This is a genomic window from Gordonibacter massiliensis (ex Traore et al. 2017) (assembly GCF_019731765.1).
Taxonomy (GTDB): Bacteria; Actinomycetota; Coriobacteriia; order Coriobacteriales; family Eggerthellaceae; genus Gordonibacter; species Gordonibacter massiliensis.
Genome location: NZ_JAASIO010000007.1, coordinates 1 through 115,343 on the forward strand (window position 1 = coordinate 1; position 115,343 = coordinate 115,343).

General features: G+C 63.2%; 101 protein-coding genes and 1 pseudogene (1 of these 102 running past the window's edge). 67 read left to right on the plus strand and 35 right to left on the minus strand.

What is annotated here, in order from left to right; translation table 11 throughout:
- Positions 1-372 precede the first annotated feature (372 nt).
- The 6 genes and pseudogenes from aroC (at position 373) to efp (ending at position 5,555) form a co-directional block, all read left to right on the plus strand.
- A complete protein-coding gene (aroC, locus tag HCH03_RS08945) occupies positions 373-1,545 on the plus strand; it encodes a chorismate synthase (RefSeq protein WP_221689226.1) in 1,173 nt (390 codons plus the stop codon).
- Complete coding sequence (locus HCH03_RS08950) at positions 1,542-2,129, plus strand: shikimate kinase (RefSeq protein WP_221689227.1); 588 nt, start codon at positions 1,542-1,544, stop codon at positions 2,127-2,129. The genes aroC and HCH03_RS08950 overlap by 4 nt, the downstream gene beginning before the upstream one ends.
- Positions 2,114-3,223 carry a 3-dehydroquinate synthase gene (gene aroB, locus HCH03_RS08955; RefSeq protein WP_221689228.1) on the plus strand — a complete coding sequence of 370 codons (1,110 nt, stop codon included), beginning with the start codon at positions 2,114-2,116 and terminating at the stop codon, positions 3,221-3,223. Before HCH03_RS08950 ends, aroB begins: the two co-directional genes overlap by 16 nt.
- A gap of 1 nt (position 3,224) precedes the next feature.
- Positions 3,225-3,641, plus strand: a pseudogene (gene aroQ, locus HCH03_RS08960) (type II 3-dehydroquinate dehydratase); the annotation flags it as partial.
- Positions 3,642-3,824: 183 nt separating this feature from the next.
- Complete coding sequence (locus HCH03_RS08965; protein WP_246599919.1) at positions 3,825-4,916, plus strand: aminopeptidase P family protein; 1,092 nt, start codon at positions 3,825-3,827, stop codon at positions 4,914-4,916.
- Positions 4,917-4,994: 78 nt separating this feature from the next.
- Entirely contained in the window at positions 4,995-5,555 is a 561-nt protein-coding gene (efp, locus tag HCH03_RS08970; protein ID WP_080144600.1) for an elongation factor P, read from the plus strand.
- A gap of 59 nt (positions 5,556-5,614) precedes the next feature.
- On the opposite strand, the gene HCH03_RS08975 is transcribed toward efp, so the two are convergent.
- The 6 genes from HCH03_RS08975 to HCH03_RS09000 form a co-directional block, all read right to left on the minus strand.
- A complete protein-coding gene (locus HCH03_RS08975; RefSeq protein ID WP_080144601.1) occupies positions 5,615-6,247 on the minus strand; it encodes a tyrosine-protein phosphatase in 633 nt (210 codons plus the stop codon).
- A 48-nt stretch (positions 6,248-6,295) separates the two neighbouring features.
- Positions 6,296-7,219, minus strand: a complete 924-nt coding sequence (locus HCH03_RS08980) for a CpsD/CapB family tyrosine-protein kinase (RefSeq protein WP_221689229.1) — start codon at positions 7,217-7,219, stop codon at positions 6,296-6,298.
- Between the two features lie 2 nt (positions 7,220-7,221).
- A complete protein-coding gene (locus HCH03_RS08985; RefSeq protein WP_080144603.1) occupies positions 7,222-7,884 on the minus strand; it encodes a YveK family protein in 663 nt (220 codons plus the stop codon).
- Positions 7,885-7,934: 50 nt separating this feature from the next.
- Positions 7,935-8,978, minus strand: coding sequence for an LCP family protein (locus tag HCH03_RS08990; RefSeq protein WP_221689230.1), 1,044 nt, complete (start codon positions 8,976-8,978; stop codon positions 7,935-7,937).
- 133 nt (positions 8,979-9,111) lie between these two features.
- Positions 9,112-9,954: a class B sortase gene (locus HCH03_RS08995; RefSeq protein WP_246599904.1), complete on the minus strand. Its 843-nt coding sequence runs from the start codon at positions 9,952-9,954 to the stop codon at positions 9,112-9,114.
- A 159-nt stretch (positions 9,955-10,113) separates the two neighbouring features.
- A complete protein-coding gene (locus HCH03_RS09000; RefSeq protein ID WP_221689232.1) occupies positions 10,114-10,680 on the minus strand; it encodes a hypothetical protein in 567 nt (188 codons plus the stop codon).
- 790 nt (positions 10,681-11,470) lie between these two features.
- On the opposite strand from HCH03_RS09000, the gene loaP reads away from it, so the two are divergent.
- The 13 genes from loaP (at position 11,471) to wecB (ending at position 25,791) form a co-directional block, all read left to right on the plus strand.
- Positions 11,471-11,995: an antiterminator LoaP gene (gene loaP, locus HCH03_RS09005; protein WP_080145308.1), complete on the plus strand. Its 525-nt coding sequence runs from the start codon at positions 11,471-11,473 to the stop codon at positions 11,993-11,995.
- 205 nt (positions 11,996-12,200) lie between these two features.
- A complete protein-coding gene (locus HCH03_RS09010) occupies positions 12,201-12,851 on the plus strand; it encodes a sugar transferase (RefSeq protein WP_221689233.1) in 651 nt (216 codons plus the stop codon).
- 60 nt (positions 12,852-12,911) lie between these two features.
- Positions 12,912-14,045, plus strand: a complete 1,134-nt coding sequence (locus HCH03_RS09015) for a glycosyltransferase family 4 protein (protein WP_246599921.1) — start codon at positions 12,912-12,914, stop codon at positions 14,043-14,045.
- Between the two features lie 46 nt (positions 14,046-14,091).
- Complete coding sequence (locus HCH03_RS09020; protein WP_221689235.1) at positions 14,092-15,648, plus strand: heparinase II/III family protein; 1,557 nt, start codon at positions 14,092-14,094, stop codon at positions 15,646-15,648.
- Between the two features lie 47 nt (positions 15,649-15,695).
- Positions 15,696-16,727 (plus strand): hypothetical protein, encoded by a 1,032-nt coding sequence (locus HCH03_RS09025; protein ID WP_221689236.1) that lies wholly within the window; start codon positions 15,696-15,698, stop codon positions 16,725-16,727.
- Complete coding sequence (locus tag HCH03_RS09030; RefSeq protein WP_221689237.1) at positions 16,724-17,842, plus strand: hypothetical protein; 1,119 nt, start codon at positions 16,724-16,726, stop codon at positions 17,840-17,842. Before HCH03_RS09025 ends, HCH03_RS09030 begins: the two co-directional genes overlap by 4 nt.
- A complete protein-coding gene (locus tag HCH03_RS09035) occupies positions 17,839-18,498 on the plus strand; it encodes a GNAT family N-acetyltransferase (protein ID WP_221689238.1) in 660 nt (219 codons plus the stop codon). The genes HCH03_RS09030 and HCH03_RS09035 overlap by 4 nt, the downstream gene beginning before the upstream one ends.
- Positions 18,495-19,580 carry a glycosyltransferase family 4 protein gene (locus tag HCH03_RS16810; RefSeq protein ID WP_221689239.1) on the plus strand — a complete coding sequence of 362 codons (1,086 nt, stop codon included), beginning with the start codon at positions 18,495-18,497 and terminating at the stop codon, positions 19,578-19,580. Before HCH03_RS09035 ends, HCH03_RS16810 begins: the two co-directional genes overlap by 4 nt.
- A gap of 18 nt (positions 19,581-19,598) precedes the next feature.
- Positions 19,599-20,825, plus strand: a complete 1,227-nt coding sequence (locus tag HCH03_RS09045) for a nucleotide sugar dehydrogenase (protein ID WP_221689240.1) — start codon at positions 19,599-19,601, stop codon at positions 20,823-20,825.
- A gap of 10 nt (positions 20,826-20,835) precedes the next feature.
- Positions 20,836-21,888, plus strand: coding sequence for a hypothetical protein (locus tag HCH03_RS09050; protein WP_221689241.1), 1,053 nt, complete (start codon positions 20,836-20,838; stop codon positions 21,886-21,888).
- A complete protein-coding gene (locus HCH03_RS09055; protein WP_221689242.1) occupies positions 21,885-23,180 on the plus strand; it encodes an O-antigen ligase family protein in 1,296 nt (431 codons plus the stop codon). Before HCH03_RS09050 ends, HCH03_RS09055 begins: the two co-directional genes overlap by 4 nt.
- Positions 23,122-24,594: an oligosaccharide flippase family protein gene (locus HCH03_RS09060; RefSeq protein WP_221689243.1), complete on the plus strand. Its 1,473-nt coding sequence runs from the start codon at positions 23,122-23,124 to the stop codon at positions 24,592-24,594. The genes HCH03_RS09055 and HCH03_RS09060 overlap by 59 nt, the downstream gene beginning before the upstream one ends.
- Before the next feature lie 108 nt (positions 24,595-24,702).
- Positions 24,703-25,791: a non-hydrolyzing UDP-N-acetylglucosamine 2-epimerase gene (gene wecB, locus HCH03_RS09065; protein ID WP_221689313.1), complete on the plus strand. Its 1,089-nt coding sequence runs from the start codon at positions 24,703-24,705 to the stop codon at positions 25,789-25,791.
- 191 nt (positions 25,792-25,982) lie between these two features.
- Here the strand turns inward: wecB and HCH03_RS09070 are convergent, their stop codons facing one another.
- From HCH03_RS09070 to HCH03_RS09090, 5 genes are all read right to left on the minus strand, one after another.
- Positions 25,983-27,203, minus strand: a complete 1,221-nt coding sequence (locus HCH03_RS09070; RefSeq protein WP_221689244.1) for a Wadjet anti-phage system protein JetD domain-containing protein — start codon at positions 27,201-27,203, stop codon at positions 25,983-25,985.
- Positions 27,178-30,603 (minus strand): ATP-binding protein, encoded by a 3,426-nt coding sequence (locus HCH03_RS09075; RefSeq protein ID WP_221689245.1) that lies wholly within the window; start codon positions 30,601-30,603, stop codon positions 27,178-27,180. The genes HCH03_RS09070 and HCH03_RS09075 overlap by 26 nt, the downstream gene beginning before the upstream one ends.
- Complete coding sequence (locus HCH03_RS09080; protein ID WP_221689246.1) at positions 30,596-31,294, minus strand: DUF4194 domain-containing protein; 699 nt, start codon at positions 31,292-31,294, stop codon at positions 30,596-30,598. The genes HCH03_RS09075 and HCH03_RS09080 overlap by 8 nt, the downstream gene beginning before the upstream one ends.
- Positions 31,287-32,804, minus strand: a complete 1,518-nt coding sequence (locus HCH03_RS09085; protein ID WP_221689247.1) for a DUF3375 family protein — start codon at positions 32,802-32,804, stop codon at positions 31,287-31,289. Before HCH03_RS09085 ends, HCH03_RS09080 begins: the two co-directional genes overlap by 8 nt.
- 432 nt (positions 32,805-33,236) lie before the next feature.
- Complete coding sequence (locus HCH03_RS09090) at positions 33,237-33,488, minus strand: helix-turn-helix domain-containing protein (RefSeq protein WP_185904647.1); 252 nt, start codon at positions 33,486-33,488, stop codon at positions 33,237-33,239.
- Between the two features lie 299 nt (positions 33,489-33,787).
- On the opposite strand from HCH03_RS09090, the gene accB reads away from it, so the two are divergent.
- The 7 genes from accB to HCH03_RS09125 all read left to right on the plus strand — a co-directional run bounded on the left by accB (position 33,788) and on the right by HCH03_RS09125 (position 41,709).
- Positions 33,788-35,680, plus strand: a complete 1,893-nt coding sequence (accB, locus tag HCH03_RS09095) for an acetyl-CoA carboxylase biotin carboxyl carrier protein (protein WP_221689248.1) — start codon at positions 33,788-33,790, stop codon at positions 35,678-35,680.
- Positions 35,680-37,032, plus strand: coding sequence for an acetyl-CoA carboxylase biotin carboxylase subunit (gene accC / locus HCH03_RS09100; RefSeq protein ID WP_185904649.1), 1,353 nt, complete (start codon positions 35,680-35,682; stop codon positions 37,030-37,032). Before accB ends, accC begins: the two co-directional genes overlap by 1 nt.
- Complete coding sequence (locus HCH03_RS09105; RefSeq protein ID WP_185904650.1) at positions 37,029-37,376, plus strand: Asp23/Gls24 family envelope stress response protein; 348 nt, start codon at positions 37,029-37,031, stop codon at positions 37,374-37,376. Before accC ends, HCH03_RS09105 begins: the two co-directional genes overlap by 4 nt.
- A gap of 21 nt (positions 37,377-37,397) precedes the next feature.
- Entirely contained in the window at positions 37,398-38,102 is a 705-nt protein-coding gene (gene nusB / locus HCH03_RS16390) for a transcription antitermination factor NusB (RefSeq protein WP_246599906.1), read from the plus strand.
- 1 nt (position 38,103) lies between these two features.
- Complete coding sequence (locus HCH03_RS16645) at positions 38,104-38,382, plus strand: exodeoxyribonuclease VII small subunit (RefSeq protein ID WP_080144620.1); 279 nt, start codon at positions 38,104-38,106, stop codon at positions 38,380-38,382.
- 18 nt (positions 38,383-38,400) lie between these two features.
- Complete coding sequence (gene dxs, locus HCH03_RS09120; protein WP_221689249.1) at positions 38,401-40,278, plus strand: 1-deoxy-D-xylulose-5-phosphate synthase; 1,878 nt, start codon at positions 38,401-38,403, stop codon at positions 40,276-40,278.
- Between the two features lie 378 nt (positions 40,279-40,656).
- The gene (locus HCH03_RS09125; protein WP_221689250.1) at positions 40,657-41,709 is read left to right on the plus strand and encodes an inorganic phosphate transporter; all 1,053 of its coding nucleotides are present in this window, start codon (positions 40,657-40,659) and stop codon (positions 41,707-41,709) included.
- A 107-nt stretch (positions 41,710-41,816) separates the two neighbouring features.
- Here HCH03_RS09125 and HCH03_RS09130 read toward each other — a convergent pair whose 3' ends face one another.
- The gene (locus tag HCH03_RS09130) at positions 41,817-41,993 is read right to left on the minus strand and encodes a YegP family protein (RefSeq protein WP_221689251.1); all 177 of its coding nucleotides are present in this window, start codon (positions 41,991-41,993) and stop codon (positions 41,817-41,819) included.
- Positions 41,994-42,121: 128 nt separating this feature from the next.
- Positions 42,122-42,631, minus strand: a complete 510-nt coding sequence (locus tag HCH03_RS09135) for a GNAT family N-acetyltransferase (RefSeq protein WP_185904654.1) — start codon at positions 42,629-42,631, stop codon at positions 42,122-42,124.
- Positions 42,632-42,884: 253 nt separating this feature from the next.
- Here HCH03_RS09135 and HCH03_RS09140 point away from each other — a divergent pair, with 253 nt between their 5' ends.
- The 6 genes from HCH03_RS09140 to rpsA all read left to right on the plus strand — a co-directional run bounded on the left by HCH03_RS09140 (position 42,885) and on the right by rpsA (position 51,862).
- Positions 42,885-44,159 (plus strand): ammonium transporter, encoded by a 1,275-nt coding sequence (locus tag HCH03_RS09140; protein ID WP_221689252.1) that lies wholly within the window; start codon positions 42,885-42,887, stop codon positions 44,157-44,159.
- A 15-nt stretch (positions 44,160-44,174) separates the two neighbouring features.
- Positions 44,175-44,513 carry a P-II family nitrogen regulator gene (locus HCH03_RS09145; protein WP_080144626.1) on the plus strand — a complete coding sequence of 113 codons (339 nt, stop codon included), beginning with the start codon at positions 44,175-44,177 and terminating at the stop codon, positions 44,511-44,513.
- 301 nt (positions 44,514-44,814) lie between these two features.
- Complete coding sequence (locus HCH03_RS09150; RefSeq protein WP_080144627.1) at positions 44,815-45,237, plus strand: Fur family transcriptional regulator; 423 nt, start codon at positions 44,815-44,817, stop codon at positions 45,235-45,237.
- Positions 45,238-45,425: 188 nt separating this feature from the next.
- A complete protein-coding gene (locus HCH03_RS09155; RefSeq protein ID WP_221689253.1) occupies positions 45,426-46,760 on the plus strand; it encodes a diguanylate cyclase domain-containing protein in 1,335 nt (444 codons plus the stop codon).
- A 140-nt stretch (positions 46,761-46,900) separates the two neighbouring features.
- Complete coding sequence (locus HCH03_RS09160; RefSeq protein WP_221689254.1) at positions 46,901-50,422, plus strand: bifunctional diguanylate cyclase/phosphodiesterase; 3,522 nt, start codon at positions 46,901-46,903, stop codon at positions 50,420-50,422.
- A gap of 213 nt (positions 50,423-50,635) precedes the next feature.
- Positions 50,636-51,862: a 30S ribosomal protein S1 gene (gene rpsA, locus HCH03_RS09165; RefSeq protein WP_080144630.1), complete on the plus strand. Its 1,227-nt coding sequence runs from the start codon at positions 50,636-50,638 to the stop codon at positions 51,860-51,862.
- Between the two features lie 238 nt (positions 51,863-52,100).
- Here the strand turns inward: rpsA and HCH03_RS09170 are convergent, their stop codons facing one another.
- Positions 52,101-54,038: an acyltransferase family protein gene (locus HCH03_RS09170; protein ID WP_221689255.1), complete on the minus strand. Its 1,938-nt coding sequence runs from the start codon at positions 54,036-54,038 to the stop codon at positions 52,101-52,103.
- A 197-nt stretch (positions 54,039-54,235) separates the two neighbouring features.
- Here HCH03_RS09170 and mnmA point away from each other — a divergent pair, with 197 nt between their 5' ends.
- From mnmA to HCH03_RS09190, 4 genes are all read left to right on the plus strand, one after another.
- Complete coding sequence (mnmA, locus tag HCH03_RS09175) at positions 54,236-55,306, plus strand: tRNA 2-thiouridine(34) synthase MnmA (protein WP_221689256.1); 1,071 nt, start codon at positions 54,236-54,238, stop codon at positions 55,304-55,306.
- Entirely contained in the window at positions 55,303-55,899 is a 597-nt protein-coding gene (gene coaE, locus HCH03_RS09180; protein WP_080144633.1) for a dephospho-CoA kinase, read from the plus strand. Before mnmA ends, coaE begins: the two co-directional genes overlap by 4 nt.
- Positions 55,900-55,977: 78 nt before the next feature.
- Entirely contained in the window at positions 55,978-58,128 is a 2,151-nt protein-coding gene (gene uvrB, locus HCH03_RS09185; RefSeq protein ID WP_281421110.1) for an excinuclease ABC subunit UvrB, read from the plus strand.
- 215 nt (positions 58,129-58,343) lie between these two features.
- On the plus strand, positions 58,344-59,108 hold the full coding sequence (locus HCH03_RS09190; RefSeq protein ID WP_221689257.1) for an SDR family NAD(P)-dependent oxidoreductase: 765 nt from the start codon (positions 58,344-58,346) through the stop codon (positions 59,106-59,108).
- A 273-nt stretch (positions 59,109-59,381) separates the two neighbouring features.
- On the opposite strand, the gene HCH03_RS09195 is transcribed toward HCH03_RS09190, so the two are convergent.
- The 3 genes from HCH03_RS09195 to HCH03_RS09205 all read right to left on the minus strand — a co-directional run bounded on the left by HCH03_RS09195 (position 59,382) and on the right by HCH03_RS09205 (position 63,099).
- Positions 59,382-60,683 carry an MFS transporter gene (locus tag HCH03_RS09195; protein WP_221689258.1) on the minus strand — a complete coding sequence of 434 codons (1,302 nt, stop codon included), beginning with the start codon at positions 60,681-60,683 and terminating at the stop codon, positions 59,382-59,384.
- Positions 60,684-61,088: 405 nt separating this feature from the next.
- Complete coding sequence (locus HCH03_RS09200; RefSeq protein ID WP_221689259.1) at positions 61,089-61,970, minus strand: glycoside hydrolase family 25 protein; 882 nt, start codon at positions 61,968-61,970, stop codon at positions 61,089-61,091.
- Between the two features lie 382 nt (positions 61,971-62,352).
- Entirely contained in the window at positions 62,353-63,099 is a 747-nt protein-coding gene (locus HCH03_RS09205) for a biosynthetic peptidoglycan transglycosylase (protein WP_221689260.1), read from the minus strand.
- Between the two features lie 228 nt (positions 63,100-63,327).
- Here HCH03_RS09205 and HCH03_RS09210 point away from each other — a divergent pair, with 228 nt between their 5' ends.
- A complete protein-coding gene (locus HCH03_RS09210; RefSeq protein WP_221689261.1) occupies positions 63,328-63,738 on the plus strand; it encodes an RrF2 family transcriptional regulator in 411 nt (136 codons plus the stop codon).
- A 9-nt stretch (positions 63,739-63,747) separates the two neighbouring features.
- On the opposite strand, the gene HCH03_RS09215 is transcribed toward HCH03_RS09210, so the two are convergent.
- The 4 genes from HCH03_RS09215 to HCH03_RS09230 form a co-directional block, all read right to left on the minus strand.
- A complete protein-coding gene (locus HCH03_RS09215) occupies positions 63,748-64,461 on the minus strand; it encodes an ABC-2 transporter permease (protein WP_221689262.1) in 714 nt (237 codons plus the stop codon).
- 74 nt (positions 64,462-64,535) lie between these two features.
- Positions 64,536-65,237 (minus strand): ABC-2 transporter permease, encoded by a 702-nt coding sequence (locus HCH03_RS09220; protein ID WP_185904665.1) that lies wholly within the window; start codon positions 65,235-65,237, stop codon positions 64,536-64,538.
- Positions 65,234-66,121 carry an ABC transporter ATP-binding protein gene (locus tag HCH03_RS09225; RefSeq protein WP_221689263.1) on the minus strand — a complete coding sequence of 296 codons (888 nt, stop codon included), beginning with the start codon at positions 66,119-66,121 and terminating at the stop codon, positions 65,234-65,236. The genes HCH03_RS09220 and HCH03_RS09225 overlap by 4 nt, the downstream gene beginning before the upstream one ends.
- Positions 66,122-66,189: 68 nt before the next feature.
- Entirely contained in the window at positions 66,190-66,561 is a 372-nt protein-coding gene (locus tag HCH03_RS09230; RefSeq protein WP_080144642.1) for a GntR family transcriptional regulator, read from the minus strand.
- Between the two features lie 295 nt (positions 66,562-66,856).
- Here HCH03_RS09230 and HCH03_RS16395 point away from each other — a divergent pair, with 295 nt between their 5' ends.
- The 3 genes from HCH03_RS16395 (at position 66,857) to HCH03_RS09245 (ending at position 68,159) form a co-directional block, all read left to right on the plus strand.
- Positions 66,857-67,276 carry a hypothetical protein gene (locus HCH03_RS16395; RefSeq protein ID WP_246599907.1) on the plus strand — a complete coding sequence of 140 codons (420 nt, stop codon included), beginning with the start codon at positions 66,857-66,859 and terminating at the stop codon, positions 67,274-67,276.
- A 2-nt stretch (positions 67,277-67,278) separates the two neighbouring features.
- On the plus strand, positions 67,279-67,731 hold the full coding sequence (locus HCH03_RS09240; protein ID WP_221689264.1) for a PIN domain-containing protein: 453 nt from the start codon (positions 67,279-67,281) through the stop codon (positions 67,729-67,731).
- A gap of 62 nt (positions 67,732-67,793) precedes the next feature.
- Positions 67,794-68,159 carry an arsenate reductase family protein gene (locus HCH03_RS09245; protein ID WP_080144644.1) on the plus strand — a complete coding sequence of 122 codons (366 nt, stop codon included), beginning with the start codon at positions 67,794-67,796 and terminating at the stop codon, positions 68,157-68,159.
- 160 nt (positions 68,160-68,319) lie between these two features.
- Here the strand turns inward: HCH03_RS09245 and dtd are convergent, their stop codons facing one another.
- Positions 68,320-68,766: a D-aminoacyl-tRNA deacylase gene (gene dtd, locus HCH03_RS09250; RefSeq protein ID WP_221689265.1), complete on the minus strand. Its 447-nt coding sequence runs from the start codon at positions 68,764-68,766 to the stop codon at positions 68,320-68,322.
- 185 nt (positions 68,767-68,951) lie between these two features.
- Here dtd and bilS point away from each other — a divergent pair, with 185 nt between their 5' ends.
- From bilS to HCH03_RS09300, 10 genes are all read left to right on the plus strand, one after another.
- Complete coding sequence (gene bilS, locus HCH03_RS09255) at positions 68,952-69,473, plus strand: flavodoxin family protein BilS (protein ID WP_221689266.1); 522 nt, start codon at positions 68,952-68,954, stop codon at positions 69,471-69,473.
- Positions 69,474-69,534: 61 nt separating this feature from the next.
- Entirely contained in the window at positions 69,535-69,795 is a 261-nt protein-coding gene (locus tag HCH03_RS09260; RefSeq protein WP_221689267.1) for a TfoX/Sxy family protein, read from the plus strand.
- Between the two features lie 284 nt (positions 69,796-70,079).
- On the plus strand, positions 70,080-71,006 hold the full coding sequence (gene nrfD, locus HCH03_RS09265; RefSeq protein WP_221689268.1) for an NrfD/PsrC family molybdoenzyme membrane anchor subunit: 927 nt from the start codon (positions 70,080-70,082) through the stop codon (positions 71,004-71,006).
- A gap of 17 nt (positions 71,007-71,023) precedes the next feature.
- A complete protein-coding gene (locus HCH03_RS09270; protein WP_080144649.1) occupies positions 71,024-71,428 on the plus strand; it encodes a GntR family transcriptional regulator in 405 nt (134 codons plus the stop codon).
- Positions 71,415-72,383, plus strand: a complete 969-nt coding sequence (locus tag HCH03_RS09275; protein WP_246599909.1) for an SPFH domain-containing protein — start codon at positions 71,415-71,417, stop codon at positions 72,381-72,383. The genes HCH03_RS09270 and HCH03_RS09275 overlap by 14 nt, the downstream gene beginning before the upstream one ends.
- A gap of 380 nt (positions 72,384-72,763) precedes the next feature.
- Complete coding sequence (locus HCH03_RS09280; RefSeq protein WP_221689269.1) at positions 72,764-73,537, plus strand: DmsC/YnfH family molybdoenzyme membrane anchor subunit; 774 nt, start codon at positions 72,764-72,766, stop codon at positions 73,535-73,537.
- Positions 73,538-73,559: 22 nt separating this feature from the next.
- Positions 73,560-76,187: a molybdopterin-dependent oxidoreductase gene (locus HCH03_RS09285; RefSeq protein WP_368042439.1), complete on the plus strand. Its 2,628-nt coding sequence runs from the start codon at positions 73,560-73,562 to the stop codon at positions 76,185-76,187.
- 13 nt (positions 76,188-76,200) lie between these two features.
- The gene (locus tag HCH03_RS09290; protein ID WP_185904674.1) at positions 76,201-76,779 is read left to right on the plus strand and encodes a 4Fe-4S dicluster domain-containing protein; all 579 of its coding nucleotides are present in this window, start codon (positions 76,201-76,203) and stop codon (positions 76,777-76,779) included.
- A gap of 276 nt (positions 76,780-77,055) precedes the next feature.
- Positions 77,056-77,826, plus strand: coding sequence for a TorD/DmsD family molecular chaperone (locus HCH03_RS09295; protein WP_221689270.1), 771 nt, complete (start codon positions 77,056-77,058; stop codon positions 77,824-77,826).
- Between the two features lie 26 nt (positions 77,827-77,852).
- Positions 77,853-79,154, plus strand: a complete 1,302-nt coding sequence (locus tag HCH03_RS09300; RefSeq protein WP_221689271.1) for a radical SAM protein — start codon at positions 77,853-77,855, stop codon at positions 79,152-79,154.
- 201 nt (positions 79,155-79,355) lie between these two features.
- Here HCH03_RS09300 and HCH03_RS09305 read toward each other — a convergent pair whose 3' ends face one another.
- From HCH03_RS09305 to HCH03_RS09320, 4 genes are all read right to left on the minus strand, one after another.
- Complete coding sequence (locus tag HCH03_RS09305) at positions 79,356-80,861, minus strand: basic amino acid/polyamine antiporter (protein WP_080144654.1); 1,506 nt, start codon at positions 80,859-80,861, stop codon at positions 79,356-79,358.
- A gap of 119 nt (positions 80,862-80,980) precedes the next feature.
- Complete coding sequence (gene hdcA, locus HCH03_RS09310; RefSeq protein WP_221689272.1) at positions 80,981-81,937, minus strand: histidine decarboxylase, pyruvoyl type; 957 nt, start codon at positions 81,935-81,937, stop codon at positions 80,981-80,983.
- A 325-nt stretch (positions 81,938-82,262) separates the two neighbouring features.
- Positions 82,263-82,583, minus strand: a complete 321-nt coding sequence (locus HCH03_RS09315; RefSeq protein WP_221689273.1) for a type II toxin-antitoxin system RelE/ParE family toxin — start codon at positions 82,581-82,583, stop codon at positions 82,263-82,265.
- Between the two features lie 2 nt (positions 82,584-82,585).
- Positions 82,586-82,903 carry a type II toxin-antitoxin system Phd/YefM family antitoxin gene (locus HCH03_RS09320; RefSeq protein ID WP_185904678.1) on the minus strand — a complete coding sequence of 106 codons (318 nt, stop codon included), beginning with the start codon at positions 82,901-82,903 and terminating at the stop codon, positions 82,586-82,588.
- Positions 82,904-83,096: 193 nt separating this feature from the next.
- Here HCH03_RS09320 and HCH03_RS09325 point away from each other — a divergent pair, with 193 nt between their 5' ends.
- Complete coding sequence (locus HCH03_RS09325; RefSeq protein WP_221689274.1) at positions 83,097-83,867, plus strand: MerR family transcriptional regulator; 771 nt, start codon at positions 83,097-83,099, stop codon at positions 83,865-83,867.
- Positions 83,868-84,121: 254 nt separating this feature from the next.
- On the opposite strand, the gene HCH03_RS09330 is transcribed toward HCH03_RS09325, so the two are convergent.
- The 3 genes from HCH03_RS09330 to HCH03_RS09340 form a co-directional block, all read right to left on the minus strand.
- Positions 84,122-85,168: a PDDEXK nuclease domain-containing protein gene (locus HCH03_RS09330; protein WP_221689275.1), complete on the minus strand. Its 1,047-nt coding sequence runs from the start codon at positions 85,166-85,168 to the stop codon at positions 84,122-84,124.
- Between the two features lie 111 nt (positions 85,169-85,279).
- Entirely contained in the window at positions 85,280-86,836 is a 1,557-nt protein-coding gene (locus HCH03_RS09335; protein ID WP_221689276.1) for an ATP-binding protein, read from the minus strand.
- A 142-nt stretch (positions 86,837-86,978) separates the two neighbouring features.
- The gene (locus HCH03_RS09340; protein WP_221689277.1) at positions 86,979-88,508 is read right to left on the minus strand and encodes a vWA domain-containing protein; all 1,530 of its coding nucleotides are present in this window, start codon (positions 88,506-88,508) and stop codon (positions 86,979-86,981) included.
- 115 nt (positions 88,509-88,623) lie between these two features.
- On the opposite strand from HCH03_RS09340, the gene HCH03_RS16400 reads away from it, so the two are divergent.
- On the plus strand, positions 88,624-90,738 hold the full coding sequence (locus HCH03_RS16400; RefSeq protein WP_246599911.1) for a leucine-rich repeat domain-containing protein: 2,115 nt from the start codon (positions 88,624-88,626) through the stop codon (positions 90,736-90,738).
- 25 nt (positions 90,739-90,763) lie between these two features.
- On the opposite strand, the gene HCH03_RS09350 is transcribed toward HCH03_RS16400, so the two are convergent.
- Positions 90,764-92,077, minus strand: a complete 1,314-nt coding sequence (locus tag HCH03_RS09350) for an MFS transporter (RefSeq protein WP_246599912.1) — start codon at positions 92,075-92,077, stop codon at positions 90,764-90,766.
- 317 nt (positions 92,078-92,394) lie between these two features.
- Here HCH03_RS09350 and recN point away from each other — a divergent pair, with 317 nt between their 5' ends.
- On the plus strand, positions 92,395-94,095 hold the full coding sequence (gene recN, locus HCH03_RS09355) for a DNA repair protein RecN (RefSeq protein ID WP_221689278.1): 1,701 nt from the start codon (positions 92,395-92,397) through the stop codon (positions 94,093-94,095).
- On the opposite strand, the gene HCH03_RS09360 is transcribed toward recN, so the two are convergent.
- From HCH03_RS09360 to HCH03_RS09370, 3 genes are all read right to left on the minus strand, one after another.
- Positions 94,092-95,534 (minus strand): MFS transporter, encoded by a 1,443-nt coding sequence (locus HCH03_RS09360; RefSeq protein ID WP_221689279.1) that lies wholly within the window; start codon positions 95,532-95,534, stop codon positions 94,092-94,094. The genes recN and HCH03_RS09360 overlap by 4 nt on opposite strands.
- A 120-nt stretch (positions 95,535-95,654) precedes the next feature.
- Complete coding sequence (locus HCH03_RS09365) at positions 95,655-96,182, minus strand: PadR family transcriptional regulator (protein WP_221689280.1); 528 nt, start codon at positions 96,180-96,182, stop codon at positions 95,655-95,657.
- Between the two features lie 81 nt (positions 96,183-96,263).
- Positions 96,264-97,280 (minus strand): helix-turn-helix domain-containing protein, encoded by a 1,017-nt coding sequence (locus HCH03_RS09370; protein ID WP_221689281.1) that lies wholly within the window; start codon positions 97,278-97,280, stop codon positions 96,264-96,266.
- A 155-nt stretch (positions 97,281-97,435) separates the two neighbouring features.
- On the opposite strand from HCH03_RS09370, the gene HCH03_RS09375 reads away from it, so the two are divergent.
- From HCH03_RS09375 to HCH03_RS09395, 5 genes are all read left to right on the plus strand, one after another.
- Positions 97,436-98,221, plus strand: a complete 786-nt coding sequence (locus HCH03_RS09375; RefSeq protein WP_368042440.1) for an energy-coupling factor transporter transmembrane protein EcfT — start codon at positions 97,436-97,438, stop codon at positions 98,219-98,221.
- A 32-nt stretch (positions 98,222-98,253) separates the two neighbouring features.
- Complete coding sequence (locus HCH03_RS09380; RefSeq protein WP_368042441.1) at positions 98,254-99,783, plus strand: ABC transporter ATP-binding protein; 1,530 nt, start codon at positions 98,254-98,256, stop codon at positions 99,781-99,783.
- Positions 99,784-99,829: 46 nt separating this feature from the next.
- Positions 99,830-100,453 carry an MptD family putative ECF transporter S component gene (locus HCH03_RS09385; protein WP_221689284.1) on the plus strand — a complete coding sequence of 208 codons (624 nt, stop codon included), beginning with the start codon at positions 99,830-99,832 and terminating at the stop codon, positions 100,451-100,453.
- 191 nt (positions 100,454-100,644) lie between these two features.
- Entirely contained in the window at positions 100,645-102,465 is a 1,821-nt protein-coding gene (locus HCH03_RS09390; RefSeq protein WP_221689316.1) for an ABC transporter ATP-binding protein, read from the plus strand.
- Entirely contained in the window at positions 102,455-104,197 is a 1,743-nt protein-coding gene (locus tag HCH03_RS09395) for an ABC transporter ATP-binding protein (RefSeq protein WP_221689285.1), read from the plus strand. Before HCH03_RS09390 ends, HCH03_RS09395 begins: the two co-directional genes overlap by 11 nt.
- A gap of 286 nt (positions 104,198-104,483) precedes the next feature.
- Here the strand turns inward: HCH03_RS09395 and HCH03_RS09400 are convergent, their stop codons facing one another.
- Positions 104,484-106,457, minus strand: coding sequence for an MDR family MFS transporter (locus tag HCH03_RS09400; protein ID WP_221689286.1), 1,974 nt, complete (start codon positions 106,455-106,457; stop codon positions 104,484-104,486).
- Between the two features lie 216 nt (positions 106,458-106,673).
- Between HCH03_RS09400 and HCH03_RS09405 the strand changes: the two genes are divergently transcribed.
- The 9 genes from HCH03_RS09405 (at position 106,674) to HCH03_RS09445 (ending at position 113,723) form a co-directional block, all read left to right on the plus strand.
- Positions 106,674-107,336, plus strand: a complete 663-nt coding sequence (locus HCH03_RS09405; RefSeq protein ID WP_368042442.1) for a TetR family transcriptional regulator — start codon at positions 106,674-106,676, stop codon at positions 107,334-107,336.
- A gap of 612 nt (positions 107,337-107,948) precedes the next feature.
- Positions 107,949-108,593, plus strand: a complete 645-nt coding sequence (locus tag HCH03_RS09410) for a tryptophan transporter (protein ID WP_221689287.1) — start codon at positions 107,949-107,951, stop codon at positions 108,591-108,593.
- Between the two features lie 25 nt (positions 108,594-108,618).
- On the plus strand, positions 108,619-109,476 hold the full coding sequence (locus HCH03_RS09415; RefSeq protein ID WP_221689288.1) for an energy-coupling factor ABC transporter ATP-binding protein: 858 nt from the start codon (positions 108,619-108,621) through the stop codon (positions 109,474-109,476).
- Positions 109,473-110,498, plus strand: a complete 1,026-nt coding sequence (locus tag HCH03_RS09420) for an energy-coupling factor ABC transporter ATP-binding protein (RefSeq protein ID WP_246599913.1) — start codon at positions 109,473-109,475, stop codon at positions 110,496-110,498. Before HCH03_RS09415 ends, HCH03_RS09420 begins: the two co-directional genes overlap by 4 nt.
- A 1-nt stretch (position 110,499) precedes the next feature.
- Positions 110,500-111,246, plus strand: coding sequence for an energy-coupling factor transporter transmembrane component T family protein (locus tag HCH03_RS09425; RefSeq protein WP_221689289.1), 747 nt, complete (start codon positions 110,500-110,502; stop codon positions 111,244-111,246).
- 238 nt (positions 111,247-111,484) lie between these two features.
- Complete coding sequence (locus HCH03_RS09430) at positions 111,485-111,793, plus strand: carboxymuconolactone decarboxylase family protein (RefSeq protein WP_221689290.1); 309 nt, start codon at positions 111,485-111,487, stop codon at positions 111,791-111,793.
- 187 nt (positions 111,794-111,980) lie between these two features.
- On the plus strand, positions 111,981-112,817 hold the full coding sequence (locus tag HCH03_RS09435) for a deoxyribonuclease IV (protein WP_221689291.1): 837 nt from the start codon (positions 111,981-111,983) through the stop codon (positions 112,815-112,817).
- A 265-nt stretch (positions 112,818-113,082) separates the two neighbouring features.
- Positions 113,083-113,430, plus strand: a complete 348-nt coding sequence (locus tag HCH03_RS09440; RefSeq protein WP_246599914.1) for a type II toxin-antitoxin system RelE/ParE family toxin — start codon at positions 113,083-113,085, stop codon at positions 113,428-113,430.
- A gap of 5 nt (positions 113,431-113,435) precedes the next feature.
- Complete coding sequence (locus tag HCH03_RS09445; protein ID WP_221689293.1) at positions 113,436-113,723, plus strand: helix-turn-helix transcriptional regulator; 288 nt, start codon at positions 113,436-113,438, stop codon at positions 113,721-113,723.
- A gap of 113 nt (positions 113,724-113,836) precedes the next feature.
- Here the strand turns inward: HCH03_RS09445 and HCH03_RS09450 are convergent, their stop codons facing one another.
- Positions 113,837-115,343, minus strand: partial view of an EAL domain-containing protein gene (locus tag HCH03_RS09450; RefSeq protein WP_246599915.1) — the 3' portion only. It continues 1,439 nt past the right edge of the window; the window shows 1,507 of its 2,946 coding nt (coding positions 1,440-2,946); its start codon lies off the right edge, out of view; it ends in the stop codon at positions 113,837-113,839.

Genomic DNA, 115,343 nt, shown 5'->3' on the forward strand with positions numbered 1-115,343 from the left:
GATCTCGCGGCGATCCCGCGGACTCGCGTACCGAAGTACGCGTCGCCCGCGCGATCCCCACGATCTCGGGCACGAGGACGGCCCTCGCTGACTTACTACGCCAACCTGGGCGGCAGTTTTCGCGCTTCGCGCGAACGGGCGCTCTGGAGAGCGCCCCTACGGTCAACCCGCACGACCGTTTTCGCGCTGCGCGCGAACGGGCGCTCTGGAGAGCGCCCCTACGAGGCAACCTGCACGGTTTGGTCTGCGAGCTTTGCCTCCGACCAGCGCCCCTTCATGGCGATCTGGTACGACGCGCGAACCGTCGTTCGCCTCGCCCGGCGGCTGCGGTACAATAGGCGCAAAACGGCGACAGCGGGAAAGCGAAACACTATGCGCTACATGACAGCGGGCGAGAGCCACGGGCCGGCCCTCACGGCCATCGTGGACGGCGTGCCGGCGGGCCTCAAGATTTCGGAAGACCAGATCAACAGCGACTTGGCACGCCGCCAGTCCGGCTACGGGCGCGGCGGGCGCCAAGCCATCGAGCGCGACCGCGTGTCCGTCACCGCCGGCATGCGCTTCGGGCGCACCATCGGGTCGCCCGTGGCGCTCACCGTGGCCAACCGCGATTGGGAGAACTGGACGGATCGCATGGCGGCGTTCGGCGATGTGCCGTCCGACCTGGTGCGCGAGGTGTGCCCGCGTCCCGGTCACGCCGATCTCGTGGGTGCCCTCAAAACGAACACCGACGACTGCCGCAACATCCTCGAACGCGCGAGCGCCCGCGAGACGGCTGCGCGCGTCGCGGCCGCCGGCATCGCGCGCGAGTTTTTGGCCGAGCTGGGCGTGGAGGTGTTCTCCTATGTGGCTTCCATCGGCGGCGCGTCCCTCGACGAGGACGACCCGATGCTCGCCGCGCCCGACTACAAGCCGCTCGACATCGAGCTTTCCGACGTGCGCTGCCCGAGCGAGGAGGCCACCGAGGCCATGAAGGCCGAGATCGACGCCGCCCGCGAGGCGGGGGAGAGCCTGGGCGGCACGTTCCGCATTGTGGCCACGGGCCTCTTGCCCGGTGTGGGCGGCTACGCCACGACGGGCGAGCGTTTGACGTCGCGCATCGGCGCCGTGCTGTTCTCCATCCCGGCCATCAAGGGCGTGGAGTTCGGCTTGGGGTTCGAGGCCGCGCGCCGGCCCGGTTCGCAGGTGCACGATCCCATCACGGTGGATCGCAAAGCCGGCTTCACGCGCACCCGCAACAACGCGGGCGGCCTGGAGGGCGGCATGACCACGGGCCTGCCGCTCATCGTCACGGCGGCCATGAAACCCATCCCCACGCTCATGACGCCGCTTTCCACGGTGAACCTGGACACTTTGGAGCCCGAAGAGGCCTCGCGCGAGCGCAGCGACGTGTGCGCGGTGCCCGCCTGCGCCGTGGTGGCCGAGGCCGAGGTGGCGTTCGCGCTGGCCGACGCGTATCTGGAGAAATTCGGGCACGACAACATGACCGACATCAAAGCCGCCGTGAAGTCCTATCGGCAGCGTTTGCGGACGATCTCGCGATGACGCGCGTAGACGGGTCTAGCCTGCAGTCGCACAACCGCCCTGCGCGCGTCGTGTCCGAGCTGGCCAAGCCGGTGTTCTTCGTGGGCTTCATGGGCGCGGGCAAAACGTCCGTGGCTCGGAAACTCGCCCGCACCTGCGGCATCGCGTCGATCGACGTCGACACTTACCTGGAGCGGCGCGAGGGAAAGCGCGTGAAGGAGCTCTTCGCCGAAGTGGGCGAGGAGGGTTTCCGCGCCATCGAGACCGACGTGCTGCGCGAGCTGGCGGAGAAAGATCCGCTGCTCGTATCGTGCGGCGGCGGCGTGGTGCTACGGCCCGAGAACCGCGCCCTCTTGGCCGAGAAGGGTTACGTGGTGTACCTGCAGGTCACGGCCGACGAGGCCGCGTCGCGCATCAGCGATCTGTCCACGCGCCCGCTGTTCCAGGACCTCGGTACCGCCCGGGCCACCATCGAAGGGCGCCTGCCGCTGTACGAGGGCGTGGCCGACGCCGTGGTGGACACGTCCGGCAAGAGCGTTTCGGCTATCGCGCGCGAGGTGCGCGGCGTGTTGGAGAGGGAAGGTATCCTGTGGCAACGAAAGTGATCGTGAACATCCCCGGCGAGGAATCCTACGACGTGCGCATCGGCGCCGGCGTGCTCGATTCGCTCGGGCGCCGCATGCGCGGCGTGCCCGCACTCGAGCAAGCGGAGCGCGCGCTCGTCGTGACCGATTCGAACGTGGCACCGCTCTATCGCGACCGGGCGAAAGAGTCGCTCGCTGCGGCCGGTTTCCGCACGTCGGACATCGTGGTGCCGGCAGGCGAGGACACCAAGTCCGTCGAAGTGGCGGGCGAGCTCTGGGAAGCCATGGCGCAGCTCAAGCTCGGCCGCGACTGCGTGGTGGTGGCCCTGGGAGGCGGCGTGGTGGGCGACTTGGCAGGCTTCGCGGCGTCCACCTACATGCGCGGCGTGACGCTCGTGCAGGCGCCCACCACCCTGTTGTCGATGGTGGATTCGTCGGTGGGCGGCAAGACGGGCGTGAACCTGGCGGCCGGCAAGAACCTCGTGGGCACGTTCAAGCAGCCGGCATACGTATGCGCCGACACCGGCACGCTCGCCACGCTGCCCGAGCGCGAATGGACGTGCGGTTGCGCCGAGATCGCCAAATCGGCGGTCATCGACTCGGACGAGTTCTTCTTCTGGCTGGTCGACGCGGCCGACGCGCTCGCGGCGCGCGAGGACGGGGCCGTGTCCGAGGCCATCGCCCGGTCGGTGGTGTTCAAGGCCGACGTGGTGGCGCAGGACAAGACGGAGAGCCGCGGCGTGCGCGAGTGCCTGAACTACGGGCACACGCTCGGCCATGCCGTGGAAACGCTCGCGGGCTACGGCACGTTCTCCCACGGCGCGGCCGTGGCGGAGGGCATGCGCTTCGCGGCCCGGCTGGGCGCGGAGCTCGTCGGCGCCTCCGCCGACTTCGTGACCGCGCAGGACGACCTGCTCGACGCCCTGGGCCTTTTCGCGCTCGCTTGGTCCGCCGAGCCCGCCGCCCTGCTCGACGCCATGAAGCGCGACAAGAAGGCCCGTCGCGGCCAGGTGCGCTTCGTCCTGCCGCGCGACGTGGGCGCGTGGGAGCTGCTCGATGTGGACGATGCCGTCATCCTGGAGCATCTGGACGCCTGGGCGCGATCGAAGGAGTGACATGAAGAAGATCCTACTGCTCAACGGCCCCAACCTGGACATGCTGGGGGCGCGGGAACCTGCCGTGTACGGACGGGAGACTCTCGCCGACCTCGAGCGCTTGGTGAAGGAGCACGGCGAGCGCTGCGGCGTATCCGTGGCTTGCTTCCAGTCGAACAGCGAGGGCGAGCTCGTCGACGCCATCCACGGCGCACGCGACGCGTACGACGGCATCGTGTACAACCCCGGCGCCCATACGCACTACTCCTACGCGCTGCGCGACGCCGTGGGCGGCATCGACGTGCCTTGCGTGGAGGTGCACATTTCCGATGTGGACGCCCGAGAAGCGTTTCGCCGCGTATCGGTCATAGCGCCCGCCTGCGTGGCCCAGGTGAAGGGACGCGGCTTCCAAGGGTACTGCGACGCCGTGGACCTGCTGCTCGAGGGCGCGTCCGAGCGCCTCGGCGAGGGTTACGAGCAGCGCTACCCGGCCGGTCAGGTGATCGTGGGCGGCCGCGACGAGCGCTGCGATTGCGGTGCGCGCGCAGACGAAGCAGCCCCCTCCGAGCTCGATGCCGCCGCCCTCGCCCAACCCCGTGCCTCCGAGCGTCGCCTTGCCCGCCTGCGCGTCGCCTGCGACGAAGACGGCATCCGCTCGTTCTTCGTGCGCGGCACCTCGAACATCGCCTGGCTCACCGCCTTCGACGGGGTGTTCGACGACGAGGACGCCCACGTGTTGCTGGTGACGCCGCACGACGCCGTCCTGCACACGGATTCGCGCTATGTCGAAGCCGCCCGCGCGGCGGCCGCCGACGGCCCCATCGTTGTCGATGACGCGCGCAAGAGCCACGCCGCGTTCGTGGCCGAAATCTTCGCCGAACGCCATGCCGGGCAGGACGCCCCCATCGTCCTCGGCATCGAGGACGCCATCGCGCTCGGCGAGTACCGCGCGCTCGAAGCCGCGTTCGCCGACGTTGTCGAACCGCCCCGTCTGCGCGAGACCAGCCGCTTCGTCTTGAACCTGCGCGGCGTGAAGGATGCCGGCGAGATCGCGCGCATGCGCGCCGCGCAGGCCGTCACGGATGCCGCGTTCGCCCATATCGTCGGTTTCATGCGCGTCGGCATGACCGAGCGCGAGGTGCAGATAGAGCTCGAGGACTTCATGCGTCGCCACGGTGCCGAAGGCCTCGCGTTCCCCTCCATCGTAGCCGCGGGGGCCAACGCCGCGAGCCCGCATGCCGTGCCCGGCGACGCGCGCCTCGAAGCGGGGCAGTGCGTCGTGCTGGACTTCGGCGCGCGGGCGCACGGCTACTGCTCCGACATGACCCGCACCGTGTTCCTCGGCGAGCCCGACGCGCGCCTGCGCGAGGCCTATGCCGCCATTCGCCAAGCGAACGAACAGGTGGAAGCCGCGCTCAAGCCCGGCGTGACGGGTGCCGCCATGCACGAGCTGGCCGAGAGCGTGCTGGCCGAGGCCGGCTTCGCCGGCAAAATGGGGCACAGCCTGGGGCATGGCGTGGGGTTGGACATCCACGAGGAGCCGAACCTCTCGCCGCGCAACCCGAATCCGCTGGTGGAAGGCAACGTGGTCACGGTGGAGCCCGGCGTGTACCTGCCGGGCGAGTTCGGCATGCGTCTGGAGGACTACGGCGTCGTAACCCATGATGGTTTCGCAGTTTTCACTCAAACGACGCACGACATGGTTATAATATAGCGGCAAAAAACTTACGTGCCGCTGCTTGAACGGAACGGTTTGCGGGTCGGTGCGTGCAATCGAAAGGAATCATCGAACATGGCAATTTCTACCGCCGACTTCAAGAACGGCATGTGCATCGAGTACAACGGCAAGCTGTGCACCATCGTGGAGTTCCAGCACGTCAAGCCCGGCAAGGGCGGCGCCTTCGTCCGCACGAAGCTGCGCGACATCAAAACGGGTCGCGTCATCGACAACACGTTCAACGCCGGCGTGAAGGTGGAGTCCGTGCGCCTCGAATCGAAGAAGCTGCAGTATCTGTACAACGACGGTGCCGACTTCAACTTCATGGACAACGACACCTTCGAGCAGATGGCCATTTCCGCCGACATGGTGGGCGACGTGGCGAAGTGGCTCAAGGAGAACGACGAGGCCACGCTGCTGTACGCGGGCGACGAGCTCATCAGCGTCGAGCCGCAGATGTTCGTTGAGCTGGAGGTCACCGAGACCGATCCCGGCTTCAAGGGCGACACCGTCCAGGGCACCACGAAGCCCGCGACGCTCGAGACGGGTGCCGTGGTGCAGGTTCCCATGTTCATCGAGCCCGGCGACGTCCTGCAGATCGACACCCGCGACGGCCGTTTCATCAAGAGGGTTTAAGGTTCGGCTAGGCTAGGCTGACCGACATCGTTCAAAAAGCGCCGCCCTTCGGGGCGGCGCTAGTATTTCTGGGCGATTTTCAGGGCCTTGCGGTAGTCCGCGTAATCCTCGACGCAGTGGGCGTCCGAGGCGATGTAGTCCACCAGGTCGTTCTCGAGCAGCTGCAGGGCAGCGCGTTTGCTGTTGCTGCGGAACCCGCCGGCGGCGAAGTTGCCCGACAGCTGCAAGAGGCAGCCCAGATCCTTCATCTCCACGGCCACGTCGATGTCGTTCTGCACGGGACGGTAGCGCTCCGGATGGGCGATGATGGGCTGGATGCCGCGCCCCTGCAGGCTGTAGACGATACGCTGCCAGTTGGGCGGCAGGCTGGCCACGCCGAACTCCAGCAACAGCAGGTTCGTGCCCTCGAAGCACAACCGCTCCGCGTTTTCGATGCCGAAGTTCACCAGGTTCTCCCAGTACACCTCGAAACCCAAGGTCATCTCGAAGCCTTGGGAATGAGCGAACCGGCTGAGCACGTCGAAATGATCGACGATGCGCTGGTAGTCGAACCGCGACCCGCGACAGTGCGGGGTGCAAACGATGTTGTCGATACCCGAATTGCGGGCGGCGTTGAGCATGGCCTGCGATTCGGCGAAATCGTTCGATCCGTCGTCGACGTCGAACAGGATATGGCAATGAAGGTCGAACATCTTGGTGCGGCTTCGCGGTGCAAACCCGATCGGTCGGCTAAAGCCGGCTTACGATCGCGTCCTGTTCTTGTGACGCGGGGCCTTCTTGCCGCTCGGCGTTACGGCTTTGAACGCGTTGGGCGCGTAGGGGTTGCCCGCACCTGCGCCACCGACGCCGGGAGCGGCGGTACGAGGCTGCGAGGCCCTCGCCGAGGCCTGGCGGCGAACGGGAGGCTGCGTGTCCTGCTCCCACGCCACCGGGTTGTTCAGCTCGGCCGGCATGGCGGCGGGCTCGAGGTCCTCCTTGTTCACGCGCTTGCCGTCCTGCGTGTAATAGGCGTAGTAGTAGCTGCTCTCGTCGTCGGAGCAGAACGTCATGACCGTGCCCAGGATGCGGGCGTCCGCCACACGCAGCTGCTGCGCGCATTTGGCCACCAGGGCGCGCTTCGTCTGGTTCTGACGGATGACGAGTAGCGTGCCGTCCACCAAGCTGCTGAGGATGGCGGCGTCGACGAACAGCGACACGGGCGGCGTGTCGAAAATCACGTAGTCGAACGAATCGCGCAGCTTGTCCACGAGCGACGCGAAGCGCTTCGTGCTTAGGATGTCGGCCGGACTGGGAATGTTCGGCTCGGCGTCCAGGAAGTACAGGTTCGGTATATGCGTCGGCATGATGGCGTCGTTGAGCGACGCGGAGCCCGACAGGGCGGCGTACAGGCCGTTGGCCGGGTGAATGTCCAGCAATTTACCCAAGGAACGGCGCCGCATGTCGGTTTCCACGATGAGCACCTTCTTGCCGGAGGTGGCGATCGCGTTTGCCAGGTTCGTGGACACGATGGTCTTGCCCTCGTTCTGCTCCGAGGACGTGACCACGATCGTCTTCACCTTCTCGTCCACCGAGGCGAAGCGGATGTTCGCCAGCAGCGTCTTGGAGGCGTTGGAGAGCTGCGGATGCTCGAAACGCGCGAGGATCTTCTTGTCTTTTCTGGCCATGGTTAGTTCCCCTTACCCTTCAGCGAGGGCATGCGGCCCAAAACGGGCAGCCCCAGCAGTTCTTCGGCTTCTTCGGGGTTCTTCACCGTGGTGTCGACCAGGTCGAGCAGCACGATGAGCGCCACGGCGAAGAACAGGCCCGCCAAGAAGGCGACGGCCGTGTACATGATGCGGTTCGGGCCCGACGGCGCACTCGGCACCTGAGCGGCGTCAACGATGTTGACGGCCTTGAGCTCCATGACCTCCACGGCGGTGTCGGCCGTCTGCTTGGCCAGCTCGTTCGCGATCTGGGTCACGGCCTCGGGTTTCTTGCCCGTCACGCTCAGCGTGATGACGCGGTTCGTGGTGGCGGACGTCACCTTGATGTCGTAGCCTTTGAGCGTGCTCATGCCGAGCGACTGGGCCGTGGCGTCGATGACGCGGTTCGATTGAGCCATCACGGCGATGTCGTTCGCGAGCTGCTGGCTGGCGGCGGTGTCGCTGCTCGTGATGTTCGAGCTTTGGTCGTCCGTCTTGTTGAGCACGTAGAGCGACACGTCGGAGGTGTAGTCGTTCGACATGAACCCCCAGCAGTAGGCGGCGGTGGCTCCTGCGAACACCAAGGGGAATATCACGACGAGGTACCACTTCTTTCGAAGCAGATGCAGCAATTCAAGCAAAGTCACGGGTTATCTCTCCTTATAAGCCCTGGCAACAGCTACGTTGATAGTCGACGTCAGTCGACCTGATGGTAGTACACGCTCAAAACCGTCTCGTACGTGGCGTTCTTGTCGAGATAGTACTCGGCGTACTTCTCGCCTTGCTTCATCTCGCCGGTCAGCGTGACCACGTCGAGGCCGGTGATGCCGTTCGAAAGCACCGACGTGGCGAGATAGCTGAACTCGTTGACGCCCAGGTTGGTAATGGAGTACTCGCCTGCCGTGTTGAAGATGTCGATCAGCGTGCCCACACTGCCCTGCGCTGCCTCGAGGGTCTGGCCGGCGAACGCTTTGATGTACTGCACCTGGCGAGCTTGACGATCAAGCGAAGAGGTAAGCACCGACGTGTCTCGCCATTGCACGTACTTCAGCGCGTTGCTGCCGAACAGCACGGTGTCCTCGCCTTCGACGATGCCGGTGTTCGGAATGCTCTGCAACGGCGTGAGCGCCACGCCGCCGATGGAGTCGTTCAAAGGGCCGACGCCGCTCAGGTCGAGCGCGAAATAGTAGGAGATGGGCATGTTGTAGAGCATGCGGGAGGCAACCGTCGTAGTGTACTGGCAGCTGGTATCCCTGCCGTCGCCGTAGCTGTACGCCAAGCACAGCTGCATCTTGTCCAAGCCGATGAACGCGTCGCCCACGAACTCGCCGACTTCGACCATGCTGTCGCGCGGCAAGCCGATAGCGGTGATCTTGCCGGTGTCCGTGTTCAGCGCCATCACCATGACGGCGTCAGCCTGGCCTGCCCTTTCGCCAACCTCGGCGGGTGCCGTGCGGTCGAAGCCGATGATGCAGACGGATACCATGTTCTCGTTGAGGGCATAGGTGTGCCCGTTGTACTTGACGGTTTTGCCTTCGTCGTACGTGACGGCGTTCTCGGCGGTTTGGATGTCCTCGGCCTGCGCGGCTTCGCGAATGGCGCCCTCGCCGGCCTTGATGGTGCTCATGACGCCCCAGGCCGCGCCGCCGCCCACCAGCACCACGACCGCCAACACGATGAGCGCGACGCGAACGCGCTTCTTGCGTTTGGTATGGCTCCGCTTGCGCTTGCGGATGAGCACTTCCTGGTTCTGCGAGGTAGCCTGCTGGGCTGCGAAGAACTCCGACGAGTCGGCTCGCCCCGAACCGGGCTGACTCGGAGCCGGCGTAGAGGGCGGCCTGTTCTGCGCCGAACGAGAAGGCTGCTTCGGTCTATCAGTAGGTCGGTTGGTCATCGATCAAAACTCCAGTAACGATATAGCGGCTACTCGTGTGGTTGGTGTCGCTCATGCACGTGCTCAACTGCACTATCTTATCATCAATTGACAGTTCCGTGTCAGTTCTGGTGTTAACCAGCAGAGAATCCGGATGCATAACGAAGTCGAAGTACTCCTGCAAAACGGCAGGGCTCGAGAAGTCGTACGAGTTGAGAATGTGGCGATCGTCGTACAGATACGCCGAGACGATGCGGTAGGTGAGCACGTGGCCCGGCGTGTAGATGTACATGGTGTCGTTCTCGTTGAAGAAATCCTCGTTCTCGAAGTAGTGCAGTGTGGAGAACATGGTGCCGTTCTGCAGGTTGTGCCCGTACAACACGGTAACCGGGTCGCTGAAGTCGGTGTTGTTGGCCATCTCGGTGTAGATGGCTCCCTCGACGGCGTACTCGCCGTCTTTATTGTGGTCGAGATAGAGGAAGTCGTTCGTTGCGCTTTGAAGCACGGGCAGGTTGACGTCGGTATGGGGAATGTATATCCACGAGTAGATGTCGGGGTTCTCCTGTTTAAGGGAGGTGAAGTCGATGGGGTTCTCCACGCGGTTGTCGGGGGCGTCGTCTACGGGCTGCTCCATAATGGGCTCTGGTGTGTTTTTGATTTCCTCAGCAGCACGGTCGAGCTCGTGTTGCTGCCAAATCAGATAGCCGCATCCGGCGGCCACGCCGCACAGGAGGATGATGAGAACCACCGTGAGCACCACGATGGAACGCTTCTTCTTTTTCGCTTCGGGCGAGCCCGCTGGTTTCGCGTGCTTCGGTTGAAGGTCGTCGTTTCTTAGGTCCATCGGCGCTTTCGGCATAGAGGATACCGCTCGCTTTCACAATTTCTTCGATAGGGTAAATGCTTTGCCTATGGTATCAAACCGTTTGCATATAAAAGAAGAGACCTGTTGTAAAACAGGTCTCTTCGATACAAGCTCTATAAGGTTACGAAAAGCTCGATGCTATTCGGTGACCTTCTTGCGCAGGGCGACGAACACGGCGCCGGCAGCGATAGCCGTGACGACCGTGGCGCCAGCAACGGTGCCGAGATCAACACCGGTCTGCGGGGACGTGGAACCAGCGTTGGTCGTCGAGGAGGAAGCAACATCGCCGATGACCACGGAGAAGATCGACAGCTTGTCGACCGTGAACGTGATCGTGCCGTCGGATCCGACAACACCCGTGATGTTCTCGCCGGCCGTGCCATCGCTATGCTCAACATAGATCGTGAAAGCATGGTTGGCGTACTGGCTGCCAACGTTGAAAGACACGGTGACGCCGCTGGCGTCCGGGGTGCCTACGATTTCGAAAGAAACCAGCGGCGTGACGCCTTGGGGAACCGTGCTAGCGGCATGCGGCGCAATGGTGGGAGCGCTAACGCTGCCGGACTTAGCCTGCACGGTGACCGTCGTTCCGTTCACATCGCCCGACGTATTCGAACCAACCGGGCTCGGGGCCGCCCATGCCAGCGTCGGGAGCGCCAACATCATAGCTGCGGCGCAAGCAATTGCCACAATCTTCTTCTTCATGAATCCTTCTTTCCTTGGGGTGCTCTCTTCACGCGAACACAGGTTTACAGCTTTAACTCCATTGAATGATACCGGCCGCTCGATGCGTTTGTCAATGAGAAATTGATATTTTGCCTCGTAGACGTAGTAATTCCTCGATATTGGGGCATTCGGCGTGTTGCGCAATAAATAGGCGACGGGGAAACGAGGAGTGCTATTTCGGGCGATAAGTGAAGATGATTGACGAGATAATGGAATATGCCTTACAAATCCTTCACATCGCGGCAACGAGTGAATCTTCCTATACATTTGTTCTAAACCGGTTGATTGGAGAAAACGGAAGGGGATGGTCTTGACCGAAAAAAGGGTTCGCGGAGAAAAGAATCTTCACATTTAGCGTTGCTAAACTGTAAACCAGAACCTATGATCTATAATAACAACCGCCAGTTTTATCAGGTAATACATAATCTTTTGCTATGTATTTTGACGAGGGTGTTGCCTGTGGCGGCTGGTAAAAGCCGATTTTGATGGGCGTGCATTGCGGGTGAGCGCGCTTTCGGCGGACCGAAAGATGTTTGTGGAAAATATGAAGGGCTGCATGGTGGCTTTTTGATCGTGCGGGCCTTTCTCCTTCTTTCGGGCTCGTTTCGGCTGCGGCGGTAACGCTGCGAAGCATATCTTATGAGCGAGGGATCGTCGCTGGGTGCGCGTCTCGTTGCGAGTAAGAGGATGAATACCGTTGTTGTTTCGCATCGCCTTGCGGCGAATGGCGAAGCCGTTTTCATGTATGGCGTTCGACAGGAGGCCAACCATGTGGTACGTCGTTCAGGTTATCGGCGGCAGGGAGCGTCGCGTCCTGCGGCTGGTAGAGCAATTCGTCGACGACGATGCGTTGCAGGAGTGCTTCATTCCCCAATACGAGATCATGAAGAAGATCAAGGGGGAGTGGAAGCGTTGCACCGAGATACTGCTTCCCGGATACCTCTTTCTTATAACCGACAAGGTCGACATGGTTGCGGACGAGCTCCGCAAGGTTCCTGCATTCACCAAGCTTTTGGGAAACGACAACGCGTTCATCCCTCTTAACGCGGACGAGATAGCCTTCATCGATTCCTTCACGACGAAAGACCACCGCGTGGTCGAGATGTCGGAAGGGGTGATCGAAGGCGATGAGATATGCATAACGAAAGGGCCTCTCGTGCACCAGACGGCCTTTGTGAAGAAGATCGATCGACATAAGCGCCTGGCTTATTTGGAGGCCACCATGTTCGGTCGGACGCTGAACCTAAAAGTTGGATTAGAGATTGTCAGAAAACGTAAGGGCACATCCATTTGAAGAATCAGCCGGCATGACGGCGGAAGCCGTATTGCCTTTCGAAGAGTTTGTCGCGGACGGTGCTCCGGCCCCGGCGACACCTGCCGTTGGCACCCCTACGTCTCCCAAAAAGTCTGATAACCCGGGTTATGGAAATCTGACCGACGGGGTAACCGACGGTGAGGCCGGGGCGGCCGACGCGGCCGGCGACGGCGGCTGGGGGGCCATGGCCGCGCGCCTGCACCCCGGCGTGGAGGTCCGCCCGCCGCTCTCTCGCATCCCGAACCGGGGCTACGCCCACGCCAAGCGCGCCCTGGACGTCGCCTCCGCCGCGCTCGCCCTCGTCGCCCTCTCGCCCGTGCTGCTCGCCTGCGCCGTCGCCGTGAAGGCCACGAGCCCGGGCCCCGTGCTCTTCCGCCAGGAGAGGTGGGGGCGGGGCCGCACCCGCTTCGAGTGCTGGAAGTTCCGCACCATGGTCGTGGGGACCCCGCCCGACCTGCCGGCGGCGTCCTTCGGGGACAAGGCCGCCTTCATGACGCCCGTGGGGGACTTCCTGCGCCGCTGGTCGCTCGACGAGCTCCCCCAGCTGGCGAACATCCTCAAGGGCGACATGTCGGTGGTGGGCCCGCGCCCCGTCATCGTGCGCGAGGGGCGCCTGATCGACCTGCGCGAGCCCCTGAACGCGACCGCCGTGCGCCCCGGCCTCACCGGCTGGGCCCAGGTCAACGGCCGCAACCTCGTCGACGATGCGGAGAAGGCGTTCCTGGACGGCGAGTACGTGTCCAACATGTCGCTCGCCTTCGACGCGCGGGTGTTCTTCAGGACGATCGCGACCGTGGTCAGCCGGCGCGGGGTTGACCGGGCGGTCGACCGCTAGATGCGCGTGCTCGTCATATGCGAGCATTTCGAGCCGTCGACGGACGCTTGCTCCAAACGGATGACCACCATTGTCGATCGACTCGTCGAGTGCGGGCATCACGTTCGAGTGCTTGCATCCGAAACGAGCCTCGTTGACGAGAACGAGGGTTTCGTCTGCAGGCCATACGTCGACTACTACAGCGCATACCGTATGGACGAGAAGACCCCTATGAAACGCCTGCGGAACAATTTGAGCGAGCTGGCGAATTCGAGGAAGGCGGCTAATGAACTTGACCGCTTCGATTGCGTGGTGGTGACCACGCCGCCGCTCCTATTGGTTTTGAGCGCCCTGTCCATCGCCGAGCGCATGGACGCGCGGCTTGTCCTTGATGTCCGCGACGTCTGGCCAGACGTCGCCTACGAGATGGGAAGTTTTCGGCCGGGAAGCCTCTACGGGCGGACGTTCGAGAGAATCGCCCGAAAGGCATACGCTCGAGCTTCGCTGATCACCGCCGTGACGCCTGGGAAGGTGGCGAAGCTGCGCGAAAAGCTTCCAGAAGGCGAGCAGGAGAAGGTGGCGCTCATTCCGAACGGGTTCGATCTGGCGTTTCTCGAGCAGGAGGAAGGCGGAGACGTCATTGAGCGGCAAATGGCCGGCGATGCGCCGACCTGCGTCTATGTTGGTAACCTCGGGTTTGCCCAAGGACTCACTTCCCTGCTTTGCATCGCGGAGAGATTCCCGGACGTCCGGTTCCTTCTTTTCGGAACCGGTGCCGAAGAGACGCTGCTCGCAAAGCAGATCAATGGACGAGATCTTGCCAATGTGCGGTTGTGCGGGAAGGTCGGCGCGCGGGACGCTTGTGCTATCCTGCGCCGTGCGGACTGCGCCTACGTCCCCTTGGTAAGCTCTGACCTCAGGGACAGCGTCCCGACAAAGCTCTACGAGGCCCTTGGCTGCGGATGTCCTGTTCTGCTCGCGGCGCGCGGCGACTCAGTATCCCTGTTGGACGAGGTCGGACTGGGCTACTCGGCCGCCCCGGAGGACGGCGAGGGGCTCGCGCGAGCATTCGAGAAGCTGCTGGCAACGAAGTGGACCGAGCGGCAAAAGGATACCGCTGCTGCCCGGATAGCCTCGCGCCATTCGCGGCAGGCGGCGGCAAAAGATTTCGAAACCTTGCTGGCGGAGCGGTTCGCCGGGGAGCCCCGTGCTTAGCAGGATCGGGTTTTACTGCCGCACAGTGGGGCGGATGAGGCCGGGCATGGTGATCGCTCGGCTGCGCGGCCAGAGAAAGGTCACGGCGTCCGAGGCGGGGGATCGGCCCGGCTTGCACCGGGACGTCTCGATCCTCGTCCCCGAGACGGACCTCGCCCCGGAGTATCTGGCTCGGTTCGACCTCGAGAGCCTCATGAGCAGCGAGTTCTTGCTCTTGAACGAATACCATGTGGTCGACTTCTCGCGGTGGCATGCCGACGGGGCGTCGCATCTATGGAATTTCAATCTGCACTACTTCGAGTACGCCATCGCGCTCGGCGCGGCGCACAGTCGAGGTGACGCGCGGTGCTATCCGAGATTCAAGGAGTTCGTTGAGAGCTGGATAGACGCCAGTCCGTACGCGGACGGCGACGCTTGGCATCCTTACACGATTTCCCTGAGGCTGGTCAACTGGCTCGTGTGCGTGGATCTGTTCGCGGATTCGCTGGACGAAGACGAAAGGTTCCGCCAGTGTATCGAGCGGAGCATGCGCCTCCAGTACCGGCATCTGCTCGCCAATCAGGAGAAGCACCTGATGGCGAACCACTACTTCGAAAATCTGAAGACGCTTGCGATCTTCTCGAAGCTGTTCGACGAGGACGAGGCGTTCGCCCGAGTCTGGCGCGACCTTGAAGGGCAGCTCGATGAGCAGATCCTTCCCGACGGGGTACATTTCGAGCGCAGCCTCATGTACCACAAGCTTGTCCTCGAGGGGATCGTGCGTACTGCGCTCGTTCTAGAGCAATCGGAAGGCGGCGTTCCCCTGATCCTGCTCGACAAGATGCAGTCTATGCTTAATGCGATGGCATCGCTCGAGAAGGGGATGGGCAAGACTCCCTTTTTTAACGACTCGGCCGATGGTGTGGCCAAGGAGTGCCGTCAGCTCGCTGCGGCGTGCGAAAGGCTGTTCGGCCTTGAATCAGACGACTCCAAGACAGTTTTTCCTGATGCGGGATACTTCAAGCTCTACGACGGTGATATCGCCGTGATGTTCGATGCCGGCGAGCCCGGCCCGGACTACATGCTGGGCCACGCGCACTGCGATTGCCTGTCGTATGAGCTGTCGTATCGGGGAAGCCCCGTGGTGGTGAACTCCGGCACTTATGCTTACCAGAGCGAGCTGCGCTCCTATTTCCGCAGTACCGCCGCGCACAATACCGTGCAGGTGGACGGCGAAGAGCAAATGGAGTGCTGGGGCGAGCATAGGGTTGCTCGAAGGTATGAGCTTGACAAAGCATGTTGCGATGCCGCACGAGGGGTTGCGGAGGCGAGCATCGTGCTTCCGAGTGGAAAAGTGCAGAAACGCCGTATCAAGCTTATAGATAGAGAGTTGGAGGTGCTTGATTCGGCCATTGGTGGTGCGAACGTCCAGTTGACTTCGGTCATTCATATTTTGGATTCCAATCTGGTGGGAATAAGCCTCGAAGACGTCGGGGAGAAGTCGCTCACCACTGGTTTCTATTCTTCCGAGTTCGGCGTTTGCGGGTCGATTCCTAAGCATGTGATCTCGGGAAACAGTTGTACTTGCTACTCGTTGCATTTTGCGGAAGAAGCAGGGGATTGAGTCCGATTCCTGCAACGTGGCCCCGTGACATGAAACCCCTCTGTTGGATGGGGAACGGTGACCTGCTGGGCTATCAGGGCGACTTTATCGTGAGGTGCGGTAAGGCGGGCGGCTTTACCAGAACTGCTCGTTTGCCTTTGCCCGGGATAAAACGGTTTCTCGGGCATGTTCGTCTGGCCTCGCGAATTCTTCGCGTTGAGCCCCGGGTAGCTCTGGAGATTTCGCCTGACTGCATTTTGTTAGCTTGGCAAAGGGCGGTTTTCGCGATCGATCTTTCGGCTAACAGCATTATTAAGGTGCAGGAGGCGCGTGCGGGTTTTTCCGATCCGCTGGCTATATCAAACGGTAACGGCTATGTTTTGGCCGTTTGGGGCGACTACGGCGCTAACAATGATGCGGAATCAGTAAATATATACGGGTTGAACTCGATGCGCGAAGTCGTCATCTTGCACACATTCCCCGCAGGAACCGTACGCCATGTTCACAACGTGGTTCGGCGTCAAAGGGGCGGTTACTACATCTTTACAGGTGACATGGAAACCGCTTCGGGCATCTATCTTGCGCGTGAAGATTTTGCCACGGTTGAACCGATCGCCACAGGCGATCAACGTTTTCGAGCTGTGCGGGGTTTCGATACGTCTGCGGGACTTATCTATGCAACAGACTCGGCGACAACGGAGAATCACGTTTTTCTGCTTGATGAGGATGCCTCGTGCAGTCCTGTTGATATAGGCGCAATCAATGGGCCGTGCATCTACGGTGGCGAGTGCTCAAGCGGGTACCTGTTCACTACTACCGTTGAGCCTGACGAGTCGCTTTCTGGCATTCGATCTCTCCTGTCGCGTAGGCTTGGTCCAGGTGTGAAAACTCGAGAATCGCAGGTGTTGCTTGCAAAGTCAGACGCAGGGCTTGTCGAGATATCTCGTTTCGAAGGCGATGCGCTGCCCATGAAGCTTTTCCAATATGGATCGCTGCAAATTCCTATGGGGACCGCTCCCGAAGGACAGGTTGTGGCATTCGCCCGTTCACTGAGGAAATGCGATGGACGGTTGGTTGAAATCGGAAGCGGTAAGTTGTGATCTTGGATTTCGAAAGAACCCTTCCTGTTGTTATGGGTCTTGGTCCATCCGGCCTCTTTCTTGCACGTCAGCTTTCGAAGCTTGGTTGTCCTGTAGCAGCAATTGCTCGACCTGCCGATGTCGGACTGCATTCTAATAAGATTACGCCGCGTTTGTTGAGAATAGCGACCGATCAAGATGAGGTCGTTTCGTCACTTGAGGCCCTGAGCGGGGAAGCGCGGGAGCGCAAGATCACCATCCTTGTCAGCAGCGACCAATACCTTACCGCGTTGCTTTCTTTGCCGGGAAATCGACTCCTCGCATACGGTCTTTCCGCCGTAGATATAGAGAACTTCGAGCTTATAAACGACAAATCTCGCTTGGGCGGCCGGTTATCTAAGATAGCATCGGTGCCCGAGTCGTATTCCGTAGACAGTATCGATCCGAACGCGTTTCCTTGCATAGTTAAATGGAGGCAAAAGCATTTGGATGTCAAATGCGAAGCGCTTCCCAAAGTTCGGGAGATCCGGTCTTTCTCCGAATTAAAAAAGCTTGCTGGTTGTCTTGCGCGAGAGGGGTTTAGCGTAGATGACTTGATTGTTCAAAGGCTAATTCTTGGCGACAACTCATTTCAGTGCAGCTACGGAGGTTATTACCAAGACGGAAAACTTTTAGCGGGTATTGCCGTTGATCAGGTGAGACAGTATCCGCAGGGCATTTCTGCGTATGTGGTGGAATCATCGAATGAACGAGGTGAGGCGGTCAAGGATGCCGCCGTGAATCTCGCATGCTCTCTTGATTTTTCTGGTTTTCTCGAGGTCGAGTTCAAATTCGATTCGAATACCGGCGAGCTTTTTATCCTCGACGTCAATCCGAGGCCTTGGGGCTGGATTAGCGTGTTGAACGCAAAATACCCCCAATTTCATCGTGTTTTTCTAGGCGAGGAGCCCGAATCGATTCCGGAAAAAGTCGCTTGGCGGACACTGCCGAGAGACCTTTTGGCTAACAAAAATAATATGAATGCCCGGGATGTGCATTCGTCAGAAAAGACATGCCTTGATATCTGGGATGCAAAGGATATGCGCCCCTTCTTTGGCTTAGGGCTAACGGCGATCAAGAAAGCGATAAGCCTATGAAGGTGATCGAGTACCTCAAGCGCGAGGGCGTTAAGGCCACCGTGAAGAAGATAGGTGAGAAAATCACTTTAAAGCCTGGAGCGGACTCCCGTAAAACGCTCTTTCTTGTTTGCAGTGACTTCAAGGAATCACGCCGCGATCAATTCCCGGGTTATGCGTTCGCGCGGCTCGCAGAGGATGATCTCGATGCTTTTGACGAGTTCAACTTCTTTCAGCATATCAAGGGCTGCGACTACGTTGGCCGTGCCGACGACGGAGCGGTTATCTGCATATTCGAAAAAACTATATGTGCCTATGCGTGCTTTGAAATGAATAAAGTGAAAAGGATCCATGGCACGGGCCAATTTGAACTCGCGTCCGATGAGGCATGGATCGGCCCATGCTATGTGGCCAAAGAGCATCGGGGCAGAGGGTTAAATGGTGAGTTGATTCGGACGGCTTCGGCTATGGCGGCTTCGAGGGGCGCAAGACGGCTGTTCACCTCCATCAACGGTGCAAACTTCGCCTCCCAGGCAAGCTTTGAAAAAGCGGGGTTTGAGACGTTTGCGATTTACGACGGCAAATCGAAGTCGATCGTTGCTACCGATAGCGCTCGCTTCGGCATATTCGAGAACAAGGTAATGATCAAGGAAGGCACTGAGAGGATCGCTTTGTGAAAGGGGCGCGCGCAATTACGGTGGTAGGACATTTCGCCTACGCAAGGGGAGACGAAGGCGATAAAAAAGTATTTGGAGGCCAGACGGCGAAATGCCGAACCTTGGCTGGTTACCTAAGCGGCAAATTCGGGTCTGCCTCTCTCGACTACGTTGATACGTACCAATGGAAGCGAAGGCTATTTGACGTCGTATCGCACTGTGTCCGTGCGGCTCGAAGAGGAGATGTCGTTCTTCTCGTGCTTAGCAGGAACGGCCTATCTGCGCTTCTTCCGCTGCTTGTCACCCTGCGTAAGCGCTATTTCTTTGCTATTGGATATGTCGTTGTCGGCGCTTGGTTGGTTGAAGCGTGCAAGGAGGATCGGAAGCTTCTGAGCTCTCTTCAGAAAATCGATGAGATATTTGCAGAAACGACCAAGCAGCGGGATGATTTGAGGAAGCTAGGATTGAGTTGCGTTTCCTATGTTCCCAATGCAAAACATTTGCCGGTATTGGATTGCCCTTGGGACGTTTCTAAGCCGAACGGAGAAGTGCGTTTCTGCACTTTTTCTCGCGTTTGCAAGGACAAAGGGATAACTGACGCAATCGAAGCCGTGTCAATGGCTAATTCAATTCTGGGCTCCGATATCTGCAGACTAGATATCTATGGCACGGTAGATAAGAGCTTCTCCGACGAATTCTACAAACTCGTTGAAGAGAACGCCCATTGCGCTTCGTACAAAGGCAGCGTTCCTGCCGATGAAAGCGTGACCGCTATTTCCTGTTGTGCTGCCCTACTCTTTCCTACCTATCACGACGGCTTTCCCGGAACCGTTATAGATGGGCTTGCGGCAGGTGTGCCTATTATTGCTTATGAGTGGGATTATGCCCATTACGTCATCGACGAAGGGCTGACTGGCGTAATCGTCCCATCTTGCGATATCGATGCCTTGGCGAATGTGATCGTTGATTTCGCATCGAGCCCTTCTAAGTACGAGTATATGCGAAAAAACTGTCTTATAGCGGCAGAGGCGTATCAACCCGAAAACGCCATGAAGCCCATCTTCGATTTTATTCAACAGGGTTCTATTTTGGCGACCGATTAAGGGACGGAGCAGGAACAAATGATCAACGTGATAGGTCTCGGCTATATTGGACTACCTACAGCGCTCATGTTTGCATCGCACGGGGTAGAGGTGGTGGGAACCGATTGCAACGAATATCTCGTAACGACGCTCAAAGCAGGACGCACCACTTTTAAAGAGGCGGGACTCGACGAGCTGTTTGGCCGAGCGGTTGACGCCGGCATCCAGTTCACAACCGACTATCAGTCTTGTGACACTTACGTTATCTCGGTGCCTACTCCCTATGATAAGGCCTCGAAAAAGATTGACCCTTCCTATGTGACGGCTGCGGTTGGGGATGTTGTGAGCGTGTGTCCCAAGGGTGCCACCGTTATCATTGAATCGACCGTATCTCCTGGCACAATCGAGAAATTCGTTCGCCCGGCAATTGAAAGGCGCAACATGGTTGTGGGCGAGGATGTCCATCTGGTCCATGCTCCGGAGCGCATCATCCCGGGAAATATGGTTTATGAGCTGCTTCACAACAATCGGACCGTCGGGGCGGACGATCTGTCGGTGGGAGAACGTGTAAAAGGGCTCTACGCGTCTTTTTGCCAGGGCGAGATTGCGGTTACCGACATCCGTACCGCCGAGATGACGAAAGTCGTTGAGAATACTTTTCGCGATATAAATATCGCTTATGCTAATGAGCTTGCGAAAATCTGCCGTTCGGATGGTATGGACGTACATGAGATCATCCGCATAGCTAACAAGCATCCACGCGTGAATATCCTCTCCCCCGGGCCGGGCGTCGGTGGTCATTGCATTTCGGTTGATCCGTGGTTCCTCGTTGGAGATTATCCCGGACTGGCCAATATCATTCTAGCGGCGCGAAAGATCAACGATTCTATGCCGGACTTTGTATTGGAGCGGGCAAGCTCAATCATGAAAGAGCGCGGCATAGTCGATTCATCCAAAATTGGTATCTACGGTCTTACCTATAAGGAAAACGTGGATGACGTGCGTGAGAGTCCAACGCTGCAGATGCTCGAAAGCATGGAGCGCCATTTAGCTGTAGACGCGTGCAAGGTTTATGACCCGTGGATTGAGGATGACATTGTCCTTAACCAAGTCCATTCGATGGAAGAGTTCCTTGATGGCCTTGAAATGGTGATCGTCATGGTTGGCCATTCTCAAATCAAGGGAAAATCTGAAATGTTCGGTGATCGGGTGTTGTTGGATGCGAGAAATGTTCTTGGAAATGACGATAATGTGTATAAATTATAGGAGCCAGCGAGTGGAGCGGCGTTTGGATATTGGGAATGCGTGGATTTTGCATTGCTTGAATTCCGAAGTAACCGATTTTTATCTTGGTACAGTAGGCGAGGCGTTCAAGCAGATTGGGTTTTCTGTTTCAAACATTTCAGCAGAGCAGGGTATCGAGGAGTTAGCGAAACGAGCTGCACATGGCGATTATATCGTCGTGCCCTCTGTTATCTCGTTCGCTTCTTTGCGACGCAAGGGCTTTAAAAATATTGTTCTATGGCTTCAGGGTGTTGTTCCCGAAGAAAGCTATTTAAGGAACCATTGTCGTGCGAGAAAAGCCGTGCTTGAAGCAATCGAGAAGCGAGCTCTCAAGCAGGCGTGCTTTCTGTTGTTTGTGTCAAATGCAATGCAAAAGCATTATGAAAATAAGTACGGCTTAGATTTTTCTGACAAATCGTACGTGATGCCCTGTTGCAACACCATGATGCGGCCTGATCTATTCGGTTCGCAAAAGCGTTATGTTGACCCAGTGTTCGCTTATGTTGGCTCTCTTGCCGCTTGGCAATGCTTCGATGAGACAATGTTCTTTTTTAAACAAATTGAAGAGCGGATTCCTGGAGCGTCGCTTAAGGTGCTGACATTCCAGCAAAGTGAAGCACGTGAAAAGTTAAGTTGTTCTGGTATCAACAATTGGACGTTGGGATGCGTTCCCTCCGAGAAGGTGCCCGATGCCCTTTCAGAGGTAGGCTATGGTTTTTTGCTGAGAAGAGAAAATGTAGTTAACATGGTGTCGACGCCAACGAAGCTTTCATCTTATCTGTCCTGCGGGGTTATTCCGATTTTTAGCAGCTGCGTCAAAGGTTTTTACGAAGCCTCGAAGGCGATGAGGTACGTATGTCCGGTCAGCTCTTTCGAAGATGTTGACAAAGTTGTCGATTTCGTTTCAACTCCGCCTGATCAAAGCGCCCTAAAAGAGGAATACGGCCGATTATTCGATAGTTACTATTCTCGTTCTTTCCACATCAGAAAGCTGGCCGAGATGTTCATGCGTCGATTCAGTAGCTTTTCGCGTGAGTTAGCATGAGTGCAATTAGTGGAGTTTCCGCTGTTTCTCGTAAACCGGCTGGTGCCCGGACGTATGCAAATATGGTTCTTTTCCTTGTTCCTTTTTTTCGACCTTCCATTATCAACGATTGGGCTGCTGCCGAGCCGATCAAACAGCTTTTTTCGCTATGGCTGGCAGCGGCCTGTATATACGCAATCGTGAGATTCGTTTCGAGGAACGGACGCATCGGGCTATTCCTTGCCGGATTAATGGGCTTTCTGGCGCTTGCGGCAATCTCAACATTAATTAACTCTGGTTCTCAATATTTAATGCTTGTTAATACATTGATTTTAATAAGCCCCTGTCTTTTCATTCCCTCATTGCGGAAAGACGAGGTTCTCGCGTTTGTCAGAAGTGCAGCGCTAATCATCGGTTTCATTGTTCTGTGCAATCAGCTTTTAACCATTTTGCTTCCCGATGGCATCTATTACTACAACGGAAGAAGTCGATGGCTCCTCGAAAACGGAAGTCTCCAAAGCAGATGGTGCTTTTTGCTGCTATTTTTCGCGGCTTTTTGGGACATTCTTGCAAAACGACGATTGAGCATATTGACGCTTTTTGCCGCCATTCTTTCTTTTTGGACGGTATGGATGTTGGGGAGCGCTACTTCGATGGTGGCGCTGATCTTGGACGTTGCGATTCTTGCTCTTGGCGGAAAAAGGATTATCGGTAAAATGCTGAATTGTCGTGCTATTAACGTGATTACGGTTTTTTTATTCGTGGGTATCGTCTTGTTGCGCGTGGCTGACTATCTTCCGTATAACGACATTGCGGTTTTTCTGGGGAAAGATCTGACGTATCATTCCGGATCAACATTTACCGGAAGAACGTATATCTGGGATGCGGTTATCGCGAGCATACGGGAATCGCCGCTTATAGGATACGGGTGGCAGGAATACGTGGCAATGGGTATTGCCCATTTTTACGGACAGCAAGACTTTAACAGCGCCCACAACCTTTTACTTCAGATTGTATTTGTAGGCGGCTTTGTCGGTTTCGCGCTTTTTCTTATGGCGTATCTACAGTCAAGTAAATTCGTAGATGCTTTGCGTAGCAAAAGTTTGCGTTGTCTGTTCGTTTCGGCATTTGCGGCCTTTCTTTTAACCTCCCTGTTCGAGCAGGTTCTTACAAGTGCGTTTTTGATCCTGCTTTCTATGGCTGTTTCGCCCGTTTTGCGAGAACTTGATCTCGAAATCTCCACTATAGAGCAAGATGGAACCGTTGGTGAAAACCCCGCAAGTAGTAGTATGGACGCGAGGCATCTTGTTTGAACCGAAAGAGACAGGAACGTTCAAAGGGAACGTCGGCTACGCAATCGCGGCACAGGTAGTTTCTCTTGGCTCCAGTGTTCTTACGTCGCTTGTTGTCCCGAAGATATTAGGTGTTGAAAGTTTCGGGTATTGGCAGCTTTTCGTCATGTATGTGGGATACATGGGCATTTTACTGTTCGGTATTCATGATGGCGTTTTTTTGCGTTTAGGCGGTGAGCGCATCGATCATCTAGATCGTTCGCGAGTGAAGGCCGAATATCTTTTGGTTCTGGTCTTTCAAGTAATAGTTGCGGTGTTTATTACCCTCTTCGCTTTGTTCTCGGGATTGGATAACGATAGAGTTGAAATTTTTGCTCTCGTTTGTCTATGCGCTATGCTCGTCAACCCAGCACAGTTTCTCTTCTATATCTTTAGAGCCGTCAACATTCCTAATCTTTATTCAAGGGCAACTCTCGCCTCGCAGAGCGCATATACTGTTTTTTTGCTTGTAGCGGTTTCTTTTCAACTCGCTGAGTATCGCGCGTATTTGGTCGCCTATATCTGTGCGCAATCGGTGGCTATCGTGATCTGCTACCTTTATGCCCGTCCGATTCTCAAAGTGTCGACGGGCAAGATGGGGCTTGCTATGCGGGACGTTGCTGAGGATGTAAAAGCTGGCATGAAAGTTACACTTGCTTACTATGCTGGGACGCTTGTCGTAGGTATCGGCCGCATGATGATTGATGCTCATTGGGGAATTGAGGCCTTTGGCAAATTCTCCTTCTCTATTTCGCTGGTCAATTTCCTTCTTGCATTTGCCGCTCAGGTGGCAATGGTCGCATTCCCGGTAGTGAAGCGTATGGACGGCGAGAAGAGCAAAGAGGTTTTTTTGGTAATGCGCAGGATTCTTTTTGTGCTGATGCCGCTCGTTTATGTATTGTACTATCCTGCTTGTATTTTGCTCGAAATATGGCTTCCCCAGTATTCCGACAGCTTGAGATATCTCGCCATCATTCTTCCCATCTGCGTGTTCGATTTCAAGATCCAGCTTTTAGTGAACACTTATCTCAAGGCGCTTCGCAAAGAAAATGCCATGCTCTGGATCAACGCTAGTTGCCTTATTTTTTCTGCCGCTCTGACGGCAATAGGGGTGTTTGTAATCGGAAATATTTATTGGGCCGCTGGACTTATGGTTCTTTCGATAGCGATTCGAAGTTGTGTGGCGGAGGCTTATCTCAGCAAGTTCATCGGAGGCTCTTGCATTCGCTATCTTGCAAGTGAAATAGCACTTGCTGTTTTCTTCGTCGCGTCTGCCCTTGCCTTTTCGTCTCCGCTGCCGACATGCGTCGCCGTTCTTGTTTACTACGCCGTTAACGCTAAGCAATTAAAGATTTTCGTCCACGATGTGCGGCGGTTAGTGGGAGGCTGTTCCTAACTCGATCGCCTTGGTTTTATCGTCGTCTTACGGCTGTTACTCGGGGTTTGATTTTGAGTATGCGAGAACTAAAAGAAAGGCTTGCTTGAAGTGTTGAAGAAAAAAATAATGCTTGTGTTCGGCACGCGCCCAGAGGCTATCAAGATGTGCCCATTGGTGAATGAACTTAAAGCACGTTCAGATGACTTTAAAACGGTTGTGTGCGTGACGGGGCAGCATCGCGAGATGTTGAATCAAGTTCTGCATACGTTCGATGTGATACCCGACTACGATTTAGCTATTATGAAACCAAGGCAAACGCTATTTGATGTGACTTGCGGTGTGTTGCTTCACATAAAGGCTGTGATTGAGAGAGAGATGCCTGATGCGGTTCTCGTGCACGGCGATACCACTACCTCATTTGCGGCCGCGCTCGCCTGTTTTTATCTACATGTACCTATCGGGCATGTTGAAGCGGGCCTGCGCACTCACGATATCTATAGTCCTTGGCCAGAAGAGTTCAACCGTCAGGCTGTTGATGCAATATCAAGATGGTATTTTGCGCCTACATCGGTATCGTGCGAAAACCTTCTCGCCGAGGGAAAAGATCCTGAACGAATTTGGGTGACGGGTAATACCGGCATCGATGCTTTGCGGACTACCGTACGAGGCGATTTTTCTCATTCCCAACTCGATTGGGCAAGGGGGAGTCGCCTTATTCTCATCACGGCACATCGCCGTGAGAATTTTGGCGAGCCCATGCATCGTATGTTTCGTGCTATTAGGCGTGTTATGGAGGAGCATGAGGACACTAAGGCGATTTATCCAATTCATATGAACCCTCAGGTACGAGAGGCTGCCCATTCCGAGCTTGATGGGTTTGAAAGGCTGCATATCATCGATCCGCTTGATGTTCTGGCTTTTCACAATTTCATGGCTGCAAGCTATCTCATTCTCACCGATTCTGGCGGCATTCAGGAGGAGGCGCCGAGTCTTGGAAAACCCGTACTTGTCATGCGCGACACCACGGAACGCCCCGAGGGGGTTGCGGCCGGAACTCTCAAGCTTGTGGGAACTGAGGAGGAAGTGATCTACCGTGAATTCTCTCGATTGATCTCGGACGAAAGGGTTTATGCAAAGATGTCCCATGCTAGCAATCCCTATGGTGATGGACACGCAAGTGAGCGTATCGCTTCGGTGCTCGCTAGCGAAGATTAATACTATGCTGTTTGACCGGTATCTTGTTCGTACAAACGAATGGAAGCATGCGATGACTTAACATTCTCCATGTCAAAGATTTGGAGGTTCTATTTTTCAGGCCCACGTCCCGATATACCGTTTCCTTGTCTACCTGAGGTCCGCGGTCGGGCCGCGAGCCGGCGGTGGGGCGCGCGCCGCCGTAATCGCGCCTAGCGGCTCCCCTCCCCCTCGCTTGGATCGTCGAGCTTCGAAGCCATCCTCCCATTCCAAATCGCCATCACCGCTTCTGCCGCCCGCTCCAAGGGGATGCGCTCTTGCTCGATGCGGCGCGGGCGGGTCCATGCGGGATCGACGAGGCGGAGGTAGAGCTCCCTCTCGGCTTCGGTGAGATACTCGAGCTTGGCTGGTTTTTTCGGCTTGATCTCCTCCCCCCGCTTGTTGACGAAGGTGCCGTATCGCTCGTAGCGATGGTACGCGGTCCCATCCATGAAAATGCTTGAGATCTCGAGGCCTTTTGAGCGGTAGCCGTTGAGGATCTCGAGCCCCGCCGCGTCGATGTCGCCCCAATAGACCAGCAAATCAGCCGCCCGAACCCAGTCTTGCGCACCGATGAATTCGATCCCGTTCCAACCTCCTCCCTCGAAGGAAACACCCTCGGGGAGCGGCGGGAACCAAAGCGCGGTGTCCTTGTTCTCCGATATCACGACGATCCGAGGTTGGTAAGCGGGTTGCGACGCATCGCCTTCGGTTATCGAATCTCGCCAGCGTCCTCCTTTTTCCAGGTAGGCGGGGTCGAGGTACGTGAAAGCGGCCGAGCGGGGCCGGTCCTTCAGCTGCAAATCCGGGTTGCCGCAGAGAAGCCGGATCATCGCCAAGTGCCCTTTGGCGTCGAGCCATTTGGCGTGGAATCCATCGAGAGGTACTTGCCGGGCCGTGAGCTCGCCGGCGTCGTTGCGTGCGAACCAGGAAGTTGCGCGGCAAAGCAGCTCGAAATCCACCTCGTCGCATTCTTTGTCGGCAAGTTGCCTGATCACTGCGCTGCAGGTTTCCCTGTCGATGGGGAAGAGGTCGAGCAAGGCGGCGGCGCGGCGGCGCCCTGCCCAATACTTGCGTTGCCTCTCGCCTCCAACAACACGCGCGAGCGCTTCGAAGTCGTCGATGACGATGTGCGTCGGTAGGGTTTGCACCGTGCCGCTTACGCGCCGTTTGGTCGATTCGATAGCGCATTGCCTGTCGCGCGCCCAATCTGCCAATTCCGAAATGCGAAGGTTCGCTTTTCCGAAATCGGCTTCAAGCTCGCCCTTGGTGGGCGAGCCAAGGGCGATTCGGTGCGGCCAGTCTCTTTTGTGCAGCCCGCAGGCTTCTGCATGCCAGTCGGAATCGAAAATCCTGACGAGCCTTTTTTCAATTTCTCGGGGCGATTTCAACATCTTCTTCTCCGATATGCCGCCCGGGGGCGATGTACGAGCGCTCCTGGGCGTCTTTCGTGATGGTTATATAGCGGTCCATGTGCGGCGCGAAAGAGCCCACTTTGCCATCGGGGGTGGCGACGATCAGCTGGAAACCGAATCCGCGCCAAGCCCGAACGGCCCGTTCGGTGAAATCCTCGTCCGCCTTGACGAATCCTTCGTCCAATATGACGGGCGCGAAGCCCGGTCGTCTCATGGTCTCGTTTCCCAAGCGGAAGAGCAGGGCCGACCCGAGAATGAAGGCGACCAGCTCCTGAACCTCGCCTCCGCTTTTCTCTCCGAGCTTGGTGTACACGCTATCGTCTTTTCCGGTTGCCTCTGGCCACGTCGCGCGCGCCGAGAGCGTTACCTGCCGTCGGCGATCGAGCAGCGCGTCGCGTTCGCCCGTGCCGTCGCCGCCCTTGCGCAACCGCCTCATGAAGGACCTTATCTCCTCATGGTGGCGGTCGATGTCGTCGATGTTGGGCGTTGTTGCCAGCGAGGCGTGCTTTTGCAGCTCTTTTCTGAACCGCATCGCCTTGTCGCTGCCTTTCTGGCGTATGGCTATTTGAAGCCGTCCCTTCGCGGTGCCGAAGGGGTATTTTCTCAAGATCTCGTTGATCGGTTCGAGGCGGTCTTCTATCTCGCGGATGGCGGCTTCGTAAGCATCTGACACGGGGACGAGGTCTTCGGCCACCCATTGGCGCATATTCTCGAGCCAGATGTCCTTTCGATCGAAGAGACCTTGGCTCCGCACCTCCTCGAGGATCTCGAGGTAATCGTCGTAGGAGTCTATTGCCTCGCCCAGGTCGTTGTCCGGCCAGATCGCCCGATAGGCGTGGAACGCCTTTTCGAGGGAGCTTCGTGCCGAGAGCGCGCTTCCCTCGGAGGCCTTGCGTTGCTTTTCGAGGCTCGCCATCATGCGTCTGACGAACTCGTCGAATTTGTCCAAGATGGTGCGGTCGCTATCATATCCGGCGGCGATGTCGCGTCGGGTCTCTTCCAGTAGCGAGGCTTGCGCATCGCTGACCATGGTCCGGGTGGATGTTGGAACGCGCCGCTTCTCTTCGGCGAGGGCATCGCGCCGCGCAATCCTTTTCTCCGCGTCTTTTAGGAGGCGGTCGTGGCGATCTGAGGCGATGGCGCGCTTCCCGACGAGTCCCTTGAGTCCCTCTTTGAGCTCTTCATGCTTATCTTCCAGCGTTTTCAGGAGGTCGTTGGAGGCGAGAATGCGCTCTCGTTCCCGCTTCAGGTCTTCGATCGCTGCTTGGCAGCTGGCTTGGTCGATTTCCTCAAAGGCGTGCTCCATGATGTGATCATAGGCGCCCTTCAACTTTTCGAGCTCTTTAACTTCCCCCTCGATGCGCTTTGCCTCGCTATCGATTTGCGCTTGTTCGGTTGCCAAGGTGATCAGCTCGTCTCGAATTCTGTCGAGCTTGCCCTGATTGCTGAAGCCTATGACGTTCTCGTCGTTTCTATTGCGTCCGTGAGCGCCGCGGTTCCTTCGGCGCGTCTGCCCGTTGATGGTGACGCGCAGGCCGTCTCCTTTGAGGTCCTCGGCTCTTTCCACGCAGATCGCATCTATTTGCGGATCGGTCAAGCGCTTTCTAACCCATGGGGTGAAGCGCGAGGTCTCGTCGAATTGCAGTTTGCTCGCTACGCTGTTGGGTGTTGCGGGCGGCGGAGGGCCTTCGATGATCTTCGCCGCTTGGAAATTGATCCGCGCCCTCAAATGCAGCTTGTCGATGAGCCTGCTCACCCGCTCGAACTCCCCTTTTTCGATCAGCATCGTGCGGGCGAGGCTATGAAGCGTCGTTTCGGCCGCAAGCCGCCAACGCTCTTCTTCCGGTTCGAGGTCTATGAGCTCGCCGACGAAGGGGAGGTCGTCGAGGTTCAGGTCGGTGATGTCGGCGATCTGCTCCCGGGCCTCGTTCAAGCGAGGCGGGATGTTCCCTTTGTGGCTTCTGTAATAGGCGCCCTTCTGCTTGAGGTCCTCGATTTCGTGCGAGAGCTGGCGGCAGCGGTAAACCGAGTCGTCGCGCTGAAGATTGAGGGACGCTTTCTCGCTTTCGAACGACGCGGTGAACCGAGCCGCGGCCTCTTCGAGTTCCCGGTATTCCGCCGCACTCGAGGGAACGTGGCCGACGGAAGCTGTTTTCGCGCGGAAGATCGCACGGTTTTCGCCTCGGCGCACCGCGTCGGCTTGCGCTTTGTCGAGCTTCTCGGCGATGGTGTCGAGCGCGCCCTTGCCGTTTCGGTAGAGCGCTTGGCGGGTCTCCTCGATTTCGTCTTCGAGCCCGCAGATCTCCGCATCGAGGGCCTCCACAGCCTCCTCGAGCTCGCGTTTCTCGATGGCCTCCCTTTCGATCTCGCGTTGAATCAAGCCGAGTTCGCATTTGGTTTTCCAAAGATGGAAGGGGCTGTCGCTCGCGGAGGGATGCCCTATTGACGATACAAGGCCCTGCGCCTCCAGAGCCTCGTCGTAGCGCTTCTTATCCGCGGGGATCGACGCGACGATCGCCATCTTCCTTTGGGCGGCTTCGATCTCGTCGAACGTTTTCTCGATATCGTCAAAATGCTCGACCGCCCGCTGGGCCGCTTCGAAGGTTCGGGGCTCGTCGAGCACCAACTCTTTGAATAGGGCGTCAACGGTGGTTATCTGGTAGCCGGCTTGAATGCGCGCCAGGAGCTCGACGGCCTTGGCACCATCGCCGTGCTCTCCTATGTTGAGCGAGGAGTACAGGCTTTGTCTGAAGGAGCCCACTGTGTCGTGGATTCGGATGCCGTCATATACGCTCTTGATGCTGCGCTTGTCGAAGGGCTCGTGCGCTATCGCCTCGAATTTTCGCGGATCGATCGCAAAGTTCGCGGTGAGCGAATGCGTTTTGTAGTCGCTGTCGCCCATGCAGCCGCTTTTTATGTAATAGAGCTTGGCCGCCGAAAAGCGCTCGCCCTCGTCATTGATAAAGATAGTCACCACCGCGCTCCATCGGGCACAGTGGTTGTCGCGCAGCAGCTGATTGCGCTCTTCGCCGAGCTTGCTGTCGTACACAAGATCGGTCTTGCCTTGTAAGTAGGTGAGAACGGTGCGCTCTTGGTCCCCGCGCGCCTTACCCTGCCCCACGCTGTTCGACGCCGAGTTGAAGCGCGTGCCGTTGGGCATGATGATGTCTTGGTACGAGTCGAGCAAGGTACTCTTGCCCGATCCCGACTTGCCGGTTATCATGGTCGCCCCGGCGCTCGCTTCGCCGATCAACTCAAAGTCGGCGCGGTGGTACCCATCGAAGCCGCCCCAGTTCACGAGCTGTAAAGACTCGAGTTGCCATTGGGTTGGATGGGCGGCGGCCGGAGAAGATGCTCCGTTGGGTGTTCCCTCACTCATCTTGAGCCTCCCCGTCGGTTGCTCGAGGGCTTTCAGGGGCTTCGGCCTCGAACTTCTCTTTCAATTCTTTTACCCGCTCAAGAGGGAAGAGGGAGGCGACGACGGGCGAGATGCGGTATCGTCCGCTTTGGCCGGCAACCTTGATCAGGTATCCCTGCTTCGAGGTCATCTCGTCGATGGCTTTCGCCACTCGGTCTTTGGCGGCAACATGGTCGACGGCGTCTTTGTTGAAGAGGGGGTCGAGGTAATTCTCAAGGTCCTCGCGGTCCACGAAAACGTTGGTTTCCCCGCTGGCGAATTGCTGATGATAGTAGATACGCAGATAGATAATGAGAAGCGTTTCCTCGCGTTTGAGGCTCGCAGATTGCTTCAATGCATTGGGAAAAGGGTTCGCCGACCCTGAGGGAGCTTGCTGCGCGTAGGCTACATCGTAGCGCTTGTCCACCGTCAAGGTGAGGAACAGGTTGTTGAGAGAGCTTCTGATCACGTCCTCGTGTTCGAGGATGTCGTTCCAGATCTCCGCGTCGGTCACCTCGCTCACGTATCTTTTTCGCACCAAGGTGGTCACGGCTCGTCTTTGCTCGTAATCGAGCGTCCCCGTATCGCCCTCGAAAAGCCCTTCGAGAAAAGGTTTGTGCTCCGGTGCTTCGGACGCGGCGGTTTGATCGTTTGCGGTGAGGACATTATCCATGGAGCTCCCTCCAAGCTTGAAAAGCGCTCTTCAAATGGTCGTCGAGGACGATCCTCGGTGCTGTCCAAGTGCTCCCGCGGCCATCGAGTGCGACGGTTCGATACACGGCTTTCTCTCCCGTCTCAACGTTTATGCCAAGGTCGGTGGCTAGCTGCATGAGTCCGCAGATCTCCACTTCGCGACGGAGCTCCGAATCGAGCTCGTTGAAAAGTTCGGTCACGTTCGCCTCTCCTGTTGTCGGTAGGGAATCGGCGATGGCCTTGGCAACGGCCCTTGTCTTGGGTCCTCCCTTTCGTATGAGCTCGTGCAGGTTGGCCGTCTCCCCGGTATCGTTCTCAACAAGGGGAGGGGGAGGACGATGGCCTTCCGGGTCGTAAAGCGCCCTCGTGACGCTTTCCGTTTCAGCTTTGCCGATTTCGAGCGAGAAAGGGCTTCGCTGTCCGCGCTTGTAGGCGCGAGCCCATTCCCATGCGAGCTTTTCGAGCGAGCGCAGTTCGCGTGCCAATTCTCGATCTTTGACGATATCGTGCTGCGTGAGGGAGCTTCTGATGGTGTGGGATGATTTTCGTCGCTGCTTGAGCACGCTCTCCACGCCCGATCTCACGGGATTCCAAGCGCGACGAATTTCGAGCTTCTCCTCCGGCGACAGGTCTTCGAGGGCCGGGGCGTTGGCTATTATTTTCAGATTGTCGGAAAGGGCACCGTTCAACTCAACGCTGCTCAACGCCTCCAAAGCGCCGCTATAAACGCGTCCGCTTTCTGTGGCCTCGAAGATATTCTTGCTCTGTTCGAGGTAGTCGCCGACGATCTCCCCAGGAGGTCGCTCGTCATCGCGAAAGTCTTCAAGCAGCCGGTTCCCTTGATCTATAAGAAGTTCCTCGATGCGTCGCATGTCGCTTGGCACTTGTCGAAGCAGATCCATGACGTTGGCGACGCTTGCCCGCACAGTTGTCGCGGAGGCTTCTCCCGCTCCGCCGTTCTCGATATATTCGTCCAGCTCCTTCTGGGCTCGAGCGAGCTGGGCCTTGCGTTGCGCAAGGCCCTCTTCATAATCGGGGTTGACCATGAGGGCGGTCGACTCGATGGCCTTGATGATCATCTCGACGCGCGGGCTGCTCAGCAAAGCCTCGGTGCTGCCGAGTCTTTCCACGACCTCCATAGCCTCGATGGCGTCCGAGGTGAGGCGATATTCGGTCTCCCCGGTCTCAAGGGGATGCAACGCGAGCCAGCGGTTCTTCCTCATCCATTGTTGAACGCAAAGGTCTCTTCCGTTTAGGGGCCGTTCTGCGTCTCCCTGCCGGGGTAGTTCGACGCCGGCTTGATCGAGCTCTTCGAGATACGATTCGATGCGGGCGTGGAGCAGCTCGGCGCGAATACCTTTTGATCGATCGGGAAAGGCGGTAATGAGCAGGGCGAGGTATGCTTGCGACCACTGACTTCGCAGAAGCTGCAACGTCGACTTCTCGAAGGAGATGCCAAGTTGGTCGTACGTGCTTAACAGCTCGCTCATGGGGGACCCTTTCGCGAGGGGCGCCGGCGGCACCTGGCGCATTTAAGAATGATGATCAAGGTCATTATAGCTGATAATATTTCTTCCGCCCGGCATCGTCGCATCTGAACAAGGTTGTTCTTTGGCTTAAATGGAGGATCCATTTGTTTTCGTATTCTTCATTTTTTGTTCGTTCTTCGCTAACTGTAAAAGCGTCTCATTTTGGCAAGAGCTCGGACCTACGTCCGAGGGAGGATAAGGGGGACGGATTTTCTAATACATAATATTGAAGAATTAAATTATAGTTATATATAAAAATATATTATGAATACCATATCAATGGGGTTTCAAATCAAAAGCTGAAGTGGTCTGCTTCGTGTTCCTCGGTTCTTTCCAGGGCCGGAAAGCGTCGGATCTAAGGGGCGTGGAGTATATCCGTTTTGCAGTAAACTCCTACAGCCTCGCATGCTTATCGCTCAGCACCCTCAGTCCGCCGCCGGGGGTTATCAGCGCCTCCACAGGGCACTCGAATGCTTGGGCGAATTTGGCCAGCTTCGAGAAGTTGGCGTCGATGAGGCCGTCCTCGATGTCGGTCACGTGGCTGCGGCTGTGGCCCACCATGCCGGCGAGCTTCGTCTTCGTGAGGTTCCCGCCTTCGCGCAGAACCCGCACGTTCTCGCCGAACGTGCGCGCAAGCTCTTGCACCAGGGGTTCCTTGGCTCGCATCTTGATCTGTCGCGTCTTTTCGGGCATGCTCAAAGCGTAACCTGACAGATACGCATTGCCGTATTCGACAAAATACGTTTAACCGACTCCGGCACCCACTCGCTGCGCTTCGCAAGCGCCCAACCCCTCCCCGCGGGCGCGGTGCCTCGCAGCCTCCTACCCCGCGATTCTGTTGCTTGCCGGTGAATTTCCCGCCCAAACTCCCCCTTGTGCCACCCTTCATCTATAATCGGATATTCGATCTTTGACTAACTGCAAATCGAAGGGGGTGTGAGTTCATGCCGAGACTTCAAATCATGGATACCACGATCCGCGACGGCCAGCAGAGCCTGTGGGCCACGCGCATGCAGATCGGGGACATGCTGCCGATCCTGCCGAAAATGGACCGGGTCGGGTACTGGGCCATCGAGGCGTGGGGCGGCGCGACGTTCGACACGTGCCTGCGCTTCCTCGACGAGAACCCGTGGGAGCGTCTGCGATCTATCAAGGCGAACACGCCGAACACGCCGCTCGCCATGCTGTCCCGCGGCCAGAACCTGGTGGGGTACAAGCATTACTCGAGCGAGATCTGCAACCGCTTCATAAAGGCGGCCAAGCGCAACGGCGTGCACGTGTTCCGCGTGTTCGACGCCCTCAACGATATCCGCAACGTGGTGGACAACGCCGAGGCCATCAAGGAATGCGGCGGCCACTTCGAAGGCGCCATCTCCTACACCATGTCGCCGGTGCACACGCTCGACAGCTACCTGGACTACGGCCAGAAGATGAAGGACCTGGGCGCCGACTCCATCGCCATCAAGGACATGGCCGGCATGCTCACCCCGTACCGCACGGAGCGCATGGTCAAGGCGTTCAACGCCGAGATCGGCCTGCCGCTGCACATCCACTGCCACTACGTGGGCGGCATGGCCCCCGCCAACATCATCAAGGCCGCCGAGGCCGGCGCCGCCATCGCCGACACGGCCCATGCGCCGCTCGCGTTCGGCAACTCGCACCCGGCCGTCGAGATGATCGTGGCCGCCCTCCAGGAGAGCCGCTACGACACGGGTCTCGACCTGGACCTGCTGTTCGAGATCGCCGAGTATTGGGAAGAGGTGCGCAAGCGCGGCCACTACAAGCGCGGCGTGTCCTCCCTCACGCACATGAAGGTGTACTCGCACCAGGTGCCCGGCGGCATGATGTCGAACCTGGTGTCCCAGCTGGAGATCCAGAACGCGGGCGATCGCCTGGGCGAGGTCATGCAGGAGATCCCCAAGGTGCGCGCCGAGGTGGGCTATCCGCCGCTCGTCACGCCCATGTCCCAGATCGTGGGCACGCAGGCCGTGTTCAACGTGCTCACCGGCAAGCGCTGGAGCGTCGTGTCCAAGGAGATGAAGGACTACATCTGCGGCTACTACGGCAAGGCGCCGGGCCGCATGGACAAGGACATCGTGGCGAAGGTCGTGGGCAACTCCGAGATGCTGCCGCCCGACGTGGCGCCCGGCTCGCTCGTCACCACCACGTACTCGCAGGTGGAAGACGAGATCGGCGACCTCGCGAAAAGCGAGGAGGACGTGCTCATGTACGCCCTCTTCCCGAACGAGGCCCGCACCTACCTGAGCAAGCACCGCACATCCGAGAAGGTCGACTTCCTCATGGAGCAGGAGTCGAGCCATACCAAGGAGGACGATTACGTGGACATCAATCAGATTCGCGAGCTGGTTCGCGTTGCCGAGGAGAGCGGCGTCGGCGAGATCGTAGTCGAGGAAGAGGGCACGCGCATCGCCGTGCGCATGCCGGGCACGCTGTCCTCCGACGCCGTGGCCGCCGCCGCTGCCGCCGCGCCGGTGGCCGCCGTCGCTCCGGCTCCTGTGGCCGAAGCGCCCGCCGATGCCGGCGACGGCGTGGAGCGTCCCTCGAACTGGTACGCCGTCACGGCCCCCATGGTGGGCACGTTCTACGAGGCGCCCGCTCCCGGCGAGCCGCCGTTCGTGAAGGTGGGCGACGAGGTCGCCGCCAACCAGACGCTCTGCATCGTCGAGGCCATGAAGCTTATGAACGAGATCACGGCCGAGGAGATGGGCACGGTGCGCGAGGTGTGCCTCGAGGATGCCTCGCCCGTGGAGTTCGGCACGCCCCTGTTCTACATCGAGCCGCACGGCGCCCCGGCTCCCGCCCCGGAGACGGCGTAATGTTTAGCAAGATACTGGTGGCCAACCGCGGCGAGGTGGCGCTGCGCATCATGCGCGCCTGCCGCGAGCTGGGCGTGAAGACGGTCGCGGTGTACTCGACGGAGGACGCCGACACCTATCCCGTGCAGTACGCCGACGAGGCCGTGTGCATCGGCCCCGCCCAGGCGAACAAGAGCTACCTGGTCATACCCAGCATCATCTCCGCCGCGAAGAACGCCGGTGCCGAGGCCATCCACCCCGGCTACGGCTTCTTGGCCGAGAACGCCGACTTCGCCCGCGCCTGCGTGGACAACGACCTGGTGTTCATCGGCCCCTCCGCCGATTGCATCGAGCGCATGGGCGACAAGAGCATGGCGCGCGAGACCATGAAGGGCTGCGGCGTGCCCACCGTTCCCGGCTCCGACGGCTGCATCGACACGGCGGCCGAGGCCAAGGCGTTCGCCGATTCCGTGGGCTACCCCGTGCTCATCAAGGCCACGGCGGGCGGCGGCGGCAAGGGCATGCGCGAGGTGCACGACCCGGCCGACCTCGAGGCCCAGTACCAAGCGGCCCGCACCGAGGCGGGCGCCGCGTTCGGCAACGACGGCGTGTACCTGGAGAAGCTCGTGCTGCGCCCGCGCCACGTGGAGATACAGGTGCTGGCCGACGACTTCGGCAACAACCTGGCGCTCTGCGAGCGCGACTGCTCCGTGCAGCGCCGTCATCAGAAGCTCATCGAGGAGGCGCCCTCGCCGGCGCTCACCGAGGACCTGCGCCGCGCCATGGGCGTGGCGGCCATCAAGGCCGTACGCGCCGTGAACTACAAGAACGCCGGCACCATCGAGTTCTTGCTCGACACGGACGGCAACTTCTACTTCATGGAGATGAACACGCGCGTGCAGGTGGAGCATCCGGTCACGGAGCAGATCACCGGCACCGACATCATCAAGGAGCAGCTGCGCATCGCCTCCGGCGAGCCCATCAGCTGCGCCTCCCGCGCCCCGTTCGCCCCGTTCGGCCACGCCATCGAGTTCCGTATCAACGCGGAGGACCCGGCGCACGGCTTCCGCCCGTGCCCCGGCACCATCACGAGGTTCGAGCCTCCGGCGGGCCCCGGCGTGCGCGTGGAGAGCTACGTGCGCACCGGCTCGCGCATCTCGCCGTACTACGACTCGCTCGTGGCGAAGCTCGTGGTGTACGGCCAGGATCGCGAAGAGGCGCTCCAGCGCGGGCGCCGCGCCCTCGACGAGTTCGTCATCGAAGGCATCGAAACCACCATCTCGTTCCATCGCCGCGTGCTGGACAATGCGGTGTTCTGCGCGGGCGACGCGACGACCGACTTCATCGAAACCCAGATGGGAGACGTGTTATGAACGAACTGAATCTTGACGGCATGGCGCTTGCGCCGGGCGTCGTCGAGACTATCGTGTCCATTGCCACCAACGAGGTCGAAGGCGTGGCCTCGGTCGGCTCGGCGGCTGCGGGGGGCTTGCGCTCCGTGTTCGGCTCCAAGCCGTCCACGCAGGGCATCGACATCGCCGTGGACGAGGACGACAAGCTGGCCATCTCGGTGCGCGTCGACGTGTACTACGGCTACGTGCTGCCCGACCTGGCCGCGAACGTGCGCCAGGCCGTGGCCGACGCGGTCGCCAGCCAAGTGGGCGCGCAGGTGTCCTCGGTGGACGTGTACATCGACGGCATCCAGTTCGCCGGTTAGCCGGAGGTTTGCTGAACTTCTATGGCTGCTAAACGACATGAACGAACGCGTGCGCGCCGATCGGCGCTCGCGCTGCTCTACACGAGCGAGATAACCGACGAGGGTGCCACCAAAATCGCCGAAGAAGGCCGCTACCTGGCCGAAGACGGCCCGTTGCCCGAATACGCCGAGGCGCTGGTTCGCGGCATCGAGGCGCATCGCGCCGCCATCGACAAGCATCTGGCGGCCACGTCGGAGAACTGGGCGCTCGCCCGCATGCCCATCGTGGACCGCTCCATCCTGCGCCTGGCAGCCTACGAGATGATGTACGTGGCCGACGTGCCCACGTCCGTCACCATCAACGAGGCCGTGGAACTGGCGAAGGACTTCGGCGGCGAGGACGAGTCGCCGCGCTTCGTGAACGGCGTGCTGGGCCGCATCGCGAAGATACTGGAGGCCGAGGCGGCCGGCGGGGAAGGGATGCCCGGCGTCTCCGTTCCGGGCGGCAAGGCCGCTTCCGCCGAAGCGATCGAAGGTTCCGCTGCTCCTGCCGGGGCGCCCGCCGACGCAACCCTCCCCGAAACGCCCGAAGCGGCCGCTGCGCCCGCCGAAGCGCCCGAGGCTCACAGCGCGGCCGTGCCTGCCGCGTCGGAAACAGAAGCCGTCCCGGCACCCGGCGAGCCGGCATCCGCGGCCGCCCCGACGCCTGCCGAGCCCTTGGCGGCCGGAACGCCGAAGGAGGCGTGACGTGGCGCACGAATCGTACGTGACGTTCGATCAGGTGAAAACCCGCCTCGACGAGATCGTCGACGCGGTGGGATCGGAGGAGATGCCCCTCGACGAGGCGCTCTCCCTGTACGAAGAAGCCGTGGGCCTGGGCCTGCGTGCCAGCGAGCTGCTCGAGGAGGACATCGAGGCCCGCAACGAGTTGGACGACGTGCAGGACGGCGGGGCCGAGGCTGAGGCCGCGACCTCGGCCGAGGGTGCCGTTTCGGACGCGGGAGCGCCCGAAACCGCCACGGCGTAGCGAAACGGGGGCGTGACCATGGACCATCGCATTCTCGATATGATTTCGTCGCCGGCCGACCTCAAGCTGCTCAGCAACGACGAGCTTTCCATCCTCGCTCGCGAGATCCGCGAGGAGATCGTGACCGTGACGTCGGAGACGGGCGGGCACGTGGCCTCGTCGCTGGGTGCCGTGGAGATCATCCTTTCCGTGCACAGCATGATCGATTGCCCCACCGACCGGTTCGTGTTCGACGTGGGCCACCAGGCGTACGCGCACAAGCTCGTGACGGGAAGGCTCGACGAGTTCAAAACGCTGCGCACGTACGGTGGCCTGTCCGGCTTCCCGAAGTCCGACGAAAGTCCCTGCGACGTGCATCCTTCGGGCCACGCGTCCGACTCGCTGTCGGTGGCGTTGGGCCTGGCGAAGGCGCGCGACCTCTCCGGCGGCACCAACAAGGTCGTGGCCCTCATCGGCGACGCGGCGCTTTCGGGCGGCATGGCGTTCGAGGCGCTCAACCATATCGGCCAGGCGCAGACGCCCATGGTGATTATCCTCAACGACAACGAGATGTCCATATCGCGCAACGTGGGCGCGCTCATGAAGCACCTCGGCAACATGCGCGCCTCCACCCAGTACCGCCAAACGCGCGACTCCGTGCAGGAGAAGCTGGAGAGCAGCGGCGCCCTCGGCACCGCGCTCGCGAACTTCGGCCGCAACATGAAAGAGTCGATGAAGCAGTTCGTGCTCCCGCGCACCATGATATTCGAGCAGTTGGGCATCCTGTGCACGGCTCCCATCGACGGCCACGACATCGGCGCGCTCAAGGAGACGCTGGGTTTGGTGCTGGCCGCCGACGCTCCCGTGCTCATGCACGTGGTGACGAAGAAGGGCGCCGGCTACGAGCCCGCCGTTCGCAACCCCGAGAAGTTCCACGGCATCGCGCCGTACGATATCGCCACGGGCGAGGTGAGGAAGAAGCCTGCCGCCGCCCCGTCTTACACAAGCGTGTTCGGCAAGGCGCTCGCCGAGGAGGCGCGTGCCGACGACCGCATCGTGGCCATCACGGCCGCCATGAAGGACGGCACGGGGCTTGCCGGTTTCGCCGAGGAGTTCCCGAATCGCTTCGTGGACGCGGGCATTGCCGAAGAGCACGCGGTGGGCTTGGCCTCGGGCCTGGCGGTGGGCGGCAAGAAGCCCGTCGTAGCCATCTACTCCACGTTCCTGCAGCGCGCCATCGACCAGCTCATCATCAACAACGCACTGCCGAACCTCGACGTGGTGTTCGCCATCGATCGCGCCGGCGTCGTGGGCGAGGACGGTCCCACGCACCACGGCATATTCGATCTGGCCTACACGCGCATGGTGCCGAACATGCGCGTGCTCGCGCCCTCGAACGAGGCGGAGCTCGTGCATGCGCTGCACACGGCGCTCGCGCTGGGAGGGCCGTTCGCCATCCGCTACCCGCGCGGGGCGGCCGAGGGCGTGCCCCTGCCCGAGAAGCCGGAGGTGCTGGAGGTGGGGCGTGCGCGGACCGTGCGCGAAGGCGACGACGTTGCCATCCTCGCGTTCGGGCGCATGGTGAGCCGCGCGCTGGGAGCTGCGGAGCTGCTGGCCGAGCGCGGCATAGAGGCGCGCGTCGTGGACATGCGCTGGGCGAAGCCGCTCGACGCCGACGCCGTCGCCCGCGCCGCGCGAACGAGGCTCGTCGTCACCGTGGAGGGCGGCGTGGTGTCCGGAGGTGCGGGGGAGGGCGTGCTCGGCGAGCTCGCTCGCCAGGGCCTCGCGGTGCCCGCGCTCACGCTGGGCGTTCCCGACGTGTTCGTGCCCCAGGGCAAGGCGGACCTGCTGCTGCGCGACCTCGGGCTCGACCCGCAGGGCATCGCTGCCTCGGTCGAAGCGCGCTTGGGGAAATAGCCCGAACGTCGGTTCGGGCGTCTGCTTGCGCTTGCTTGTCCGGGTTGCGCCCGGCAATCCACGTACCCGATTCGTAGGGGCGCTCTCCAGAGCGCCCGTTCGCGCAAAGCGCGAAAACGCGGCCCTCGGCTGCTTTTCCGGCTTCGCCGGAACGGGCGCTCTGGAGAGAGCCCCTTCGGGAACGCCCTTGCATGCAAGGCCCGATTTGCCCGCCTGCGCGCACCATGCTGTCAGCGACTTTACCTAAACTTGATCTTCCCGTTGCGTGGAATTGACAATCCTTTCCTATCATTAAACTCCGTGTGCTTGGTTACCGAAGCCGTGGAGGGGCGTCAGGCGCGTTCGCCGATGCGCGCTCCCGCACGGGGAGGAGTTTGCATGAGCTACGATTTCGGCGCGTTCGCCGCGGCGTTCGTGAGCGATCCCATACTTGCGCTCATCGTCATCCTGACGCTGGGTGCCACGGTGGTGAACGGGGCGACCGATGCCCCCAACGCCATCGCCACCGTCGTGGGAACGAAGGCCATGAAGCCCACGCCCGCTATCGCCATGGCGGCGGTGTGCAACTTCATCGGGCTGGCGGCCATCACCATGATCTCGTCGGCCGTGGCGGCCACTATCTTCAAGATGGTCGACTTCGGAGGCGACAACCACGCCGCGCTCGTCGCGCTGGCGGCGGCCATGGTGGCCATCATCGTGTGGGGCGTGGCGGCGTGGTACTTCGGCATACCCACGTCGCAGAGCCACTCGCTCATCGCCGGCATCACCGGCGCGGCCATCGCGTTGCAGGGCGGCTTGGGCGGCGTCAACGGCGGCGAGTGGATGAAGGTGGTGTACGGCCTGGTTATCTCCACGGTGCTCGGGTTCGGCACCGGGTGGCTGTTCACGCGCATGATCAAACGGCTCTGTCGAGGCGCCGAGCGCGCCAAGGCCAACTCGTTCTTCAAGTGGGCGCAGATCGTCTCCGGCGCCGGCGTGGCCGTGCTGCACGGCGCGCAGGACGGCCAGAAGTTCCTGTCGCTGTGCATGCTGGGCATCATGCTGGCCATGACCGGCCAATCCGGCGGCGACGTGTCGTTCCCCTTCTGGCTCATCATCCTCGTGTCCGCCACCATGGCGCTCGGCACGGCGGTGGGCGGCAAGAAGATCATCAAATCGGTGGGCATGAACATGGTGAAGATGGAGCAGTACCAGGGGTTCGCCGCGTGCCTGTCGGCCTGCTTCTGCATCGGCCTGGCCACGTTCACGGGCCTGCCGGTGTCCACCACGCACACGAAGACCACCGCCATCATGGGCGTGGGCGCGGAGAAGAGCCTGCGCAACGTGAAGTGGGGCCTTGCCGGCCGCATGGTGGGCACCTGGGTGCTCACGTTTCCCGGCTGCGGCCTGCTCGCGTTCGGCTTCACGCATCTGTTCCTGGCGTTCTTCTGACGGCTTGCCGGGCGATTCCGTAGGGGCGGCCTAGCAGTTCTCTTCATGAAAAGCGCCCCGGATCGACGCGATCCGGGGCGCTTTCGCAAACGGTTGGCGGAAAGGCCTTACGCCTCTTCCTCCACCACTTCGGCGTCGGGCGCGTTCTTCTTCACGCTCTCGATGCCCTTCTTGCAAGATTCCTTGGACTTGTAGTGCTGCGACGTGGCGATGACCTCGCCGTTGTCGGCCTTCAGCACGAAATGGCATCCCGAGTCGGACGTCTTGATAACGAACTTGCCCATGGCCCTCTCCTTCTCTTCGCGAACGATAGCGAAGATGATACACCGCACGAAGCCGCAGGTCGGATCAGGTACGAGATTGAACCAAGGTTTGAGGGTCGCTCGCGTCCGGACGTGCCGCAGGCGTTCGGCTAGTCCACGCGCTTTTCCATGACGAAGTCGTCCATGATGAAGCCCTGCCCGATGTCCGTTTCCACCGAATCGATGGTCTCGAACCCTTTGCCGCGGTAGGCGCGCACGCCCAGGTCGTTGTGCTTGTTCACCGTCAAGTACATCGCCTCGAACCCGCGCTCGCGGCACAGGTTCTCGTAGAAGCGGATGGTTTGGCTGGCGAAACCGTGCCCGCGTTCCTCGGCCAGCAGGTATATCTTCGAGATGAAGAAGCGGTTCGTCTCGGGCTCGGGGCGTCCGCCCGTGTAGCCGGCGATGCGCCCGTCGTCGGCGCGCAGGAACCAGTACTCGTAGCCGTGTTCGGCCATGTCGCGCTCGATGGCCTCCAGGCTTTGGAACTGCTCCACCATGTAGTCGGTCTGCGACTCGCCGATGAGGGCGGGCCAGTACTCGTGCCATATCTCGTCGGCAAGCGCCGCCAAGCGCTGCCGGTCCTCGGGCGTCTCGACCGCAACGAACTCGATCGTCATGCAATGCTCCTTTCTTGTGGCGTTCCCTTCCCACTATACCGCAACCGGCACGGTGCGCATCCGCCTCTCGGGACGATTCGCGCGGTTGCTCGCGGGAGCGTGTTTCCGTTCGGTAACACGGGTGCTTCCCGTTTGTTAAAAGGCGTTTCCAAGCTCGTTAACAGTGGGCAGCTTTACGTTTTACCTGATGGAACGATGCGATCATCGAATACGTCACCTGACAGGGAAAAGCAAATGAAGGAGGTAGATGCATATGTTTGACTCCGGTTCGACGGGCTTCATGATCGTGTGCGCGATGCTCGTCTTGTTGATGACGCCGGGCTTGGCGTTCTTCTACGGGGGCCTCAGCCGCCGCAAGAACGTCGTGAACACCATGATCATGTCGTTTGCGGTGCTGGGCATCGTCGGCATCACGTGGACGCTCTGCGGCTGGTCGTTCGCCTACGGCGGCGACGGCTCGATTCCGTTCTTCGGGGGCTTCGATCAGATCGGGCTTCAGGGGCTCGTGGCCAGCGTCACGAGCGAGGCTCCCGAAGCGCTGAGTCACGACGCGTATCCCGCGTTGGCCGACGTCGTGTTCCAGCTGGCGTTCTGCATGATAACCACGGCCATCATCACGGGCGCGGTGGCCGGACGCGTGAAGTTCGGCGCGGTGTGCGCGTTCGTGGCCGTGTGGACCATCGTGGTGTACCCGCCGCTCGCCCACATGGTGTGGGGCGGCGAAGGGAGCCTCGTGGGCGACACCATCGGCGCGCTCGACTTCGCCGGCGGCGACGTGGTGCACATCTCGTCCGGCCTCACGGGCCTCGTTCTCTGCCTGATCGCAGGCAAGCGCCGCGGGTTCGGCATGATAAGCTACCGGCCCCACAACGTGCCGTTCGTCGCGTTGGGCGCCACGCTGCTGTGGTTCGGCTGGTTCGGCTTCAACGCGGGCTCCGAGTTCGCCCCCGACGGCGTGGCGGCGTTGGCCTTGGTGAACACCGTGGTGGCCTCCGGCGCGGCGCTCGTGTCGTGGATGGTCATCGAGCGCGTGCGCGTGGGCAAGCCCACGCTCGTCGGCGCCGCCACGGGCCTGGTGGCCGGCCTCGTGGTCATCACGCCGGCGGCCGGTTTCGTGGAGCCGTGGGCTGCGGTCGTCATGGGCCTGATCGTGTCGCCCGTATGCTACTTCGCCATCTCGTTCCTGAAGAAGAAGATCGGCTACGACGACGCGCTCGACGCGTTCGGCTGCCACGCCGTCGGCGGCGTCACCGGCGGCATCCTCACCGGCCTGTTCTGCGTGCCGGAGCTCTCCTGGACCGACTTCGGCGGCCTGTTCTACACGGGCGATCCCACGCTGCTGGGCGCGCAGGTGCTCGGCATCCTCGTGACCGTCGTGTTCGTGGGCGTGCTCGATTTGGGTCTCGGCTTCGCCGTCAAGCTCGTGTTCAGGGGCAGCCTGCGCGTGAGCGAGCAGGAGGAGGCGCAGGGCCTGGACGTGGCGGCCCACGGCGAGAGCGCGTATCCGGCTTACGTGGGCCTGGACTAGGGAAGGAGCGTACCTATGAAGAAGATAGCCGCGATCGTGCGGCCCGAGAAGCTCGAGCCGCTCAAAGACGCGCTGTTCGCCGCGAAGGTGAACGGCATGACCATCTCGCAGGTGCAGGGCTGCGGGAACCAGCACGGTTGGAAGGAGTACTACCGCGGCACCGAGGTCATGTTGAACATGATACCGAAGGTGAAGTTCGAACTCGTCGTCGATGACGAGCAGGTCGACCCCCTGGTGGAGCTCATCCGCTCCACGGCGCGCACGGGCGAGGTGGGCGACGGCAAGATATTCATCTTCCCCGTGGACGAGGTCGTGCGCATCCGCACGGGCGAGACAGGCGACGCCGCCGTGTAGGGGAGGGCGCGCAGGGCGAACGACCGTGATGGCCCGCTCGGCGAAAGCCGGGCGGGCCGCCTTGCGGGCGCGGCCGCCGCCGATGGGCGCCCCTTCGCCGTTCCCGCCCCCTTCGCACCCTCGTGCTAGGTGCCGTTCCCGCGTCCTTTGCTGCGGGAGCGCGCCCGCCTCCATCCATCCTTCACGGATCGGCGTCGTTTCCCGAGCGCCCCTTCCCATTTGACGCTAATGAGATATAATCCTATTTGAATTACGATACGGATTACTATCTCATCATCTTCGGCGCGAAAGGAGCCTCCCCATGGCCGGTACGGTTTCCGACAAGCAGGGAAGCGCGGCAACGCGCAACACCATTCAAAGGGCGCTGGTGCTGGAAGCGGTGCGATCGCTGCACGACCACCCCACGTCGGCCGACGTGTACGAGGCGGTTCGCCGCACGTACCCGAACATCTCGCGGGCCACGGTCTACCGCAATCTGGGCGTGTTGGCCAACCGCGGCGACGTGCTGCGCGTGGAGGTGCCCAACGGCGCCGATCGCTACGACTTCTTCAACGAGCCCCACTACCACGCGAAGTGCCGCGTGTGCGGGCGCATCGTGGACGTCGACATGCCCTACGAGTCCGACATCGCCTCGAAGGTGTCCGACGCGCACGGGTTCGCCATCGAGGGGCACGAGATCATCTTCGACGGCGTGTGCCCCGCCTGTCAGAAGGCCGGTGCCTGACGGCGTTGCCGGCCTTCGGGTCGGCTTCGTTTTTCGTTCGGCATCGCTTGTTCGGCCCGAAGTCGCTCGCCGTGGAGTAAGATGTAAAGCTGATCGTCAAAGCGTTCGCGCGCGGCGGTCGAACGGACGAGGGCGCTTTTCGCCCCGTTCGGCGGGAGAGGCGAGGAGACGACGCGAAAGAGGGCCGCATGTCTGACCCCTACGAAATATTCGACGAGCTGGCAGAGATCATCTACGTGAGCGATCCGGATACCCACGAAATGCTCTATGTCAACGAATCCGCGAGACGCATCGTCGGCGATTGGCAAGGACGCACCTGCTACGATGTGGTGCTGGGTCGCGATGCTCCCTGCGATTTCTGCAACATCGATCGGCTTTCCACCGATTCGTTCCTGTCGTGGACGCATTACAACGAGAAGTACGGTCGCCACTACCTGCTCAAGGACAAGCTCATCGAGTGGCACGGCCGTTCGGCGCGTTTGGAAATGGCCTTCGACATGACCGCCGAAGAGGAGCGGCGCCAGGCGTTGGAAACGAGGCTGGGCCTGGAGACGCTACTCGTGCGCTGCGCTATGAAGCTGCAGAATATCGACGGCTTCGCGGGGGACATGACGTCGGTTCTGAAAATGATCGGCGAGTTTCTGGAGGCCGACCGCGTGTACCTGTTCCAAGTGTCGTCCGACGGCACCTCGTTCAGCAATTCCCACGAATGGTGCGCCGAAGGCGTCACGCCCCAGATCGACGAGCTGCAGGATATGGACATGTCGTGGGTGACGGAATGGATGCCGCTGTTCCTGAAGCGCGAGACCGTTATCGTCAAGGATCTGGAGGACCTGCGCGAGACATCGCCGAGCGAGTACGAAATGCTCGCCCCGCAGGGCATCACCTCCCTGGTCGACGCCCCTTTGCTCGTGGAGGGCGAGCTCATCGGCTCCATTGGCGTGGACAACCCGGCCGCCGTCCACCTCGACCACTGCGCCGAGTTCTTCACCAGCCTGTCTTACTTCCTTTCCATGGAGCTGGAGCGCCACCGCGCGAAGGAGCGCTTTCGCGAGCTGAGCTACACCGATGCGCTTACCGGTTTGGCGAACCGCAACCGCTTCATCGAGGACGTCGAGCGGCTCGACTCCGACGGCCCTCGGCGCGGCTTCGGGGTGATCTACGTGGACATGAACGGCTTGAAGGATTTCAACGATCTGGAGGGGCATGCGAAAGGCGACCAGGCGCTCGTCGCGGCAGGGCGCGCGCTGGAGGAGGCGCTTGCGGGCACCCGTGTCTACCGCATGGGCGGCGACGAGTTTCTCGCCGTCGTGCTCGATGCGTCCGCGGAGGGCTTCGGCGCGCTGGTCGATACCGTGCGGGAGCGCCTGGCGCAGACGGGCTGCTCCATGGCCATGGGCTTGCACTATGCGGCGGAGCCGTGCTTGGTGGACGAGGCGGTTCGGCGGGCCGACGGTGCCATGTACGAGGACAAACGCACCTACTACCGTTCGCATCCCGCATCCGCACGCTATCGCGAGTGACGGCAGGGGCCTTTCGCCCGCGCCGCTGCCTCAACTTCGTTCGATACGGCGGTTTCCGATGGCGCGCACTCTGAAAAAGGACTAGTATTGCTCGACAACGGTTACGCCGTGACGGGCGTTGACGAAATGGCGGCGGGCACGTGTTCGAATACATGGATGATATTTCCGAGGTGGTGTACGTTGCCGATCTCGAGACGCACGAGCTGCTCTACCTGAACGATTCCGGCAAGCGCCTGGCGGGCGTCGAGGACATAGCCAACCAGACCTGCCACGCCGTGCTGCAGCGGCTCGACGCGCCCTGCGCCTTCTGCACGAACGACCGGCTCTCGTACGACGACATCTACACGTGGGAGCATGTGAACTCCATTACGAACCATCGCTATCTGCTGAAGGATCGGCTCATCGACTGGGAAGGGCGCCCCGCGCGCCTCGAGGTCGCGCTCGACATGACGGCGAGCGGCACGAGCGAAGACGACCTGCGCAAGGCGCTCGACGCCGAGGGCATGGTGCTGCAGTGCGCGCGCGACCTGTACGGAGCGAGCGACTTGGAAGAGGCCACGCGCCGCATGTTGGACAGCCTGGGAAAGTACCTCGCCGCCGACCGCATGCGCTTCTTCCGCCTGAGGGACGGGCGGGTTTCGGCGACGTTCGAATGGCGTGCCGACGGTCGCGCGCAGCAGGTGGCGGTTCGTCGGGACCTCGACGGCGCGCTGGTCGAGCGCTGGCGTCGCCTGTTCGGGCGCGGAAAATGCGTCATCATCGAGGACGTGGCGAGCCTTCCCGCCGAATGCGCGGACGAGCGGGCGTTCCTCGAGCGGCGCCGGGTGTCCTCCCTTGCGGCCGTGCCCCTTGAGCGCCAGGGCAGCGTCGTCGGCTTTCTGTGCATCGAGAACCCGGCCTCGTCGCTCGTGCGCAACATAGGCTCGCCGCTCAAGACGCTTTGCTACTTCTTCATGTCCACGGTCGCGCGTATCGAAAACGAGCGGCGGCTCACGTCGCTGAGCTTTCACGACGATCTGACCGGCCTGTACAACCGCAACCGCTATTTAAGCGACGTCGAGGCGCTCAAGCGGGACGGCGGTTCGCTGGGCATCCTGTTCCTCGACGTGAACGACCTCAAAGTCGTGAACGACCGCTACGGCCACGATCGCGGCGACGAGTTGCTGCGCTTCTGCGCCGCGCAGATGCGCGGCGCGCTTGAGGGGGCGAACCTGTACCGCATCGGCGGCGACGAGTTCGTGGCGCTCGCCCCCGGGGTGGACGAGGGGCGGTTCGAGCGCATGGCCGCAGATTTGGACGATGCGTTCGCCGAGGCGTGCGTCGAGGGGCGTTTCGGCCTCGGGTCCGCCGAGCGGTTCGTGTCGATGGGCGCGCAATGGGCGGAGAACCCCTCCGACGTGCCCGCTCTGCTGCTGGCCGCCGACGCGCAGATGTACGAGCGCAAGCGCACGTTCCACCTGGACAAGGCGCTGGCCGGCATGACACCCGCGGCACCCGACGCCACGACGAGTGCGACGTTCATGCCCTCCATCGGCGAAAGCGCCCTGCTGCGCGATTACAACATGCTCATGAGCGCCCTGCACGTGAGCGTGAGCAAGCACTTGATGACAGAGAAGTTCGAGGTCGTGTGGGCGAACGACTTCTACTACGAGATGACGGGCTACACGCGCGAGGAGTACGTTACGCTGTTCAACAACAACTGCGCCGACTACTTCGCCGACTTCCCCGACGTGTTCGAAGAGCTGAGCGCGACCGTCATGGGCGCGGTGGCCGCCGGCGAGCCCGGCTACGAGTGCCTGCTCCAGATGCCCGTGAAGGGCGGCAGCCGCCTGTGGATACGCGTGGTGGGCCTGTTCACCAGCGAGAAGGTGGACGGCGTGCCCGTCATTTACGCCACGTTCACCGGCGTGAACGACGTCGTGCAGATGGAGCAGGAGCGCTCCGTCACGTACGACAACCTGCCCGGATTCGTGGCCCGCTACCGCGTGGGTGCGGACGGGCTTCACCTGACATGGGGAAACGAGCGCTTCACCGAGTTCTTCGGCATCGTGGGCGCGGACGAGGCGAACCGGCTGTTCGACCTCAACGTGAAGGCCAACGAGCGCGCCATCAACTCGCGTTTCGCCGACTTCCGCGCCGGCAGGCCCACGTCGTTCGAGATCGAGGCCATCGGCCGCGACGATCGGAAGGCGTACTTCACCATCGTGGGCGACTGCATCGACTGGGTGGACGGCGACCCTGTCTACCTGGTGCTGTACCTCGACACCACCGAGGTGACCGAGCAGCGCCGCCTGACCGACGAGGCAAACGAACGGCTGCGGCGGCTCGCATTCGTCGACGAGGTCACGAAGGGGCGCAACCGCACGAGCTTCGAGTTGGACGCGGGTGCCGCCGTGAAGGCCGCCCCGGCGAACGCCTACGCGCTCGTATCCCTCGACATCCAGAAGTTCAAGGTGGTGAACGACCAGTTCGGCATCGAGAACGGCAACCGAGTGCTTGCCTACGTTCACGACCGTCTCGCATCCTGCCTCGACGAGGGCGAGTACGTGGCCCGCGTGTCGGCCGACCTGTTCAGCCTCTTGGTCAAGGCGGGGCCGCACGATGTCCTTGAGGAGCGTCTCGAGGACCTGGCCCACGCCGTCAACGACGACCTCGATTTGGGAGGGCGCACGTACCTGCTGACCATGACGGCCGGCGTGTACGTGATCGATGAGCCCGACCTTCCCATGATGCAGCTGCAGGACCGGGCGAACGTGGCCCGCAAGAAGATAGGGCGCTCCGCCGCGGGCGGCCGCCTGTGCGCGTGCCGGTTCTACAGCGACGAAGATCGCCTGCGCCTTGCCGAGGAGAAGGAGCTAGAGAACCGCATGCGCGTCGCGCTCGATGCCGGCGAGTTCGTGATCTTCCTGCAGCCGAAGCTCGAGCTGCGCACGAACGCCGTCGTGGGGGCCGAGGCGCTCGTGCGATGGGCGGACCCGGTGCGGGGGCTCGTGCCGCCGAACGACTTCATCCCGCTGTTCGAGCGCAACGGCTTCGTGGTCGACCTCGATTTGAACGTGTTCGAGCAGGTGTGCGCTTTGCTGCGCGCTTGGACGGATGCCGGTCTTCAGCCGGTTCCCCTCTCGGTGAACCTGTCGCGCGCCCACTTGGCCGACCCGAGCTTCGTCGAGCGCTACGAGGAGATACGACGCCGCTACGAAGTGCCGGCACCGCTCATCGAGATCGAGTTGACCGAGACGCTTGTGTTCGAGGATCCGGAGCGGCTCGCCCGCGTCATCGACGAGCTCCACGCGGCGGGCTACCGCTGCTCCCTGGACGATTTCGGGAGCGGCTACTCCTCGCTCAACGTGCTCAAGGACATCGACGTCGACACGCTCAAGCTCGACGGCGTGTTCTTCGACGCGCCGGACTTCTCCCAGGGGCGCGGCGCCGACATCATCGACATCGTCATCGAGCTGTCGCGGCGCTTGGGCATGCGCACCGTGGCCGAGGGCGTGGAAACAGAGGATCAGGCGGCGTTTCTCAAGCGTGCGGGGTGCGACATGATCCAGGGCTATCTGTTCTCGCGCCCGATTCCTCCCGCCGCATTCGAGCGGCTCGTATTCGGCCAAGGCCGCCAAGGCGGCGACGGGCGGGCAACGGGCTTTGGAGAGCGGAAATAATCGTGGGGCCTTGCGAATAGTGGTTCTGCGGGCGTTTCCCGTGTGCTATACTAATGCGGCTTATCGGGAAACCTCCCGTAAGCCACGTAACTGCAGGCCCCCGAGACATGTTTTTGTTGCACAGCTGAGCGAGCAAGCTTTTGCAGAGCGAACATGGTGTAAGCAATCAATCATGACGAAGGGTCCCCGACTTAAGTTTGAAAGGGGTCCGTTTTGACCGACATCAAGAACACGTCCGTCATCGACTTCAGCGACATCTCCGACGAGCAGATGAACGAGATGATCGACGGCACGCTGACCGAGTTCGACGAGGGCGATCTCGTCGACGGCACCGTCGTCAAGATCGAGCACGACGAAGTGCTCGTGGACATCGGCTTCAAGAGCGAGGGCGTCATCCCCTCCCGCGAGCTGTCCATCCGCAAGGACGCCGATCCGTCCGACATCGTGGAACTGGGCGAGAAGATCGAAGCCCTCGTTCTGCAGAAGGAAGACAAGGACGGCCGTCTGATCCTTTCCAAGAAGCGCGCCGAGTACGAGCGTGCCTGGATCCGCGTCGAAGAGAAGTTCAAGGCCGGCGAAGTGGTCACGGGCGAGGTCATCGAAGTCGTCAAGGGCGGCCTCATCCTCGACATCGGCCTGCGCGGCTTCCTGCCGGCGTCGCTGGTCGACCTCCGTCGCGTCAAGGACCTCGACATGTACCTCAACACCGAGATCGAGGCCCGCGTCATCGAGATGGACCGCAACCGCAACAACGTCGTGCTGTCCCGTCGCGTGCTGCTGGAGGAGGGCCGCAAGAACGAGCGTGCCGAGATCCTCGCGAAGCTGTCGAAGGGCATGCGCCTGAAGGGCACCGTCTCCTCCATCGTCGACTTCGGCGCGTTCGTCGACCTGGGCGGCATCGACGGCCTGGTGCACATCTCCGAGCTGTCTTGGAACCACGTCAACCATCCGTCCGAGGTCGTCAAGGTGGGCGACGAGGTGGAGGTCGAGGTTCTGGACGTCGATCTGCAGCGCGAGCGCATCTCGCTCGGCCTCAAGCAGACGACGGAAGATCCGTGGATCAAGCTCGTCGAGAGCTACCCCGTGGGCACCATCGTCGACGGCAAGGTGACGAAGATCGTGCCGTTCGGCGCGTTCATCGAGCTGGGCCAGAGCATCGAGGGCCTCGTGCACATCTCCGAGATGTCGCAGCGCCATATCGACACGCCGGCGCAGGTCGTGCATGCCGGCGACGAGGTGAAGGTCAAGGTCATGGAGATCAACCCCGAGCGTCGCCGCATCTCCCTGTCCATGAAGGCCGCCGCCGAGGAGCTGGGCTTCGAGATCGAGGTCGACGAGTCCATCCAGGCCGAGGAGAAGCCGGCCAAGAAGAAGGCCGAGAAGAAGGAAGAGGCTCCGGCCGCCGAGGAAGCTCCTGCCGAGGAGCCCGCTGCGGAATAGCCTGAACCTTCCATTAGCATGAACCTCGCAAGGGCCGGCGCGCAAGCGCCGGCCCTTGTTGCGTAGGGGGGCGCTTGCGGTTCGCTTCGGAGACGGCGGCCCGTAGGGGCGGCCTGCTGGCCGCCCGGCGCGATGCGTTCCGAAAACGGAGGTTCGCGCGGCGGACGCACTGCGCGCTCGCCGCGCGAATGCCGTCGATATAGAGGCCTGCGTGCGGCGAGCAGCCGTCAGGCCGCCCCTACGAGATCGGCCCCACCATGTTTCGGGCGGCGGCTTCCACACCGGTACGGGTGGTTGCTATAACTTCGTCCACGGCCAGCTCGGCGGGCGTCTTCACCACCGCCACGTCTTCGTCCTCGTGATGCTCGGGCAGCTGGTCCGCAACGGCTTGATAGACCAGGTCGATGTAGAACTGCGCGCCCTCCTCGGTGAGGTGGGTGCCGTCGCCGTCGAAGAGGTCGTCGCGGCCGGCGCTCGCGCCGTACCAGTCGATAAGGTGCACGTTGCCGTAGCGCTCGGCGGCGCTCGCCAGCGCGTCGTTCGTGGACTGCACCCAGTCGCGCGGACTGCGGGTGTTCACGAGCCATATCTGCTTGTCGGAGCCCACGTCGCCGATGATCTCGTCCAGCTGCTCGTCGGTGGCGGGGCCGTTCGTGCCCAGCGCCAGCACCACGATGCCGCCCACGAGGTCTTGGTCTTTGTACTGGTCGTACACCTCGCGGCCCACGTAGAGCTGCCGGTTCACGGCGGCGTCGATGGCTCCGTAGGGGAACGTCTCCTCGAAGTAGGGCACGGCGCGCACCGATACCGAGTCGCCAATCATGAGCACGTCGAACTTCGGCTTCTCGGCCGCAGCTTCGCCGTCGGAAGCTCCCTCGGGCGCTGCGGGCAGGTTCGCCGGCCCCTGGCTTTGCTGCTCCTCCGCCTGCTTCAGCAAGTCGCCGCCCTCGAGCGCCGATGTCGACGGCACGAGCACGAGGCCGCCCACGGCCACGACCACGAGCGCCCCGGCTCCCACAGCGGGCGCGGCGTGCCTGCGCAGCCAATCCGGCAGCGACACCTCGCCTGCGCGCACGTTCTTCACCAGGCGGCCGATGGCGCCGTGGCGGATGGGGTTCTCCACGAAGCGGTACGAGAACGCGGCGCAGGCGAACACCGCCGCCAGCTGCAGCAGATAGAGCCACCACGGCGTCTCGCTCACCGTGCCGGCGTCCATGAGCAGCAGCAGCGGGTAGTGCCACAGGTATATGCCGTAGCTGCGCTTGCCTATCCACACAAGCGGCGCCGCGCCGGCCACGCTGCCAAGGCGGCTGGCCGGATGCACCATGACGGCGATGACCACGGCCGTGAGCACCGAGCACAGCACCAGGCCGCCCCGGTACAGAAACGGCGAGAACCCGTTCGAGAACACCACCAGCAGCACCAAGCCCACCAAGGCTGCGGCACCCACGCCGTCGAACACGGAGCGCTCGCGCTTCGTCAGGCGCACGCCGCTTTTCGCGCCCAGCATGTGCGAGGGCCACACGAACGCGAGCCATGCGCCGATGAGCAGTGAGAACGCGCGCGTGTCGGTGCCGTAGTACACGCGGCTCGGGTCGGCGGTGGGGCTGAACAGCAGCGCCATCTCCACGGCGGAGAGCACGGCCAGCACGAGCGTGGCGTTGCGCAGCGAGGTTTTCTTCACGCCCTTCCTCAGGCAGAGGAACAGCGCCACGGGCCATATGAGGTAGAACTGCTCCTCGATGGCCAGCGACCAGAAATGGGCGAGCGGCGAGGGCGATCCCAAAGCCTCGAAGTACGATACGTCGTGGAATATCTGCCACCAGTTGTTGAAGAAGAGCAGCGACGGCACCACGTCGGGGCGCATTTTCGTGAGCAGGGCGTGGTTGAACACGGTGCACAGCACGGCCGTGCACGCGATGACGAACACGATGGCGGGCACGAGCCGCCGCACGCGCCGCAGCCAGAATTGGGGAAGGTCGATTTTGCCGGTGTTGTCGAACTCGATGAGCAGCAAGCTGGTGATGAGATACCCGGACAGCACGAAGAACACCGTGACGCCCAGCAGGCCTCCCGGTGCCCATTCCATGCGCATATGGTAGGCGATAACGGCGAGCACGGCGAAGGCCCGCAGGCCGTCAAGCGCCGGTATGTAACGGGATTTCGAGCCCGACATAGTGCGTTCCCCTGTTCTCTGGTTCGTTTCTGGTGTGCGGAAAGCGCAATGATTCAGTATAACGCTCCATAGACACCAAAAGCGCATCATAGCGCTGCGCGGCCGTTCTGCGTAGGCTCTTCACGAATCGTTGAAAGGTTATCGACTATACTTGCCTTGGAAGGCGGACGCGAGCGCACGACAGGAAAGGAAGGCCGATGGCGGTTGGCGACAACGGGCCGCAGCGCGTGGCGCTGGGTATGAGCGGAGGCGTGGACAGCGCCGTGTCCGCCGCACTGCTCATGCGTGCGGGCTACGAGGTGGTAGGCGTGACGTGCCGTTTCACCGACGACGCCGCGGCCGACCGGGCGGCGGCCGACGCGGCGGCCGTGTGCGCCCGTCTGGGCGTGCGCCACGCGGAGCGGGACTGCACCGGCCTGTTCGAGTGCGAGGTGGTTCGACCGTTCGTAGACGGCTACGCCGCCGGGCTCACGCCCAGTCCCTGCGTGGGTTGCAACGCGCGCTGCAAGCTGCCCGCGCTGCTGGACGCGGCTGACGAGCTGGGCTGCCGCGCGGTTGCCACCGGCCACTACGCGCGCATCGTCCAGCTTGCGGAGAGCGGCCGGTACGCGGTGAAAGCCGCGCTCGACGTGCGCAAGGACCAAAGCTACATGCTGGCGCTGCTCGACCAGGACCAGCTGGCCCGCCTCGTGCTGCCGCTGGGCGGCACGACGAAAGCGGAGGTGCGCGTGCTCGCGGCCGATCTCGGGTTGCCGGTGGCCGAGAAGCCCGAAAGCCAGGACGTGTGCTTCATCGAAGGCGACTACCGCGCGTTTCTGCAGGCACGCGGCGTGGACGACCGGCCGGGCGACATCGTCGATCGTTCGGGCACCGTGCTCGGTCGGCACGACGGGCTCGCCAACTTCACGGTGGGGCAGCGCAAGGGCATCGGCATCGCGGCATCCGAGCCGTACTACGTGGTGGACAAGCGGCCCGATACGGCCGATCTGGTGGTGGGCTTCGCGAACGAGGCGCTCATCGGCGGCGTGCTCGCGGGGCCGGTGAGGTGGCAGGCCATCGAGCGTTTGGACGAGCCGCGCGCCGCCAGCGTGAAACTGCGGTACCGCAGCCGCGCGGTTCCGTGTATCATAGAGCCCGAGCCCGAAGGGCGCGTGCGCGCGGTGCTGCGCGAGCCCCAGCCGACCACGGCGCCGGGTCAGTTCGCCGTGTTCTCCGTTGGTGACACCGTGCTCGGAGGCGGCATGATCGAGGAGGTAACATCGGTATGAAGAAGCTGTTCATCATCGGCGGCATGGGCGCCGGCAAGTCGACGGCCCGCAAGGCCCTTGTGGACGCGGGCTTGCCGTACATCGACCTCGACAAGGTGGGCCACGACGTCCTCACCTGGGATACGGTGAAGGAGGAGCTGGTCGACACCTTCGGCCCCGACATCATGGACGGCGACGCGGTCGACCGCAAGGCGCTCGCGCACAAGGCGTTCGTGAGCCCCGCCGAAACGCGCAAGCTCAACCGCATCACCGTGCCGCGCATCGAGGACGCCTATCGCGACAAAGTCGCCGAGCTGGAGGCCGCGGGCAACAAGGCCGTGGTCGTGGAGCATTCCGTGTTCAAGAACCGCACGTCCTCGCTCGCTTACGACGCCGACGTGGTCATTGCCGTGCTGGCGCCGCTCGACGTGCGCATCGAACGCGCCGTGGCATCGGGCTTCGACGAGGCCGACGTGCGTCGCCGCATCGCCCGCCAGATCACCGACGCCGACCGCATCGAGGCCGCCGACGTGGTGTTCAACAACGACGGCACCCCCGAGGAGCTGCACAACCAGGTGATAGCTTGGTGGGATACCTACCGCAAAGATCTGTAACATCTCAATAACGAACATCTGTTCATAGTCGGTGCGCTGTGCTACACTAGTTCCCTTACGTACGCGGGAAGGAGCAGCATGGCGCATCTCTCTAATCTCGAGGGCTTGGAAATGGAAGGCAAGCTGCCGGACGTGCGGCTGGCCAACACGCCGTTTCAGGTGGTGTCGCCCTTCGAGCCGTCGGGCGACCAGCCTCAAGCTATCGAGAAGCTTGCGCATGGCGTTGAGGAGGGCCTGCGCTACCAGACGCTGCTCGGCGTGACGGGCTCGGGCAAGACGTTCACCATGGCCAAGACCATCGAGGCCGTGCAGAAGCCCACGCTGGTCATGGCGCCGAACAAGACGCTGGCCGCGCAGCTGGCCAGCGAGCTCAAGGAGTTCTTCCCCAACAACTCGGTGGTGTACTTCGTGAGCTACTACGACTACTACCAACCCGAGGCCTACGTGCCCTCGTCCGACACGTTCATCGAGAAGGACGCCTCCATCAACGAGGAGGTGGAGAAGCTGCGCCACGCGGCCACGTCGGCGCTGCTCTCCCGCCGCGACTGCATCGTGGTGGCGTCGGTGTCGTGCATCTACGGCATCGGCAGCCCCATGGACTACGCCGGCATGGCCGTGTTCGTGGACAAGCAGAAGGAGATGGACCGCGACGACGTCATCCACGAGCTCATCGACATCCAGTACGATCGCAACGACTACGAGCTGAAGCGCGGCACGTTCCGCGTGCGCGGCGACAACCTGGACGTGTTCCCGCCTTACGCGGACAACCCGCTGCGCATCGAGTTCTGGGGCGACGAGATCGAGCGCATAACGGAGGTGGACAACGTCACGGGCGAGGTGGTGAACGAGTTCGAGGCGCTTCCCATCTGGCCCGCGTCGCACTACGTGGCCACGCGGCCGAAGATGGACCGCGCGCTGGGCACCATCCGCGACGAGCTCCGCGAGCGCCTGCAGCAATTCAAGGAGGAGGGCAAGCTGCTGGAAGCGCAGCGTTTGGAGATGCGCACGAACTACGATCTGGAGATGATGGAGACCATGGGCTTCTGCTCCGGCATCGAGAACTACTCGCGCCACATCGACGGGCGCCAGCCGGGCGAGCCGCCCTACACGCTCATCGACTACTTCCCGAAGGACTTCCTCTGCATCATCGACGAGAGCCACGTGACGGTGCCGCAGATCCGCGGCATGCACGAGGGGGACCGCTCGCGCAAGATCACGCTGGCCGAGCACGGGTTCCGCCTGCCCAGCTGCCTGGACAACCGCCCCTTGCGCTTCGACGAGTTCGAGGAGCGCATTCCTCAGTTCGTGTACGTGTCGGCCACGCCGGGCGACTACGAGGAGAAGGTGTCGCAGCAGAAGGTGGACCAGATCATCCGTCCCACGGGCCTGCTGGACCCCGAGATCATCGTGCGCGGCAGCGCGTCGCAGATCGACGACATCATCGACGAGTCGAAGGAGCGCGCCGCGCGCGACGAGCGCGTGCTCATCACCACGCTCACGAAGAAGATGGCCGAGGATCTGACCGACCACCTGCTGGACCAGGGCGTGAAGGCGCGCTACATGCACTCGGACATCGCCACGCTCGAACGCGTGGAGATACTGCGCGAGCTGCGCCAGGGCAAGTTCGACGTGCTGGTGGGCATCAACCTCTTGCGCGAGGGCCTGGACCTGCCGGAGGTGTCGCTCGTGGCCATCCTGGATGCCGACAAGGAGGGCTTCCTGCGCAACCACCGCTCGCTTATCCAGACCATCGGCCGCGCCGCGCGCAACGTGTCGGGCCAGGTGATCATGTACGCCGACAAGACCACCGACTCCATGGCGCTGGCCATCGAGGAGACGAAGCGCCGCCGCGCCATACAGATGCAGTACAACCAAGACCACGGCATAGAGCCGCAAACCATCCGCAAGGCCATCAACGACATCATGGATTACGTGACCGACGAGGTGGGCAACACCACGGCCGAGCAGGTGAACATGGAGCTGGCCGCGCTCTCGCGCGAGGAGGTGCTGCGCATCATCGCCTCCATGGAAGACGAGATGGCGTCGGCGTCGCTCAGCATGGACTACGAGGAAGCCGCCCGCCTGCGCGACCAGGTGGTGAAGCTGCGAGCCCAGGTGGAAGGCGCGAGCGAGGAGGACGTGCTGAAGGATTTGAAGAAGGGCGCCCGCAAGGGCAGCGCCTTCGGCAACCGCAAGCACGCCGCCTACGGCTCGAGCCGCAGCTCGTAGGTTTTCTCCGCGCCCGCGGGTCTCCGCGCTGGCGCAGGGTAGGCGGGCACCGGCCGCAGCCGCTTGCAGGCCATGGCGCGCCGTTCGACAGGTGCGTTTCGGGGAACGAAACCGCTGGCCGAACACGTCTTTTTGCTTGCGGAGCGCAGGACTCCGCGCTCGATGCGCCACGATACCATACGAGCAGGCGGTATTGGCGAGTCGAAGGAGACGACATGGACAGAGGCTTGAAGGACAAGGTGGTTCTCATCACCGGCGGCGGTGGCGGCATCGCGCGCGGTATCGAGCGGGCGTTCGCGACCGAAGGGGTGAGGTTCGTTCTCACCGACCTGTTCCCGGGTGGCTTGGAGGCTGCCAAGGAGGAGTTGGAGCGCGATTTCGGCTCCGAGGTGTTCACCGTCATCGCCGACGGCTCGAAAGAGGACGAGGTCCGCGCAGCCGTCGATGCGGGCGCCGAGCATTTCGGCGGCATCGACGTGCTCATAAACAACGCCCAAGCCTCCGCATCGGGGCTCACGCTGGTGCAGCACTCCGAAGAGGACTTCGACCTGGCGGTCCGATCGGGCCTGTACGCGACGTTCTTCTACATGAAGCACGCGTACCCGTACCTCAAGAAGTCCGCCGGCTCCGTCATCAACTTCGCCTCCGGTGCGGGCATCGGTGGAAATCCCGGTCAGAGTTCGTATGCGGCGGCGAAGGAGGGCATTCGCGGCATGAGCCGCGTGGCAGCGTCGGAGTGGGGCCCCGACGACATCAATGTGAACATCGTGTGCCCCATCGTCATGACGAAAGCGCTCGAGGAATGGCGCGAGCGCGAGCCCGAGATGTACGAGAAGAACATGAAGGCCATCCCGCTTGGCCGCTTCGGCGACGCGGAGAAGGACGTGGGACGCGTGTGCGTGTTCCTGGCCAGCTCCGACGCGTCGTTCGTGACGGGCGACACCATCATGGTGCAAGGCGGCTCGGGCATGAAGCCGTAGGGCGGCGCTCAGGCCCTTTCTTCAAAGCGGAAAAGGTGACGCGCCGAGGGCCGTAAAACGCTCTTCGTGGAGGCGGGACTTGTCCCGCCTCCACGGCAAGATGCGTCTTCGCAGGTCGAGTTGGCGGGGCTTGCCCCGCTTCTAGGGGCGGTCGACGAGCACGCGCTGCAGCGACTTTCGATACGGCTCCTTCGGCTTCAAAACATCGGCCCGTTTTTCGAATGCCCCATAAGATGCCTGATCCCTTTTGGGGCATTCACGGCGCGCTTCCGCCTATTCGGGCTGAACCGCCTCGGGCTCGATCGCGTTCCCATCCGCAACGCGCGGTGCGCGGTCGAGGGCGCGCACGCTCTTGGGCAGGTACACCACTGCGCCCAGCGCCAGGCAGATGGCGCCGTCCACCACGAAGAACGGGGCCACGCCGATGCTCTCGGCCAGCATGCCGCCCAGCGCGATGCCCACGGGCGAGGCCAAGCCCATGGCTGCCATGCACAGGCCCAGTGCGCGGCCCGTCTTCTCCTCGGGCACGTTGCGCTGGACGAGCGTGATGAGCGGGCCGTTGAACCAGGCGCAGGCCACGGCCATGACGGCGCAGAGCGCCACGAACGCCCAGAACATCGTGGGCGTGAGGAACCCGCAGGCCATGGTGGTGGCGCCTACGATAAGGGCCGCCACGCCGATGAGCAGCGCCAGGCGCTTGCCGCCGCCCCAGGCCATCAGCACGACCGATCCGGCCACCATGCCCACACCGAACGCCGCTTCCACGATGGAGGCCGCGTAGCCGTCGCCGCCGAAGTGGTCGAACGTCATGAGCGGGAAGATGGCGCCCAGCGGCGCGAACGCCACCATGCCCACCGTCACGCCGGCTATGAGGATGACCAGGCCGCGGTTGGCCGAAAGCGCGCGCCATCCGTCGCGCAGGTTCGCCAGCACGTGCTGGTTCTCGGCCCCTTTGTCGATAACGGTGGGGATCTTCGCCAGAGCCAGGCCCGCCACGGCCACGAGCGCGCCGGCGAAGTCGAGGAACATGACGGAGTGGAAGCCGATGGTGGTGTACAGGAAGATGCCGAACGCGGGCGCGCCGATGGACGCCACGCTCATGAGCAGCTGGTCGAGCGTGTTGATGCGCAGCAGGTGCTTCTCGGGCACGAGCAGCGGCATGGCGGCCATCATGGCGGGCCCGTGGAACGCCTGGCCCACGCTGCGCACGATGACAAGGATCATGAGCAGCGCGAACGACACCTGGCCCAGTAGGATGGCGATGCCCAAACCCAACGACACCACGCCCACGCTCAGGTCGGCGATGATCATGACGGTCTTGCGGTTATGCTTGTCGGCGATGACGCCGCCGAAGGGCGACAGCAGCCCCTGCGGCAGGTACGCGCAGATGGCGGCCGCGGACAGCATGAGGGCGCTGCCGGTGGTCTCGGTGATGTACCAGACCACCGCGTAGCCGGCGGCGTAGCTGGTTATCATGGAAACGGCTTGGCCGATCCAGATGGTGGCGATGACGGCGAGCCAGCGCTTGGGGAGCGGATGGCCCGCGGCGCTCAGGGTCATGGTGGACTCAGTCATGGATGGAGCTCCTTCAAGGTCGATGCGATGGGCGGCCGCGCGACGCGAGGTCGAGCGGTGTGCATTTCAGTGTGGGGTTGCGTACGCGGCCGCGCCAGCCATTCCGGTTGGCAAAAGAGGATGCAACGGGAAGTTGCGATGAGCGTCGGCGCGTGCGAACGTGCCGACTACAGAAATGCGTGGTGCATCGAAACAGAGCTCCTTGGTAGGTTTCAAGTCTGCACAGTCTAACGGCGCGTGCGAGGCGTGTCAAGCATGGGAGGAGGGACGTGGCTCCCCCTGTCATCCTGAGCGGAGGGCGCTTAGGGCCCGTAGTCGAAGGATCTTCGGCTACGCGGGAATTCCTTTGTCGAAGGTTCTTCGACTCCGCGCTGCGCGCTCCGCTCAGAATGACAGGGGGGTCTTCTACTTGGTGTCGAGCAACAGGTTCAGATCCACATTCGTGTTGATGCCCGCCACGGTGCCGGCGTTCGTGTACTGCCACATGACGAAGTCGAACTGCGCGTGGGGCAGGGCGGCGTCGTATTCCGCGAACCATACGGGACGGCCGCCCAGGCCGGCGCGGTCGTAGCGCGCCATATCGCCGCTGTTGCCGTAGATCATCGTGGAGTAGCCGCCCTGCTCGATGCGCTCGCAGAACGCCCGGGCGCAGGCGGTGAGCGTCTCGCGATCGAGCGCGTTCGCGCGGCCCGCGGCATCGTTCACCGGCTCGTGGTCGTACACGACGGGCAGGGCAAGATAGCGGCCGGCCAGCAGATTCAGCACGAATTCGGCCTCCTCGCGCGCTTCCTGAACGCTCGTGGCCTGCGAGAAGAAGTACGCGCCCACGTCCAGCCCGGCGCTCGTCGCGCCGTCGATGTTCTCGGCATACCGATCGTCGGCGTACAGGACGCCTTCGGTGTAGCCGCGGTTGCCCACGCGCACCAGGGCGAATTCGACGCCGTCGGCGGCAACGGCATTCCAGTCGATGGAGCCCTGATGGTCGGACACGTCGATGCCGAATCGGGAACTCAACACGCCGTCCTCGTAATAGGCCAAACGATCGCCAGAGCGCTCGAGGCCGCTCCAATCGTAGGGGCTCACATAGCCCGTCGGTGCGGCGACGTCGCTCGAGGGCGAGCAGCGCGCGGACAGCAGGCCGAAGGCGCCTGCCACGATTGCCAGCGCGACAAGGCCCACGACGATGCGCAGGGGTGTACGGCTTTCGGGCACGCGCGAAGCGGAGCCGTGCGAGCTGCGCCGCGTTGGTCGCGGCGCGCGGGGTGGAAGGGAGCCTTTCGTGTTCATGCGGTTCATCCTAGCAAAGCTCTGCGCCTTCTCGCGCGTTCTGCCGCTGACACCGTTGCGATTACAGAACTCCTCCGGTGCGTCCGGCGGCCTCTTCGGCCGTCAGGGGGGCTCGGATGCAGCGGAAGGGCCTTTTTTCGAGCAGAATTGACGGTAGGGTACGCCCTCCGAAGATGCGCAAGCGCTTTCGAAGGGCCTTTCGCGCCCACGGGATGATTACCGAAATGCGCGAGCAGGAGAAACGTCGTCGCGCCGCCCGAGTGTGAAGCCTTGACGCGCACCCTACCGTCAATTCTGCTCGGAAATCGGGGCTTGCACTGCGTTGGTCGGCGGGCCGCTGCGGTCGTATCTGCGACCGGCGGGTTGCACTGGGCGGCGAGTACTAGGCGCGAGCGCCTTGCGCGCCGATACGCGCGGCATCGGCCTCGTCGAGATAGTTGTACGCCACGAGCTTCTTCAGCACCTGCCCTTGGCGTTGATGGGCGAGGTCGGGGTTTTCCGAAAGCGCATAGGCGCTCGGGGCGTTCGGGATGCCGGCCAGCAGGGTGCATTCGCTCGCATCGAGCGCGCGTGGCGGTTTGCCGAAGTAGCCGGCGCTGGCGTTGCCGATTCCCTCGTAGCCGTCGCCGAAGTAGATCGAGTTCACGTACATCTCCAATATCTGCCGCTTCGAGAAGTGCTGCTCCATGGTCAACGCCATGAACACCTCGGCCACCTTGCGCTCGAGCGTTTGCTCTTGGGTGAAGTACTCGTTCTTCGCCAGCTGCTGCGTGATGGTGCTGCCGCCCTCCACCACGGCACCTGCCTTGATATCGTTCACCAGCGCGCGGCCGGTGGCTATGATGTCGAAACCCGGATGGGCGTAGAAGCGATGGTCTTCCACGGCCACCACGGCTTGCAGGTACAAATCGGGCAGCTCGTCGATGGGGGTGAACCCCTGCCGGCCTTCGATGCGTTGCTCGAGGTCGTTCAGAGGCAGGGCTTCGAGGGCGTCTCGGTACAGGTTGAACCCGCGCGCCGCGAAAAACGCGCTTGCGAGCACGACGAGGACGGTCGCCAGCACGAGCAGGTGCCCGGCAACCCGGGCGACGCGCTCGGCCGTGGTGGTGCGATGGGTGCTCGGAGCCATGGTGGCCGCCTTTCCTTTGATGCATGTCTACGTTATCCGTTATACCAAGCCTTCCTTAAGGAAACCTTACCCACCACTTGCCCCGGTCTTACATTCCTGAAAGGAAGACCGGTGCGGATATGATACCTTTGCGCTATACTTAACACAGGCAAGTGGTGATTCGCTCTCGCTACGAGGGTGTTTGCTTCGCGAGCGACCAGGGCAACGCGGTTAGGACGGTGGGGAAACATGATGATTTCGACGAAGGGGCGCTACGCCTTGCGACTCATGATCGACATCGCCAGCCGCGCGGAGGACGGTGTGCCCGTGACCATGCGCCAAGCGGCCGAGCGGCAAGACCTTTCCGTCAAATACCTTGAGCAACTGGGCGGCGCCTTGGTGAAGGCCGGCGTGCTGAAAAGCATTCGCGGCGTGAGCGGCGGTTACCTGCTGGCCCGGCCGGCCGAGGACATCACCGCCGGCGACGTGCTGCGTGCCACCGAGGGCAGCTGCGCGCCTGTGGCTTGCCTCGAGGAGGGCGCCGAAGCGTGCCCGCGCCGCGACGAGTGCGTGGCCATCAACTTCTGGCGCGGTTTGGATCGCACCATCGAGGACTACGTGGACGGCGTCTCGCTGGCCGACCTGGTAAAGATGGGCTAGCGGCGAGCGCTAGAAATCGAGGCGTCGGTAGATCTTGAGGCACACGACGCAGGATGCGAGGTAGAACGCCGCGGCCGCGGTTGCCAGGACGCCGGCCGCGACGAGGAAGCTTTCGGGCGACGCTGCGAGCGATGCGAGCCCGCGGAGAAACGGGGGAGCCGCCTCGGGCTTGATCCAGACGTTGATGACAGGGTTGATGGCAAGGATCGAGACCATCATGAGCAGGGCCATGGCGTAGCGCGTCGCGTTCGCGAAACCGAAGTTCAGGAACGCGGGCAGCATGATGCCTCCGGTGACGAGCGCCAATGCGAGCGACACCGCGACGGACCAGGAAAGTCCGACGACATCCAAACCGTCTGGGCGAAGCACGACCGCCGCGTAGGCGGGCACGCTTTGCACGGCGAGGGTTGCGAGAAAGTAGATGGCCGTACCTATCAGCGTGCCCGCTATGGCGATGGCCGCGAGGAACGCGTAGCGCCCGAGCACGACGTCGGCGCGGGTGAGGGGCAAAACCAGGCGAAAGCGGTTCCAATCGCGCTGGTCGTCGTGCATTGCCAGCGCTTGCGCGACCGATACCGCGGATATCTCGCCGAAATAGGGGATGATTCCCGGATGGCTGCCCATGATGAGCGCGGCGACGCCGCCCATGGCAACGAGCAGCAACAGGTAGCGCTTCATCAGCTTCTTCGTGGTGGTGAAGTCCATTAGGAACATCGCTTTCATGGAGCTCCTTCCGTTACGCGCTCTCGAGGCTCGGCGGATTCCGGGTTCCTCGAGAGCGCGCGTTTCGCCTCGCCCTAGAACTCCCGTTTCTCGTACAGCTTCACGGACAGCAGGCATGAGAGCACGGCGAGCACGGCCATGAGGGCGAGAACGGCCAGCGACAGGACGATGGTGCCCTCAGAGGTGACGGCCCAGGTGATCAGGTCGACGACGAACGCGGGCGGCGGGCCGGCCTGCTGTGCCAGCACGGTGCCGATGGGCAGGAAGGCGATGAAGGCCAGCGGGATGAAGCGCACCGCCTTCGTCATGCCGAAGCGTGCGACCAAGGGCAGTGCGATGAGCCAGAGGACGAGCGAGAACGCTACAGAGGCCACGGCCATCGCCAGCACCACCTGCCAGCCGAGCGGCTCGGAAAGCGAGGAGAGCACCGGTGCGTCCGGCAAGATCTGGGCCAGACCGTAAACGATGGCGGTGAGCAGCGCGCCAACAACCAGACCTGCCAGCGTCATGACGACGAACGTGCCGTAGCGGCCGCGGATGATGTCCGCGCGCGAGAGGGGCAGCGTCAGGCGGAACCGCTCCCAATCGTTGCGCTCGTCGTAGGCCACGAGCGTGAACCCGACCGAGTAGGCCAGCATGAGCGCCATGATGGGCATGATGGTGATGGGGGTTTGGGTGGACACCGCGATGACAAGGGACACGGCCACGCCCAGCACCATTTGGGACATCGCGATCTTTTTCGCGGTGAGCAGGTCGAACATGAGCATGGTTTTCATCGGACGTCTCCCTTCAGCATGAGCGACATGTAAGATTCGATGTCGGCGCGGTCGAGCGCGATGGAGGGGAACCGCGCGGCGAACTCCTGGCGGTCGGGTACGAGGACGGACGTGCCGTAGGTGTTGCGCTCGTAGTGCAGGGCGCCCGGAGCGAAGAAGCCGCTGTCCACCACGGCGTCGAACTCGGCCGCACGGCACTGGGCCACGCCGGCTAGGTCGGTGATGACGTCCTTCTCCACGGAGAACACGATGCGGCCCTCGTCGATGCACACGATGTAGTCGGCTATCTTCTCGAGGTCGCTCGTGATGTGGCTGGACATGAGGATGCCGCGATGCTCGTCGTTCATGAACAGGCGCAGCGTGTTGAGTGCCTCCTCGCGGGCCATGGGGTCGAGGCCGGCCGTGGCTTCGTCGAGCACGAGCAGGTCGGGGTTGTGCGCCAAGGCGCACGCCAGCGACAGCTTCATGCCCATGCCGCGCGACAGCTCCTTCACGGTTTTGTCCAGCGGGAGCTTGAAGGCGCGCGCGAACGTGTGGAACGCGCCCGGGTTCCAGTTCTTGTAGCACTGGTCCATGAGCTTGCCCACCATGTCCACCGTGAGCTCTTCAGGGAACGAGCACGTGTCGAACACCACGCCGATGCGCTGTTTGAGCTGGGCGAGCCGCTTTTCGGGCGCGTTCGAGACCTCTTCGCCGAACAGCGTTACGGAGCCGCCGTCGGGTCTGATGAGCCCGAGCACGGCCTTGATGGTGGTGGTCTTGCCGGCGCCGTTGGAGCCGACGAAGCCTACGACGCTGCCCGTCGGCACGCTGAGGGAGACGCCTTCGAGGTCGAAGTCGTCGTAGTGCTTTTCCAAGTTTTGTATGCGCAGTAAATCGCTCATCAGTCGTCACTTTCTTCTTGCGGTTGAACGGTCGGCGGATCCGAGCCCGTGCAGGCGGGGTTCCGCGATCAGTCCTCCATAAGGAGGTCGAGCATGTCGTGGAGTTCCTGCGCATCGACGCCGGCGTTTCTCGCCTCGTCGACCGCGCTGCCCAGCAGCTCCTCGATGTGCCGTAGGCGCTCTTCGCGCAAAAGCTCCATGTTGCCGCCGGCCACGAAACTGCCCTTGCCCTGCACCGTCTCGATGAACCCTTGGGCTTCGAGGTCGGCGTAGGCGCGCTTCGTGGTGATGACGCTGATGCGCAGGTCGTTCGCCAGCGCGCGCATCGAGGGGAGCTGGGCCCCTTCTGCGAGCGTGCCGTTCATGATGAGGTTCTTCATCTGAGCGGTTATCTGCTCGTAGATGGGCTTGTCGCTTGCGTTCGAGATGATGATGTCCACGGTGCTCCTTTATGGTTCCAGCGGGGAAGCGCCCGGCGTCCCGTGCGCCTCCGGCGGTGCGGCGGCGACGTCTCGTCGCCGCACCTGAGCGGCTGGAAACACGTTCTTTCCCACCGCCCGAGGGTTTTCGCTCTGCCGCGCGTCCTGCTTCGTAGTGTGCAGAGTGTATATACCCTATATGCACACTATAAACACTATGAAGGGCGCGTGTCAAGCGGAATAGGAAGGGAATTTTGCGACTTGAAAGTAATACTGTATTACACTATTATTAATTAAAAGAGAAAGGACGGACTCAATGGAGGCTGTAATGGAAAGAGGAGTTTCAAGAGAAGCCTCAAAGAAGGCTTCGAAGAAGCCAACCGGGAAAAAAGTCACTACGTCCGATTCTGTTGTCACCGCGCGCGTTCCCATGGAAATTAGGGAGCAAGGAAACGAGGTCTTGAAAAAAATCGGCGCTACCCCGACCGAACTTATTAATGCCGCATATAAATACGTCATAGATCAGGGGGAGCTTCCTAAAGCGTATCCATCGCTTGAAGAGGTGGCCGCACGACGACGTACGCTTACTCCCGAACAAAAAAGGAAGCTGAAAGAACGCGCAGAGGAAATGACGCTTCGAGCTCCGGATTCGTGGGAGGGGAAAACGTTTGATCAGTTGCGCGAAGAGGCTATGCGTGAACGATACCCTGAATACTACGATGAGGAACGAGGATAGATATGCGCCTTTTGCTCGATACGAATGTCATGTTGGATATCTTCGCGGCTCGAAAAGAATTCTATCACGAAGCGCTCGCCCTCAAGATCATGGGGCTTTCGCAGGATGCGGAGCTGTGGGTGTCGGCAAAGTCTTTTACGGACGTCTTTTACCTCATGAAGAATAGAGGAAAGTACGAAAGCGATTCCATCCAGGACATTTTCTTAGAGAATTTGGAATACCTGCATGTGTGCAAAGTCGAACAAGAGGACATTGTGGAGTCGGCGAAAATGAAATGGCCCGATTTCGAAGATTGTCTTGTCGCTCGATGCGCCGAGAAAGTGAAAGCCGATGTGCTCATAACGCGTGATAGAAAAGGATTTGAGCAGGCAAGCGTCAAGTCTTGCTCTCCCGTAACGTTTTTTGAGATGCTTGAGCGTGAGCATGGAATAGTCTATGACGAGATAGCGTGGTAATGGGTCGTTTTGAGACCGCTGCTTGCGCACTGCGGCGGTTGAGAAGATGAAGGGAGCGGTTTATGACTGACGTGCTGTTCGTGGAGTATCCGAAGTGCTCTACCTGCAAGAAGGCGAAGGCGTGGCTCGACGCGCACGGGGTGGGCTACGTCGACCGGCATATCGTGGAGGACAATCCGACGGCGGAGGAGCTGGCGGCATGGCGCGCGAAAAGCGGGCTGCCGCTGCGGCGCTTCTTCAACACGAGCGGCATGTTGTACCGCGAACGCAACGTGAAGGCTCTGCTGGATGCGGGCATGAGCGACGAGGACGCCTACGCGCTGCTCGCCGAGAACGGCATGATGGTGAAGCGCCCCATCGTGGTGGGGGACGATTTCGTGCTCGTGGGCTTCAAAGAAGCGGAATGGGAGCGCGCGCTGCTGGGCTAGAACCGACGCGCGGCATCGATCGTGTTGGTTGCTCCGTAGGGGCGCTCTCCAGAGCGCCCGCTCGCGCGGAGCGCGAGAACGCGAGCCTTGGTTGCTTTTCCGGCTTCGCCGGAACGGGCGCTCTGGAGAGCGCCCCTACAGGTCAACAGGGGGGATGCGCTTACAGGTTGTCGGTGTCGAGCACGAGCGTGAAGGGGCCGTCGTTCACCAGGGACACGTCCATGTAGGCGCCGAAGCGGCCGGTTTCCACGCGGGAGACGTCGCGCCGGGCGCGGTCGGCGAACCATTCGTAGAGACGGTTGGCCTCGTCGGGCGCGCCGGCTTCGGTGAACGAGGGGCGGTTGCCCTTCTTGCAGTTGGCGTAGAGCGTGAACTGGGACACCACCAGCACGTCGCCCGCCACGTCGGCCAGCGACAGGTTCGTCTTGCCGTCGGCGTCTTCGAAGACGCGCAGCCGGGATATCTTGCTCCACAGGCGCTCGGCCTGCTCTTCGCCGTCGTCGTGACCCACGCCCAGCAAGACGAGCAACCCGCGTCCGATGCTGCCCGCCGTTTCGCCGTCGATGTCGACCCGTGCGCTGCTCACGCGCTGAATGACCGCCCGCATGGACGCCTCCTTCGAGATGCCGCTCGCCGCACCGCTCGCCTTCGCATGAGCTACGGTGCCGCTGGTTTTGCCGTTCGGTTTAGTATAACGGGGTTTACAGCGTTGTCGGGCGGGCGTATAACCGTCGCATCCGATTCGCCGACGGCCCTGGTGCCGTCGATTCGAGAACGAGAGGGGCATCGTCCATGACGTACGCCATCGTATACGACAGCAGGACCGGCAACACCGAGCAGCTTGCACGTGCGGTGGCCGAGGCGTTGCCGGAAGAGGGCCGTCTGGCATTCGGGCGCGTGGGCGAGGTTGACGCTTCCGCTGCGGCGCGGGCCGATCGCCTGTACGCGGGCTTCTGGACGAACCGGGGCGATTGCACCGACGAGATGGCGGAGGTGCTGGCCGGTTTCGAGGGCGGGGAGGTGTTCCTGTTCGGCACGGCCGGGTTCGGCGCCGACGAGACGTACTTCGCGGGCGTGGCAGCGCGCGTGGCCGTGCACGTGCCCGAGTCGGCCGAGGTGGTGGGCACGTTCATGTGCCAAGGCCGCATGCCGCGCAGCGTGCGCGACCGCTACGAGCGCACGGCCGAGCAGAACCCGGCGCAGGCCGCGCGCATGGGGCAGCTCATTGAGAACTTCGACGAGGCGGCCGACCATCCCAACGCCGACGACCTTGCGCGCTTGCGCGACAAGGTGCGGTCGGTGCCGCTGGGCTGACGGGCTTGCGCACGTCCGACGGTTTCCCATCCCGCACGATCCGAACGAGAACGGAGACACCATGACGAAACTCATCGACCTTCCCAATATCGGTCCCCATGCCGCCGAGCAGCTCGCCGAGGTGGGCATTGCGACCGCCGAGGATCTGCTCGCCGTCGGCGCCGAACAGGCGTGGCTCAAAGTGCAGACCATCGATCCCGGCGTGTGCCTGCACATGCTTTACGCCTTGGAGGGCGCCGTGCAAGGCGTTCCCAAGAAGGAGCTGGATCCCGTACGCAAGCAGGAGCTCAAGGCGTTCATGGCCGCGAACCAGCCCGCGTAGTCTGGCGGCCGCGTCGAGCGCATGCGAAGCGGAGGCCGCAGGCCGGAGTCGAAGGATCTTCGGCAAAGAAAGATGTCCAATGCCGAAGATCCTTCGACTCCGTGCTTCGCACTCCGCTCAGGATGACAAAGGGGAGGGATGGCCGGCAGGCCGCCCCTGTGGGAACGACCACTACGATGGTTCTCGCTTCTTAGGCGATTTTGCTCGTTATCTTCGATGGGGCTGATTGTCGCACGACAAAATGTTATCCTGTGTGGCGAACCCGAAGCGGCGAGAGGGGAGCGGTGGCGTTCGGCGAGCTTATCGTGTGGTATCTGTTCCTGGGCGGCACCGCCGCTGGGAGTTTCGCGGTGCTCTCTGCCGTCGACCTCTACACGGCCTTCTCTCCGACGGCCAATCCGCGCATCTCCCGCACGCCCTGCGGGTACGCAGGCAATCGCTCGCATTCGACCACGCAAAGACGCATCGCGCGGACGGGATACGCCATCGCCTTCGCCCTGCTCGTGGTGGGCATGCTGTGCCTGCTGGCCGACTTGGGGCGGCCCGAGGCGTTCTACCTGCTCTTCCTCTATCCCACGAGCAGCTTCGTGTCGATCGGCACGTTCGCGCTCACGCTGTTCGCGGTGTGCTTGGCCGTGGCCCTTGCGGAGTCCGTGCTGACGCTCGGACCCGTGTGGGAGAAGGTCTCGCTTGCCGCGAAGGCGCTTGGCGCGGTGTTGGCGGTCGTCGTCATGGTGTACACGGGACTGTTGTTGCAGAACGTCGTTGCGGTGAGCCTGTGGCGGTCTGCGTGGCTGCCCGTCCTCTTCCTGCTGTCGGCGCTCTCGTGCGGGTGCGGGGTCGTTCTTCTGAGCACCTGCCTGTGCGAGAACTACACGGGCGCGCTCGCGTGGATCCGCGGTCTTTCGCTGGTGGACGCGTGCGTTATCGTGCTCGAAGCGGTTGCGGCTGCGGCGTGCGCGGTGACGGTGAACGCCGCGAGTGCCGCGCGGCCGTTCGACGCGCTGCTGGTCGGCGACCAATCCGCGGTGTTTTGGCTCGGTTTCGCAGGCTGCGGTATACTTGCGCCGCTGGTCCTCGAAACGTCCGCGCTGGTCGCTCGGCGCAGCCACCGAAGCGGCGTCGTGGCCGCCATGGCGGTGCTCATCCTAATCGGCGGTCTGAGCTTGCGGTTCGTGCTCGTGAACGCCGGCGTCCAAACCGCAGTCTGAGGAAACGGCGAGACAGAATGGTGACGAAGGAAATACCGGCATTCGCTTTCAACGATCAAAGCGATCTGCCGCTTTGGGTGCAACTGCGCGACCGCATGGCGTTCCTCATCAACTCGGGGTTCTACAAGCCCGGAGAGAAGCTGCCCACCGTGCGCAAGTACGCCGCCGATTTGCACATAGCCTACAACACGGTCAGCAAGGCGTATATGGGCCTCGAACGTGACGGTTACGTGACCACGGTGCGCGGCAGCGGCGTGTTCGTGAACGATCTGGGCACGTCGCATCGCGAGGACGGCCACGTCGACGTGCTGGTCGAGGAGTTCGTGAGAAGCTGCCTGGAAGAGGGAATGACGTACGACGACATACCCAAGCTCGTGTCCAAGCACATTCGGAAGGTGAAGAGGGCTCATGAAGAGAAATAGCAAAGAGCGCCCCGAACGGGACGAACGGGACTCGTATCGGCGCTCCGAGATGGAGTTCGGCGTGGCGGCCGACGCCTACCGATCCGACCCCAGCAGGAAGGCCACGCGCAACGGCGCCGTGATGGTGACCGTCGTGCTGGCGCTGGCGGCCTTTCTCGCGGTTCTCGCGCTGTGGTACGCGGTGTCGGGGGGACTCAGCCTGATCGGCATCGCCGTGGCGGTGTGCGTGGGGCTTGCGGTGCTCTCGTCCGTGCACGTGTGCTTGGAGTGGGAGCGCGCGGTGATCATGCGGCTGGGGCGCTTCAACCGCCTGGCGGGCCCCGGCATCTTCTTCAGCATCCCGCTGATCGAGTTCAGCACGCTGCGCGTCGACCAGCGCACGACCGCCACGCCGTTCGGGGCGGAGGAGGCGCTGACGAGCGACTTGGTGCCGCTCGACGTGGACGCCGTGCTGTTCTGGATGATATGGGATCCCGAGAAAGCCTGCATGGAGGTGGAGGACTGCCGCTTCGCCGTGGCGCTGACCGCGCAGACGGCACTGCGCGACGCCATCGGGCGCGCGTCGGTGTCCAACGTGGTGATGCGACGGCACCAGCTCGACCAGGAGCTGCAGGAGGCGGTGGAGGCGAAGGTCACCGACTGGGGCATCACGGTGCTGTCGGTGGAGATTCGCGACATCATCATCCCGAAGGAGCTGCAGGGCGTCATGTCGCTCGAAGCGCAGGCCGAGTGCCGCAAGAACGCGCGCATCACGCTCATGGAGGCCGAGCGCGACGTGTCCGCCATTTTGCAGGAGGTCGCAGAGACCTACACCCACGACGAGATTGCGCTCTCGTTGCGCAAGATCCACCTGGTGTACGAGGGCATGCAGGACAACGAGGGCACCGTGGTGGTGCCGAGCGCCTACAGCGAGGGCTTCACGATGGATCCGAACAAGGATGCTCCGAAGAAGTAGCCGCGCTGATCGTCCCGTAGGGAAAGGGCTCTGCCCTTGCCGCCGACCTGCGGAAACGTCGCCTGTTGAACGGCGAGGGCAGAGCCCTTGCCCTACGGGGAGCGTTCGCCTCTTGTCGCATATGCCTCAAAATAGAATAAAGTTAGCAAAAATTGTCGTGCGACACTCTTGATTGTCGCACGACAATTTTTCATAATGGGCATCAGAGGGATTTGGCCGATTTCCTGCAAGACATGCATCCGGGCGGTTTTCGCGCAGGCGCTCTTCTCAAAGGGAGGGCGCTCGCTTCAAACGCTTGGATGGGGCGTGCGCCGACCGGGTGCGCGCCGCAAAGAGAGGCGCCTGCTGAAAGCGGGCGTGAGGGAAGTGGAGGCTTGAGCATGGGGCTTGAATCTTTGTATCTGTTCACTATGCTGGGGGGCTTGGCTGCCGGCGCGTACGCGTTCGAGACCGGCTTGCGCCGCAAGCGCGAGGGCGCGCGGCCTTGGCTCGTTCCCCTGGTCGTCGTCGTGCTGTTCGCCGTGGGAATGATCGCGGCGGCGACGCACGTGCACAGCATTCCGCGCGCCATCGAGTCGGTGTTCGGCGGCACGGTCAACTTCGGATCCGGCATGATTCAGGAAGTGGCCGTTGCCGGGTGCTTCTTGGTGCTGGCCATCGTCGACCTTATCGTCACGTTGGTGAAGAAAGGCAGCCCTTACGCGCTGCGCATCGTGACGGCCGTCGTCGGCGTGGTCTGCATGGTTATGATGGGCCTGGCTTACACCGACATATACGGAAGCCCCGTCTGGTGCAACGTCCCGGCGACCGTCATCTCGTTCCTCGCCGGCGACCTGGCGATGGGCCTGGCCTTGTTCGCCCTGCTGGGTTCCGCGAGCTACGACGAGAAGCCGCTGCGCTGGTCGGCTTTCATCGTGAACGCCGCGCTGGCCATCGGCCTGTGCCTGGAGGCCGTCGCGTTCAACGGCGTCGGGCTGAGCCCGATAACCCAGATCGCGGGACTCGTCATCGCGCCGGTCGCATCCGTCGTGCTCGTGGCGCTTTCGTCGAAGATCAAAAACAAGACGGTGCTCGCGATTGCCGTCTGCGTCGTATCGATTGTCGGCATCGCCATCGCGCGCTACGCGTTCTACGCGGCCTGCATGGTGGCATAAGGAAGCGAAGGGGGATTTAATCGTGAGCATTCAATCCAAGAACATATCGCGTCGCGGCTTTCTCGGAGCCTCTGCGGCGGTTGCGGCGAGCGTCGCGCTGCTTTCGAGCACGGGCTGCTCCGCCGAGTCGAGCCTCGACGTTGCCAACAAGCACCAGCTGCCGACCGACCCGGCCGAAGGCGGGGAGTGGGTTGCGGCCGCATGCTGGCACAACTGCGGCGGGCGCTGCATGAACAAGGTCATGGTCAAAGACGGCGCCGTCGTTCGCCAGAAGACCGACGACACGCACGCCGACTCGCCCGACTACCCGCAGCAGCGCGGCTGCGTGCGCGGCAAGGCCCAGCAGCAGCAATGCTTCGGGGCCGACCGCCTCAAGTACCCCATGAAGCGCAAGAGCTGGTCGCCCGAGAATCCGAACGGCGAGAAGCGCGGCGTCGACGAGTGGGAGCGCATCAGCTGGGACGAGGCCATCGGCTACATCGCCGACCAGTTCAAGACCATCAAGGAGAAGTACGGCAACCAGGCCTTCCTCATCGGCAGCTACGGCTCGCGCCTGGCGTTCGCCCCGCTTCTGGCGTACGGCGGCCACACCTCCGTCGCCGACTCCACGTCGCACGGCGCGTACTTGCTGAACACGGCCGACACCATCGGCATCCCGCGGACCGACGCGGGCGTGTGCAACGACCGCACCGACATGCTGAACGCGGAGACCATCGTGCTCTACGCGTCGAACCCGGCCTGGTCGGCCGCCGGCACGCCGAGCTACCACTACATCCGCGCCAAGGAAGCGGGCGTGAAGTTCATCACGGTCGACCCCATCTACACGGCGTCCGCCCAGATTCTCGATGCCTACTGGATTCCCATCCGCACGGGCACGGACACGGCGTTCATGCTGGGCGTTGCCTCCGAGATGATCCGCCTGGACAAGGCCGAGGGCAACGTCGTCGACTGGGAGTTCCTGGACAAGTACACCGTGGGCTTCGACGCCGACCACAAGCCGGCCGACCTGACCGAGGACGTCAACTTCCTGGACTACCTGAACGGCGTCTACGACGGCGAGCCCAAAACCGCCGAATGGGCGTCCGCCATCTGCGGCGTGCCGGTTGAGAAGATCACCTACTTCGCCCGCGAGATCGGCAAGACGCATGACGTGTGGATGCTCCACAACTTCGCGGCCGCCCGCTGCAACGGGTCCGAGAACGTTCCCCAGCTGTTCATGACGCTCTCCGCCATGGGCGGCCACTACGGCAGGCCGGGCAACTGCTCCGCCAACAACTACCACGCCAACGCCGGCAACGGCGGCCCGGCCCTCGTGAAGGGCGGCGCCTCCGGCCTGCCGAGCCTGAAGAACCCCATCGAAGGCGTCATTCCCGGCCCCCAGGCTTGGGAGGCGTGCTTCACGGGCAAGTACCGCAACGTGGGCGACTGGTACAGCGGGTCCGGCGCGCACGCGGGCGTTGACGAGACGTGCGACATCCACTGCATCGTGCACGACGAGAACGCCTACCTGCAAACCGGTCCCAACATGAAGCGCGGCATCGAGGCCCATCGCAAAATGGACTTCGTCATGGCGAAGGCGCAGTTCCTCACCACGCAGGCCCTGTACTCCGACATCGTGCTGCCCGTGACGACGCAATGGGAGGTTCCCGGCGGCTTGGCGGCTTCGAACCGCGAGTTCCTCTACTGCTTCTCCAAAGTGACGGAGCCGCTGTACGAGGCGAAGACCGACGTGGAGATCAACACGCTGATCATGGAGGCTCTGGGGCTCGACCCGAGCGCCGTCTACCCCATCAGCGAAACCCAGGCGTTCTTCAACCAGATCGCCGGCGCCACGGTCATCAAGGAGGACGGCTCCGGCAAGTACGAGCCGCTCGTCACCATCACCGAAGCCGACATCAAGGAATGGGACGTCACCGGCAAGCCGCAGACCGGCCGCGTGGGGCTCAAGGAATTCGTCGACAACGGCGGCTACCAGGTCGAGCGCAAGCTGGGCGATGCGTACAGCTCGTTCATCGGCTACGCCGACTTCATCAAAGACCCCGAGGCGAACCCGCTGAAGACCAAGAGCGGCAAGCTGGAGATAACCTGCCAGGCCAAGGCGGACCTGTTCAACAGCATCGGCCTGATCGACAAGGAATACCAGCCCTATCCCGAGTACCTCGTGCCCACCGTGGGCTACGAGACCACGTTCAAGGACGGGAAGATCGATGGCGAGGCGGGCGAGTACCCGTACCTGATGTTCAACCCGCACTACTTCAGGCGCTCCCACAGCGTGTTCAACAACTGCCCGTGGCTGCGCGAGGCGTGGCCGAACCCGGTGTTCCTCAACGCGAGCGACGCCGAGGCGAAGGGCATCACGGACGGCGACACCGTGCGCGTGTGGACGAAGTACGGCGAGGTGCTGCGCAAGGCCTGCTGCATGGAGAACATGCGGCCGGGAGAGGTGGGCATTCCCCACGGTGCGTGGGTGCGCGTGGACGAGAGCACGGGTATCGACCACGGCGGAGCCGACAACTACCTTATCGGCAACGACATCTCCGGTGGCGGCTTGACCAGCTACAACAACAATAACTGCAACTTCGAGAAGTACACGGGCGCCGCGTTGGAAGACGACTGCGACACCGACAAGCGCATCATCGAGCTTGGCTAGGGGAGGAGGAATCATGGCTGTTGGATTTTACCTTGACGTGACGCGCTGCATCGGCTGCCGTGCGTGCCAGGTTGCGTGCAAGGACAAGAACCGCCTCGAGGTCGGAACGCTGTACCGCGAGGCCCATAGCTACACGGTGGGGACGTTCCCCGAGGTCGACGGTTACAGCTATTCGTTCGGCTGCAACCATTGCGAGGAGCCCATCTGCCTGAAGAACTGTCCGACGGGCGCCATCTACAAGGCCCCCGACGGAACGGTCGTGCAGGATCAGAGCAAGTGCATCGGGTGCCGCATGTGCGTCATGTCGTGCCCGTACGGCCAGCCGAAGTACTTCCCCGACGCGGGCGTGTCCGGCAAGTGCGACGGCTGCTACGGCCTGCGCGAGGCCGGCGGCGACCCGGCGTGCGTCGCAGGGTGCCCCAACCGCGCGCTCATGTTCGGCGATATGGACGAGCTGCGCGCGGAGTTCGGCGGAGATTTGGACAACGGCAGCATCGCCGTGCTGCCCTCTCCGAGCGAGACGCATCCGAACATCCTCATCAAGACGAAGGATTGCGCGTTCGATCAGGGATACCGGGAGCTGAACTGGTAGCTTCCGTTCCCGCCGCGCCGCAAACCCCCTCCCTCCTGCGGCGCGGCGTTTTCCTTCCGGGGCGGGCGCCTTTGGTAGCCGTCCCGGAAGGCTGCAATAGGAATCGCCAGCGCGCTCGCCTTTGGCGATCGCACTGGCTTTGTAGGGCAAGGGCTCTGCCCTTGCCGACGACCTGCGGAAACGTTTCTTGCCGAGCGGCAAGGGCAGAGCCCTTGCCCTACAGAAGAAGCGCGATGTTTCCGCAAAGCTAGACCTATGTGCAAGACAGGAGCTGCTATGTCGAACAACGAGCGCGAAAGCGCGATAGCGATGATGCTCGCCCGTCGGGCGTACCTGTACCGCTTGCTGCACGTCGTGTTCGGCGGTCGGCCGAGCGGCGACGTCGTTTCCCCGCTGTTCGGCGAAGAGACGCTGGCCACGTTCGCGTACGTGAGGGATACGCTCTCCCAAGACGAATACGCCGATCTCGCGGCGCGGCCCGTCGGCACGACCGGCCGCAGCCTGGCCGCGTGCGTCGACGAGGCGATAGCCTGCATCGAGAGGGCTGGGCGCGAGGCGGCCGATCCGACGCTGGCCGACAGCTTCGTCGAAGGCCTACGGACCGACTACGACCAGCTGTTCCAGGTACCCGGCGACCGTTATGTGCATCTGTGGGAGTCTCCCTACACGGGCCAGGAGTCCATGGTGTTCCAGGAGAGCACGCTCGACGTGCGGGCGTACTACCACGCCGCCGGATTCAAGCTGCAGGCCGAGAAGCGTTTCCCCGACGACCATATCGCTGCTATGATGGACTACCTCGGCTGCATGGGCCAGCGCGCGTACGAGGCTTTCGCCGACGGTTGCGACGACGAGGTGCTCCAGACGCTCGCAACGCAGCGTCGGTTCGCCGAGCGGCATGTGCTGAATTGGGTCGATCTGTTCGCCGACAAGGTTGTCGAGCAGGACGTGCGCGGGTATTACGCCGCGTTCGCGCTCGGCATGGCGGCGTTCGTCCGCTTGGACGACGAGATGGTCGGCCGGCTCGAGAAGGAGCTGGCCGGGGAATAGACGGGCGTTGAAACAGGAGGGGCAGCGTGGATCTCAGGGAATACGCGCAGGCATTCGACGAGGCCGAGCAGGACTTCGAGGCCGCGGTCGAGGAATACGGCGTTCCGTTCGAGCGTGCGGAAACCTGCCCCCGCGAAGCGCGCACCCGCACGGCGGAATCGTGCGGGTGCCGCTGCGAGAACGGCGCCGCCTCGCTGGTGCGGAACTGGATATCGCCCGCATGCCTGGCCTGCCGCACCGGTGAGGAGACGGCGACGTTCTTCGTCGATCTCAGGTGCACGAAGAACTGCTACTTCTGCTTCAATCCCAACCAAGACCACTACGAGTACTTCCTCAACCATGCGCGCGACATCGTGGCCGAGCTCGAGCAGGCGCACGCCGCAGGGGCCCGGTTCCGCTGCCTTGCCGTGACGGGCGGCGAGCCCATGCTGTACCCCGACCAGGTGAACGCCTTCCTCGAGCGCGCCGCCCAGCTGTACCCGGGCGTCCACACCCGCCTGTACACGAGCGGCGACTTGCTTGACGGGGAGGGCCTGCGGAGGCTCGCCGACAGCGGGCTTTCCGAGATACGCTTCAGCATCAAGCCGCCCGACGCCGATGACGGGCAGGAGGGCGTGTACGCGCTCATGGAGCAGGCGGTGGGCGTGATCCCCGACGTGGTGGTGGAGGTGCCCGTGATACCGGGCTCGCTCGCCGAGATGAAGGAGCTGCTGCGGCGTTCGGACGCCATCGGCATCAGCGGGGTCAACCTGCTGGAGTTCTGCTTCCCCTTGCACAACGCCGCGGAGTTCGCGAAGCGCGGTTTCGAGCTGCGCAAGCATCCTTTCACGTTCCTGTACAACTACTGGTACGGCGGAGGGGTCCCCGTTGCGGGGAGCGAGGCCGAGGCCTTGGAGCTTTTGGAGTTCGCCCATCGCGAGGGCCTGAAGCTGGGAATCCATTACTGCAGCTCCGACAACAAGAACACCGGTCAGATATTCCAGCAGAACATGGCGTTTTTCGCCGATCCGGCCCTGCGCCAGGCGCATCCGTGGATGCGCGCGGACGACGGCGACCGGTTCTTGAAATGCGCGAAGGCCTTCGGCCACGATGCGGAGCTCGTGCGCGCATGGGCCGACGCGGCCGGTCTGGACGGTTACGGCTACGACCCGGACGTGCCGAGCATCGCCTTCCCGAGCGACTGGGTCGATGGGCTGCGGAAGGCTTGCCCGACGGTGGTTCTGGGCGAAAGCGTGAACGTGGTGGAGGAGCGCGAGCCGCAGGCGGGGCCCGCCTCGGCCCGCCCCGACCTCTACCTGCGAGAAGTGGCCGTGCGAGAGCTTTCCTAGCGGGAAGGGGCGGTGCTGAAAGCCGTCGAGCGCGCGCTCTCGCTGACCGCCCCGTAGGGCAAGGGCTCTGCCCTTGCCGTTGACCCGAGGAAACGTGCCTGTTGAGCGGCAAGGGCAGAGCCCTTGCCCTACGAAAAACCCCGATGCTATTGTCGATATGGCTCTTGACGGCCCGGCAGGCTCGCTTGAGGCGGGATGCTTCTAAATCTTCACGTGCCCGAACGTGATGATGGAGTAGATGAGCCCGGCGATGCCCAGCGCCACCACCACGGCCACGATGACCTTGTCGGAGGTCTTCGCGAACAGCTTCGCCTTCGGGTCGTGCTGGCGCACGCCCACGATGTAGAGCGGTAGGCCGATGGCGTACACGATGCACGCCACCATGAGGTAGTTCAAGCCGGCGGCGTAGATGAGCCACAGACCGTAGAGCGAGCCCGCCGCGCCGGTGAACACGGCCATGTTCCGGCTGGCGAAGATCCCCTGGGGATATTCTTTCTTAATGGCTATCTTGAACAGGAACAACGTGCAGAACAGGTAGCACGGCAGCGCCATGACGCTCGTGATGCTGATCATGGTGGTCCAGGCGTTGCTGCCGATGAAGAACGAGATGATAAGCACCACCTGCACCACGATGGTGGTCCACAGAAGCGACGTGGACGGCGAGCCCTTCTTGTTCTCCTTCGTGAACGCCTTGGGGAAGATGCCGCTCTTCGAGGCGGCCAGCGGCATCTCGCCCAGCATGAGCATCCACACGAGCCAGGAGCTCAAGACCGAGATGATGACGCCGGCGTTCACCATGATCTCGCCCCATTTGCCGAACTTGTCCAGCATGATGGCGGCCATGGAGGGGTTGGCCATGTTGCCGATGTCGGCCTGGGAGTACACGCCCAAGGGCAGCAGCGACACGATGATGTAGAGCGCCAGCGTGACCAAGAAGCCGATGGTCGTGGCCTTGCGCACGGCGGCTTGCGACTTCGCCTTGCCCGACACCACCACGGCGCCCTCGATGCCGAGGAACAGCCACAGCGTGACGAGCATCGTGGCCTGCACCTGCGGCATGACGTTGTCCCAGGTGAAACTGAGGTCGATGGTGCCGTGCATGCCCCAGAAGCCCTCCATGAACACCGAAAGCTTGAACACGGTGGCCACGGCCAGGATGAAGATGGCCACCGGCAGCAGCTTGCCGATGGTGCCGATGATGTTCAGGAAGCTGGTCTGCTTCGCGCCCTGCAGGGCCAGCAGGTACATGACCCACGTGATGATGGACCCGCCGATGATGGACGGGATGTTGTTTCCGCCCGTGAAGTCAGGCACGAAGTAGTTGAGCGTGGCCATGACCAGCACCGAGTACGCCACGAGGGCGAAGCAGTTGCAGATCCAGTAGCCGTAGGCCACGAAGAAGCCGATGAGCTTGCCGAAGCCCTTCTCGGCGTAGGTGTACAGGCCGTTCGTGAGCTCCGGGCGGGCGGCCGAGAGGATGCGGAACGTGTTCGCGATGAACCAGATGCCGATGCCCGTCACCACCCAGGCGATGATGATGGCTCCTGCGGAGGCGTCCTGCGCCATGTTCTGGGGAAGGCTGTAGATGCCTCCGCCGATCATGGCGCTGATGACGATGCCCACGAGGCCTATCAGGCCAACCTTTTTGGTGCTGTCCTGGGCCTTCGCCGGCGCGCCGCTGGAGCTGGATGTGGTTTTGTCTGCCATGATTCCAGTCCTTGTCGAATGAGAGCGCGTCCGCGAAGGGCGGACGCGCGTTTGCCGATGGTCGCGCGCTCGGCCGTTCGGTCGACGCGCTCATGCGGGGAGGACGCTCCCCGTCACCGCTACTTGGAGAGCTTCGTCAGCGACTTGAAGTCCATTTCCTTCAGCCAGTCGGACAGGTTCATGTCGTTGAGGGAGTTGAAGCCGGTCACGGGCACGGCGTTGCGTGCGAGCGTGATGTAAGGGCCCACCGTGATGGCGTTGCCGATCTCGCCCGGCTTCATCATGCGATGCGCGAAGCCCACGTAGGTGCGATCGAACAGCACGTTGGAATCGCGGCCGCACTCCACGACGGACCAGACGATCTCCTTGCGGTGCTGCTCCAAGAAGGCCACCATGTCCTTCTCGTTGTCGTTCTTCGTCCAAATGCCGGCGTCCTCGATGAACAGGTCGGCCGCGAAATCGCGGTCGGCGGACAGCGAGATGGCGATGAACGACCACACGCCGTAACCCTCGCCGTCCTTCAGCGCGCGGTCCTTCTTCGGGCGGTAGGCCGTGACGCCCTTGTTCGCGCAGATGGTGTGCGCGCCGGGGATGGGGTGGTAGCGGCGGTTGTTCGCCGTGCCGAACAGCTCGATGCCGGCGTCCAGCAAAGGAGCGACGTCGAACACCTTGAGCTTGCTGCCGTCGAACTGCTTCTCGGTGAACAGCGGCTTGCTCTTGCCCGACGTGATGTCGTCGTGACGGGCCAGGTCGTAACCCCACACCTGGCCGGCCATGCCGCAGAACGACGAGGCCGTGAGCATGTTAATCTGGCCGATGTAGGCATCGGCCGTCTCGGCCTTGTCGTAGGTGACGATGCGGTCGATGAGGCCGTCGCTGGTCTTCTCTACCGTGCCGGCCGAAACCTTCAGCACCGACACGTAGCCGTTTCCGTAGGCGCCGGGCATGCCGTAGCCGTCGCTGTAATCGTCATAAGGGCTGATGGCGGTCTTGTCGATGTGCGGTGCGCGCATGCTGGCGTGGTAGTCGGCCTCTCGGGCGATGGTGCGGTTCCTGCGTTCCTCGATGTTCTTCATTGAGGACTCTCCTTTCGATGGGAACGGTGTTCAGCGGTGATTGTAGGGCGCTCCGCTCATGATGGGTTTCGCAAGGGGGTTTCGACGGCGAGCCGTGTTTTCTCCGAAACCCGGAAGACATTGGCGTGAAAGGAGGACGTTGATTTTTCGCGCGCGACGGCCGCTCGCGCGGGGTAATGGTATCAGCACCATAACGATTGAGGCGAAGGGAGGAAAGTTGTGTCAACGATGCCGCACGGATGGGGGCGGGCGCCGAGACGCGTCGTGCGAAGCGCCGGACGAAGAAGGGGAAGGGGAGCTTTATGGGGCTGCGGTGCCCCGCGTGTTATTCGGGGAGGTCGACGAGGGCGTACGTGTCGATGTCTCGGCGCTGGTGGAGGATGCGGTACACCGTGAGCGTCGAATCGTCGAAGCGATAGTAGACGGTATAGGGGCTCGCCAGCACCGTGCGGTACTCTTTGAGGCGGAACCCCTCCATGGCGAAGCGGCCTCCGGCGTCGGGAAAGGCGCGCACGTGGTCGATGGCGGCGTCGATGCGCGTGATCGCCGCAAGGGCTGCCTGGGGGTTCTTGCATTCGAGGCCCAGGTAGATGGTGATCGACTCTCTGTCGAGGTGGGCGCGCGGCCTCCATGCGAGATCGAGCATGGTCAGTTTCCGTTCGGCGCGTAGTCAAGCCCCCAGAGCGCGAATATCTCGCGCATGTTCGCGTCGGATTCCTCGGCAGTAAGGGGGGTGGGGCGGTACTGCTCTTCGATCTCCGCCTCGCGCAGCGCAAGATAGATGCGGTTGCGCCGTTCCGCCGTTTCGTACGCGTTGCTGTCCATGAGGACGAACGAGGCCACGCCGTTCTTGGTGAGCACGATGGGCTCCTGCGCTTCGCTCGCTTGCGTGCACACGTCGTTGAGCTGCGTGCGCAGGTCGGTGATGGGCCTGATGATGGGAAGCGGCGCGGCGAGTGCTGGCATGGCGATTCCTTTCAATGTATGTTATTCAGTATATAATAACATACATAATAAAGTAATGCTAAGCAGTGAAAAACGTTGCGTTTCGGCCTTGACCCTCACGCTGCGTGAGGGCGTATGCTGTGTCTTGCACGACGGGGCGAGCGCTGAAACCCGGGAGCGGCTCCGTCCGTGCGCAAGGCGAAAGGAACGCAGGATGACCGATGGAAGAACCTACACGGTGCATGAGATGGCCGAGCTGTCGGGATGCACGGTGCGCGCGCTGCACCATTACGATGAGCTGGGGCTGGTGCGGGCGCAGCGAGCGGAGAACGGATACCGGCTGTACGGGCCGGAGGAGGTCGACCGCTTGCAGCAAGTGCTGCTGTATCGCGAGGCCGACCTGGCTTTGGCCGACATCAAACGGCTGCTCGACGACCCGTCGTTCGACGCGCGTGACGCGCTGGCCGGCCACCTGCGCGAACTGCGCTCCCGCCGGGAGCGTTTGGATGGATTGATCGCGAGCGTGGAGAAGACGCTCGCCAGCATGGAAGGAAGCGAACCGATGAAAGATGAAGAGAAGTTCGAGGCGTTCAAGCAGGGCCTCGTGGATGAGAACGAGCAACGCTATGGGAAGGAGGTGCGCGAGCGCTGGGGCGACGAGGCCGTCGACGCCAGCAACGCGAAGATGATGGGCATGAGCGAGAAGGAGTACCGGCGCACCCAGGAGCTGGAGTCGCAGATCAAAGAGGCTTTGCTGGCCGGCATGGCCGTCGGCGACCCGGCGGGCGTGGACGCCCAGCGCGCTGCCGACCTGCATCGCCAGTGGCTGTGCGCGTTCTGGAAGGACGGCACGTACTCGAAGCAGGCGCATGCAGGCATGGCCGAGATGTACGTGGCCGACGAGCGCTTCAAGGCTTACTACGAAGCCTGGGCGCCCGGCGCCGCTGAGTTTCTCCGCGACGCCGTCAAAGCGTACTGCGCGTAGGGAGCTGTTGCCTCGTCGCTTCACGAGCGACGGGGCGAACTGCGGGAGGCTGGCGTTGCGAATTCGCTTGCGACCAGGCGTGCGCGGCCAGTCCAATTGCGCACACACTGTGTGCGCAATTGGAAACGACGTCGGATGGACAGCGAGTGCGTCCGGTTTTGGTCGAGCAGCTCGATTCGGCACACGACGTGTGCCGAATCAAGGGTGCGGCCCGGCGATGATGCCGCTGCGATGCGTCCTTGCCGATAGCTCGCTTATCCATTCTCGCTGGTTTTCGACCAATCTGCTTCTTCGCTTGCAAGCAGGCAGGTTGTTTCGAGGGCTTGCGACAGTTCCTCCTCGGTTGGCAGGCAGAGCACGTATTGCGAGGCGAATATCCCCTTCTTGTCGGCAAGCACGGAATATTTGGCCACTGCTTCGTTGCGGTTCGCGCAGAGGACGATGCCGATAGTGGGGTTGTCGTCGGGCCGGGTGCATTGTGCATCGAACAGGCGGACGCAGAAGTCCATTTGCCCGATATCTTGCGGCGCGAGCTTTCCGGTTTTCAAGTCGATGAGCACGAAGCATTTGAGGATGTAGTGGTAGAACACGAGATCGATGTAATAATGGTCGCCGTCGGCGTCGATTCGCTGCTGGCGCGCGACGAACGAAAACCCTTTGCCAAGCTCCAACAGGAATTGCTGGAGCTTGTCCATGAGGGCTTGTTCCAAGTCCGTTTCCAGGTAGTCCGCGTTGCCGTTCAGATCGAGGAAGTCCAGCACGTAAGGGTCTTTGAGGATGCCGTCTGCCTTTGTTGGCGGTTCGAGCTGCTGAACTTCTTGCCGAACCTTGTCTTTCCCCTTTGCCCGGGTGGCCAAAAGCCGCTCGTAATAGAACGAGTGGATCTGCCTATCGAGCTGTCGCACCGTCCAACGTTCTTCGACGGCAGAGCGGACGTAGAAGTCGCGGCGCTCCCGGCCTTCTACACGCATGAGCAGGCGATAATGCGACCAGCTCAATTGTGAACACAGCGTGTTCACAATTGGAAAGGCTTGGTAAAACTGCTTCATATAATGAAGGTTCCTCTTGTCGAACCCCTTGCCGAACTCGGCCGTCAGCCGCTCGGACAGGTACTCCATCAGGTGCTTGCCGTACTCGGCGCGGTCGCCTTGCGCCTCGGTTATCTGTCGGCCGATCTCCCAGTACGCGGCAACCATGGCGTCGTTCACCGCCGCAGCCGCCTTTGCGCGCGCGGTTTCGAGCGTTGTGCGAACCGATAGGTAAACGGCTTCGTCCGGAGAAGGGTCGTAGAGCTGTTCCATGAACAGCCTCCTTTCGAGAAGGCGGCTGTCCTTTGCGAGAAAGTTAGGGTAGCACCCAACCAGCGGATACAGTGCCCTTCATTATACAGAACAAAAGTTCGTTTTTCAAGCCTATTCCTCGCTCAGGTCCAGTTGGTTGATGCGATCGGCCAGGTCGGAGCCTCGCTCGTTGAACAGGAGGGCCTCGTTGTGGGCGAAGTAACGCTCGCAGCCGTGGTCGTTGATGAAGGCCATGCCGTAGCCGTTGGCCGACAGGTCGGTCACCAGCAGCAGCATCTCTTGGCCCTCGCCGAACGCGTCCTCCACGAAGCGGAAAGCGTGGTCGAGCGCCGCCGACGCGTCCGCGATGCGCGCGTCGAGCGCGTCGACCATCTCGCCGAACAGGTTTTTGACCTGCGAGAACGAAACGCTTCCTGTCGCATCGACCCGCTGCGCGCGGTCGAGCAGCGCGAGCGTGCGCTCGTAGGCTAGGTACTTCTCGTCCGAGAGCAGGCCGCTTGCGCGCTCGGCGTCCAAACGGCGCTGCAGGGCGGCCGTTTCCTTGCGCACGAGCGGCAGCGCGTCGGCGGCGTCGATGGCTGTCGCCGCAGGGGATCCTTCGACTGCGCTCACTCCGTTCGCTCCGCTCAGGATGACATCCCTCATCGTCGCGAGCCTGGCGTGGGCGAACGCGACGGCCCTCTCCTCCAGCACCGCGTCGCGCACGCGCCCGCCCAACGCGTCGGTGACGAGCCCCATGAGCGACACCCGTTCGTCGAACGCGGCCGCGCGGGCGCGTTCGACGATGCCCTCGTCGGCCTCGCCTGCCAGGATGCGGTCGATCTGGTAGTCGGCGCGGTACTTCGAGAACAGGTCGTAGTACACGCTGAAGCGCTTCGCGATCTCCGCGTTCTGCACGTACTGGCCCACCAGCAGCTCGTCGACGGGGATGCCCTGCTCCTCGTACAACTTCACCATGGCCGAGAGATCGTCCCAGCCGCGCGCGGTGACGAACGACTTGCCGTCCACCGTGGTCTCCACGCGGTAGAAGTGGTCGCGCTCGATGTCCAGGTACGTGAGCACGGCCGGGTGCACGCCGGTTTCCACGGCAAAGGCGCGCCAGGCCGCGAAGTCGGGCTCGACGTCGATGCGCTTGAGGCGGTCCCAGGTGGCGATGTCGAAGTCGTGCGCCGTGCGGTTGTACTCGGGCGGGTTGCCGGCCGTGACCACGATCCAGCCGTCCGGCACGCGGTGGCGCCCGAACACCTTGTACTGCAGGAACTGGAGCATGGCCGGCGTGAGCGTTTCCGACACGCAGTTGATCTCGTCGAGGAACAGGATACCCTCGGGATGCCCCGTGGCCTCCATCGCGTCGTACACGGCGGCGATGATCTCGCTCATGGTGTACTCGGACACGTCGTACTCCACGTCGCCGTAGGTCTTCTTCGCGATGAACGGCAGGCCGAGCGCGCTCTGCCGCGTGTGGTGCGTCATGGAGTACGACACGAATCCCACGTCCAGCTCCTGCGCGATCTGCTCCATGATGGCCGTCTTGCCGATGCCGGGCGCGCCCAGCAGGAACACCGGGCGCTGCCGCTCGGTGGGCAGGCGGTAGTTGCCGAACTCGTCCTTCGCGAAGTACGCGAGCATGGCGTTCTTGATTTGCTGCTTCGCTTGCTGGATGTCCATGGTTCCTCTTCTCGCGGGCGATCGGTTGCTCGACGTGCGGTTTCGTAGGGCAAGGGCATAGCCCTTGCCGCCCGCTCGGAAAAACCTTCGCGGGTTGACCGGCAAGGGCAGAGCCCTTGCCCTACGGGGTCTCCCGCATCGGCTATTCTTCCAGAATGACGGTTTCGTCCAGGACCACTTTCATGGCCCAGGTGGGGACGGGCGGGCTCGCGGCGGCGGTGGCATCGTCCACGAACACGAACGCCGCGTCGTAGTCGGGCTTGCGGGCGGGGTAAGTGCCCTGCCCGTCGGTGAAGTAGATGAGGCCGCCCAGGTTCGTCAGGTCGCCGCGTTCCATCGCGGCGTCCACGTAGGCGAACACGGGGCGGAAGTCGGTGCCGCCCAGCCCCTTGATCTCCAGATCGTCGAGGTAGGCTTCGAGGTCGGCCGGCGATCCGATGCGCGCGACGTCCGCGATGGCGGCGTCGCACTGCACCACGAGCACGTTCATGTCGGCGAAGAAACTCGTCTCGGCTTCGAGGATGGCGTAGGTTTTCTCGATGAAGCGGCGCACGAGGCCGTCCTTCGTGGAGGCCGAGGTGTCGATGGCGATGACGAAGTCCCGGATGCGCTTCTCCTCCACGTACTCCAGCGGCTCGACGAGCGGCAGGTTGCCGTACGTGCTCAGGCCGTAGCAGTAGTACACGTAGTCGAACTCGTCGTCGTTCACGCGTATCTGCTCTCCCATGCGGGCGAACTTGCGCAGGAACTCCCGGTAGTCCTGCTTCTCGCGCGTCACGGCGCGCAGGTTCATGGCCAGGTTCGCGCCGTTCACGCCCCAGAGCTTCGCGTACGCGTCCAACTGCACGCCCATCTCCAGCGCGGCGTTCTTCCACTGCTCGCGGGAACGGTCGAGGTTCACGGTGTCGGCGAAGCGCTCGCCTGCGGCGCGCGCCGCGTTCTCGGGCGCCTGCTTCTGCACGATGTCGGAGGGGTCCATGCCGCGCTGCGATGCGTGGCTGCGCTTGGCGGCGGCCGCGTCGGGCGGTAGGTCGGCTTCGGTTCCGTTCTCGGCCGGGCCGGCAGAAGGCGCGGCCGCGTCGCCTTCCTGCTCTTCGGCGCGGCCGCCGTCCTCGTTCGCGGCGGCACCGCCTTCGGCGACGCGGGGGCGGTGCCAGGGCTCGTGATCGTCGACGAGGAACGGCGCGCGGAGGTCTTCGAGCTCCTCGGCGGAGAGGCCCTCGTCGGCCAGGTGGCGGTAGACGGTCTCGGCCGTCACCACGGGCAGCGCGGCATCGATGCGCGCGAGGGCGGCTTGCTGGCGCGCTCCTCGGACGGTGCGGGTGGCGGGCAGGTCGAGCTCGGCGATGGTCCGTTCCACCGCGATGTCGCAGGCCGCGTCCCAGCGGGCGGCGTCGACGCCGTCGCCGGCGAAGGGATGCAGGAACACGTTGTGCAGCACGACGTGCAGATAGGCTCGCGAAAGCGAGGCGGGCTCGGCGGCGTAGGAGCGCGCGAGGGACGCAGGGTCGTAGCGCAGGTGCGCGCCGTCGGTGGCCAGGGTGGAGCCGGGCACGGGCAAGGGGGCGAGGCGCGCGAAGGCGGCGTTCATGAACCGCAGGTTCACGAGCAGCGCGTTCTTCGCAAGGTCGAGCGCTTGCCGGGCAAGCGGTTCGACGGCTTCGGCGGTCATGGTCGCTCCTTCGAAACGTTGACGCTTGCCTTTGCCTCCGTCCGCAGTGTAGCATGGGGGCAGCGGGTGGTAAACAGATACGTTGTCGATATGTTTTGGGAGGTCGCACAATATTATGACCGGAAACATGCTGGTGTTTTACGATTCGACAACCGATATCGACATACCGGTTGATCAAGTGAGCAAAAATCCTCCCCGTTTGGACGCGCGCGACGTCGAGGTGGTCCGCGCGGCGAAGGCCGCCGAGGGGGAGGTGTGGTCGCCCCGGCTGCTGCCGTATCAGGACTGGTCGACGCGGGTCGAAGTGGACGGCTGCGGAGAAGGGGCCGACAGGGGCGGGGTCGACGGCGACCTGCTGGTCGTCGGCGCGCTGGGCATGGGCCTTGCGGACGACGAGCGCGAGCGGCTGCTCGCGCGCGCGGCCGAGCAGCGACGCGGCGACGCGGCCGCGGCGTCGCCCGGGCGCATGGACGGCGGTTTGCGCGGGGCGCTGCGCGTGCGGCAGGACGAGGACGGGTACGCGCTCGTGGGGGTCGACCTGCATCGGCTCGCTCAGGCGGCGGGGCGGGACGACGGCCTTGTGGTCCGCCTTCCCGCGTTCGTGGACGGCGTGCCCGTCGTGCGCGTGACGGCCGAAGCGTTCGCCCGACGGCTCGTGCAGGGCGTCGGCGTGCGCGTGCTCGCGGTGCCCGACACCGTGGAGAGCGTCGGCGCCGGTGCGTTCCTGGCGTTGTCGGCCCAACGCATCCATCTGGGTCGCGGCGTGCGGGTGCTGGGCGAGCAACCGTGCGACTTGGCGGGCGTGTCGCCTCGGTTGGCGCGGCGCACGTACTCCGTCGACGTGCGCAACCCCCGCTTCTCGGCGCGCGCGGGCAGCCTGTTCGCCGACGGGGGAGCCGAGCTGCTGTTCCTGGCGTCGCCCTATGCGGCTCATGCGGCGCTTCCCGACGGCGTGGAGCGGGTGGGCGCGGCCGCATTCGCCGCAGGGTGCGAGCCGCCGTCGGTCGTGGACGTTCCGACAATGCTCGCGCGCGTGGACTCGAAGGCTTGGGACGACGCCGTATGGCGCTGCCCGCAGCGCACGGCGGCGCACCGCGCGCTGGCCAAGCGCGACGTGCGCCTGGCCGGGCCGCGCGCTGTGGAGCACGACGGCTGCTGGTACGATTTCGACGACGAGGGGGCCGTGCTCGTGGCGGGCCCGCCGGCGCCCACTTCGGTGTCGAAGCGGTTCGCGGTGGAGGCGGCCGTCCGCGCGGCGGCGGTGCGCGGACAGGGCGCGGAGGACGATGGGTCGCCGGCGCATGCAGACGGAGCTTCGTCGGCGGGCACGGCTTCCCAGCCCGCTTCCGCGCCGAAGGACGCGCTCGTGCTGCCGCGCGAGGTGGAGGGACGGCCGCTCGTGCGCATTGGCGTCCGCGCGCTGCCGTTCGCACCGGAAACGCTCGTCGTGCCCGACACGGTACGCGTCATCGAGCGCGATAACGCCTGCCGGGGTACGAAACGCCTCGTGCTTCCCGAGGGCCTGCGCTCCATCGGAGCGCACTGCTTCTGGTCGCGCACGCTGGAGGGCCCGGTGCCCATCCCCGCGAGCGTGCGCGCCGTTGGCGAGGGCGGTTTCGAGTACGCCGTGTGCCGCTTGGAACATACGGGATCCGTCGTGCACGTGTCGGCCGACCAGCTGCTCAGCTGCTTCGTGGGCGAGCCGTTGGACGCGGCGTCCTCGGGCGGTGGGGAAGGGGCCGTGGCGAACAATCGCCCGGACGCGGCAGCCGCGCACCCTGCTTTCGGGGGTGAAGAGGGAGCGACGCCGGAGGAAAAGGCGTCGGTATGGGAAGATGCGAGCCTGCTTGTTCCGTTCGACTTCGAGCATTACGACGAGCTGTTGCGGTCGGGCAAGAACCTGCCCGACCGGCTGGGCGCCGTGCTGCACCGCCTGGCCGTACCGTATCGTTTGACTTCGGAAACGCAGGCGGCGCTCGTGGGCTATCTGCGCGAGCACGAGCGCGAGGCGCAGGAGCGCGTGGCGCGCGAGGGCGATCGCGCCCTGGTGGAGACGCTCGTGGACGCCGGCTTCATCGACGAGCGCACGTTCGACCGGCAGATAGAGCTCTTGCGGGCCGCCAACCGCACCGACTGCGTGATCTACCTCATGGAGGAGCATCGCAAGCGAACCGCCTCTTCCAGCCGAGAAGGCGGCGCCCCGTCCGCTCGCGAACGGTTCGCGCTGTAACACCGTTCGCGCGCCGCGTCCCCAACTATTCCGCAACGGGGAGTGCCGTCTTCTGCTCGCCGTCGCCAGTCCCTGCGGCGTCGAGCGCCCTCACGCTGGGAAGCAGGCCCGCCACGATGCCGATTCCCAAGATGAACAAGCCGTCGACCACGAAAAAGCTCGTCACGCCGATGCCCTCCGCCAAGGCGCCGCCCAGCGCGGTTCCCAGCGGTATGCCCAGCCCCATGAGTGCGGACAGCAATCCCATCACGCGCCCGAGCTTGTCCTCGGCCACGTTCTTCTGCAGAAGCGTCATGAGCGGCCCGTTGAACCAGGCGCACGCCACGGCCATGATGCCCATGGCCGCCACGAACGCCGGGAACAACCCGGACGGCAGCAGGCCGCCCACGGTGGTGGCCGCGCCCACGACGAGCGCCGCCACCACGATGACGCGCGTCAGCCGGCTGGCGTCGCCGCGTGCCATGAGCGCGAGCGAGCCCGCCAGCATGCCGATGCCGAACACGGCGGTGACCAGCGAGGCCAGATAGCCGTCGCCGCCGAAATGCGACGCCACCATGAGCGGCAGCAGGGAGTCGATGGGCCCGTAGGCCATCATGCCCAGCACCACGGCGAGCACGAGCGCGAGCAGCCCTTTGTTGGTAACGAGCGCGCGCCATCCTTCCACGACGTTTTGCCGAGCGCTCTGGCTGGCGGTCTCCTCGGACACGACGGTGGGGATGCGGGCGAACAGCATGGCGGCCACCGAGGCCAGCGCGCCGAAGGCGTTCAGGAACAGCACGGCTTGAAAGCCGATGGTCGTGTACAGGAAGATGCCGAGCGCCGGAGCGGCTATCATGGAGAAGCTGCCCAGCAGGTTGTCCAGCATGTTGATGCGCAGCAGGTGCTTCTCGGGCACCATGAGCGGCATGGCGGAATTGAACGAGGGAGTGCGGAACGCCTGGCCCACCCCGCATGCGCACACCAGAACCAAGATGAGCTCGAGCGACACGTGCCCGAGCGCGATGCACGTGCCCATACTGAGCGCCACGGCGGCTATGAACAGGTCGCATACGATGATGACGCGCTTGCGGTTGAAGCGGTCGGCCACCACGCCGCCCAAAGGCGACAGCAGGCCCACGGGCAGGAAGGCGCACACGTACACGAAGGCGAGAGCGAGCGGGCTGCCCGTCGACTCCGTGACGTACCAAACGGCGGCGTAGTTCGCGGCCATGCTGGCGAAGCTGGTGAAGGCGAAGCCCACCCACACGGCCGCCACCACGGCCAGCCACCGGCGCGGCAGCGGGCGTCCGCCCACGGCGACGGCCGGGGCGCAATCGTTGCTTTCAAGGTTCATGCTCATGTTGGCGCTCCTTGCGGTTCTCGGTTCTCTTTCGATATAAACCACAATGAGGTTGCGGCGCGGTTTCCTCCACCGATTCCAATAGGCAAACGCCGCAATTATTGGTTGCGGGGGGCCGAAACAAGGAAAATCCGCTGTGCAATACGGACTCGACGCACCCTGTGCCGGCGCGGAAAAGCGTCGAGCGTCGGAGGATCGCTCGAGGGGCGTTGGGTTTGCGCAAGGTTCGCACGGTTGCCCGAATCGCCTTTCACGCGTTCGGCGGCGCTGGTATACTTGATAGCTCGAAGCTGTTTTGCAGGCAAGAGAGGTGCGCGATGATCGATGAGATCCAGGTTGAGAACCTTGCGCTGATCCGCGAGGCGGCGCTCGAGCCGGCACGGGGCCTGACCGTGCTCACGGGCGAGACCGGCGCGGGCAAAACGGCGCTGCTCTCGGCGTTGAAGCTGCTCATGGGCGCGCGCGCCGACAAGGAGGCCGTGCGCGACGGCGAAGAGGCGCTCTCGGTGTCGGGTCGGTTCTACGGCGCGTCCCCCGCTGCGGTCGCCGAGGGGGTCGAGGCGGACGATGCCGGGTGGTCGGAAGCCGACTCGGGCGCGGTCGACGTCGAGCTCGTGGTCGCGCGCCGGGTCACGGTCGACGGCCGCTCGCGCGTCACGCTCGACGGGCGCATGGCGAGCGTGGGGGAGCTCGCGCGCGCCGTCGCCCCCACCATCGACCTGTGCGGCCAGCACGAGCACCAGCAGCTCATGAAGCCCGCCGTGCACGTGCGCATGCTCGACGCCTGGGCCGGCGACGCCGTGGCCGAGGTGCGCGCCGCATACGAGGAGGCGTTCGCCGCAGCCGCTGCCGCCGCTGCGGAGCTTGCGCGCGTGCGCGAGGCCGGCGAGGCGTCTTCGGCGAAGCTGGACGAAGCCCGGTTCACGCTCTCCCGCATCGACGCGGTCGACCCGCGCGAAGGCGAGTACGACGAGCTCGCGGCCGATCTGGCGAAGGTCGAGCACGCCGAAGCGCTGGCAACGGCCGCGAACGCGGCCCATGAGGCGCTCGCGGGGGAGGACGGCGCCATCGACGCCCTCAACGGCGCCGTGTCGGCCCTCGACGGAGGCGCGCGCTTCGACTCGTCGCTCGGCGCCTACGCGGACTCTCTGCGCGAGGTGGGCTACGTGCTGGAGGACGTGGCGCGCGAAACGCGCGATTACCGCGACAAGGTGGAGTTCGACCCCGAAACGCTCGCGCAGCAGCAGGAGCGCATGGCCGCGCTGCAGGGGCTCATGCGCGCGTACGGCCCCCGCATGGACGACGTGCTGGAACGTCGCGCCGAGGCTGCCGACCTCGTGTCGCTCGTGGACGACGCCGCCGAGCGCGAACGAGCGGCACAAGAGGCCGCCCGCGCGGCGGAGGACGCGCTCGCCGACGCCGCCCGCGCGCTCGACGCCGCCCGCGCCGAGGCCGCTCCCCGCTTCGCCGACGCGGTGGGGGCGCAGATGGACCGCTTGGAGATGGGAGGGGCCCAGCTCGTGTGCGAGCTCGCTCCCCTCGAGCGCGCGCAGTGGACGAAGACGGGCCCCTCGGCCGTGGAGTTCCTGTTCCGGCCCGGCGCCGGCATGCAGGCGCGCCCGTTGGCGCGCATCGCGTCGGGCGGCGAGGTGAGCCGCGTCATGCTGGCCATCAAGGTGGTGCTGGGCTCCACCGACGACGTGGACACGCTCGTGTTCGACGAGGTGGACGCCGGCGTGGGCGGTTCGACCGCCGTGGCCTTGGCCGAGGTGCTGGCCGATCTCGCGCGCACGCACCAGGTGATCGTGGTCACGCATCTGGCGCAGGTTGCCGTGCGCGGCGAGGCCCACTACGTCGTGCGCAAGGTCGAAGGCGAGGGCGGCATGCCCGAAACCGACCTGAGCCGCCTTTGCGCAGACGAGCGCCCCGCCGAGATCGCCCGCATGCTCTCCGGCGACGCCACCGAAACCTCCCTGGCCCACGCCCGCGAGATGCTGGAAGCCGCGAAACGCGACTAGTTTGCGCCTTCCGCCGGTTGCACGGCTTCGCATGCTCGCGTCGGTCCGTCTGCCCGGTTCGGCGTCCCTTGCGGCGCGCCCCTCCGCTCGATATGACGGGGAAGCGTCCACGACATCGCGACGCCCACGGCGGCCGCGGCGATGCACAGGGCGAACACGGGCAGGGCGTTGTCCACGAACGATGCGCCGGCCACCGCGCCGCAGGCGGCCGACCCCACGGTGCCGCCCAGCCCGCGGAAGAACAGCGACAAAGAAGTGGCTTTCCCCATGTCGCGCGGTTCCACGGCGGTCTGCGCCGCGATGTTCGTCATGGGCATGTTCGCCCCGATGCCGAATCCGAGCACGGCTGACGAGCACGCGAGCTGCACCGTGCCGGTGGTACGGGTGACCAGGCACAGCAACAGCGCTCCGGCGCCCAGCACCACGAACCCGATGCGGCTGATGGAGCGCATCCTCCCGTTCGCGCCGAATACCCGCCCCGCCAGCGTGCTCCCCACCACCAGCGCGAGCGTCAGGGGAATGGTGGCCAGCGCCGAGGCGGTCGACGACAGGCCGAGCCCCTCCTGTACGAACCGGGGTACGAACATCACGCCCACGAGCAGGACGAACTGGGCGCAGAACCCCAGCGCTATCGCCCCGTTCATCTGCGCCCGTCTGAAAAACGACACGGGGACGATGGCGTGCTCGCGGTTGCGCTCAACCAGCGCGAGCACGAGCACCATGACGCCGGCCAGCCCGAGCAGGCCGAAGAACGGCGCGGACCACCAGGAGAAGGCGCTTCCCGTCAGGCTGAACGCGAGCGTCAGCGGAACGACGACGCCCGTTGCGCACACGGCGCCCGAAACATCGAACGAGCGCGACGCGTGCGCCTGCTTTCCCGGAAGGAATCGCACCACCAGCACGAGCGCGACCACGCTCAGGGGCAGGTTGATAAGGAATATCCAATGCCAGCCGGCCAAATCGGCGATGAGACCGCCCGCAAGGGGCCCCGCGACGCTGGCCAAGCCGTACATGGACGAGAGGATGCCCATGTACTTCCCGCGCACGCGCGGCTCGAACAGCTCGGCCATGGCAATGAACACGCCCGCCTCCACCAAGCCGCCGCCTATGCCCTGCACGGCGCGCCACGCCGAGAGCACGTCCAAGCTGCTCGACAGCGCGCAGCAGGCCGAGGCGACGGCGAACACGGTGATGCCGCAGGCGAACACCCTCTTGTGCCCGAACCGGGCCGAGCATGCCCCGCACAGCAGGGTGGCCAGCGTGCAGGTGAGCAGGTAGGTGGTGAAGGGCCACGTGTAGTGGTCGAAGCTGTTCAGGCTTCCCGCGATGCGCGGCATGGCCGTGCTCACGATGGTGGCGTCGAGGGCCGCCATGAACAGGCTCAAAGCGAGGCCTGCCAGCACGGCGCCCGTGGGAAAGGGTTTCTCGTACGTGTCCATGTTATCTCCTATCTAAAATACTACTATCAGTGATAGTTACTACCGAAAAAAGAAACCGGGCGAACCGGTTTCCATCGTCGTGTCCCTTTCCGTCGCACAGCGCAAGGGGCAAGGTCTACCTCAAGGCTTGCCGTAAAGGCCTTCCTTGAACCGTTCCAGATGTTCTGCCACCAGGCGATACGTGGAGGAGCACAGCTCCATGGTCGCCCGCGCCTCGATACGGTCGTAAGAGGGGACCATGCCGTCGACGCGCTGAGCCGTGCCCAGGTGCGTCTCGATCAGCTCGTCGATCAGGGCGCGCCCCGTGTCCTCGCTCACTAGGGTGATGTTCGCCAAGATGGGGAGGAAGCCGAAGTCCACTCGCGCGGGCAGCGCCGCCGCCTCGTTCATGAGCTCGGCGAACCGCTCGCGGCCCTTGTCGGTGATGGTGTACACCGTCTTCTCGGGCATCTCGCCTTCCTTGACGACCGTGCCGTCGGCGCAGCCCTCGTCGCACAGGCGAAGGAGGTTGCGGTACACCGAGGGCGAGCTGATGCGTATCCAGCGCCGGACGTTGCGCTGCTCCATCGTCTTGTCCATCTCGTACGCGCTCATGGGCCGCTCGATGAGCGCGCCCAAAATCATGATCTCGATCGAATGGCTGGCCATTTTCCGGTCCCTTTCGGTTCTCGCTGGCAAGAGATATACTATCACTGATAGTATAAAACGCAAGAGGAGCCCGCAGAGACCTCACCGACGGAGGGTGCGAGCGCTCGCACGCCACTCTCGGGGCGGGAGGCCGCACCGGGCGCGAAACGCTTCGGAGAAGCTGCCCTGACGGGAATAACCCACGCGTGCGGCGATTTCGGCCAGAGACAGGTCGGTGGTCTCAAGCAGCTCGCAGGCGTGATGCATGCGCACATCGCGCGCGTACTCCTGCGGCGTCATGCCGCAGGATAGCCTGAACAACTCGATGAGCTTGCTCGTTCCCACGCAAGTCGCGCGGCAGAGCTCCTCGGTGGTGACGGGGCGCGCGAGGTCTTGCTGGATGAGGTGCTGGGCAACCGCCACCGCGGCGACATCGTCTGCCGAGAGCGCGCTGGGCGCGCGACCGCATGCGAGCCGCCAGTCCACGATGAGCGCGCACGCTTCCACCACCTTGCTCTCGTAGAACGCCTCCGCCACGACGGCGCTCGGTCGGGCCCGCCGCATGTCGTCGAGCAGGGAAGGCAGCCTGGCGGGGCAGGACGTGCCGTCGAGCGCGGCGATCGCCGCGCTCAGCACCACGGGGTCGCAGTGCAGCCGCAGACTGACGTCCCGCAGCGCCTCGGGCAAGAGCATGACGAACGTCTCTTCCAGCCTCACCCCGCCCTGCACCCGCTGATGGTAGGGGACACGCTTCCAAGCGTGCCCCACCACGGTGCGGTCGGGTAGTGCCGGTTCGATGCCCAAGTAGGGAAGCATTCCCTGGTTGTAGGAACCGAAGTAAAAGCAATCGGCCGCGTCGCAGAAGAATCCTCCCTCCTCGCGAAGCGCAAAGTCGAACGCGCCTACCGCTAGGCGGTCGCCGATGGGGAAGTACCAGAAGGAGCCCTTGCCGACTGCCGGATCGATCAGCCACAGGAGTCCTTGCCGCCCGTGTGCGGCCGCATCGACCAGCACGCCGCCGAGCTGCCGTACCTGTGGCTCGAACAGCGCGTCGATGGCCCCGCCGGTCCCGGGGGCCGTTTCGGCGCGATTCTTGAAGTTTTCGGCGGGATTGCGCATAGGCGCCTTCCTCCTTCCCGTTACCCCGATGGACGCTAGCATAGTTAACCATGGATAACAATACTACTACAAACAGGGCCTCGGGGGAACCGTCTGCCCATGGCGCGAACGCAGCGTCGCCATTCGCCTGCACCGCCGCTTTGAAAGCCGCGGGCGTGACGGGGTCGTTGCATGCGGGCGGCGGGGACGTCTACGCCGCGAAAGCGTCGGAGCGGACCGGCGACGGGGCTGCGGCAGTACCGCCCGCGCACCGCATCGATCCCCGGGTCTCGTTGGTTTGCATTCTGTTGATCGGCCTGTCCACGTTCGCTTCCGCTTCGGTGGCGGTTGAGTTGGCGGCGGTGGGCGGGTGCGTGCTCGCCGGCATCTGGTGCGAGCGGCCCTCCTCGGCTCTGCGCTGGGCAGCGGCCTGGGCGGCGCTGTTCGTCCTCTGCTGGCTGTGCGCGCACTCCGGCGTGGTGCTCATGGCCATGGGCGCCTCGTTCGCGATGCTGCGCCGCATGCTGTGCGCCTTCATGATGGCTGCGAACATGGTGGGCACCACGCGCACCGGGGAGCTCGCCTACAGCTTGCAGCGCCTCGGTCTGCCGAAGCGGGTGTCGGCGGCGCTGTGCGTGATGCTGCGCTTCGCCCCCACGCTCGGCCAGGAGTTCGGTGCGGTGCTTGATGCCATGAAGGTGCGCGGCATCGCGCTCTCGCCGGCACGCGTTTTGCGACATCCCGTGCAGGTGGTCGAGAACCTGCTGGTGCCGGTGGTGGGACGCGTGGGTATCGTGGCCGACGAGCTGGCGAACGCGGCGGCCGTGCGCGGCATCGACGCGCCGAATCGGCGCACGAGCTACTACGAGCTGCGCATCGGCGCGGCTGACGCGTTGCTGCTTGCGTACTTCGTCGCGCTTGCGGGCGTGTCCGTGGCGCTGGGCGCGGGAGTGCTGGCATGACGGCGTCGCAAAGGCTGCGCGATGGCGTGGCCGTGGAATTCCATGGAGCGGCGTTCTCCTATGCCGATGCGGAAGGAAACCTGTTCGAGCCGGTGTTGAAGGGTGTGAACCTGTCCGTCGCGCGAGGGCAGTGCGTGGCGGTGACGGGTTGTTCCGGTTGCGGGAAGACCACGCTCATGCGCCTCGTGAACGGGCTGGCGCCCCAAGCCTACGACGGTGAGCTTTCCGGTACGGTGCGCGTGCTGGGGCAGGATGCAGCCGACTTGGGCATCGAGGGGCTCTCGCTGCGCGTGGGCTCCGTGTTCCAGAATCCGCGCAGCCAGTTCTTCAACCTGGACACCACCTCCGAGATCGCCTTCGGGTGCGAGAACGCGGGCCTGCCGCACGATGAGATCCACCTTCGCGTTCGCAGCGCCGCGGCCGACCTGGGCATCTCCCATCTGCTCGACCGTGACATCAGGAAGCTTTCTGGAGGTCAGCGCCAGATGGTGGCCCTTGCGTCGGTGCATGCGCTGGGCCCGGAGGTGTTCGCTCTCGACGAGCCCACGGCCGCACTCGATGTGGCTTCCATGCGCGCCCTCGCGCGCCTCGTTCGGCGTCTGAAAGAACTGGGGCGCACGGTGATCGTCTCCGAGCATCGGCTGTGGTGGCTGCGGGGGATAGCCGATCGGGTGGTGCATATGGAGAACGGGCGCATCGCCCACGACTGGGCGGCTGCGGAATTCGAGCGCCTGCCCGCGCGCGAGCTTCATCGGATGGGCCTGCGGGCCTGGCGCATCGAGGATGCCTGCGCCGAAGACGCGTCGACGGCCGGACAGGACCCCGCCGCTCCCTTGCTCGCTCCGAACGCCGCCTCCGCTGCAGCGCTCTCGTTCAGCGGCCTTCGTGCGGGCTATCGTCGCGGCGGCGATGTGCTGCGCGGGGCCGCCGGCGTGTTCGCGCCTCGGCGTGTCGCGGCTTTGGTGGGAGGCAACGGCGCGGGGAAGTCGACGCTTGCGTGCTGCCTGGCCGGGTTGCATCGCGAGCGCGCGGGACAGGTGGCGTTCGGGGGCCGATCGGTGCCGTATCGCAGACGGGCTGGCCGGGCGTTCCTGGTGATGCAGGAGCCGGGCTACCAGCTGTTCGCCCATACGGCCGCATGCGAGCTGGAAGCGGCCGCGGCCCGCTGCCTCGGCCGCGGCAAGGCGGCGCGGGCGGCGGCCAGCGAGGCGCTCGACCGTTTCGGCCTGGCGCATTTGGCCGATCGGCATCCGCTGTCGCTCTCGGGCGGCGAGCGCCAGCGATTGGCCATTGCGGCCGGGGTGCTGCAGGGGGCCCGCGTTTTGGTGCTGGACGAGCCCACGAGCGGGCTCGATTTCGCCAACATGCAGGCCGTGGCCAGGGAGCTTGCGCGCGTGCGCGATGGCGGCACGTGCGTGACGGTGATCACGCACGACTACGAGTTCATCGTCGCCGCATGTGACGAGGTGGCCGTGGTGGCCGATGGCCGTGTGAGCGTCCAGGAGCCGCTTGCGCGAGCGAACCTGCCCGCCGTGCGCCGCATGCTCGGCTTCGACGGGTGATGAGCTCGCGCGTTTCGGCATTACTTCCGACGAAAGGAGTTCTTGTATGGAATCGACAGCAACGAAAGGGCGCACGCTCGCCCGCGGCACCCGGCTTACCGGTCGCGACTACGTGGTGCTCGCCGTATTCGGCGTGCTTCTGTTCGCGGTGTTCATGGTCTTCTCGATAGTGTGCTCCCTCAGTGCCACCACGTCATGGTTCACCCATGGGGTGGGCGCTGTTCCGGCCGGCATCGTGTGGACGTATGTGCTGGCCCGTGTTCCCAAACGCGGCGCGATGGCGCTCATGTGCCTGCTGGTGGCGCTTCTCGGCCTGGTGATGGGTATGTTCTGGACAGGTCCTCTGGGCATCGCCCTTGGCGGTGTGGCGGCCGAGCTCGTGTTGGGCGCGCCGGGCAAGCGTACCGCCTTTCGCCGTGTGGCGGCGTTCGTCGCCTTCGTCGTGTGCTTCTGGGCGGGGCACGTCTCGCTTATCTACCTCACGGGCCAGGCGTACGTGGACATGGTTGTGGCCTCGGGTATGACGGCCGAGTACGGCCAGCAGCTCGTGGATTTCATGTACGGTCCGCTCGCCCTGGTGGCGCTTGCAGCTGCCGTGGCGGGTCCCATCGTCGGCGGTCTTTTAGGAGAGCGCGTGTTCAAGAAGCATTTCGCGCGTATGGGCGCCTAGGCGCATCGAGGTGAGCCGACGCGGTCTCGGCAGTCTGCGTTCGAAGAAAGAAAGGAAGTATGATGGCAGAAGCAACAACGGCAGCCGGCGCGCCGTATGGAACCGCCGGCTCCGATGGGACGACTCCGCTGGCGGGCGCCCCCGCCGCGGCGGGGGCGGAGAGCGGGTGCGCGCCGGCGGTTGACGGGGCGATGCCCGTGGCGCCGCCTAGCCCCAAAGAGGCCGTCGGGCGACTGCTCGGGTTCGCGGGCTCGCGCAAGAAGCTCGCGGTCCTGGGGTGCGTGCTCGCGGGCGTAAACGGCATCTTCGTGGTCATGCCCTTGGTGTGCGTGTGGTTCGTGCTGCGCGACCTCGTGGCCGCAGCTCCCAACTGGAGCTCTGCGGAGGGGCTTGCCTTCTGGGGTTGGCTTGCGTTCGCGTTCTCGGCAACGGGCCTGTTCGTGTACTTCGCGGCGCTCATGTGCACCCACCTGGCGGCGTTCCGCACGGCGGCGAACATGCGCAAGCAGGCGCTCGGCCACCTGAGCCGCGTGCCGCTCGGCTACTTCGACTCCCACGCCTCGGGACATCTGCGGCGCGTGGTGGACGGCTGCGCCGGCCAGACCGAGGACGTGCTTGCGCACAAGCTGCCCGACTTCGTGGGATCGCTCGTCACCCCGGTGGCGTTCGTGGCGGTCATGTTCGCGTTCGACTGGGTCATGGGACTCGTGTGCCTCGTTCCCATTGCCATCTCGGCGCTCATGATGTGGTGGATGATGGGGCGCCGGACGAAAAACGACGGCATGCCGTTCATGATGCTCTACCAAGACGCGCTCAACCGCATGAACAAGGCGGCTGTGGAATACGTGCGCGGCATCCCCTTGGTGAAGGTGTTCCAGCAGACGGTGCATTCGTTCCGCGCGTTCTCCGAGGCTATCATGAGCTACCGTGACATGGCCTGCCAGTACTCGAAGTCGTGCCAGCGCCCTCAGGTTGTTCAGCTCGTTGCCATCAACGGCACGTTCGCCGTGCTCGTGCCCGCGGGCATCCTCCTGGCGCATGCGGCGGGCGATTTCGCAGCGTTTCTGACGGACTTCCTGTTCTACGCGGTGTTCTCGGCCATCACTACCACCATGATGACGAAGGTGATGTACGCGAGCGAGGCCGTGATGATGGCGCAGGACTCTGTGCGCCGCATCGACGAGATACTCGCGACAAGGCCGCTGGCGGAGCCGTCGGCGGCGCAGGCCAAGCATCCGCGCGATGCCTCGATCTCCTTCGAGCATGTGGGCTTCGCGTACCCTGGCGCTTCGGGAGACGCGCTGGTGGATATGAGCTTGGAGGTGCCCGCCGGCTCCACGGTAGCGCTCGTGGGACCCTCGGGCGGAGGCAAGACGACGGCCGCCAGCCTGGTCCCCCGCTTCTGGGACGTGGGTTCGGGAAGCGTGAGCGTGGGCGGGGTGGACGTGCGCGACATCCCCGCCTCCGAGCTCATGGCGCAGGTGGCCTTCGTGTTCCAAAACGACCGCCTGTTCAAGGCGTCGCTTTTGGAGAACATCCGCGCCGCGCGTCCGGGCGCCACGCGCGCACAGGTGGAAGCCGCAGCCCACGCCGCGCAGTGCGATGACATCATGGTGAAGTTCCCCGAAGGTTTGGACACGCAGGTAGGTGCGAAGGGCGTGTACCTCTCGGGTGGCGAGTGCCAGCGCATCGCGCTCGCCCGCGCCATCCTGAAGGACGCTCCTATCGTGGTGCTCGACGAGGCCACGGCATTCGCCGACCCGGAGAACGAGGCGCTCATCCAGCGCGCCTTGGCGAGGCTTTGCGAGGGCAAGACGGTGCTCATGATCGCGCACCGGCTATCCACCGTCACAGGCGCCGACGTCATATGCGTGTTGAACGGGGGCCGGGTGGTAGAGCGCGGGCGACACGACGAGCTGGTTGCGGCCGGCGGCCCGTATGCGAAGATGTGGGACGATTACCGCACGTCGGTAACGTGGAGGATCGAAAGGAGCGACACCCATGCTGCGTGATAAGTTCGCACTGACTGAACAGGGCGCGCGCGATTTCAAGCGCGGCGTGGGGGCCGCGGCGTTGGCCAACGTCGTGCTCATGGCGCCCATCGGCGTGCTGTTCGCGGTTACGGGCGCGTTCGTGTCCCACTTGACCGACCCGTCGCAACCGTTGCCGGAGATCGGAGCGTACCTCCTGGCCATCGTTGTGGTGCTCGCCATCATGCTGCTCACGCAGAATCTCGAGTACGACAGAACCTACAACGTGGTATACAACGAAAGCGCTCGCAAGCGCATCGGCCTGGCCGAGAAGCTGCGGCAGTTGCCGTTGTCGTTCTTCGGACAGCGCGACCTGTCCGATCTCACGAGCGCGGTCATGAAGGACTGCGCCGACCACGAGCGCATGTTCTCTCATGTCATGCCGCAGCTGTTCGGTGCGGCCATCTCGACGGCGGTGGTGGCTGTTTGCCTGCTCGCATTCGACTGGCGTCTGGCGCTGGCGGCGCTGTGGCCTATCCCGGTGGCGATAGCGGTGCTGCTGTCCACCACGCGACTTCAGCAAGCGGCGGGACGCGCCCGCAACGAGGCGAACCTCGAGCTTGCCGACGGCATCCAGGAGTACCTGGAATGCGCCCGCGAGATCCGCGCCACGAACCAGGTTCCGGCGTTTCTCGGGCGCGTGGGCGAGCGGGTAGACGCCTTCGAGCATGCGAAGATCAAGGCGGAGCTGACTGCCGGCGTGAGCGCGTCGTCGGCCCAGGCGCTTCTGCGGCTCGGCATCGGCACCACGGTGCTGGTCGGTGCGGTGCTCATTGCGGACGGGCAGGTGGACTTCATGGTGTTCTTCTGCTTCCTGCTGGCGGTCACGCGCGTGTACGATCCGGTGAACGTCATCCTGCAGACTATCATCGAGTTGCTGGACTTGCGCCTGAACATCGCTCGGCTGCAGGCTATTGAGGACGAGCCTGTGCAAGCAGGTGCGACCGAATTCAAGCCGGCGGGTCACGACCTGGCTTTCGAAGGCGTGTCGTTCTCTTACGGCGACGGCGAGCGCGTGCTGAGCGACGTGACGTTCACTGCCCGCGAAGGCGAAGTGACGGCATTGGTGGGGCCCAGCGGCGGAGGCAAGTCCACCGTGGCCAAGCTGGCTGCTCGCTTCTGGGATGCCGATGCGGGGCAGGTGCGCGTGGGAGGCGTGGACGTTGCGGGCGTGGAACCGGAGGCGCTCTTGGCAGACTACGCCGAGGTGTTCCAGGACGTGGTGTTGTTCGACGATACGGTGATGGGCAATATCCGGCTCGGTCGGGCCGGCGCTTCCGACGAGGAGGTTCTCGCCGCTGCCCACGCCGCGAACTGCGACGAGTTCGTGCTGCGCATGCCGCAGGGCTACGACACGCCCATCGGCGAGAACGGAAGCCGTCTTTCGGGTGGCGAGCGCCAGCGCATCTCCATCGCCCGCGCCATCTTGAAGGACGCGCCCATCGTGCTGTTGGATGAGGCCACGGCCTCGCTCGACGTTGAGAACGAGACACAGGTGCAGACGGCGCTCTCGCGGCTTCTTGCGGGCAAGACCGTGCTCGTGATCGCGCACCGCATGCGCACCGTGGCGAACGCCGACAAGGTCGTGGTGCTGAAGGAAGGCCGTGTGGCGGAGGAAGGCTCGCCGGATGAGCTCATGGCGCGCGAAGGTGGCTTGTACCGCCGCATGGTGGAGCTGCAAACCGAAACCGCCGGGTGGTCGCTGGCATCGTAAGCGGCGATATGCACCCTACGACGCCGGCGGCAGCGTTGTAGGTGTAGTCCGTGCCGGCGACCAGTTCTCGGCCGTCTGCACTTCCCAGGCGCACGCTCACCGAACTAGGCAGCGTATAGCCGGTGTTCCCTCATGAAGAACCCCCTTCGAGTGCGTTGACCCTCGAATGCGAGCATGGAGTCGGGATCGACCGATCGCCCTTGCGAAACCGGGCGTGCGGGGAACGAAAAAGGCGGCGGCCGAAACCGGCCGCCGCCTTGCATGTAGGGGGCTCCAACTCAGTTCGCTAGATGGACGATGCCACGGCCTCGTCGTCGGGGAGCGCGGCGGCTTCCTCGGCGCGCTCGAGCTTCGACACGCCCTCGGCCTCGCGCTCCTCCAGATACTTCTCCATGGAGAAGTGGGTGATGTCGGAACGGTTGATCACGCCCACCACCTGGCCCTCGTCCAGCACGGGCACCTTCTTCAAGTGGTTCTCGCCCAGCACGCGGCACACTTCGGGCAAGTCGGCGTGCACGTCCACGCCGATGATGCCCTTCGAACCGATGCTGGTGGCCGGCATACCCATGAGCGCATCGAGCTTGCGGGCGAAGTCCTTGTTGTCCACGTCGGCGTCCACGGTCTGCATGATCATGACCACCGGGTCCATGATCATCTGCGAGCGCTTCGACAGGTAGCGCATGATGTCGCCGTCCGATATGAAGCCCACGGCCTGGCCTTGATCGTTCACGAGGGGCGCGGCGCTGATGTGCTTGTCCACCAGAAGATGCATGGCCTCGGCCACGGTCGCGTTCGACGGCAGCGTGAACACGTCGCGCTTCATGATGGACTCCAGCACCGTGCGGCGCGTGTTGTCCTTGTCCTTCTCGGCGGCCTCGCCCGGCTTGTTCTTCACCAGCGCCACCACCATCACGAACCCGATGAGGCACAGCACGCCGGCCAGCGCGAACGCCACGTCGATGCCGAAGATGCTGGCTTGCAGCGACCCCATGCTCTCGGTGCTCATATTCGTGGCGATGGTGGACGCCGACACGATGATGGCGGTGCCGAGCGAACCCGCCACCTGACGGAACGTGTTGTTGACCGACGTTCCGTGGTTCACCAGCTCGTTGTCGAGCGCGTTCATGCCCCAGGTGGTGATGGGCATGTTGACCAGCGACAGCGAGAACAGGCGCACGGTGTAGAGCACGGTGAGCGTGAGAATGCCCGTTCCGGTGCCCAGGAACGCGAAGCAGAACGTGGTCACGGTGAGCACGCCCATGCCTATGAGGCTGAGCACGCGCGGGCCGTGCTTGTCGAACAGGCGCCCGGCGATGGGACCCATGGCGCCCATGACGATGGCGCCGGGCAGGAGCACCAGGCCCGAGATGGTGGCCGAGTAACCCATGAGCGACTGCAGGTAGATGGGCACCAAGATGCCGGCGGCGAGGAGCGCGCCCTGCACGAGCATGCCGATGATGGTGGCCACCAGGAACTTGCGGTTCTGCAGCACGCGCACCTGCAGCATGGGCTTCTCCATCTTCAGCTGGCGGCGGAAGAAGAACACGAGCGCCACCACGCCCACGAGCGTGCCGACGATGGCGTCGACGCGCAGGCCGAACGAGCCGATGGTGGACAGGCCGTACAGCAGGCCGCCGAAGCCGAACGACGACAGGACGACGGAGGGCACGTCGAGCGTGACGTCCTTCTTCGTTTCGCCGCCCTTTTGCAGCACGAACGCGCCGATGACAACCACGAGGGCCGACAGCGCCGTGATGATGTAGAACATGTCATGCCAGGTGTAGCGGTCGATGATGACGCCGGCAACCGTGGGGCCGATGGCCGGGCCGAACGCGATGACGATGCCGAACAGGCCCATGGCGGTGCCGCGCTTGCTTACGGGGAACGTCCACATGAGCACGGTCATCACGAGCGGCATGAGGATGCCGGCGCCGGCGGCCTGCACGAGGCGGCCGAGCAGCAGCACGGCGAAGTTCGGCCCCCAGCCCGCCAGGAAGCTGCCCAGGGTGAACACGACCATGGACACCAGGAACAGGCGCTTGGTGGTGAAGCGGTCGGTGAGGAACGCCGTGATGGGGATCATGATGGCGTTCACCAGGGTGAATCCGGTGGTGAGCCACTGGGCGGTGGAGGCGTCCACGCTCATTTCCGTCATGACCGACGGCAGGGCCGGAGCCACGACGGTCTGATTGAGCACGGTGACGAACGTGCCGAACACGAGCACGGCCAGCATGATGATTTGTTTGCGCGTAAGACCCATGTAGGTGCTTCCTCCTGATGCTTCGATGCCGCGAACAAAAGCGCCTTCGAGAAAGGCCGCTCGCAGCCCGTCCACGAAGACGCTCGGTTCGCATCCGATTGACTTGATTTACACCCAGTATAAATATTCATTCGGTAAATGAAAAGGGATCGTAACAAAAGTTGTGGTACGCTGCACGGAAATCGCACATCATTGATCTGAAAGGTCGCGCGCATCGTGGAATTGGAGCAAGGGCAAACGTCAACGGAGGAAAACCCGTCGCAGGAAGGCTTGCGGTACCGCAAGAAGCTCAAGGCGCGCCTTGCGGTGGAGCGCGCCGCGCTGGAGCTGGTCATCGAGCGTGGCTACGACGGCGTCACCGTGGAGGACATCTGCGCGCGCGCCGAGATATCCAAGAAGACGTTCTTCAACTACTTCCCGTCGAAAGCCGCGGTCATCGTGGGCCGGCTCGACGCGTTTCCCGACGACGAGCGCTTGGTGGAGATACTCGAGGAGCACGACGAAGTGTGCTATCTCGACGTGCTGGTCGGGGTGGTGAGCACGACCGTCACCTCGGGCGTGGACGAGGAGATCGAGAACCTGCGCCGCGAGGCGTTGCGTTCCATGCCGCAGCTGTTCTTCCACGGGCAGCGCGACCTGCTGGCCGTGCAGCGCTCCATCGCCGCCGCCCTGCGCTCGTATCTGGACGAACGCCCCGAGCGCCGCATGCTGGCAGGTGCCTCGGTGGAGGAGGAGGCGCTCGTGGCGTCGTCCACCGCCATCGGCTTGGCGCGCACGCGCTCCATGCTGCACGTGTGCGGCGAGGCTGCCCCGACGGCCGCCGAAACCCGTCGGCTCATCATGGCGTACCTCTCGGCGGGCGACGACCGCGTCTTGTGACGACCTGCGACGACGGCTGCGTTTTGGTGGCTGATTCGTTTTGCAGCCGACGTGCCGCGATAGGGCGTTGCGCCGCGGTTGGCGCGTCGCGTCCGAGGGTCGCGTTGGGAGTTGCGTCGAAAAAAGTTCTTGACAGCATCCCGCTCTCGTGTGCTAAAGTACGGGCCACAACTTAATACCTTGAAACCGATGAGGCGAAAGTCAAGCCATCAAGGGCACTCACAGAGAGCGGGCGCAGCTGAGATTCCCGCAGGAAGCCGGATGGTAAATGGATCGCCGAGGGAAAGGGGAAAGGTTGGCGGTCGCGGCGCTCGGCGCAGCGGACGACAACCGAGTATCTGGACCGTGAGCCTGCGTTAAGGGCAGAACATGTGTTGGCATGTTCGTGAGAGGGTTCTGCAATGCAGAATCAACTGTGAAGGTGGCACCGCAGGTCAAAAGACCTGTCCTTCGATGAGAAGGACAGGTCTTTTTCATTGTGGAGGCAAACTGCCAGAGCCGCGCAGTCGATTGTGCAGAGCCGATCCTCATCCGCGAAGTTCGTGCCGGCAAACCAGACGCCTCGGGAGGGGCAATGACCGGCGGGAACCCCGCCAAGAGAGGATGAGCATCATGGCAGAGCAGAGCAAGCGCGAGGTCAACGTGAAGGCAGCGGCGGGCGGCAAGGCCCCGGCGGCGCAGGGCAGGGCGCGCCAGCGCACGGTGCAGGGGGCCGACGCGCGCAAGAAGGGCTTCGACGTGTCGGCGCTCATCCTGGTGGCGGTGCTCCTGGCTGCCGGCGCCGTGCTCAAGATGACGGTGGGCAGCTTCGTGAACTTCTTCGGCATGAAGCCGAACTTCATCATCGCCATGTACTGCCTGGCCATCCTGCTGGTGCGACCGAACATGGTGCAGGCGGGCATCATCGGCCTTCTTGCCGGCGCGGTGTGCCAGCTTTTGCCCGGCAGCCCCTACATCAACTTCGTCTCCGAGTTCTTGGGCGCGCTGTGCATGGCCGCCCTCATCCGCGTGCCCATGAAGGTGGGCCGTGCGAACCTGCAAACCATCGTGGCCACGTTCCTGTCCACCGTCGTGTCGGGCGGCATGTTCACCGTCTGCCTGTTCGTGTTCTTGGGCGCGAGCGCCTCGAGCCTCGTGGCCTACGTGCCCATCGTGCTGTGCACCGCCCTCATCAACTGCGTGATCGTGCAGGCGCTCTACATCCCGCTGGCGAAGGTTTTGAAGAAGGAGCCTGCGAAGCAAGTTGCCGCCGCGTAGCCGCGACCGCGAAAGGAAACCTCCCATGACCACCTCCGCACCTATCATCGACGTGAAGGACGTGACGTTCTCCTACGCCGGGGCCGCCCGCCCGGCGCTCGACGGCGTGTCGCTCGCCGTGGCCGAAGGCGATTTCCTCGGCATCATCGGGCCCTCGGGAGCCGGCAAGTCCACGCTCATGTACGCCATGAACGGCGTGGTGCCGCACTACCATCAGGGCGAGTTCTACGGCGAGGTGCGCCTGGCGGGCGCGGACACGCACGAGACGAGCCTCACCGACCTCTCGCACACGGTGGCCACGGTGTTTCAAGACGTGGACGCCCAGATGGTGGCTGCGGAGGTGGAGGACGAGGTGCTGTTCGGGCTGGAGAACTTCGGCGTGCCGCACGACGAGATCCCGGCGCGCGTGGACAAGGCGTTGGCGCTGGTGGGCATCTCCGACCTGCGCGAGCGCGCCATCGCGTCGCTCTCGGGCGGGCAGAAGCAGAAGGTGGCGTTGGCGGCGGTGCTGGCCCTGCGCCCGCGCGTGCTCGTGCTGGACGAGCCCACCGGCGCGCTCGACCCGGCCAGCTCGCGGCAGGTGTTCTCGCTGTTGGCCGATCTGAACGAGCGCAGCGGCATCACCGTGGTGGTGGTGGAGCAGAAGATAGGCCTGCTGGCCGAGTACGCACGGCGGCTTGCCGTTCTGGACGAAGGAAGGCTCGCGTACTGCGGGGAGCGCCGCGAGGTGCTGGCGCACGCCGACGACCTGCTGCGCATCGGCGTGAACGTGCCGCGCGCCACCACGCTGTCGTGCATGCTGCGCGACGAGGGCTTTCCGGTGGGGCGGTTGGCGTGCAATGTGGACGAGGCGCAGGAGCTGATCGAAGGGATCGTGGCATGATGTTGTTCGGCAAAAAGAACCAGAAGGCGGTTGCAGGCGAACCTAACTCGGCGTCGAGCAGAACCGCCCGGGAACGCGCCGCGCGCAAGCGTGGCGGCGACTCGATCGTCGACGTGACGGCCGTGCCGCGCGAGGACGCGCCCGATCCGGTGGCCGCGCGCGTCGGTGTGCCCGCCGTGCTGGAGTGCCGGGGCGCGTCGTTCGCCTACGACGGCGCGGCAGACGGCGCGCAGGTGGTGCGCGACCTCTCGTTCGCCGTTCGCAAAGGCGAGTTCGTGGCCATCGTGGGGAGCAACGGTGCCGGCAAGACCACCACGTCGAAGCTGCTGAACGGGCTGCTGAAGCCCTCGGCGGGGGAGGTGCTGGTCGACGGCGTGCCCACCGTCCAGCTGCGCACGAGCGAGCTGGCCCGCCGCGTGGGCATGCTGTTCCAGAATCCCGATCGGCAGATATGCCAGAACACCGTGGCGGACGAGCTGGCGTTCAGCCTGCGCGTAACCGGCGTCGACCCCGACGAGGCGGCCCGTCGCGTGAACGCGCTCGTGGACGAGTTTGGGTTCGACGCGCAAGCCGCTCCCTACCTGCTCTCGCGCGGCGAGCGCCAGATGCTCGCGCTGGCGTCGGTCATCGCGGCCGAACCCGAGGTGCTCATTTTGGACGAGCCCACGTGCGGGCTGGACTACCGCGAGTGCATGGACGTCATGGCCCGGGTGAAGGAGCTGAACAAGCGCGGCACCACGGTTGTCATGATCACGCACGACATGGAGGTGGCCTTCGATTTCGCCCGTCGCGTCATCGCCATGGCCGACGGGCGCGTGGTGGCCGACGGGGCGCCCGAGACGGTGTTCCGCAACGCCGCGGCTATGGAGGCGGCCTCGCTCGTTCCGCCGCAGATGATAGAGCTGTCCCTGCGGCTGGCACGCGAGCCGGAGAACGGCCGCGCGTTCGCCCACGTGGCGACGGCGTACGAGATGGTCCAGGTGCTCGGCGCGGCCGGGTTCCGCAAGAGGAAGGTGTCCTAACATGGCCGGCATGCTCGATTACACGGCGGGGAACACGGTGCTGCACCGTTTGAACCCGCTTACCAAGGTGGCGCTGGCGCTGGGCATCTGCGTGGCGGCGTTTTTGTCGGACAACTTCGGGTTCCTGCTGGCGCTGCTCGTGCTGGACGTGGCGCTGGGCTTCGTCGGCGGCATCCGCAAGAAAACGCTCAAACTCCTGGCGGGGCTGGCGGGCATCTGCGCGTTTCTGTTCGTGTTGCAGGTGCTGTTCATACGCTCGGGCACCCCGGTGTTCCTGTTCGCCACCGACGAGGGCTTGCGCACGGCCGGCCTCGTGGTGTTGCGCCTGATAGACGCCACCATGCCGCTCGCGCTCATGCTCGCGCTCACGCCGCTGAACGACTTGGCCGGAGCCCTGGTGAAGCGCGCTCGCCTGCCCTACAAGTACGCGTTCACCGTGACCACGGCGCTGAAGTTCGTGCCCGTGTTCACCGACGAGATGGGCGCCATCATGGAGGCCCAAACAGCGCGCGGCGTGGAGTTCGACACGAGGAACCCGGTGCGGAAGCTGCGTCTCATGCTGCCGCTGTGCGCTCCTCTGCTCATCACGTCGGTGGGCAAGACCGAGCAGGCCGCCATGGCCGCCGAGGTGCGCGGCTTCTACCTGCGCGACCGCACGTCTGGGGTACGCGACTATCCGTTCCGCGCTCTCGACGCGGGTGCCTTCGCGCTCGTCGCCGCGCTTATAGTGCTGGCGGTGGTGCTGTAGCGCGCTCTCGTCAATCGGGAAACCGCTTCGCGCGTATCTTCTTCAAGTACGTTTTCGTGAATTCGCCCGCGCCTTTGAAGAACCTCGGAGCATTTTGCGCCTCGGTGCGATCGAGGTAGACGGTTCGGTGGCCTTTTCGCTTCCTGTTCTGCCTGCGCGGCGCGAGGGATTATGATGGAGCGGCAGCGCTTTGCGGACGAAAGGGTCTGCGCGGCAACGAGCGAAAGGAGGCGTCGCCATGGCGAAGGGGTTTGAGTTGTTCATGAGCGAGGAGCCGGAATTGGGAAAGGCGTACGGCGGCTTGGTCATGCAGGTGGCGAAGTCGAGCGCGCTCGACCAGAAAACGCAGGAGCTCGCCTATCTGGCGGTGCTCTCGGCGCTCGGCATGCAGGGCGGCCTGGACTTTCACGTGGCCTCTCTCAAGAAGATGGGCGCCACGCGCGACGAGGTGCGCAGCGCCGTGCTGGTGGGCCTTCCCGCCGTGGGCATGACCGCCATCGAGTCGCTCGAGGCTGCGCTGGATGCTTACGACCGGGCTGAGGGCTGAAAGCGGTTTCCGGCAGTGACGTGGAGCTCCCGTCGAAGCGCCGTGCCGCAACCCGAAAAAAGGCGCACGGTTCCATGTCGATGAACCTTTCGTGCTAACGCGGCAACGATCGCGTTCGAGCGCCTTGCGCCATCCCGCAGTTTGCTACCATAGCATCCAGAAAATTGTGACTTGAAAGGATGCATATATGTTCACCATCGGATGCCACCTGTCGAGCGCGAAGGGCTATCTCCACATGGCGAAGGACGCCGTGTCCATCGACGCCAACACGTTCCAGTTCTTCACACGCAACCCGCGCGGCGGCAAGGCCAAGGAGATCGACCCGAAGGACGTGGCCGCCTACACGGCTTACGCCTCCGAGCACGGTATCGCGCGCATCCTGGCGCACGCGCCCTACACGCTGAACCCTGCCTCAGACAAGCAGCAGACGCGCGACTTCGCGCTCATGGTGCTGGCCGAGGACCTGGGCCGCATGGAGGAGACGCCGCACCAGCTGTACAACATGCATCCGGGCAGCGCCGTGGGCCAGCCGCACGAGGTGGCCATCGCCAAGATCGCCGACGCGCTCAACCAGAGCCTGCTTCCGGTGCAAACCACCACGCTGCTGCTGGAGACCATGTCCGGCAAGGGCAGCGAGATCGGCGGCACGTTCGAGGAGCTGGCCGCCATCATCGCACAGGTCGACCTCGACGACCACGTGGGCGTGTGCTTGGACACGTGCCACGTGTGGGATGCCGGCTACGACATCGTGGGCGACCTCGACGGCGTCCTTGACGAGTTCGACCACGTGATCGGCCTGGATCGCCTGCGCGCCGTCCACTTGAACGACAGCATGAACGCGCGCGGCTCGCACAAAGACCGCCATGCCCGCATCGGCGAGGGGGAGATCGGCTTCGAGGCCCTGGCCGCCGTGACGAACCATCCGAAGCTGCGCGACCTGCCGTTCTATCTGGAAACGCCCAACCCCACGCTCGACGGCTACGGCGAGGAGATCGCGGCGCTGCGCAAAGCGCATGCGGCATAGGCCCATTGGGCTCAGCGCTGGGCCGTCGCGCGAAAACCACAAACGTTTGTTCTTGAAAGACGAACATAAGTTCGCTATAATGCAACCATAGCGGCTGGACATCCATCCTAACCGCAGGCTCGCCTGTGGGACAGTCGCCTTCCTTAATGGCAGGCAGCTGAGAGAAGGGATGGATGTATGGCTGCTTTTTCTTGTTTGTGCGCTCCTGATCCTTGCAGTTTACTATATATATGTAGTAAACTGGGAAACAAGGCAGGAGGATCGTATGAATGTTGAATGGTACGAGCTTCCTAACGGCGAAATGCCGGCTCGATCATATCTCGACGCTCTGGATAAAAAGCTGAGGAGCAAAACGCTTCGCACGATTGCCTTTCTGGAAGAAAGGGGACATCTGATTGGAGAGCCCGATTCGAAGCATCTTGAAGACGGCATCTTCGAGCTGCGTACGACGATGGGCGACAATGCCAGCCGGGTTCTATATTTCTTCTGCATTGGGGACAAAGCGGTTCTGACTCATGGCTTCAGGAAGAAGACGCAGCGAACGCCGCGGCGAGAGATCGAACGAGCGAAACGCTACCGCAAGGACTACTTGGCTCGAAACGCGAAAGAGTGATGCAGATGGGCGAACAACACGAAGATGACTTTACCCGGTATCTTGCAGAGCAACTGAAAGACCCCGAGTTTCGGAAGTACTGGGAGGAAGACGAGGCGGAGTTCCAGTTGAGGCTCGCCATCATCGATGCGCGCAACGAGACGGGAATGACGCAGGAGCAGCTGGCGAGGGCGTCGGGATTGAATCAACGGGTGATCAGCCGCATTCAGACGGGCAATGCCAATCCGACGCTTCGCACGATCGGCAGGCTGGCCAAAGGGTTTGGGAAGAAGCTGGAGATCAGGTTCGTGTAGCTCGGCTGGAAGCGGATCGCGCGACGAACAGGTCGGCGACGTCGAGTCGTTTCCTGTCCGTGCAGTTTGGTCGGAAGAAGCTCGAGCAGCGGTACCTTCCGCCGCGTCGCAGCTCACTCCTCGTGCTGCTCCAAGGAGCCGTCGTCCAGCTGGCGGTCGGATTCGCCGCGCGGCACGGGCCGCGAGTAAAGGTACCCCTGCGCTATGATGCTGTCGTCGAGCTGCAGCAGCAGCGAGGCCTGGTCGCACGTTTCCACGCCCTCCACCACGATGGTCACGTGCAGCTTCTCCGCGATGTCCACCACGCCTTCCAGTATGGCCCGGCTGCGTTCTCCGCTCTCGCTGCTCATAAGGAACGTGCGGTCCAGCTTGAGCACGTCGATGGGTAGGTCCTGCAGCGTTCCGAGCGACGAGTAGCCGCTGCCGAAATCGTCGATGGATATGCGGAAACCCAGCTCTTTCAGCCGGCGGCATATGCGCTTGGCGCGCTCGAGGTCCTCCATGACGATGTTCTCCGTGAGCTCCAGCTCGATGAGGTCCACCGGCACCTCGTACTCGTCGACGATGGCCTTCACCTTCTCGGGGAACCCGTCGCCCTGCAGGTGCAGGCGCGAGAAGTTGCACGCGATGGGCACCACGGGCAAGCCCTGCGCCAAACGCTCTTCCAGGCGCGTGCAAGCCAAGCGCAGCACGTGCAGGTCGATCTCGGTCACGAAGCCGTTCTTCTCGAACAGCGGGATGAAGTCGTTCGGTTGAACCAGGCCCCGATCGGGGGACTCCCAGCGCACGAGCGCCTCGAAGCTGACGATGCGGTTCGTGGCAAGCTCGACCTTCGGCTGATAGTACGCGGCGAACTCGCCCCGCTCCAAGGCGTCGCGCGCCAACGCGACGAGCGCTCGCTCGGCCACGTCGCGCTCTTTCATGTCCGACGTGTAGAGCGCCGCCTCGCTCGACGACGTCTCGCCCACGCTGTCGCGCGCGTACCGGGCGCAATCCATGAGCTCAGCCAGAGCCTGCGCGTCCAAGCGCCGAGATCCCTTCGCGCGCTCCACGACGCAGGCGCCGGCGTGCAGGAGCAAGCGATGCGAATGGGAGCGCAGCACGTCCAGCTCGTTGAAGCGGCGGTCGAGCTCGGCGAACCGGTCGAGGAACGCGTCCCAGCCGTCCCACTTCATGAGCACCACGAACTCGTCCGCCGTGATGTGGGCATGGTGCTCGCCCTCTCGCGCCATATTGCCGATAAGGCGGTCGAGCTCGATGAGCAGCTGGTCTCCGGCCGCGTAGCCGAACGCGGCGTTGAAGCTCTTGAACCGCGCGATGTCCAGGTACACGATGACGTGCCCTTCCCGCTTGGGATCCTCCAGCACCTCTTCGGCCGCCGAGCGGAACCGGGCGAGGGTCCAGCCGCCCGTGAGCGGGTCGGTGAAGGACAGCTCCTCGATGCGCCGTGCCGTTCGCAGCTTCGTGCGCCCCAGGTAAAGGGCGCCTGCGAGGGCCATCGCGAACAGCGCCACGATGCCGACGATGATCTGCAGCGGGTACTGCCTCAGGAAGTCGAGGGGGCTCGTGGGGTGCACGGCCAGCGAGCTTTGCGACAGCCAGGTGGTGATCTTGCCCTCG

What these genes read in the sequence shown, in the direction of transcription:
- aroC (WP_221689226.1), top strand. Translation starts at nt 373, where the DNA reads ATGCGCTACATGACAGCGGGCGAGAGCCACGGGCCGGCCCTCACGGCC.
- HCH03_RS08950 (WP_221689227.1), top strand. Translation starts at nt 1,542, where the DNA reads ATGACGCGCGTAGACGGGTCTAGCCTGCAGTCGCACAACCGCCCTGCG.
- efp (WP_080144600.1), top strand. Translation starts at nt 4,995, where the DNA reads ATGGCAATTTCTACCGCCGACTTCAAGAACGGCATGTGCATCGAGTAC.
- HCH03_RS08975 (WP_080144601.1), bottom strand. Translation starts at nt 6,247, where the DNA reads ATGTTCGACCTTCATTGCCATATCCTGTTCGACGTCGACGACGGATCG.
- HCH03_RS08980 (WP_221689229.1), bottom strand. Translation starts at nt 7,219, where the DNA reads ATGGCCAGAAAAGACAAGAAGATCCTCGCGCGTTTCGAGCATCCGCAG.
- HCH03_RS08995 (WP_246599904.1), bottom strand. Translation starts at nt 9,954, where the DNA reads ATGGACCTAAGAAACGACGACCTTCAACCGAAGCACGCGAAACCAGCG.
- HCH03_RS09000 (WP_221689232.1), bottom strand. Translation starts at nt 10,680, where the DNA reads ATGAAGAAGAAGATTGTGGCAATTGCTTGCGCCGCAGCTATGATGTTG.
- loaP (WP_080145308.1), top strand. Translation starts at nt 11,471, where the DNA reads ATGTGGTACGTCGTTCAGGTTATCGGCGGCAGGGAGCGTCGCGTCCTG.
- HCH03_RS09010 (WP_221689233.1), top strand. Translation starts at nt 12,201, where the DNA reads ATGGCCGCGCGCCTGCACCCCGGCGTGGAGGTCCGCCCGCCGCTCTCT.
- HCH03_RS09015 (WP_246599921.1), top strand. Translation starts at nt 12,912, where the DNA reads ATGACCACCATTGTCGATCGACTCGTCGAGTGCGGGCATCACGTTCGA.
- HCH03_RS09020 (WP_221689235.1), top strand. Translation starts at nt 14,092, where the DNA reads ATGGTGATCGCTCGGCTGCGCGGCCAGAGAAAGGTCACGGCGTCCGAG.
- HCH03_RS09025 (WP_221689236.1), top strand. Translation starts at nt 15,696, where the DNA reads ATGGGGAACGGTGACCTGCTGGGCTATCAGGGCGACTTTATCGTGAGG.
- HCH03_RS09035 (WP_221689238.1), top strand. Translation starts at nt 17,839, where the DNA reads ATGAAGGTGATCGAGTACCTCAAGCGCGAGGGCGTTAAGGCCACCGTG.
- HCH03_RS09045 (WP_221689240.1), top strand. Translation starts at nt 19,599, where the DNA reads ATGATCAACGTGATAGGTCTCGGCTATATTGGACTACCTACAGCGCTC.
- HCH03_RS09055 (WP_221689242.1), top strand. Translation starts at nt 21,885, where the DNA reads ATGAGTGCAATTAGTGGAGTTTCCGCTGTTTCTCGTAAACCGGCTGGT.
- HCH03_RS09060 (WP_221689243.1), top strand. Translation starts at nt 23,122, where the DNA reads ATGGAACCGTTGGTGAAAACCCCGCAAGTAGTAGTATGGACGCGAGGC.
- wecB (WP_221689313.1), top strand. Translation starts at nt 24,703, where the DNA reads ATGCTTGTGTTCGGCACGCGCCCAGAGGCTATCAAGATGTGCCCATTG.
- HCH03_RS09070 (WP_221689244.1), bottom strand. Translation starts at nt 27,203, where the DNA reads ATGTTGAAATCGCCCCGAGAAATTGAAAAAAGGCTCGTCAGGATTTTC.
- HCH03_RS09075 (WP_221689245.1), bottom strand. Translation starts at nt 30,603, where the DNA reads ATGAGTGAGGGAACACCCAACGGAGCATCTTCTCCGGCCGCCGCCCAT.
- HCH03_RS09080 (WP_221689246.1), bottom strand. Translation starts at nt 31,294, where the DNA reads ATGGATAATGTCCTCACCGCAAACGATCAAACCGCCGCGTCCGAAGCA.
- HCH03_RS09085 (WP_221689247.1), bottom strand. Translation starts at nt 32,804, where the DNA reads ATGAGCGAGCTGTTAAGCACGTACGACCAACTTGGCATCTCCTTCGAG.
- accB (WP_221689248.1), top strand. Translation starts at nt 33,788, where the DNA reads ATGCCGAGACTTCAAATCATGGATACCACGATCCGCGACGGCCAGCAG.
- accC (WP_185904649.1), top strand. Translation starts at nt 35,680, where the DNA reads ATGTTTAGCAAGATACTGGTGGCCAACCGCGGCGAGGTGGCGCTGCGC.
- HCH03_RS09105 (WP_185904650.1), top strand. Translation starts at nt 37,029, where the DNA reads ATGAACGAACTGAATCTTGACGGCATGGCGCTTGCGCCGGGCGTCGTC.
- nusB (WP_246599906.1), top strand. Translation starts at nt 37,398, where the DNA reads ATGGCTGCTAAACGACATGAACGAACGCGTGCGCGCCGATCGGCGCTC.
- dxs (WP_221689249.1), top strand. Translation starts at nt 38,401, where the DNA reads ATGGACCATCGCATTCTCGATATGATTTCGTCGCCGGCCGACCTCAAG.
- HCH03_RS09125 (WP_221689250.1), top strand. Translation starts at nt 40,657, where the DNA reads ATGAGCTACGATTTCGGCGCGTTCGCCGCGGCGTTCGTGAGCGATCCC.
- HCH03_RS09130 (WP_221689251.1), bottom strand. Translation starts at nt 41,993, where the DNA reads ATGGGCAAGTTCGTTATCAAGACGTCCGACTCGGGATGCCATTTCGTG.
- HCH03_RS09135 (WP_185904654.1), bottom strand. Translation starts at nt 42,631, where the DNA reads ATGACGATCGAGTTCGTTGCGGTCGAGACGCCCGAGGACCGGCAGCGC.
- HCH03_RS09140 (WP_221689252.1), top strand. Translation starts at nt 42,885, where the DNA reads ATGTTTGACTCCGGTTCGACGGGCTTCATGATCGTGTGCGCGATGCTC.
- HCH03_RS09145 (WP_080144626.1), top strand. Translation starts at nt 44,175, where the DNA reads ATGAAGAAGATAGCCGCGATCGTGCGGCCCGAGAAGCTCGAGCCGCTC.
- HCH03_RS09150 (WP_080144627.1), top strand. Translation starts at nt 44,815, where the DNA reads ATGGCCGGTACGGTTTCCGACAAGCAGGGAAGCGCGGCAACGCGCAAC.
- HCH03_RS09155 (WP_221689253.1), top strand. Translation starts at nt 45,426, where the DNA reads ATGTCTGACCCCTACGAAATATTCGACGAGCTGGCAGAGATCATCTAC.
- HCH03_RS09170 (WP_221689255.1), bottom strand. Translation starts at nt 54,038, where the DNA reads ATGTCGGGCTCGAAATCCCGTTACATACCGGCGCTTGACGGCCTGCGG.
- mnmA (WP_221689256.1), top strand. Translation starts at nt 54,236, where the DNA reads ATGGCGGTTGGCGACAACGGGCCGCAGCGCGTGGCGCTGGGTATGAGC.
- coaE (WP_080144633.1), top strand. Translation starts at nt 55,303, where the DNA reads ATGAAGAAGCTGTTCATCATCGGCGGCATGGGCGCCGGCAAGTCGACG.
- uvrB (WP_281421110.1), top strand. Translation starts at nt 55,978, where the DNA reads ATGGCGCATCTCTCTAATCTCGAGGGCTTGGAAATGGAAGGCAAGCTG.
- HCH03_RS09190 (WP_221689257.1), top strand. Translation starts at nt 58,344, where the DNA reads ATGGACAGAGGCTTGAAGGACAAGGTGGTTCTCATCACCGGCGGCGGT.
- HCH03_RS09195 (WP_221689258.1), bottom strand. Translation starts at nt 60,683, where the DNA reads ATGACTGAGTCCACCATGACCCTGAGCGCCGCGGGCCATCCGCTCCCC.
- HCH03_RS09200 (WP_221689259.1), bottom strand. Translation starts at nt 61,970, where the DNA reads ATGAACACGAAAGGCTCCCTTCCACCCCGCGCGCCGCGACCAACGCGG.
- HCH03_RS09205 (WP_221689260.1), bottom strand. Translation starts at nt 63,099, where the DNA reads ATGGCTCCGAGCACCCATCGCACCACCACGGCCGAGCGCGTCGCCCGG.
- HCH03_RS09210 (WP_221689261.1), top strand. Translation starts at nt 63,328, where the DNA reads ATGATGATTTCGACGAAGGGGCGCTACGCCTTGCGACTCATGATCGAC.
- HCH03_RS09215 (WP_221689262.1), bottom strand. Translation starts at nt 64,461, where the DNA reads ATGAAAGCGATGTTCCTAATGGACTTCACCACCACGAAGAAGCTGATG.
- HCH03_RS09220 (WP_185904665.1), bottom strand. Translation starts at nt 65,237, where the DNA reads ATGAAAACCATGCTCATGTTCGACCTGCTCACCGCGAAAAAGATCGCG.
- HCH03_RS09225 (WP_221689263.1), bottom strand. Translation starts at nt 66,121, where the DNA reads ATGAGCGATTTACTGCGCATACAAAACTTGGAAAAGCACTACGACGAC.
- HCH03_RS16395 (WP_246599907.1), top strand. Translation starts at nt 66,857, where the DNA reads ATGGAGGCTGTAATGGAAAGAGGAGTTTCAAGAGAAGCCTCAAAGAAG.
- HCH03_RS09240 (WP_221689264.1), top strand. Translation starts at nt 67,279, where the DNA reads ATGCGCCTTTTGCTCGATACGAATGTCATGTTGGATATCTTCGCGGCT.
- HCH03_RS09245 (WP_080144644.1), top strand. Translation starts at nt 67,794, where the DNA reads ATGACTGACGTGCTGTTCGTGGAGTATCCGAAGTGCTCTACCTGCAAG.
- dtd (WP_221689265.1), bottom strand. Translation starts at nt 68,766, where the DNA reads ATGCGGGCGGTCATTCAGCGCGTGAGCAGCGCACGGGTCGACATCGAC.
- bilS (WP_221689266.1), top strand. Translation starts at nt 68,952, where the DNA reads ATGACGTACGCCATCGTATACGACAGCAGGACCGGCAACACCGAGCAG.
- HCH03_RS09260 (WP_221689267.1), top strand. Translation starts at nt 69,535, where the DNA reads ATGACGAAACTCATCGACCTTCCCAATATCGGTCCCCATGCCGCCGAG.
- HCH03_RS09270 (WP_080144649.1), top strand. Translation starts at nt 71,024, where the DNA reads ATGGTGACGAAGGAAATACCGGCATTCGCTTTCAACGATCAAAGCGAT.
- HCH03_RS09275 (WP_246599909.1), top strand. Translation starts at nt 71,415, where the DNA reads ATGAAGAGAAATAGCAAAGAGCGCCCCGAACGGGACGAACGGGACTCG.
- HCH03_RS09280 (WP_221689269.1), top strand. Translation starts at nt 72,764, where the DNA reads ATGGGGCTTGAATCTTTGTATCTGTTCACTATGCTGGGGGGCTTGGCT.
- HCH03_RS09290 (WP_185904674.1), top strand. Translation starts at nt 76,201, where the DNA reads ATGGCTGTTGGATTTTACCTTGACGTGACGCGCTGCATCGGCTGCCGT.
- HCH03_RS09295 (WP_221689270.1), top strand. Translation starts at nt 77,056, where the DNA reads ATGTCGAACAACGAGCGCGAAAGCGCGATAGCGATGATGCTCGCCCGT.
- HCH03_RS09305 (WP_080144654.1), bottom strand. Translation starts at nt 80,861, where the DNA reads ATGGCAGACAAAACCACATCCAGCTCCAGCGGCGCGCCGGCGAAGGCC.
- hdcA (WP_221689272.1), bottom strand. Translation starts at nt 81,937, where the DNA reads ATGAAGAACATCGAGGAACGCAGGAACCGCACCATCGCCCGAGAGGCC.
- HCH03_RS09315 (WP_221689273.1), bottom strand. Translation starts at nt 82,583, where the DNA reads ATGCTCGATCTCGCATGGAGGCCGCGCGCCCACCTCGACAGAGAGTCG.
- HCH03_RS09320 (WP_185904678.1), bottom strand. Translation starts at nt 82,903, where the DNA reads ATGCCAGCACTCGCCGCGCCGCTTCCCATCATCAGGCCCATCACCGAC.
- HCH03_RS09325 (WP_221689274.1), top strand. Translation starts at nt 83,097, where the DNA reads ATGACCGATGGAAGAACCTACACGGTGCATGAGATGGCCGAGCTGTCG.
- HCH03_RS09330 (WP_221689275.1), bottom strand. Translation starts at nt 85,168, where the DNA reads ATGGAACAGCTCTACGACCCTTCTCCGGACGAAGCCGTTTACCTATCG.
- HCH03_RS09335 (WP_221689276.1), bottom strand. Translation starts at nt 86,836, where the DNA reads ATGGACATCCAGCAAGCGAAGCAGCAAATCAAGAACGCCATGCTCGCG.
- HCH03_RS09340 (WP_221689277.1), bottom strand. Translation starts at nt 88,508, where the DNA reads ATGACCGCCGAAGCCGTCGAACCGCTTGCCCGGCAAGCGCTCGACCTT.
- HCH03_RS16400 (WP_246599911.1), top strand. Translation starts at nt 88,624, where the DNA reads ATGACCGGAAACATGCTGGTGTTTTACGATTCGACAACCGATATCGAC.
- HCH03_RS09350 (WP_246599912.1), bottom strand. Translation starts at nt 92,077, where the DNA reads ATGAGCATGAACCTTGAAAGCAACGATTGCGCCCCGGCCGTCGCCGTG.
- recN (WP_221689278.1), top strand. Translation starts at nt 92,395, where the DNA reads ATGATCGATGAGATCCAGGTTGAGAACCTTGCGCTGATCCGCGAGGCG.
- HCH03_RS09360 (WP_221689279.1), bottom strand. Translation starts at nt 95,534, where the DNA reads ATGGACACGTACGAGAAACCCTTTCCCACGGGCGCCGTGCTGGCAGGC.
- HCH03_RS09365 (WP_221689280.1), bottom strand. Translation starts at nt 96,182, where the DNA reads ATGGCCAGCCATTCGATCGAGATCATGATTTTGGGCGCGCTCATCGAG.
- HCH03_RS09370 (WP_221689281.1), bottom strand. Translation starts at nt 97,280, where the DNA reads ATGCGCAATCCCGCCGAAAACTTCAAGAATCGCGCCGAAACGGCCCCC.
- HCH03_RS09385 (WP_221689284.1), top strand. Translation starts at nt 99,830, where the DNA reads ATGGAATCGACAGCAACGAAAGGGCGCACGCTCGCCCGCGGCACCCGG.
- HCH03_RS09390 (WP_221689316.1), top strand. Translation starts at nt 100,645, where the DNA reads ATGCCCGTGGCGCCGCCTAGCCCCAAAGAGGCCGTCGGGCGACTGCTC.
- HCH03_RS09395 (WP_221689285.1), top strand. Translation starts at nt 102,455, where the DNA reads ATGCTGCGTGATAAGTTCGCACTGACTGAACAGGGCGCGCGCGATTTC.
- HCH03_RS09400 (WP_221689286.1), bottom strand. Translation starts at nt 106,457, where the DNA reads ATGGGTCTTACGCGCAAACAAATCATCATGCTGGCCGTGCTCGTGTTC.
- HCH03_RS09410 (WP_221689287.1), top strand. Translation starts at nt 107,949, where the DNA reads ATGGCAGAGCAGAGCAAGCGCGAGGTCAACGTGAAGGCAGCGGCGGGC.
- HCH03_RS09415 (WP_221689288.1), top strand. Translation starts at nt 108,619, where the DNA reads ATGACCACCTCCGCACCTATCATCGACGTGAAGGACGTGACGTTCTCC.
- HCH03_RS09420 (WP_246599913.1), top strand. Translation starts at nt 109,473, where the DNA reads ATGATGTTGTTCGGCAAAAAGAACCAGAAGGCGGTTGCAGGCGAACCT.
- HCH03_RS09425 (WP_221689289.1), top strand. Translation starts at nt 110,500, where the DNA reads ATGGCCGGCATGCTCGATTACACGGCGGGGAACACGGTGCTGCACCGT.
- HCH03_RS09430 (WP_221689290.1), top strand. Translation starts at nt 111,485, where the DNA reads ATGGCGAAGGGGTTTGAGTTGTTCATGAGCGAGGAGCCGGAATTGGGA.
- HCH03_RS09435 (WP_221689291.1), top strand. Translation starts at nt 111,981, where the DNA reads ATGTTCACCATCGGATGCCACCTGTCGAGCGCGAAGGGCTATCTCCAC.
- HCH03_RS09440 (WP_246599914.1), top strand. Translation starts at nt 113,083, where the DNA reads ATGAATGTTGAATGGTACGAGCTTCCTAACGGCGAAATGCCGGCTCGA.
- HCH03_RS09445 (WP_221689293.1), top strand. Translation starts at nt 113,436, where the DNA reads ATGGGCGAACAACACGAAGATGACTTTACCCGGTATCTTGCAGAGCAA.